Here is a 113,886-nt window from a genome sequence, read left to right on the forward strand (position 1 = left end):
TTTTTCTTTCGCCATAATCATTGTTGTTATTTGGTTATGGCGCAAAGGTAGGTTTGTGAATAATGTGCGTCAAGGCGGAAAATAGAATGCTTACGAGATTATTCCTCGACCGCGGCTTGCGCCGCTCTAAAACGCTTTTGATTTTCAGCAAATTCAAACTCATTGGAAAACTGAAAAGAAACCCGTTGAATTTTCTTGTCAAAAAAACCTATTTGCAAGCATTTTTGCAGCAACTGCGGCAGCAATCATATTATGATTATCAGTAAATTACCGAGACTGGTTCAACTTAAAAGCAAACCAAGTCTAAAACAACATGTAAAATACCACTATTATATAATAAGGTAGCATCATTGTTGGCCTTTGCGCAAAAGCTCAATGATAGCATTCTTATCCTCTAAATTATTCTTTAAGGATTCTATATACTCTTTTTGCATTTCCACTTTCTCGGTCAATTCCGCTACTCGCTCTTCTGCTTGTGCAGCCTTAGCTCGCTCTGCGGTCAGCTCAGCGATTAACTGCGCATCACCTATAAAATTGTTGGCATCACCATGAAGCGTTACGGCAGCGAGATAAGCCGAGATCTGAGGGGGCACTTCACAGAACAAAGTGAAAAAGTTAAAGTCCAGGGCATGACATAGGTCTACCAGCTTCTTACTCTCCATCGTATCTCTTTTCAATATTCTGTTGACATGCTGCTGGGAGACACCAATTCTACGTCCGAGTTCGGACTTACTGATGTCAAGTTCCAGCCGGCGTTTCTCTATTGCCTCGCCTATATGCACACTTTTTACTGCAACTTCCATGGTCTATAGTTAAATTTTAAGCTTCAATCAAAATAATATCATTCAAATATTGGCTATATAAACACTATTTTGTTATTTTGCGAGCATAAAGCTCTCATTATTTGAGTGCAAAGTTAATCATTAATCATTAAATAATCAAGATTTATGGTAGAAATTTCGGCAAAAATCCGTCCGTCGCTCATCGCTCTTAACGTAGGTGACGAAATCTCCTTCCCCATTGAGAAACTAAAAAGTGTACGAACTCAGGCATCCGAACTGGGCGCCATCATGAGTCGTCAATACACCACCAAGACCGATCGGATAAACCACATCATCAAGGTGAAACGCATATTATAGAACCAAACTATCAAAATTATGTTTTCGATACAATTTATAGACCACGAAGTCCCTTACGATGTGTTTCTGAATGACCTGGTTAACAAACTAGTTCAGGCGCTAAAAGACACGCACGACGACCCTGAATTCATCAGTCAGAGAAAGGCCTACAAGCTCTTTGGAAGACGAAACGTAGATCGATGGAGACGTCAGGGAAAGGTGGTATGCTACAAGCGTCCGGGGAAGGTAGAATACAAGACCGCCGACCTTCGTATGCTGCAGAAGACCACCCAGGATTACTTTGAAAGCCCGCCTCTTTCATCCATTACCAGTATTAAAAAGACGGTAAAGCATACAAAATAAGAACTAAACAGCATCAACAAAGAGGGAAAAGGTTATCAATGCAATCAAACTGAACTATACATAAACCTTTTTTGTTCCATCAGTATAGTTGTAGTCTTACGGAACATAGAAATAGATTAGTAGGTACAAGAGACTGCCAAAAGACATGAGAAAGTAAGAGAAATAGCCATGAAATTCTATCATCTGATTGCCATGTTGTAGGTATTCTCCTCGTTTTTTAAGAAAAATGAATGAGACAAAGCCATCAGTAGACCCTCATGGTGTCTATACCGTCAAAAGGACTTGTGCTGCCTTGGAGGTCAGCTACAAAACGCTCCGTAAATACCGGATGAACGGCCACATACAGCCCATCAATCCGGACAATCCCCATCGTCTGAAATACACTGGGCAATCCATTCTGGACTGCTGGTTCAAACTCCGCATGCTATGATTAGCGAAGGCACACTTGATAAAGTCAGGGAATTGCCCATCGAGTCCATTGTAGAGCCGTACGTGAAGCTATCGCGTGACGGCAGACTCAACATGAAAGGGCTATGTCCGTTCCATTCGGAGAAAACCCCTTCATTCTCGTTGAATCTGTCCAAGAACCTGTACCACTGCTTCGGCTGCAACCGGGGAGGCGATGGCATCCGGTTTATCATGGAGAAAGAAAACCTCTCCTTCACCGATGCGGTGCATTTTCTGGCCAAGCAGCACGGAATCCCGGTAGATTATGAAAAGGAAGAGGAACAAAGCGGGGAAGCCGTAGCCGAACAGAAACACAAGGAATCCCTTCTGGCTACACTGGATATACTCCAGACCTTCTTTGTGGACAGCCTTCGTCTGGCAACTACGGAGGATTCACGGAATGCCCGGTGTTATGCCTACAACCGCTGGCCGGAAGACTTTTGCTCAGAGGCCGGATTAGGATATGCCCCGAAAGACAGCAACGCCTTCCGCGATTTCTGTCAGCAGAAAGGATTGAAAGAGGAACTGCTGTTTGAACTGGGCATGCTCAAACGGAAGGAGGACGGCACCAGTTACTCCATGTTCCGCGAACGGATCATGATTCCGATACGGAACCGGTGGGGACGCATCATTGCCTATACGGCCCGTTACATCGGTGCCAATCCGAATGCCCCCAAGTACATCAATTCCGCCACCAGCGTGCTCTACACCAAGGGAGAAACCCTGTTTGGCATCGACCGCGCCTTTCGATTGAGGGATGCAGAGAATTTCATCATCGTGGAAGGCGCTCCTGATGCGTTGCGCTTGCAATCCATCGGTCTGGAGAACACGGTGGCCTCTTTGGGTACCAGCTGGAACGAGAACCAGCTGAACCTGCTCAAGCGCTACAAGTCCTCCCTCTGTTTCATTCCTGACTCTGATGTGGCTCCGGAAGGCCAATATGGTCCCGGATTCAAGGCTGTGATGGAATGCGGCACACTGGCCATCCGAAAAGGATTCCATGCCACAGTCAAGGAATTGCCCTTCGGTACCCGGGAACTGACGGAAGAAGAACTGCAGGAAAAGTACGAAGGGGCTATTCCAAAAGATGCTCAACGGGAAGTGCTTGTCAAGAATGATGCAGACAGCTACATTCTGAGCGAAGAAATCTACCGCAACCTGAGGGAAAAGCATTTTATCGTCTGGCTGGCAGAGAAGCAGTTTGCCACGGCCAGTTCACTGCTCAGGGAAATCAATTGCGTCAATCAGATTGCGGACTTGTTGCGTTATGTAAAGGACCAGTTCGTATATGAGCAGTGCATCGAGCAGCTGAGTAAGATTTACGGCAAAGCCCGCCTGTGGAAGGATGCCGTGACACAGGCCCGCAACCAGGCCAAGAGGGCCAAGCAGCCGACCATGATGGACAAACAGCAGGAAGAGACCGATGCACTCCGGCAGCTCAACCTGTTTGTCCGCAACAACTGCTACTATTGCCTGGGCAAGGATGATGAAGACCCCATCCGCCTTTCCAACTTTCGGATGGAACCCCTGTTCCACATCCATGACGAATGCAACGGTGTCCGCCTGTTCCGGCTGTTCAATTCCTTTCGGGACAGCTGCATCATCGAGTTGAAAGAATCCGAAATGTGCTCCATCTCCAACTTCCAGCAGAAGATAGGTTCGGTCGGCAATTACGTATGGCTGGGCAAGATAGACAAACTCAACAACGTCAAGGAGTTCCTGTATGCCCGCACCCAGACGGCCGAGCGAATCCGCAAGCTCGGATGGAACGAGAGCAAGGAGTTCTTTGCGTTCGGCAACGGCATCTTTCAGCACGGTGTCTTTCATGAAGCCGACGAAATGGGCATCATCCAGGATGACAGCCACCATGCCTATTACATTCCCGCCACTTCTAAAATCTACCGGGACAATGCGGAAATCTACCAATTTGAACGACTGATGGTGCACCGAAAGAGCAACGGCGTGCTTCTCCGCTCTTTCGTGGAAAAGCTGACGGAAGTCTTTGGCAACAATTCCCGCATCGCTTTCGGCTACCTAATTGCCACCCTCTTCCGGGACGTGGTCTATAAACGCACCCGGCATTTCCCCATCCTGAACCTGTTCGGTGAGAAAGGTACCGGTAAGACCACGCTGGCCACCAGCCTGCAGGCCTTCTTCCTCCATGACGTGGAACCGCCCAACATGGGTGTGGCCTCCGTTCCGGCCATGAACGACCGGGTATCGCAGGCGGTCAACACCCTGGTTGTTTTTGACGAATACAAGAACGACCTCGATGTGCGCAAGATTGCTTTCCTCAAAGGTCTTTGGGGCGGTGGCGGCCAGACCAAGAAGAACACCAACACGGACGGCATGGCCTCTCAGACCATCGTCAGCACGGGAGTCGTCATCTGCGGGCAGGAAAAGCCGACGCAGGATATGGCGCTCTATACCCGTGTTCTTTTCCTGGCTTACACCAAGACCTCGTTCAGCGTCCTGGAGAAAAAGCATTACGAGGAACTGCAGTCCATCTGCAACCTGGGCCTGACCCACTTGACCCTCGACATTCTGAAACATCGGGAGCTGTTTGAGAAGAACTTTCCCGACATGTATTCCCTCACCAAGCGGGAACTTGCCATCCAGATGGAACAGGAAGGCATCCATGACCGTATCTTCGGAAACTGGATTATTCCGTTGGCCACACTGCGCACGCTGGAATCCGCCTTGCATCTTCCCTTTAGTTACGCCCAGATGCTGGAAACCACGGTCAACGGCATGCGCAACCAGAACGAACTGGCCCAGGAAAGTTCCGAAGTGGCCGACTTCTGGAACATGCTCCAGGGCTGGCAGTCCATCGGAAAGTGTACAGAAAAAGTACACTTCAACATCCGCTATCTCAAGAAGTTCCGTCCGATGAATGTCAAGGAAGATATGGAGTTCATGGAAGCCCGTCCGATACTCTACCTGAACATGGCAGCCATCTCTTCGCTGTTCAGCAGCCGGAACTCCACCCAGAACATCACGGCCAACCGTTCGTCCTGGTCCACCGTTCTGTCATACCTCAAATCCCATCCGGCCTTTCTGGGCACCAAGCAGGACCGCTTCTACATCCTGCTGCCCAGTGGTAACCCGGATTGCGTGACGGTTGTGAAAGACGGAAAGGTTATCCAGAGTCCGAAGGTGAACCGCCCCAAAGCGCTTTGCTTCGACTACCTGCAACTCAAGGAGATGTTCGGACTGGATCTGGAAACGGAAGTGATTACGGAAAACAGTGAAGATGATTCCGAGATATAAGATAACTGATAGGATTAACCCCCATGATATAAAGACCGTTTTATTTCGAAGATTCAGGGAATAGAATTATCTTTGTATCTTGGGCCTCAATGATAGGACCATGCAATATATATATCTGTAAACAAGTTACCGAACCTCATGAGAGAAGACCAATTTATCAAGCTCTCCCAAGCTGGAGAGAATGTTCAAATAGAATACAAGACATGCTATGAACAGATTTCTGATTCATTGTATGAAACCGTCTGCTCCTTTCTGAACCATAGTGGTGGCCACATTCTGGTGGGAGTCAAGGATAATGGTGAGATTGCCGGAGTAAATCCAGACAAGGCTACCACCCTGCAGGGGAATATCATTACCGCCATCAAGAATCCGGATTTGTTCTTGCCCTGTCCCTACTTCACACCGCAAATACTGACCGTTGAGGGGAAGGTGGTCCTGTATCTGGACATTCCTTGCGGACAATACGTTTACCGCTACAAGGGGAAATACTGGGACCGCAATGGAGATGCAGACATTGATGTGACCGACCAGCCGGAATTGCTGCTTTCGCTCTTTGAACGAAAGAATCCGCATCTTTTTGAAGAAAGGATTGTAGAAGAACTGACACTGGAAGATCTGGACAGTGATACTTTCCAGTATTGCCGTAATATCCTGGCAGTCATCAAGCCGAACCATCCCTGGCTGCAGCTGACAGATGAAGATATACTGCTTCATACCCGTCTGGCCAAGAAAGAAAGGGAAACCGGAAAACTGAAGTTGAAGTATGCTGCACTCATTCTGTTTGGCAAGGAAGAAGCCATTGAAGAGTATATGCCCCGTTACCGCTTCGAGGCGCTGTTTCACATGTGTACCTACGAGGAATACAATGACATCAAGCGTTTCCCCAGTCGGTACGACGATCGCATCACCATGCGCTGTAACCTGATCAAGGTCTATGACCGACTGACGCAGTTTACGGAACGCTACCTGCCGAACAAGTTCTACTTGCCAGAAGGGACTACCCAACGGGAAGACCTGCGCTGGGACCTCTTCCGTGAAATTGTGGCCAACCTTTGCGTACACAGTGATTTCAGTACAGGTTATGCCTGCTTCTATCATGTGTTCAAAGACCGGGTAATCACGAAGAACCCCACTCGTCTGCTTCCGGAGATTCCCGAAGGCGAACTCACACTGCAGGAATTGAGCAACTACACCAAGAATCCGCTGCTGGTGCGCGTGTTCCATGAGTTGTCCTGGGTGGAAGATATGGGCTCCGGTACCCGTAATATCTTGCGCTATGCCCCCTTGTACTATCCCGACTACAAAGTGGAAATCGTCAACGGCTCGCAGTTCATCTTTTCCATTACCTATATGGAAATGTCCCAAGAAACCGTGGAAAATGTCCCAAGAAATGAGAAAATGTCCCAAGAAACTGCGGAAAATGTCCCAAGAAACGGACAAATGTCCCAAGAAACCATTTCCACTAACGATGAAGACGATTTGAATATTTCTCTTGAAAAGCCGACAGACAAGAAAGAAAATTCTAAAAAGAATAAGCGCCATCAAGCGATAGTCTCGTTGATCAGGAAGAATTCGAGGATTACAATGGAGGAAATGGCAGACAAGTTAGGTGTCAATGCGCGTACCATTCATCGCGACATCGAAGAATTGAAACATGTTGTAGAGCATATTGGTCCGACCAAAGCCGGCTACTGGAAGCTGTTGAAATAAAGTAGTGCAAATGCCCATGTAAGAAAAAACCATAAAAGAGAGCCGTTTTCTGACTCGCTTTTATGGTTATCCTTTGCAAACAGCCATTAATCCTCCAGTTTGCTCACCAGCTTCACAAATTCTTTGGCAGGTTTGAATGCCGGGATGTTGTGAGCCGGCACAATCACGGTGGTATTCTTGGAGATGTTACGCGCCGTCTTTTCCGCACGCTGCTTCACAATAAAACTGCCGAAGCCACGTAGATAAACATTCTCTCCCTTTTCCAGCGATTCCTTCACTTCCACCATCAAACTCTCCACTACTGCCAGTACGGTTTGGGCATCACATCCGGTCTTTGCGGATATACTCTTACATAATTCTGCTTTCGTCATTTCTAGATTCTTTAAAAACGCACAAAGATACGCAATGTACTTCAAACAAACATCAAACAACCCCGTTTTTTGCTTGTAAATCAGCACGAAAAGCACTACCTTTGCATCGTTTTTAGAATACATCTTCAATATGGACATTAGTTTGATTGGCACACATGCAGATGCCGTATGGAACGTACTGCATGAAAAAGGTGGAATGGATTTGACTCAACTAAAACAAGAATCCTTTCTAACAGACAAGTAAATTACTTCTGTAATTTGCACCTTATATATAAATTCTGCTTAGCTTAGTTTAGTTTTTTTAGTCAAAAATAAAAAAGGGTATCGACATAAGTTCAATACCCTTTTATTTTTATCAGCTCATAGTATAGCAAATAATAAATGAAACTGACTTAGCATCCCTATAGAAGGCTCACTCGCTCGGTAATGGCTGCATCGTCCAATGTGTAACCTCCGAGACTGTTTTCTTTGGCTTGAATACAGAGATATAGCATTGGTGCATCTGAGGTACATTTCAAGCAACGGTCACAGTGTGTTGAAACACGAACCACCGAACCTTCGGAAATATCAAAAACAGAATCATTTACCTGAAACTTCCCTGAACCGGAAAGAATAATATAGTTCTCTTCGTTATTCTCATGGGTATGGAAGAACGGAACAGATTCTCCTGAAGGGAGAGAGCCAAATGAGATTTCACAGGAATTGGCCTCAGTTGCTTCTTTTACAAATTGTTTCCCTTCAAAGTGCTGCAGATTCCCAACAGAAACATGGGCGAATTTATCGCCGGCATTAATTTTAATAGACTCATAATTGCGATAATTTAAATTAAACAGTATCTTTGCATTTGATAATAACTATCTTTTTGATAGTGCAAAGTTAATATGTAAATACATATAAAACAAGAGGTTACTTAATTGTAAGCTGGTTACTTTTTGAATAGTTTTTTTGAGTATGAGCAAGATAGAGTTAAAAGAAAATCTAAAAAAATATTCGAACTTGGATGAATGTCCAATAAGAAATATCATATCACGATTTTCAGGAAAATGGCCTGTAATTATATTATGTATTCTGTCTGAAAACGAGTGTACGCGTTTCAATCAGATTCAGAAAGCTATTCCTGACATTTCCCCCAAAGTATTATCTGATACCCTAAAAAATCTTGAAACAGATGGTATAATCAAACGAATTGTTTATGGAGAAGTACCCCCAAGGGTTGAATATTCATTGACTAAACTTGGCCTAAGCCTAATGCCATACATTAACAACTCTTGAGTTCAACTTATAAATGCAACTTTTTGGGTGCGGATAATAAGCAATAAAAACATTTATTTTTCAGAGAGGAAAGAGAGACAATGTCCCCCTTTCTCTCACTCTGAATGGATAAAGTTTGCTATCTTTGCTTTAATTGTCCGTCCAAAGAAAAAAAAGTTGCAGATGAGCAAACATATAACCGAGGAACAAAGGTATGCAATTTCTATGATGTTGCAAATACCGATGAGCAAAAAAGCAATAGCGGAAGCTATCGGAGTAGATAAAAGCACTGTTTACAGGGAGATAAAGCGCAATTGCGACGCCCGAAGTGGTAGCTATAGCATGGAGCTTGCCCAGCGAAAAGCAGACAGGCGCAAGCAGCAAAAACATCGCAAGGAAGTGCTTACACCGGCAATGAGAAAACGGATAATAAAGCTGTTGAAGAAAGGATTCAGCCCGGAGCAGATTGTCGGCAGGAGCCGCTTGGAGGGAATTGCGATGGTATCTCACGAAACGATATATCGCTGGATTTGGGAGGATAAGCGGCGGGGTGGCAAACTGCACAAATATCTTCGCAGACAAGGTCGCAGGTATGCCAAACGTGGTTCTAAAAATGCAGGGCGAGGATTTATCCCAGGCAGGGTGGATATTGATGAGCGTCCCGAGATAGTGGAACTGAAGGAGAGATTTGGTGATTTAGAGATAGATACAATTATTGGTAAGAACCACAAAGGTGCCATTCTTACCATTAACGACAGAGCAACAAGCAGGGTCTGGATACGCAAGTTGTCGGGAAAAGAAGCCATCCCGGTAGCTAAGATTGCAGTATGGGCACTGCGGAAAGTGAAAAACTTAATACACACAATTACGGCTGACAATGGAAAGGAGTTTGCAAAGCACGAGGAAATTGCGCAAAAATTGGAAATAAAATTCTATTTTTGCAAACCATACCACTCATGGGAACGTGGTGCCAATGAAAACACCAACGGGCTTATCAGGCAGTATATCCCAAAGGGTAAGGACTTTAGTGAAGTAACCAACAAACAGATTAAGTGGATTGAAAATAAACTCAATAATCGACCTCGTAAAAGACTTGGATACCTCACGCCAAACGAAAAATTTAAACAAATTATTAATCAGAATTCTGTTGCATTTGCAAGTTGAATTCAGCCCTGTAAGAAGTTACTAATGACAAAAAAGAAATTGCCCGTTCGTTTTACGGGTCAGCACTTTACTATTGATAAAGTGCTAATAAAAGATGCAATAAGACAAGCAAATATAAGTAATCAGGATACGGTTTTAGATATTGGGGCAGGCAGTAAGCATTCTATTTTCCGCCTTGACGCACATTATTCACAAACCTACCTTTGCGCCATAACCAAATAACAACAATGATTATGGCGAAAGAAAAAGTAAACTATCAGGAGGTATATGACCTCTACCAGTTATGCAGCGAGACCAAGGATCTTCGCGAGTTCTGTGCGGATTATGGAGTAAACTACGACAAGTTCATGAACTGGCAACGTCATCAGCTTTGGAGCGAGAAGTTAGGCAAGACAGTTCAGGTTGATCAGCCCAAGGTTGCTAAAGTCCAGATAACCGGTAAACCTTGCAACAGTCCAACTGTTAAGATGGAAGTGAAACAACCGGAAGGCGAACCTCCTATTAAGTGGGTGAAACTGCAATTGACATCTGGAGCGACATTGTTTCTGAGAAACACCAGCGTTCTTGATCTGAGTCTGTTGCTTAATAAAATGATAGGATGATATGCTTGGACTGAGTGCTAACCTGAACTATTACCTGTTCAACGGTAATGTGGATTTACGGAAAGGCATCTTCCGTTTGTGTGAAAGTATAAGGCAAGAGATGTCACTTGACCCTAGTGATGCGTCCAATGTATATATGTTCATGTCCCGTAACCGGAAGGTCGTCAAGATACTTCATTACGAACGCGGTTTTTATGTGCTTTACGAGAAACGTCCTGTCATTGGAAAGTTCAAGAAACCTGTGTTTGACGAGGTGTCAAAATGCTACCGGATACAGTGGTCTGACATGGCTTACCTGACGGAAAGTATCGTAGTCGACAGAATGTATGTAACTCCTAAAGAATGAATAATAAGGCGTTGATTTACAATGGAATAATACAAAAATAATCGATAAAAAGTTTGCGTAACTGCCTGATTTTTCGTACCTTTATATCATGATTGATGAAAGAGCATACGAGTTACTTTGCTGCCAGCTGGGTCTGGCGAATGAGGAAAAAGCAGGGCTTCGCAAACAGAATAAAGAACTGATTGCGAGGCTTGAGTCTATTGAAAAATCCAACAAGGAGAACTCAAAAACTCTGATTGATACAATCAATGACCTCAAAGAATCCCTCGAAAAGCAATCAACCACGGTTGAACATTACAGGAAAGAAATGGAACTTATGAGGAAGCAGCTTGAAGCAAAAGACGAGGTGAACATGATGCTTGCAAACGAGATATCCAATCTCAGACTTCAGCTTGAAGACAGCAGGAAACACCGTTTCGGCCGTACATCTGAGCAAAGAAGGCTGCTGAACAACCGTAACATTGACAAGTCTGCAATGGAGAAGTCCGAATATGACGGTTCTGACAAGAAAGGTGATGATGATAATAAGGCCAATGGTAACGAAGCTGGTGGCAATACCTCTTCCGATAACGCAACAGCACAGAACAGCAAGCCTTCAAGAAGAAAGGAAACCGCACCACGTGCGGAAAAGACCAGGCTGAAGGTGGACAAGGTAGTGGTACATGAAATAGAAGACTATTACCAACTCCCGGATGGTGCAAGGCTTATGAACCGCAACGGAATGGCTGATGTGTGGGAATACAGGTTTATAGAACATGTGCGTGCCCATAACGTGGAACATGTGTACAAGGTGGCAAGGGTAAAGCTTGCAGACGGCACTTTCACTAACACGATGGAGCATCCCTTGAAAAACCTTGGAGGAATCTTCTCTCCTGAACTGCTTGCCCGTCTGCTTTGTCTGAAATATGACTTCAGCATGCCTGAGAACAGACAGATAAGACTGCTTGCAAGAGAAGGCATCCATATAAGCAATACCACGCTGAACAGCTATATCCACAACGGAATCTCCAGGCTTAGGGAGTTTATGGAAGATGTCTTCAAGAAGTTTGTACAACAGGCAAAATACCTTATGGTTGATGAGACTACCGAACTCGTTGGAGTTGAAACACCGGAAGGTAAGGCTTACAGGAGAAAGTACTTATGGGCTTTCTTTGCAAAGCATGTCAAGTTGGTTTATTATCATTACAATAACGGCAGCAGAGCATCTGATGTGGCAAAGACCTTCCTTGATCATTTTATGGGATCTATATCTACAGACGGATATACGGTTTACAGAATGTATGACGGAGAAGGCTCAAAGGTGCTTCATATAGGATGCTGGACGCACTGCAGGAGGTTGTGGGTTGATGCTTTGCCATCAGACAGGACGGCGATGGACATAATAGATTCTATCGGTGATTTATTCAGGAATGAAGACCTGTTCCGCACAATGAAACTCAGCAGTGAGAAGATAAAGGAAAAAAGACTTAAACTTACGGGACCTGTTCTTGAACGTATACATCATAAGGTGGTCATGATGATGCAGGATGCGAAGATCATGGCTAACGAACTGATAAGAAAGGCTGCGAACTACACGATAAACCAGTGGAAATCCTTGAGAAATATCCTCAAGGACGGTTCAGCGGAAATATCCAACAATCTCTGTGAGCAAAGAATGAAACCTGTAAAGCTGCTGCTCAAGAACTGTATGAATATAGGAAGTGAGGCAGCCGCAGAAAACTCGGCATTCATCTTCTCCCTGATAGAAAGCTGTAAGTTGAACGATATAGATCCTCAGGATTACCTGAAGCACTTGTTTGAATGTATTCTTCATGGTAAGGACTGCGACAAGAAGGCTCTTCTGCCATGTTTTTATAAATCGGAATGTTAAAACTAAACTATTTTCTTACGGACATTTTTATTTTATCGGCTGAAAAACAGCCGATAAAATTGTCGTAGCGGAAAATAGAATGGTTACGGGCAGGCAAGGGGTTTCTTACTGTTCATTTATTAAAAATCGCCAACAATGTTGTTGCTATTGAAAACGACACAGCTTTGGTTGAACATTTACGAAAATTATTTTCTGATGCCCGAAATGTTCAAGTTGTCGGTTGTGATTTTAGGAATTTTGCAGTTCCGAAATTTCCTTTCAAAGTGGTGTCAAATATTCCTTATGGCATTACTTCCGATATTTTCAAAATCCTGATGTTTGAGAGTCTTGGAAATTTTCTGGGAGGTTCCATTGTCCTTCAATTAGAACCTACACAAAAGTTATTTTCGAGGAAGCTTTACAATCCATATACCGTTTTCTATCATACTTTTTTTGATTTGAAACTTGTCTATGAGGTAGGTCCTGAAAGTTTCTTGCCACCGCCAACTGTCAAATCAGCCCTGTTAAACATTAAAAGAAAACACTTATTTTTTGATTTTAAGTTTAAAGCCAAATACTTAGCATTTATTTCCTGTCTGTTAGAGAAACCTGATTTATCTGTAAAAACAGCTTTAAAGTCGATTTTCAGGAAAAGTCAGGTCAGGTCAATTTCGGAAAAATTCGGTTTAAACCTTAATGCTCAAATTGTTTGTTTGTCTCCAAGTCAATGGTTAAACTGTTTTTTGGAAATGCTGGAAGTTGTCCCTGAAAAATTTCATCCTTCGTAGTTCAAAGTCGGGTGGTTGTCAAGATGATTTTTTTGGTTTGGTGTCGTCTTTTTTTAAGCTGCCGCATAACGGTTTGGCGCTTGGCGCAGTGGCGGATTTTGGAGCACAAAACTGTCAATACACCACAAAAGTTGATGCGAGGTAGAATGTTCAATTAACCACGTCACCCGCCATTGAGCCAAACGCCTGTTACCTGCTGGCATTCTTTTAAATTATATTCAAGTCTTTAAATACTTTTTTGGTAATTTCTTTTCTGCAACTTCCGAAATCAGACCTTTTCATTTTTCTGTCTTGTAAAAGTCTTGTTGCAAAAATATAAGTCCCATTTTTGGTCTCAATGTACCCTGTCCACCAACCTGTATTGATGTTATTTTCCCTTGTCCAACCTGTCTTAGCCCTTATAGTATATTCTTCATTTTGTTCCGTAATCATTACGTTTTTAACAATGTCAATATTTCGCTTAGAAAAGGGTAATTTTTCTTCATAAAAAGATTTTACAAATTCGACCTGATTTTTAGGCGAAATTGCAAAGTCTCCAAAATTCCAAAAATCGGCTTCAGTTTGGGATAAATTATTGTTTCCATACTTGCTCTCTGCGAGGTGTTTTCTATAGGTATCTTTTCCGATTTTCTTTGCAAGTTCTACAAAAACCCAACCTGCTGATAATTCAAAGGCTTCTTTGACTGGCATATCGTGATAAATTTCGGGTCTATAACCATACTTAACTGTATCTGTACTACCAACCCATTTTATTATTTCGTTTTCATCTTTGATAGTATTAGTTTCAAGAGCAATCAATAAATTTATAATCTTGAATGTAGATGCTGGAAGCGTTTCAATTTCTAATCCAACTGTGTCCGATACAATCCATTTATCATTTCTAATGTCATAAATAGCAATTGTGCCTTCAACTCCGCAACTGTCAAAATAATTTTGGAAGTCGCCCCGTATATTTATGTCGTTCTTAGCCAAAATATTTGATTTTCCATCTGCTTGTCTGTTAGACGAACATCCATAAATAAGGAAAAGTGTTACAATAAAAGAAAATAAACTTTTTGATTTCATTAGTTTCTTGAATTTACGGTTTGGTTTTTTATGCTTGCAGGTAACGTGCCGCGTATTGGCGATGGGCGGGATTTTTAGCACTGAACTTTAATCGAAGAACAGAAGTTGAATTTTGCACTTCCGTTGATACGAAGCCGTTCAGCCCGCCTATTGCCAATACGATGTTGTACGACGTAGTTATGTTTTGGGTTTTAGTCCAGCTAAATATTTTCGTATGTCATTTTCTAATTTATCCGGGTATTTGTACTCTAATTTTTTTGACAATTCAGTTCCTATTTCTGAAACTAAATCAGTCATTGAAAATAGAGCAGTCCAATTTTCCTTTATATCGCTCCCTGAAAATGTTTGTTCTGTTTTAGCCCACATTTCCTGGTTAAGATACTTTTTGAAAAGCCGTCCATATTTATTGGTCGTTATGTTCCAATTGTGTTCACTTGCAATGTGCCATTCAATTAAAGGAATTAAATATTCTGTGCGAATAACGGTTTCCGACATAAATTTCGCATAGAATATTTCATCTCTCACAAGACACTTTGCCACGTAAGTTGTGTCCCACCAAAAATCGTTTATTAGATTTTGAAACTCTTTTTCAGACGGTTTTTTGATAATGGAAATTTGATAAGTTGGTTTCAGCATTTGCTTTGTAATACCATCTTTATCAATTAAAATTTTATAACCAATATCCCAATCTTCTGGTAATTCTTTCTCTTGCGTTTCCTTTATAAATTTTGATTTGCTGTAAAGTTTAAAATCTACTTTCACACCGTCTTCATAAAGTAGCATTTTCATTGCGTGTTTATGGTTAAAACAACTTTCGTCTTCTTCAATCATAGCAATTGGATTTCCGAATTTAAGCGTCCAGCTTTTGTCTGAAATGTAATTTGTATTATCCTCAAAAACAAATTCAATGTCTAAATCACTAAATTCGTCAACAAGTGCTAAAGGATTTACAAGTGAACTTGTCAGAAGAAGAACTCTTACATCTTCGTTTTTCTCCGACCATTCTATAATTGTTCTTAACTTTTCTTCTCTGACTTTCATTTTGTTTGGTTCGGTTTTACTATGTCGTACAACGTCTTATTTACGCAACAAATATACAACATTCGTAAATACAAACCATATAACATTCGTAAACCGATTTGTGAGTAAAAGTGGAACTCCTTGATATGATATTGATAGAGAGAAGGATAAGCACGAAAATAAACATAGAATTATTTTGCATTTACGAATGTTTTGTTATCTTTGCCACTCACACTTATAACCGGAGGCATGGATGTTGACAGATTGATACTTGAATTTGAGCGGAAGCTCGTCTTGCAGCGCTACAGTGCGAACTCGATCGCTAACTACAAAAGCAGCGCGAGGAGCTTCCTTGATCTTGCGAAAAGGAAATTCTCGCATCCGGCTGAAATCGACGAGTTGGCGGTTGAGAAATATGTGCTGTGGAAAATCGAGAGGCACAGGATCGGCAGTTCTCACCAGCGCATGATAGTGGCGTCGATCGACAAGTTCTACAAGTCGATTTATGGCAGGGAGTTAAAGATAAAACACCTTTATCCGTCGAGGAGGACCTTTGCGTTGCCCAATTGTCTGAATATAGATGAAGTGAAAAGGATCATCGACGGCACCGAAAACATCAAGCACCGTTGCATGATCAAAATGCTTTATGGATCGGGGCTGCGATTGAGCGAACTGATCAATCTGGAGATAGCCGATATTGATTCTGCCAGGATGCTGATCCGCATCGTCAAGTCCAAGGGGAACAAAGACAGGGTTGTGACGCTCCCGGAATCCATTCTGACTGATCTTCGCACCTGTTACATCCTGCATAAGCCCGATGTATATCTGTTTGAAGGGCAGTGGGGCGGCCCATATTCGGCAAAGTCCGTGCAGATGGTTGTCAAGAACGCCGCGTCAAGAGCCGGAATCAGGAAGAGAGTCACGCCTGGATGCGTTCTGAATATTTTTCAACTCCCGACCTCCACCTCAAGTGGGCATCCGAGTCAAATGTCATAAAAAAAAGGGATTGCATTCGCATCGGAACACAAACCCTTTCGAGATAAAGAGAGAATGAAATTATCTTTTATTTTTGTCTGTCGCTCGTTGTGGCTACCACGCCCCTGAAATAACCGATGGATTCGGCAATTCCGATGAACGGATCCTTCATGTTGCGTTCGTGCTCCAAACTGACGACGCCGTCGTAGCCGGTTTTTCGGAGCATCCTCACGAATCCGGGGATATCAAGGATTCCCCGGCCGACCTCAACCGAATATCCCGCTTTTGAAGCTCCGGTGACATCTTTCAGGTGAATGTCGAACACGCGAGAGATGTATTTCTCCAAATCGGCGACCGGGTCTTTTCCGTTGCGTCTGTCATGACCGATATCCAGGCACATGCCGATGCGCGGGTCCAAATCCTTCACGTTTTCCCAAACGTCGTCGGCATCGGGATAGAGCGGCATGTCGGGGCCGTGCAGGTGGATGGCGTAATTGAAATCGTATTCCTTCACCTTTTTATCCAGATAAGGAAGCAGGTCGTAGTTTGGAACGCCGACGATCAGCTTCACTCCAACCCGTTTGGCATACTCGAATGCGTTGTCGATTTCCTGCTCCGTTTTCATGTAAATCGGTCCCACGGCATAACCGGTAACTCCCTTCGATTTCAATTTCTCGTGGAAATCGGCAATCTGTTGGTCGGTGCTGTTGAACGGCAGATGAAAATCCTTGATGCAGAGGTAGTGGACATCGCATTTTTCCAATGTCTGCAAGGTCTTGTCCAAATCGAAATTCACGAAAGTATAACCCGCCATTCCCACCTTGAATTTCTCGTAGGTGTCGGCAGCCGGTTGCGGTTCGGGTCGATCTTGCGCGCTGATCATCATCGAAACGACGATTGCGGATAAGAAGAGGAGTAATTTTCTCATGACTTGCAAATGTTTTTACGTGTACGAACACAAATGTACGATTAAATATCATATGCAGGCAATGAATCAAATGTTTGTTATAGATATTTACCTTAATAAATTTAAAAATCACTTTTGTTCAATAAATCCCCGCTTTTTTCGTTACTTTGCATGCGGATTAAACGGATATGTCGGCATGATTGATTTCAATTCTCATCAATGGATCAAGTACGGTTTTGTTGCTTTTGCAGTGGCCATTGCATTGGCTTCTTTGTTGTTCTCCAACAAATTGGTGCGGGAACTGACCATCGAGGAGCGCAACAAGATTGAAATCTGGGCAAAAGCCACCGAGCATCTCGCCACCGAAACCGATAACAGCGACATGAACCTTGTGTTGCGGATCTTGCAGGGCAACACCACCATTCCGGTTATTTTGTACGACAAATCGAACCGAAGTTTCATTGTCAACAACATCAAACTTCCCGACAAAGGGCGGGACAGGTTTCTTCAAAAGAAAATGGAGGCATTTTCCAAAAAACGAAATGCCATTGAACTCACCGAACTCAATCAATCTCTTTATTACGATGATTCCTACACGCTCAAGCAGTTGCAGGTTTTTCCCTATGTGCAGCTGGCGGTGATAGCATTTTTCATCGCGCTGGTGTTCTTCGCCCTTCGCAATTCGTTGAAAGCGCAGCAGAACCGGGTGTGGGTGGGATTGTCCAAGGAGACGGCACACCAGTTGGGAACGCCGATTTCATCGTTGGTCGCGTGGATCGAGTTTTTGAAGCTGAAAGATATCGATCCCGCTCTATTGTCCGAAATCGACAAGGACGTGCATCGCTTGGAGATGATTGCCCGGCGTTTCTCGAAGATCGGTTCCGCCACGGATCTCCGGCAGGCAGATTTGCGCGAGGTTGTCCGCCGATCGTTAGGTTATATGGAAAAGCGGATTTCCGATAAAGTGCGGATCGATCTGGATTTTCCCGAACATGGGGTGACGGTTACCGTGAGCGAGCCGCTTTTCGATTGGGTGATCGAGAACCTGTTGAAAAATGCGGTGGATGCCATGGGCGGCGAGGGAACGGTTTTGTTCCATATTTCCGAAAGGCGGGGAAAGGTGCTTTTGGATATTTCCGATACTGGAAAAGGTGTCCCGAAATCACAGTTCAAAACCCTTTTTTATCCCGGATTCACCACCAAGGAGCGTGGTTGGGGACTTGGCCTGTCGCTTGTGAAGCGGATTGTGGAGGAATACCACAAAGGAAAGATTTTTGTGAAGGAATCGGAGCTTGGGAAAGGAACCACGTTCAGGATGGTGCTGAAATGATTATATATCTTAATTAGCTGGGCATTAGAAAATTATCAGGTCATCATGCGCAATAGAAAACGTGTATAGCTATGTTCATGAGAATGCAATTTTAAGGCTTAATTTCCATAATTCCCATGAGAATTATATCTGAATTGTCAGTATCTCCTTTAAATCAGACAGATAGTTACCGCTCCGGAACTCGCTCTTGGCATGCCAGGCCTGCTTCTCTTCGCCCTCCACGGCCAGATGTATCTTCCGCAGACCGAAGCGGTGATTCAGTGCATCAATGCTTTTCATGAGCTGCATCCGTTCCGGTCGGTTCTTTACCTCATCAAAGAGATTCTGCTGGATATAGGAAGCATCCGTGATGTCTCCGAGAATGACTCCCGTCTTCTTGTAGCTGATTCCTTCCCGATAAATCTCCTTCAGCACACTCAGCGCCGCCTGTGTAATCTCAATCGTGTCTGAGGTCGGCATAGGCAGGATCCTCGTCTGCCCGTTGGAGTACTGAGTAAGGTCCTCCCGGAAGCGGTTGCTCGACACAAAGACCGTCACGGCCGAAGTCAGCGAGTGCTGTCCCCGTAGCTTGTTGGCGCAGCTGGCCGCAAAGCTGGCGACCGATGCCTGCAACGCATCATAGTCCGTAACCAAATTCCCAAAGCTCCGACTGGTACAAATGGTCTGCCGCTGCGCTACTTCCGAAGTATCAATGCACGAAATACCGTTCAACTCCTTCCACGTCTGCCATCCCGGCTTGGAGAAGTGGCTGCGCACCCAACTTTCCTTCTTGTCGGCAAATTCCAAAGGAGTACGGATGCCCAGGTAGTTCAGCTTGGCAAGGGTCTGTTTACCAATTCCCCATACGTCAGAAAGGTCAAAGAGCGCCAACGCTTTCCGGCGCTTTTCTTCATTGTCTATCATGCACACTGAATGGTAGCCTTTGTACTGCTTGGCAAACTTGCTTCCAATCTTCGCCAAAGTCTTGGTATGTGCAATTCCTACACTAACCGGGATGTCCGTATAAAGCCGGACCTTCTCCACCACTCCACGCATATAGTCCTCCAAGTCATGATATTTCTCTAGACCATCCAGATAGAGGAAGGATTCATCAATCGAATAGACTTCTGAATGAGGCACAGCAGACCGCAGAATGTTGTTCACCCGTTTGGACATGGCCGCATAGAGATACATGTTCGTAGAGAACAGCTTCACTCCATAGTGCTGCACTATATCCTTCTTCTTGAAGATGGGGTCTCCACGACGCAGTCCCAGTGCCTTGGCTTCCGGAGTCAAGGCCACAATGCAGCCATCGTTGCAGGAAAGCACGCAGACGGGCTTTCCGTTCAGTCCGGGATGGAAGACCTTCTCCACGGAACAGAAGAAACTGTTGCAATCGACTAAAGCAATCATAGGTTGTAGGCAAACGGGTTATAGCAATTAGTAAACAGGCTTGTGGATGATATATGTCACGACTCCCCAAACACTGAAATCATCGCCCTCGGTGATTTCAATCTCGGGGTACTCGGGATTGGCCGGAACCAGCCAAAGGGTTCCTTCCTTCCTGCAAACCCGTTTCAGCGTGTATTCTCCATTCAGTTCACAGACTGCAATCTGCTTTTCCGTAGGGTTCCGTTCACTCTTATCGACTATGATGATGTCGCCATCATGCACTCCGGCTTCAATCATCGAACGGCCCTGCACACGGATCAAGTATGAAGAGTCCGGGTGTGGGCACAACATCTTCAATACCTCGATGTCCTGCGCCAGTTCATCATTGTTCAAAGGAATGGGAAAACCGGCCACCACCTTTACATCAAAGAAAGGCAGCGACATCGGCTTGATACGGCTGGTAGGCATCACTTCTCCCAACTGCCTCAAGGCTTCGTCTTCCTGTCTGCTTTTAGCTACTTCCATCTGCCGGATGATACATTCCTTGATGAAGTCCGTCTTGTTCTCCTGGCTGTCCAGATAGGCAGCCACCTCCTTATCGGCCCGAAAAGCATAGAGCTTGCTGGTGCCATCTCCCTTGGGGCGGCCTGCACCTGGTCTTTTACCACCTCTGCCGGGTTTCTGGGGTTGGTTTTCCGCTTGATTTATCACTTGTTTTTCCTGATTATCCATGGTCTAAACACTATTTCAGCACAAAGATAAGCAGTTTTCCGAATAATGTTATACGCTTTTCAGAAAATCTATGAAAAGCGTATAACATCGTTCGTCTAATACACATTGACGACAGGCATCCGTTTCTCCCTTGCCTTGCGACAGGTATAGGCTGTGCCGCCCTTCGGCTTGCCGTCAAAGTAGGCAATCACACTGCCGGAATGCGACAGCATGTAGTCGTTCCGTTTGAAATAGCATCCATTGAAGTAGTCTTCACTCAGATGCACCACATCGTCCGCCTTGGAAAGGATATAGGCATAGCGCTGCTGCTCCACCATGGACCAGGAAGCGCTCTGTCCCTTGAAGGGAACGACTGCTACCAGCTTCAGCATGGGGATGCTCAACTTGAGGGAAAGGACTTCTTCTGCCGCCATCATGTCAAAACCGAGCGCCATGCCGCAGTAGAACTTGTTCGCTCCTTGACGGATGGCTTGCAGCACGGCTTCCTTCAGCCGTTCCCTTACTTGTTCTTGATGAATATGGGAAATTTCTCTATGTCCGGTAAAGGCAACCGCCTTTGCCGTTGCCTTTACCTTCGTTGTTTTCTTTTCTATCATTGTCAGTTCGTTTTTACTTTGTAATGGGTCTTTGCCAAGAAGATGCCACTGAGAACGTGTGCGCCCAAGTTCTCCAATTGGTCGGAATAGGTAGCCCAAGTGATGCCGCGGGTGATTACATCGTCAAAGGTAACAATATTCTTGCCTTTGAACCAAATTTCATCAAACTCGATGATGCTCACCTTGCGGATTTCCTTCTCCAGCTTGCGGTTCTCGTGGATGGCAAGGCGCCCACCGATTACCTTTACATGCTCGTAGCCGTTGATGGCTCCGGTCAGTTCGCAGACTCTCTCGCAAAATGCCTTGTAGCGGAGTTCGTTCTTCTCGGAGGTGGATGCCGGAACCGGAACAAAGGTGATGTCCTTGCAGCCATCGCCATACTGCTCCTTTAGGCTTGCTGCGGTCATTTGTGCCACTGCTTCAAAGCTTCGTCCGTCCTTGAAGTCATATACCATCTGTCTGTCAGCCACTTCCTTTTCGCCGACGTTACGGATGCGTTTCGGGAAATACTTGCAGAACCATGTCTGAGTTTTTTCCAACTGCTTCTTGAGGTGATTGTCCATGTGTGCCATACGCTCTGATTTTTTTCCCTCTTGTTTTGCTGTTTTGCAGCTTGTCCGAAGGGATGTTTTTTGCTTTTCTCAGAGTGCTGGCAGCCACCAATTAGGCAAATTCAGGGCAGAAAATACGCTCAACTTGTTTGAGGAAGATTTTCTGCAAGGGATTTGACGTTTGGTGGGGACAGCCTACCTTTGCAAAAAAATATCCTCGCAGGCAAGATGAGAAAACGGTGAGCGGTCATTGCCTTTATACTTCACAGAGCCGGATATTCCTCATTCCATTACTGTCTGATGCTTCCACAACACCTTGCAGGCACGATTTGCTTCCTTTTCTACACCATCATACTCACACGGATAATTCCTTATAAAATAGTTGCTTCATTTTCTAGAATGGGGGCATTTTCGCTTTGACAAGATAGCCACAGCCAAAATCCTTGTATATCAATTACTTTTATACATCCGTTAGCGTTGACAAACGTTGACAAGCGTTGACAAAAAAATCTGCGGCAAAAATTTTATAGCCACCGGTTGACAAACTCCGACTTCTCTATTCTATTCTCTTTTTCCTTTAAAAAGAAAAGATATTGAATTACAGGGGCTTTCGGAAGCGGCTTCAGGCCCTTCCAGCCCGTTGTCACCCTGGCTAGCTTGTCACCACCCCAACTATACCGCCGGAAACTGCAGAAGGTGTTTTTTTGATGCAGACCCACACTAAGCGCCATTCTTGGATGAAAGATGGATGAATGTTTAAGCAACCTTTTGCAAGGGGTATCACAAAATCCCACAAAGTCACCCAAAATCCCTCATTGCATCACACGGAAGCTATTGTCACACAAGAGCTTTCTTCGTAATTTTACTGCATCAAACGCTTATGCCTATGACCGACTTGAAGAACACATGGATAGCGATAGCTCCCGACCGGAACTACACCATTAAGGAAGCCTGCCTTTTCCTCGGGGTTCACCGATGCACCATCTACGACTACATCCACCATCCCGAGCGACCTTTGCCTTTTATCCGGATCCATACCGATAAAAGGGGCATCCTCTTCCGAGGAAGCGACCTCATTGCCTACAAGGAAGCGGGTCTCCCGAGAAGAGGACGCAAGTTCAAGAACAGCCCTCGTGAATAGAGGACTGTCTTTGAACTTGCCTTCTTGCGGAACTCAGTTCCACTGGTTCCAGGGCAGACCTGCCAACACGGATTTGCCGTCCGCCTCGGCAAGCTGGCAAGCCAAGAGCCACGCATCGGTGCGGATGGCATCCATATCGCTCACGGCTTGCCGGAAACGGGAAGGTGCTACGGCACCCGACCGGACCATCCACTCCGAAGCACAGGTCTCCGGCTCAATGGCTTCCACAAAGGACTCAATCTCCTTCACCAGGTTACTTACCTTGCCGTCCTTCATTTCTGCCGTGAAGGTAAACGGCACACCGCTCAAGGTCTTCCGGTGGAAGTCAAAGAAGAGCCTGCCTTCCTTGTACTGAGCGGAAGCAGTCCAACCGAGTTGGGCTGCGATACTGATTATATTTCCATTCCTCATATCTCAGACTAAACCTACTATTTGAGACCTGCCCGGTCCGTGACGGATAAGGCAGGTCATTTTGTTATCACTCCGTTCTAACACTCATTCACCCATTCTTGCAAGGAACTCCTGCAAACGGCTGTCACGCAACTTCTTCAGCGGTACCGGCTGGAAGTTCTCCTGCTGCCTTACTTGCAGCTTGCCGAAACCTTGTCTGGTCAAATCCAATTCGATGTCCGACAGCTCGTTCAAGGAAATGTAGCCGTACTCGTCCTCCATCAGTCCGATGACGATACCGAAGAGGATGGTGTCATTTCCTTCCTTTTCACCTTCAAGAATGAACCATCGCACACCACCGAGCGCGAAGATGGCACGGCAAATAGCATCCTTTCCCTTGCCGTCCTGGGAATAGAGAGGATAGCCTTTCAAGGCTTCCTCCAACTGTGTTGTCATAAGTCTGCACATAGCTGTATTATTTAGAGGTTGGAAATTCGGGGTCAAAAATCAAGTCACACTCGATGAGCCGTTGGTAGGCTTCTGCTGAAAGCCGTGATGCCCACTCATTGCGGTCATCGTATCTTCCCTGCTGATAGTTGAGTGCCAGCTGCTTCATGAAGCCGAGGAAAACCTTGAACATCTGTTGTTGCAGGTAGCGGTGAGCCTTGGTCAGTTCCCTGCCAGTCTGGTCAGGTGAAGACATACTGCCATTCACAAAGTTGGCGAACTCTTGGGCAAAAGCCTTGTCACGTTCGGAGATGGTTGCTCCGGATAATTCTAAATAGTCCATAACAAATATTTTTGATGTTTACGTTTCCGATTCTTTTCCCTCTTGTGAAGCCCTTTAGAGCTTCTCGGTCGGGAAAACCGTTTTACGTGCATCCCCTCACTGCGGACACCGGGGAGAATAAGGCAAGTGTGAGGACAGAGAACTTTACGGAATACCCAATTTGGTACAAATTGTGGAAGGCTGCCGGAAAGTTCTCCGTCCAAAAGCTTCAGCGGCACTTGATGTTTCTCCCGTCCGCAGTATCTTTGCACGACAAAACGTAAAAAGACCGGGAAGCTCCAAGGATTTACCAGGCATTTCATTCAACCTGGACTCCAAGGGAAAAGTACCTTAGTATAAGCCACCGAACACGTTACTTCGTTCAAGCCTTCATGTACTAATGTATAATGGGTGTACGTTAGTACGAACAAGCCTGAGCGACCTAACGTCCAAACCCTTACGAAGTAACGTCCTCCCAAAAACCGTTGCCGTTGTGAGAACCTACAAAGTGAAGCGAAGTGGAGCCTTGCAGGTTCTCTCTATGACAACGGACTGGAGTCCTCCACTCGTAGCAAAAGCCAATCAGCCGGGCTTTGCTTGGTGTCATCGACACGGAGCAAACCGGATGGCACATCCTCCCCAAAAGGTCGTCACTTCCGGCATCGCATGAAATACGATAAGTCGGAAGTGGCGGCCAACATCTGTGAGCCAGCCCCCAAAACCATTCGATGGCTCTACTTCCGCAAGCGTCAGCCTGCGTTCGGTAGAGCCATCGAGCATGTTTTCATTTGAAGACCAGCTACCTGACCTCATTGACACTGTGAGAAACTGCTGAGTGGAGCGTAGTGGAACCCTGCTGCTTCTCTCTGTGGCAATGGAATGGAATCTTCCACTTGTTGCAAAAGTCTATCAGCCGAGTTTTGCTTGGTGTCATCGACACGGAGCAAACCGGATGGCACATCCTCCCCAAAAGGTCGTCACTTCCGGCATCGCATGCAATACGATAAGTCGGAAGTGGTGACCAACATCTGTGAGCCAACCTCCAAAACCATTCGATGGCTCTACTTCCGCAAGCGTTAGCCTGCGTTCGGTAGAGCCATCGAGCAAGTCATCATTTGTAGATATGTTTTCCAACCTCATTGACACTGTGAGAAACAGCTGAGTGGAGCGAAGTGAAACCCTGCTGCTTCTCTCTGTGGCAATGGAATGGAACTTCTACTTGTAGCAAAATCCTATCAGCCGGGCTTTGCTTGGTATTGAAAATACAGAGCAACCGGATGGCATATTCTTCCCAAAAGGTCGTCACTTCCGGCATCGCATACAATACGATAAGTCGGAAGTGGCGGCCAACATCTGTGAGCTAACCATATAAACCATTCGATGGCTCTACTTCTGCAAGCGTCAGCCTGCGTTCAGTAGAGCCTTCATTATGATATTCATTGAAGCCTTTTTCAGCATTAATAGTCTAGTATTTAGAAATACTTTATAAATAGTGAGTATTTTTCATGGTGGTAAATAAGGAATTTCGTACTTTTGTAGGAATGACATAAATATGTTTATAATCATAAGAATATGAAGATCAATCGTATTAAATCTGTACTGGTAGAAAAGGATAAATCTCAGACTTGGCTTGCTGAAAAGTTGGGCAAAAGCTTTTGTACCGTAAATGGTTATTGCACGAACCGCAATCAACCCTCACTTGAGACCTTAAAGCAAATAGCCGACATCCTTTCGGTTAGTATCAAAGATTTAATTGTTGATAATCAAGAATAATATTATGGCAAAGAAAGCGAAATCAGTAAAAGAACAAACCCTCGAACAGAAGTTGTGGGGTGCAGCAGAAAAACTTCGTGGCAATCTTGATGCTGCAGAATATAAGAGTGTGGTATTGGGACTTGTGTTCCTAAAATATATAAATGACAGCTTTAAGGCTAAATATGAAGAACTCACGTCTGATCCTTACGGAGACCCAGAGGATGCAGACGAATACATCGGTGACAATATCTTTTTCGTCCCAAAAGAAAGCCGATGGAAGCTGATTGCTGATTCTGCCTTAACTGCAGAAATCGGCATAGTCATAGATAAAGCTATGGAAGCTATTGAAAAGGACAATGCCCATCTTAAAGGTATATTACCCAAAAATTATGCTCGTCCGGAACTTGACAAAAGGAGATTAGGAGAAGTTGTTGACATTTTCGACAATACCGTTTTTGATGTAAGTCAAGCAAGAGATGTTTTGGGTAGAGTTTACGAATATTTCCTTGGAGAATTTGCGCGTGAAGAAGGGAAAAAAGGTGGAGAGTTCTATACTCCGGAGTGCGTAGTCCGTACATTAGTAGAAGTTCTGCAGCCGTATGAGGGTAAGATTTTTGACCCGGCTTGTGGTAGCGGTGGTATGTTTGTGCAGAGCGCTAAATTCATAGAACGCCATAGTGGAAATATGAATAACATTTCTGTCTTCGGTCAAGAAATGAACAGCAACACATGGAGATTAGCCAAAATGAACTTAGCCATTCGTGGAATTGAGGCTAACTTTGGTGAGACCTGGGCAGATTCATTTCATAATGACCAGCACCCATTTCGTAAGTTTGACTTCGTAATGGCTAATCCTCCATTCAACATTTCTGATTGGGGCGGAGACAAATTAAAAGATGATCCACGTTGGGTATATGGTATTCCCCCTGAAGGAAATGCCAATTATGCCTGGATTCAGCATATGATTTACCACCTGAATGACAACGGACGTATCGGTCTTGTACTTGCCAATGGCTCACTTAGCAGTCAAAGCGGAGGAGAAGGAGATATACGCCGTAAACTTATTGAAGCAGATTTGGTAGAAGGTATTGTTGCGATGCCTAGCCAGTTATTTTATAACGTGCAAATCCCATGTTGTCTCTGGTTCTTTAATAAAAAGAAAACTCAAGCAGGTAAGACACTCTTCATTGACGCACGTAACTTGGGGTACATGTTTGATCGCACCCATCGGAGATTGTCATCCGGCACGCCCAATCCAGAAGAAAACGAAAAATGTCAAGAAGCAGAAAGAACTACAAATGACATAGCACGCATAGCCGAAGCGTTTGAGCAGTATCGAGAAGGTAATCTAGTTCCAGAAGCGGGATTCTCAGCTGTTGCAACTATTGAAGAAATGGCTGCACAAGACTTCGTTTTGACTCCTGGACGATATGTAGGCATAGCCGAAACAGAGGACGACGGAGAACCCTTCGAAGAGAAGATGGCTCGCCTGACTTCGGAATTGTCTGACCTATTTGAGCAATCCCATAAGCTTGAAGACGAAATACGCAAGCAACTTGGGCGTATAGGTTACAAAATTTGATTGCTTGCTTAATTCTTCGGTTTTAATTAAGAAATCATTAACATCGAAGAAACATGAAAGAAAGATTCATTCAAGAAATTACTAACTCAATGGCGGAATTCTTAGATATAGAACAGTTGGCAACTCTTAATGGTGTATTGCTCCAAGCTGTGAGCAAATACACCATCACGGGCGATGAAGAGACTCAACAAGACTCTTCGGCATCCAACTTGCGCCTGTTGGAGATGTTTCTGGCTGCTAAACAAGTTGAAGGTTGCTCTATTAAAACAGCCAAATATTATGAAGTAACTATCAAACAGCTTTTCAAGAAGATGCCAAAGAAAGTGGTAAATTTCACAACAGATGATATACGCGCCTATTTGGCCGTTTACCAGCGAAAACATAAATCAAGCAAAGTAACTATTGACAATATTCGTCGGATATTCTCTTCCTTTTTTGCGTGGCTTGAAGAGGAAGACTATATCATAAAGAGTCCGGTAAGACGAATCCATAAAGTTAAAACGGGCACACAAGTTAAAGAAGTTCTCACTGACGAAAATCTTGAAACCTTGCGTGATAACTGTAAAAATATTCGAGATCTTGCAATCATAGATTTGCTCTCCTCTACTGGTATGCGTGTGGGCGAATTAGTTAAACTCAATCGGGAGGATGTCAACTTCAATGAACGCGAGTGTATTGTTTTTGGAAAAGGCAATAAAGAGCGTATGGTCTATTTCAATGCTCGTACAAAAATCCATTTACAACAATACTTGTCTTCAAGGCGAGATCGCAACAAGGCACTTTTTGTTTCACTTGCTAAGCCACATGCAAGACTTGGAATATCAGGCATTGAAAGTAGATTACGTAAAATAGGAAGAAATTGTAAAATTTCTCGTGTACATCCTCATAAGTTCCGAAGGACATTGGCAACCATGGCCATCGACAAGGGTATGCCTGTTGAACAAGTTCAGCAATTGCTTGGTCACGTTAAGATTGACACCACCATGCACTATGCAATGGTCAACCAGAATAACGTAAAATTGTCTCACCGTAAATACATTGGCTGATGAGAGTTATAAATAGATATTATACCCATAAGCAAGTGCTCTTTAATAAGCGCATAAATGATAATTTAGAACAGCAGGCACAGGCGTTGTTCAAGTCTTGGTTCGTGGAAAAACCTAATCCTCAATGGACAAAGGGAAGTTTATCTGATATAGCTTCATTTGTAGGAGGATATTCATACAAGGGTGATGAACTGGTCGATAGTTCCAATACAGGTATGGCTACGATAAAGAATTACAATCGTTCTGGAGGATTTAAGACTGATGGTTTTAAGGCTATAAATCCGTCAGATAAAGTAAAAAACGCACAATATGCAGAATTGTTTGAAATTCTAGTAGCGCATACTGATTTGACGCAAAATGCTGAAGTTATAGGAAATGCTGAACTTGTGCTTTCTCTAGGAGAGTATAATAAAATAATCTTCTCAATGGATTTGGTAAAAGTGTTGCCAAGTTCGAGTTTTCCTTATCGCTTTTTAATAGCAGCTATGCTTAAAAATAAACTGTTTAAAGGGCACTGTCAGGGCTACGTAAATGGTACAACCGTTCTGCATCTTAACAAAAAAGCTCTTCCTGAGTATAAAGTAATGATACCTACAGATACAGAGGCTAAAAAGATGAACGAGATTTTGGGCGGTTATTATAAACGAATGAGTGAAAATTTAAAGGAAAACGATATGTTAGAACAATTGCGTGATACAATACTCCCAAAGCTAATGTCCGGTGAATTAAAAATTAACGATTTAAACTGCTAAATTCTCATTGATAATGAATGACTTTGAAGAATATATAAGACAAGGTGAGCCTCAGAAAAAAGAAAAAGGCTATGCTTGGCAGACCGCTATCGGATTGCAGGCAGTAGATGATCTGAAACCGTCTGAGTACTTGATTCAAACAGCGCGTCAGCACATTGAGGGTGATATAACTATCGAAGAAGCCAAACAGCTTATTGATAGCTACTATCAATCCAAAACAGTCAGAGCAAACATCGAAGACAGAACGGAAGAAGCAGATAAAGTTTCAGCCCGTATTGCTGAAATTTTATCTGAAAAGACCTTCACATTTTCGCCCGTTGAGTATATCACCATTCATCGTCGCCTTTTCCAAGGTATCTATAAATTTGCAGGAAAGGTCAGAGATTACAATATCACCAAAAAAGAATGGGTATTGAAAGGAGAAACCGTCCTTTATGCCAGTGCTGACAGCATACGTGAAACGTTAGATTTCGATTTCATGCAGGAGAAAAATTTTAGCTATAAGGATTTGAATATCAACGATGCTATCATTCACATCGCAAAGTTTATTTCCGGCATATGGCAGATTCATGCTTTCGGTGAGGGAAATACTCGTACTACGGCAGTGTTTGCTATCAAATACCTGCGTACGTTTGGATTCGACATCAGTAACGAGGCGTTTGCCAATCATTCATGGTATTTCCGCAACGCTTTGGTCCGCGCCAACTATAACAATTTGAGCAAAGGCATTTACGCTACCACTGAATATATTGAAGCGTTCTTTAGGAACCTTATTCTTTCCGAACATAACGAACTAAAGAACCGAGTAATGCTTGTGCAAGAATCTTCTGTGCAAGGCGTTCAAAGTGCAAATACAACAAAGGAAATCTCCCCAAAGTGCAATATTTGCACTTTGAATTGCACTTTAGAAGAAATGGCCGTGCTGAACTTCTTGAGAGAACAGCCTAAAGCCACGCAAAAAGAAATCGCTGCGCATATAGGCAAATCTGAGCGAACAGTTAAGACCATTACCGTAAATTTGACCGAAAAAGGCATAATAGAACGCAAAAATGGCAAAAGAAACGGTTTTTGGGAAGTGAAAACGAATAATTTAAACAGCTAAATTCTCATTTATGGAAGAGTGGAAAATATATAGATTAGGCGATTTAGTGGATTTCCAAAATGGTTATGCATTTAAATCCTCTAAATTCCTCTACGATGGGTAAGCATTCTATTTTCCGCCTTGACGCACATTATTCACAAACCTACCTTTGCGCCATAACCAAATAACAACAATGATTATGGCGAAAGAAAAAGTAAACTATCAGGAGGTATATGACCTCTACCAGTTATGCAGCGAGACCAAGGATCTTCGCGAGTTCTGTGCGGATTATGGAGTAAACTACGACAAGTTCATGAACTGGCAACGTCATCAGCTTTGGAGCGAGAAGTTAGGCAAGACAGTTCAGGTTGATCAGCCCAAGGTTGCTAAAGTCCAGATAACCGGTAAACCTTGCAACAGTCCAACTGTTAAGATGGAAGTGAAACAACCGGAAGGCGAACCTCCTATTAAGTGGGTGAAACTGCAATTGACATCTGGAGCGACATTGTTTCTGAGAAACACCAGCGTTCTTGATCTGAGTCTGTTGCTTAATAAAATGATAGGATGATATGCTTGGACTGAGTGCTAACCTGAACTATTACCTGTTCAACGGTAATGTGGATTTACGGAAAGGCATCTTCCGTTTGTGTGAAAGTATAAGGCAAGAGATGTCACTTGACCCTAGTGATGCGTCCAATGTATATATGTTCATGTCCCGTAACCGGAAGGTCGTCAAGATACTTCATTACGAACGCGGTTTTTATGTGCTTTACGAGAAACGTCCTGTCATTGGAAAGTTCAAGAAACCTGTGTTTGACGAGGTGTCAAAATGCTACCGGATACAGTGGTCTGACATGGCTTACCTGACGGAAAGTATCGTAGTCGACAGAATGTATGTAACTCCTAAAGAATGAATAATAAGGCGTTGATTTACAATGGAATAATACAAAAATAATCGATAAAAAGTTTGCGTAACTGCCTGATTTTTCGTACCTTTATATCATGATTGATGAAAGAGCATACGAGTTACTTTGCTGCCAGCTGGGTCTGGCGAATGAGGAAAAAGCAGGGCTTCGCAAACAGAATAAAGAACTGATTGCGAGGCTTGAGTCTATTGAAAAATCCAACAAGGAGAACTCAAAAACTCTGATTGATACAATCAATGACCTCAAAGAATCCCTCGAAAAGCAATCAACCACGGTTGAACATTACAGGAAAGAAATGGAACTTATGAGGAAGCAGCTTGAAGCAAAAGACGAGGTGAACATGATGCTTGCAAACGAGATATCCAATCTCAGACTTCAGCTTGAAGACAGCAGGAAACACCGTTTCGGCCGTACATCTGAGCAAAGAAGGCTGCTGAACAACCGTAACATTGACAAGTCTGCAATGGAGAAGTCCGAATATGACGGTTCTGACAAGAAAGGTGATGATGATAATAAGGCCAATGGTAACGAAGCTGGTGGCAATACCTCTTCCGATAACGCAACAGCACAGAACAGCAAGCCTTCAAGAAGAAAGGAAACCGCACCACGTGCGGAAAAGACCAGGCTGAAGGTGGACAAGGTAGTGGTACATGAAATAGAAGACTATTACCAACTCCCGGATGGTGCAAGGCTTATGAACCGCAACGGAATGGCTGATGTGTGGGAATACAGGTTTATAGAACATGTGCGTGCCCATAACGTGGAACATGTGTACAAGGTGGCAAGGGTAAAGCTTGCAGACGGCACTTTCACTAACACGATGGAGCATCCCTTGAAAAACCTTGGAGGAATCTTCTCTCCTGAACTGCTTGCCCGTCTGCTTTGTCTGAAATATGACTTCAGCATGCCTGAGAACAGACAGATAAGACTGCTTGCAAGAGAAGGCATCCATATAAGCAATACCACGCTGAACAGCTATATCCACAACGGAATCTCCAGGCTTAGGGAGTTTATGGAAGATGTCTTCAAGAAGTTTGTACAACAGGCAAAATACCTTATGGTTGATGAGACTACCGAACTCGTTGGAGTTGAAACACCGGAAGGTAAGGCTTACAGGAGAAAGTACTTATGGGCTTTCTTTGCAAAGCATGTCAAGTTGGTTTATTATCATTACAATAACGGCAGCAGAGCATCTGATGTGGCAAAGACCTTCCTTGATCATTTTATGGGATCTATATCTACAGACGGATATACGGTTTACAGAATGTATGACGGAGAAGGCTCAAAGGTGCTTCATATAGGATGCTGGACGCACTGCAGGAGGTTGTGGGTTGATGCTTTGCCATCAGACAGGACGGCGATGGACATAATAGATTCTATCGGTGATTTATTCAGGAATGAAGACCTGTTCCGCACAATGAAACTCAGCAGTGAGAAGATAAAGGAAAAAAGACTTAAACTTACGGGACCTGTTCTTGAACGTATACATCATAAGGTGGTCATGATGATGCAGGATGCGAAGATCATGGCTAACGAACTGATAAGAAAGGCTGCGAACTACACGATAAACCAGTGGAAATCCTTGAGAAATATCCTCAAGGACGGTTCAGCGGAAATATCCAACAATCTCTGTGAGCAAAGAATGAAACCTGTAAAGCTGCTGCTCAAGAACTGTATGAATATAGGAAGTGAGGCAGCCGCAGAAAACTCGGCATTCATCTTCTCCCTGATAGAAAGCTGTAAGTTGAACGATATAGATCCTCAGGATTACCTGAAGCACTTGTTTGAATGTATTCTTCATGGTAAGGACTGCGACAAGAAGGCTCTTCTGCCATGTTTTTATAAATCGGAATGTTAAAACTAAACTATTTTCTTACGGACATTTTTATTTTATCGGCTGAAAAACAGCCGATAAAATTGTCGTAGCGGAAAATAGAATGGTTACCTACGATGGTAAATACAAAATCATTAGGATAAAAGAATTAAAGAATGGCTTAGTTAAGTTTTTCGAAGACACTGTATCCATTTCCGACGAACCAAACGAGATTTTGTCTAAAATATTGGTCAACAAGGGGGATGTTATATTCGCATTAACAGGAGATCCAGTAAGTAAACAAAATGCAAATAGCTGGGTTGGTCGTGTATCTCTATATACACATGATATACCAGCTTATCTAAATCAACGAACATGTAAGATAATTCAATGTAATAATGTTGTCCCACAATATGTTTACTATTATTTCAGACAATACGAAAATCTTTATTCATTAGCATCTAAAGCAACAGGAAGCGCAAGTCAGGCTAATATTTCTACAAAAATTCTCGAAGATACGGAAATACTATTACCGTCACTGAGCGTTCAAAAGAAGATGGTAGCCATCCTAGCTTCTCTTGATAATAAAATCGCCCTCAACCGCCGTATAAATGATAATTTAAAATCTACGGCAGCGTAGGAAATCGTGAAACCGACAACATATAACTATATATAATACTTTGATTATGAACACATATCATTATACTGAAGATTCGTATGAACAAACCATTCTTGATTTGTTCAAGGAAATGGGCTACGACTACCGTTATGGACCAGAGCTAGAACAAGAAACAGCTCGTGACCTAGAGGATGTATCAATATCCTGCATTACTAGAAAGCAGCTGCTTGTTATTAACGGAGCCACGAAACAACTGGCGATAGAAGAAGCCATGCGTCAATTGCATACTATTCAAAATGAGCCGCTTCTGTCAGCTAATATAAAAATGACAGAATGGTTACAACAAGGTTTAGATGTAAGCTATCGCGCCAGTGATGGTCAAATACGCTGTGACCACTTGAAGCTGATAGATCAAGAAAATATAGACAATAATGTCTTTACCGTAGTGAATCAGTGGACAATTGTAAACGGAACTAACACCAAGCGCGCAGACATTGTTGTGTTCATCAATGGTCTGCCTATTGCAGTTGTAGAGCTCAAATCGCCAACCAGAGAAGTAACGAACAGTGAAGAAGCTTGGCTACAGCTACAAAACTACATGCGCCGTGTTCCTCAACTATTTACGGCTTGTCAACTATGCGTCATTAGTGACATGGCTGATACCAGAGTGGGAAGTATCACTGCTCCTCTTGACCGTTTCATGGAGTGGAAAACCACTGATGGCAGCTACGAAAGCACATCCGTTGCTGATTTTGAAACGCTCTTCAACGGCATGTTTAAGAAAGAACGGTTAGTGGATATTATCACCCACTTCACGATGGCAATGGGTACCGACAAGAAAGCACGAATCCTTGCCGGTTATCACCAATATTTTGCTGTAAAGAAAGCAATGGAATGCACCAAAGAAGCCATCAAACGTCAAGATGGTAAAATTGGTGTATTTTGGCATACGCAAGGATCAGGAAAAAGCCTAAGTATGGTTTTTTATGCCCATCAATTGCTACATAATCTTTTGAGTTCAACCATTCTGGTGCTAACGGACCGCTTGGACTTAAACGAACAACTTTATGGCACGTTTAGCGCTTGCTGTGATTATTTGCGTCAACAGCCTGTGATGGCAAAAGATGGAGAACACCTGTATGAATTACTGGAAACCCGCCAAAGCCGTGGAATCATCTTTGCCAACTTACAAAAGTTCAAGGACAGAAAGACTCCGCTTACTACACGCAAAGATATTATAGTTTTAAGTGATGAAGCACACCGTAGTCAGAGTAACACCCAAACCAAGGTAGATACCGAAACCGGAGAATTGAAACTGGGTTTTGCTGCCATCGTTCGTAAACTTCTGCCGGGAGCTTCTTTTATAGGCTTCACCGGTACACCTATTGAAGCAGATGATCACGACACTCGTGAAGTGTTTGGCAATTACATTGACATCTATGACATGACGCAAGCTGTAGAAGATGGTGCAACGGTTCCAGTGTACTACGAAAGCCGACTTATAAAACTTGATCTGGATGCAGAAACAATGAAACTGTTGGATCAAGAATATGACAAATTAGCCGAAGAAGGAGCCAGCGATGAAGATTTAAAACGTAGCAAACAAGAAAATGCTCGCTTGCATGCACTGCTTAGAGCCCCGGAAACCATAGATACATTGTGTCGCGACTTGGTACAACATTATGAAGAATGTAGAAAAAATCATCTCACAGGAAAAGCCATGATAGTAGCCATAGATCGTGCCACAGGTATTGATATCTATCGTAAATTATGCGAGCTACGTCCTGACTGGAAAGAAATCATAGGGGTTGTCATGACAAGCGGCAATCAAGATCCCGTAGAATGGGCTGATATTATTGGGAGTGCAGCACACAAGGAGCAACTTGCCCGCGACTTTAAGGACAACAGCTCCAAGATGAAGATTGCAATCGTAGTGGATATGTGGTTGACTGGATTTGATGTGCCTTCCTTGGCTACCATGTATGTGTACAAGCCCATGAAGGGGCACAATCTGATGCAAGCCATTGCCAGAGTAAACCGTGTTTTCCCAGAAAAATCTGGAGGACTTGTGGTGGATTATATCGGCATTGCTGGAGCATTAAAGAAAGCCATGCACGATTACACAGGGCGCGACAAAAAGAACTTCGGGAATCAAGACATCAAGCAAACTGCTTATGAACAATTTCTGGAAGCAATCAGCATGTGCCGTTTGTGTATAAGTGATTTAGTGGATTACTCCACATTTGCGACATGTACCAATCTACAAAGAAGCAGACTCATTCGAGAAGGACTGGATACATTGCTGATTCCCGATCGGATGGTGCCCGGCTGCCCAAGCGAACGAACCATGTATGATGAGAATGGTAACATCATACATGTGCACTGTGATCCTGTACTGACTCCCGTAAGTGAGGTATTCTCAGAATATAGCAAACGTATGATGCAAGCAGCAACAATTTGTCGCAGTATTCTGACACCGGAAGAAAAATTTGAAGAAGCATACTTTGAAGCTGTACGTACTTTATTTATCCGCTTGACCAGTAAGGCTCCTATCACACGGAAGATAATAGACGAACGCATCTCAGAATTGCTTAAAGTTGCGATTCAATCAGATGGTGTTGTAGAAATTATCAATACTAAAGGGGAAGAGTTTTCTCTCTTTGATGAGCAATTCTTGAATGATGTTGCCAATATGAAGGAGAAGAATCTAGCTATTGAAATGTTGAAAAAGTTACTTGCTCAACATATCAAAAAACATCAAAAAAAGAATCTAACACAAGCTGAATTGTTCAGTGAAATGTTAGATAAACGCTTGGCTGAATATCTCCGTGGTATGATTTCCAATGAAGAAGTGATAAAGGAACTTCTGGAAATGGCTAAGTTAATGAAGCAACACGCAGAAGAAGGTAATGCTCTTGGTTTATCTGATGAAGAGCAGGCATTCTACGATGCGTTGACACGACCTCGGGCCGTCAAGGATTTCTACGAAAACAATCAACTGGTCGCCATGGCAAGAGAGATCACAGATGCACTCAGGAAAAACCGTACTTTGGATTGGAGACAAAAGGAAACAGCTCGCGCTAAAATGCGAACGATGATAAAACGTCTTCTAAAGAAGTACCATTATCCACCAGAAGAAGCACAAAATGCTATTGAAGTTGTAATGCGTCAATGCGAACTTTGGGCAGATAATGAAGAGTAAATATACCGTTAAATGATTGACTATCATAAAATGAGACAATATAATCGTATCATGTTAGGTGAAGGTGGAAAGTACATTCAAGACTGCCTTGAACACAACTACATCGGGGTCAACTTTATAAAAGAGGAGGATTTAACATCCTATCCTCACAATGATGAAAATAGCTGGCGGCATCATATGATTGCCAAATATTTAGAATGCAATCCTGAGAAATCTATGGGTACAGCTAGAACATCCATTGGATTTCTTTGGACTGTATGCTATGGACTAAAGATAGGTGACATAGTTCTTGCTCCCAATGGAGAAGGTGGTTATTGTGTGGCAGAGATTACCGGGAACTACCACTATGTTCCCAATCAAGCTCTTCCACATCGTAGACAAGTGCAATGGCTAAATATTACCATTCCCAGACAAAGCATGTCTAAAAGTCTGCAAAACTCCACAGGCTCAATCGGTACTTGCTGTAACATCACTAAATATACTGAAGAGTTGGAACAGTTGATAAGTAACGAAAAGCCATTTATTGCACCGGTTGTTCAAGCAAAAGTAGAAATGTACAAAGAACGCAGTCTGCACCGACTCCTTACTAACTATCTTCTCAGCAAAAGTATCTATTCCAAGACCATTTTCCATGAGAATAGCTTCAAAAGTGCAGACCAAGCTCAAAAGTGGGTGCATCCTGATATGGTGGGCGTAGAATTTCACGAGTTTCAAGAGACTGCAACCCGTTCCTTGCTGAAAGCTACAGAGACCAAAGAGTACATCGCTTTGCATTCGTATGAACTAAAGCGTACGATTGAAAACGACCACCAACTGAAGGAGTATTTCTTTCAAGCCCTCTCCAACAGCAGTTGGGCCAATTATGGGTACTTGATTGCATTTGAAATCAATGAAGATCTGATGGAAGAGATAGCCCGTCTCAACCGAGCCTTTGGTATAGGAATCATCCTATTATCTCCTTATACAGATGCAACTAAAGAACTCTTCCCAGCTCGTAGAAATGAGTTGGACTATTATACCATAGATAAACTCTGCCGAATAAATGCAGACTATAAAAGTTTTATTAATAAAGCAACTAGTGTCCTCAATGCACAAAAAGAGTTCATTGAAGATGTAAAGGGAGGACTACAAAAGTTCTGTGACAAAGGATTCGACACTCAAGAGGAGGTTATCGAATATTGCAACAAGCACCATATTCCTTGCTAGTCTGCTAAGTTCAAATCTGTTTTAACGAAATATTATGCTCAGACTTCGCTGCGTAGTAGAACGAATAACCTACCAGAATCCCGAGAACGGGTATTCGGTAATGAGGGTCAAGGTCAAAGGCTATGACGACCTGGTGACACTGGTGGGCAACCTGCTGGAGGTGCCTGCCGGAAGTGTGCTGTTGTGTGAGGGCGACTGGAAGGTGGACAAACGCTACGGCAGCCAGTTCGTATGCCAATCGTGGGAGGAAGTAATGCCGGCCACAGTCTATGGCATCGAGAAATATCTGGGAAGCGGACTGGTAAAAGGCATCGGTCCGAAATTTGCCCAACTCATCGTCCGTCAGTTTGGTCTGGAAACCATCGATGTGATCGAGACAGACATCGAACGGCTTTACGAGGTGCCGGGCATCGGAAAAAAACGCGTGGAGAAGATTCGCGAGAGTTGGGAGAAGCAGAAGGACATCAAGAATGTGATGCTTTTCCTGCAGGGGTATGGTGTCAGTACGGCCTATGCGGCCAAGATTTACCGCCAGTACGGCAAGGAAAGCATCGACAAGGTAAAGGAGAACCCTTACCGACTAGCAGACGACATCTGGGGCATCGGCTTCAAGACGGCCGACAGCATTGCAGCGAAGATGGGCTACGAAAAGAACGACCTGCGCCGCTGTAAGAGTGGCATCATCTATACCTTGAATCAGCTGGCCAACGAAGGGCATGTCTATGCTGAAGAGGAACAGTTGGTCAAAGCAGCGTTGGAATTGCTGGAAGCGGACGAAGCGCCTATCCGTGAGGCTTTGAGTAATATGGTGCAGACGGATGACTTGAAGTTGGAAGACGAAGCCATCTATCTGCCGCCTTTCTATTTTGCCGAAGTAGGTACGACCAACAGGCTGCAGGCTTTGCTCCGTGAATCAGGACAGGATCTCTTTGCCAAGAAGATGGATGTGCAGGCTTTATCGAAGGAAACAGGCATTGAATATGACGAGGTGCAGTTGCAAGCCATCGAGGAAGCCATCCGTTCAAAGGTGATGGTATTGACGGGTGGACCGGGTACCGGTAAGACGACCACTACGCAGGGTATCATTGCGGCTTTGAAGCATATGGGACTCCGCATTCTGCTGGCGGCTCCTACGGGGCGGGCAGCCAAACGTATGAGCGAAGCCACCGGCATGGAGGCCAAGACCATTCACCGGCTGCTGGAGTTCAATCCGAAAGACGGCTACAAGCGGAACGATGAGAATCCCCTGGAAGGGGACGCACTGATTGTGGACGAGTGTTCGATGATTGACATCATCCTGATGAACAACCTGATGAAGGCCATCCCCTCTTCCATGCGCGTGGTCTTCGTGGGCGACATCGACCAGTTGCCGAGTGTAGGTGCCGGCAACGTGTTGCGCGACATCATTGAGAGTGAAAAGATTCCGGTCATCCGGCTGACCCGCATTTTCCGTCAGGCACAAACCAGCCGCATCGTAATGAGTGCCCATGCTATCAACCAGGGACGTTTCCCTGATACGAGCAACGGCAAGCAGACGGACTTCTTCTTCATCCAGCAGGAGGAGCCGGAAAAAGTGGCGGAGGACATCGTCAATCTAGTGAAGAGTAGACTGCCGAAAGCCTACAGCCAAAGGGTGAGCAACATTCAGGTACTGACTCCCATGCAACGGGGTGTGGTGGGTGCTGCCAATCTGAACATGGCTCTGCAAAATGCACTGAATCCTTCCCAGATTGCCTTGAACCGGGGCGGCTATTCCTTCCGTCAGGGCGACCGGGTGATGCAGCTGCGCAACAACTACGACAAGGATGTGTTCAACGGGGACCTCGGCTATGTGGAATCGGTGGATATGGAGGAACGTACGCTGCTGGTGAACTTTGAGGAGCGTCTGGTAGAATACGAAGCCTCAGAACTGGATGAGTTGACACTGGCCTACGCTACGACCATTCACAAGTCGCAAGGATCGGAATATCCCATCGTGGTGATGCCTGTTCTTATGACACACTATGTTATGCTTCAGCGTAACCTGATTTATACGGGCATCACCCGTGCCAAGAAGATTTGCGTGCTCATCGGTACCAAAAAGGCGCTCTCTTTTGCCATCCGCAACATGTCGGTGCTGAAACGGAACACGAAACTGAAGGAGCGTCTGAATCCAGAATTGGCAAAACCCACGGAGAAGAAGTTGGGCAAGATTTATCCGATGAATGAACCTGTTATGGAAGCAGCCGCCGAACCCAGCGAAAGCTACGGAAAGGAACAACCTACCATTAAAACGAAAATGAATGACAACCATGATGACCATTGATACTACCAATATGTGTTCCCACCTTCAAAAGAAGCTGTTTCTACAGGGAGGTGAATACTATCCGATATGGAAAGCCATACAGGAGGATAAAGAAATCACTGCAGTGGTACGCAGTCGACAACTCCATATCTACCGCAACGGCAAGAAAGTACTGATTCTGGCAGGTAAGGCGCAGCCTAAAATTGTCAGAGAGGACAAGCTCAACGAGCTGATTCGATAAATTCAATACAACCATTCACCATGAACAAGATAGATAAAAGCAATGTGATAAAAGCAATCATAAAAGAGATTGCCAAGCAATACAAGTTAAGCTACCAGCCAACTGATTGTACCTGTGATGACAATTGTTCGGAAGTAACAGTCAAAGCGGATAATGACTGGAATACCTTGCAGGAGCAATTGAAAAGACAAGGCATTGACCATATTGACTGGTATGAAAATATCTGGAAACAACTGGAAAATCCGGGAAAAACAGTTCTGAAAGACACTCCCTTTAAAAGAAGAAAACGGTTTTTCTTCAAGGAATGTGCCATCAGCAGATGGAACAGATATAATCCGGAAGAATGGTGGGAAGATGTAGATGAAGGAGAACAATTGGTACTGATTCGTGATTACAACAACAAGCATGATTTCAATGCAGTTGCCATAGCCTTTGCCGGAGACTATGAAGGTGACCCTGAGAATTTCGATTTCGAATACATCATCGGCTACGTTCCCCAAAGCGATAACGAACTGATTGCTCAATTGATGGACCAAGGCTTGCACAATACTTTCATTGCTGAACTGACTACAAAGAAAATGAATGGCACCATGAAAGAGCGTCTACGCATGACTATCTATGTCCAAAGTGACGAAGAACTGGAAGATATGGAAGCCCTATCCTGCAACACCTTTGCTGTGAAAGTAAACAAAGATGACTTTAAGGGCATTTCGAATGAACTTGAAAATCTCGGATCTGTAGAGTTTCAATGGGGTGGATTCCCCATATCGCTGAAAGACCTTCCTCAAAAGAATGACGAGGTAATCTTCCTTTGTCCCGCAGGAAGAAAGACCAGGTTGTATCGCATGAAAGTGATGGCACGGGGAGAATATGAAGCCGCTAAATTTCTGGATGTTGAACCGGTGGATTTAATGTTTGACGATGACACTACGATTTTTATCCTGACCAATATCCAGGGGCCATTGAGCTGCAAAAACAAAGACCTGGAGTTCCTGGACTTCCAGCAAATCCCTACCAGCGAACCAGAGGGAAGACTATCTCCGGATATAAAGGAACATTTCAAACAATTATTTGATTGCGAGTAATATGTGATAGTCAGTATTCAGTAGATTTGAAAACCAAGAAAGCGAACAAACAAAACGGAGCAGGCTGTAACAGTTTGCTCCGTTTTTGCATGTTATCACTTCGCCTTCGGCAACCGGATTTTCTTGTTCTTCTCCTCCCAGGCATCCACATAGTTGTTCAGCGCTTCGGAGATAACATCCTTCAAGAGGATGCCTTCCACGAGGGAAATGTACTTCACTTTGCGAACCAAATCCGGATCCACGATGAAGGTGGCGCGGATTTCCTGGGGCTTCTTGACACTTTTGGCTGTTTCTCCTTTCTTGGGGCGACCCACATTCTCCCTGCGTTTGGCATCCAGTTTGGACTTCAGTTGCTCGGGAGCAGCCGTTTCGGTTGTTTCCTGCTTAGAAGATGCTTTTGCAGGTGCTGCCTTCGGAATTTCCTGCTTATCATCTTGAGCTGCTGGCTGTTCCGCTTGTTCTGCGACTTGTTCAACAGCTTTTTCCTTAGGCTGTTCCTTTGCCAGTTCTGCTTGATTGGCTTCACCCATGAAGCCGTCCATCAATAAGGATAAATTCTTCTTACTCATATTGCTTACTTTATTACTTGTTTACTTGCTGATTTACTTACTATGTTACCAATAACCTTTGTGAATAGTCATATAGTAATATAGTTTACCAATTTTCCTCCCGACTGATTATTTCATCGGTCAGTGTGCGATAGTCCGCTGCACCATTGCTTTTCGGGTCGTATTCAAAGATGGTCTGACCGGACAGCGGCATCTCGGCTATGGCGATATTCTCACGGATTTTCGTCTGAAACACCTTCTCTCCGTACCGTTTTTCTACCATGGAAATCACTTCCTTGTTCAGCTTCCGGTTATTGAACCGGGTGAAGAACACTCCACCCAACTCCAGCGTCGGGTTCACTCGGCGCTTCACCTCCCGGACTATATCATCCAGCATGGTCAAGCCTTTCAAGGGCAAGGCTTCGGCAGTAAGCGGTATGTAGAGTTTGTCCGCTGCCACCAGCGCATTGGTGGTTACGATACCGAGTGAGGGCGAACAATCCATCAGGATGTAGTCATACTTCTCCTTCTGTTCATCGAGGTAGGATTTGAGGATGCCCTCCCTTGCCATCATGGTAGCCATGTCTATTTCGGCTCTTGCCAAATCCAATGAAGCCGGAACGAGGTCAAGATTTTCTCGGACGGAAACGATGGGCAGCGGTTGGTCTTTGACCAGGGTGTCATAGATGCTCGTTTCCGGGTCTTCGTTCTGCGTCAGCGTGAACGTGAGGTTCTGCTGTGCATCCAGGTCAATGAGCAACACACGTCTTCCTTGCAGGGCGAGCGCTGCACCTATACAGGCTGTCGAGGTGGTCTTCCCGACTCCACCTTTCTGATTGCCGATAGCGATTGTCAAGTTATTTCCTTTCATTATCTTCAAGATTAAAAGTTTACTATTCCATTTTTTCTTTACTTACAAAAATACTTTATTACTTGCTGATTAGGCAGAAAGCTTACTCATTTATTCTGCGGAAATATCACTTTTCTGATGATTTTATTTCCTTGTTAATCAACCATTAAATAAACATTAAACAAATATCAGACAAACATCAAGATGGTTTTTGTCCTGCTGAACAATCTTCCCTATATTCAAGTATTGGCAAGCAGAAAGAGCGTCTTAATTCAGTATGAAATAATTTGTCAATACATTTCGCATGGTATGCTTTTAAACTCCGACCCACGCCTCACGGCGGAAGTCGGAGCGGAACATATATAAGGAATTTACGCTGTCTGTTTGGCTGCGAGTATCTGATGGGCATGGGCATTGACCAGCCGGACAATCCGGTCGTGGTGCGGAGTATTCGTATTGCACAGCCCTCGGCTCTGTATCACTTTCCCCTCGGTCAGTGAAAACTCAATCGTTTCGATGGGATTCCCCTCCTTGTCATGAGCCGATAGTATCAAGCTGTCCGCCTTGGCATAGTATTCGCATTGGAAGACACAATGATGCAGGGCATTTCCCTCGGTTTGGAAGGCCTCCAGACTATCGAGTACCGAAATCACCAGGTCTTTGTCGGTGATGGTGATACCGAAGTAGCGTGACTTCTCCTTGTAGAACTCGGCTTCCTTCCGTTTGGCTCGCTGCATCTGCTCCTGGCTTCTGCGTTTCTGCTCCATTTGGTTGTGTCGGTTCATCCAATAGTCATGCTCGGCTCTGAGGTTCTGCGGACAGATATACTTGGGGTTGCAGATGTCCTTGCCACACTGCTCCAGCAAGCGGATGGTATCTGCCCACAATCCCATGTCCGAAGGGCGGTAGTGATGCCGGGTGGCTACTTTATACGACTGCCAGCATCGGTCAAGTTCCAAAGGTCGGTGTACAAAGTAAGACACGGCATGTAAATCTTTTGACTTGAGGATGGTTTCCATCCGGCTGTCTGTCAGCACGGCTTTCATCAGCTTCATCGGGTGGCAGTCGGGCAGCTTGCCTTTCATGCCGTTGCGTTTCAGTTCGGGCAGCAACCGATAGTGCGGATAGACATAGGTGTCTGCAATGAGCCAGTGAACTTCGTTCGGTCGCTTCAAGGAGATTTCGGATGCCCAATCAAAGCAGTCCACATAATAGCTCAATGTCCTTGCCCTTGCCGTGACAGCCAACTTGCCTTCGGCATTAAGCCACAAACGGCATGCTTCCCAGTAGTCTACCTCCATCGGCATTCCTTTCCGGAAGGTCGTTTCCAAACGGAATACCCGTTGCACCTGCAAATGGTCTATTACTTCGAGGGAAGAAAAGTAGTAGGCTTCCTTGATGGTGCGTTTGAGGGTGTCCTTTATCTGTAAGCGAGTACCGCAATAAGGGCAGCAGACAGACTTGCCTTTTCCCTCATAGTCGAACTGCCTGCTACAATCGCCACAGGTACATTTGTGTGCGGAAGTACGGAAGCAGACATGTCCTGCCACTTTCCGCACTGCCCATGTTATCACTTTGGGGCTTAGGACGGTCAGCTTCTCATTGGAAGCTGCCACCTGTTTTTCTATTTTCGTTCTTGCCTTCATAGTTCCATGCCTTGAAAGAGTGAGAGTTCTTGAATGGGTTTGGGTTGCGGTTTGGCTGCTTTTGGTCGGCTGTTGCGTTGCTGCAACTTTCGCATTTCCTCCTCCTGATACCGCTTGAGGGCAATGGCTCGCTGTTCTGCCTTCTCAGCCTCAGTCAGCTCAATGTGATGATTCACTACCACATTGCAGTCCATCGGCTTGCCAATTTCCAAATGAGGTTCATCTATCGCATGGACTGCCATGGCATAAACCTCCATGTCGCTGAAACCGCAGCAGCCGGATTGCTGTACGGCATGGAAGATATAGTTTACCACATCGTCAATGGTGCGTGTGGTGGTTTCATACTTGGCACGGAAGAGTTCATCTTCCTTGGCTCGGTTATCAAGATAGTTCTTGATGAGTTTCTTGAAATGGTCAGTTCCTTTCATATGTTCCTATGTTTAAGCGTAAATAATCATCAGCAGTCACCGGCTGTATTCAGCGTACCATAACGTGGCAGTCCACCACTTCGGCAGGAAGTCCGAAAGCCGGATAGTGTGAGAAGTAAGGGAAACATTCTCCCTCTTGTTCCGTTGCGGTAGTGATACCCATGACCTTGTTCTCTGTGTACCACTGGTCAATCAGAGCGATTTCTTCATCCGTCAGTCCGGTTGCATCCGAGTTGAACAGATAGCAGAGTGCCCATGTCGGGATGGCTTCAATGAGTGTGTCCATAGCGTTTTCTTTTTAAGTTCGTTACTCCTTGAATTAGATAGGAAGCAGTTCCAGCAGTTTCTTTAGTGGAATGGAATTGATGTCCGACTTTAGGAAGTGAACTATCCATTCCGGCTCTTCAAAAAGCGGGTGCATGGGTTCCACACTGAAATCGTCCCCGGTGGAATAGCAGTCGATATGTGCGAAGTTGTTGCCGTCCTTCCGGATGTGTGCATAGAAAGGAGGCATACCACAAAAGCACTTGCGGAGACTCTCTCTGTCCCACTGCAGGGTAAGTTCGTAAACACTGCCCTTATAGAGCATCTTTTCTTTTCGGTCTTTAAGTTTGTATGCCATAGCTGAACTAATTTTTTCCCTTTGGTTTGAAGCCTTTCGGCTTCTCACTCCCGGGTGATTTTTACGATGCCTCTTCTCACGAAGGGTGTAAGGGACGGAAGGCAAATGTGGCAAGGGGAAAGCAGACGGAATACCCAATTTGGCACAAATTGTGGAAGGCTGCCGGCTGCTTTCCTTGCAGCCAAGCAAAGCGCCATTTGCTGCCGTACCGACCCTTCGTTTCTTTGTATCGGAAAATTCATCGGGAGTGGAAATGCCTGACTAAGGAAAGAATCCGCCAGCTGTTAAAGATGAATGTTTAACTTTTAATCTATCCGAAAACTCACTATCTTTGCAGGCCCTGAAAATAAATGTTCAGAAAGGCACGATAAAGCACAGAATTAATCACCAAGAACAATGAAAGATCAAATACGCTTATTGAGAGACTGTTTCCATAACGAGATTCCGGCTGTTGTATTCCAAGGAAATGACAGCTGCGCCGGAGAGATACTGGAAGCCGCCAAAGAAATTTATCAGAAACACGGTTGTAGCGAGGAATTCCTTTACGACTGGCAAATGCTCATCAACGAAGTGAAGGCTTACCAGCAAGAGAGTCCGGAACAGGTACAACTTCCGAAGTTGACCCATACCGAAGCAGAACTTATTCGGGAAGAAATGAAACAGAAAGGCATAGTTTACTGATTTGAGCAGAACTCTATACATTCAACCAAAGAACAACCCATGAAAGATTTTGCAGCCATAGACTTTGAGACCGCCAACAACGAACGCTCATCCGTTTGTTCCGTAGGCATTGTCATCGTACGCAACGGAGAGATTGTAGATTCCTTCTACTCCCTCATCAGCCCCGAGCCCAATTACTACAACTACTGGTGCAGTCAGGTGCATGGCCTTACCCGTGAGGACACCGAAGATGCCCCGGTCTTTCCAGAGGTATGGAAACAAATAGAGCCGTTGATCGAAGGTCTTCCCCTGGTGGCTCATAACAGTCCGTTTGATGAAAGCTGTCTGAAAGCGGTGTTCCGTGTCTATCAGATGGACTATCCCGACTATCCGTTTTACGATACACTCAGCGTTTCTCGCCAAACCTTGCCTGAACTGGAGAATCACCAGCTGTACACCGTAGCAGCAGCTTGCGGTTATCAACTAGATCACCATCATCATGCACTGGCCGATGCAGAAGCTTGTGCGTGGATTGCTAGAGAAATCTTGTAATTTACAGAAATATATTCTTTTGATTTAATGAAACTGACTGAAAAGGAAAAATGTCTGCTCGGCCAACTCTACGATGCCAACTATGATGCTGAACTGATTGCAGAACGAACAAAGTGCAAGGACCTCTGCTTTCGCTATAACCAGCTGTTGCCATCCCGTATCGAAGAACGGAAGCAACTGCTTCGTGAACTGTTGGGAAAGACCGGAAAGGACTTTCTCATCGAACAACCTTTCTATTGTGACTACGGCTATAACATCAACTTGGGTGAAAACTTCTACAGCAATGTGAACTGCGTCATCCTGGACGGAGCGCCCGTTACCTTTGGCGACAACGTGTTTATTGCTCCCAACTGCGGATTCTATACAGCAGGTCATCCCTTGGATGTGCAGCAACGGAACCAGGGACTGGAATATGCCAAACCCATTCATGTCGGCAACAATGTATGGATAGGTGCCCACGTCAGCGTATTGCCCGGTGTCACCATCGGAGACAACTGCGTCATCGGTGCCGGAAGTGTAGTAACCAAAGACATTCCAGCTAACTCCCTGGCCGTTGGCAACCCGTGCAGAGTCATCCGCTCCATCTAGGCTACAAAAAAGTCCCGATGCTCACGCACCAGGACCTTGATAAAACAATCAAAATTTGAAAACATGAGAAATAAAACCGTACTGTTTTATTTCTTCGCTGCCGCCAACGATAGTTTTCTGAACTGCTTCAGCAATGGTTCCATTTCAAGTGATACACAGCGGGCACGTTGACCGGCTGCCTTATTTCCTTTTTCGGCTTGAAGGGCTGCATCCTTTTGGAATGCCTCCATCTTCATCTGGAGTTGTGCGAGTAATTCATTCATAATCTTTGCATTTAGAAGTTATACCTAATAGATACTTATCACCGGTCTGAACTTATGCGCCTGGTCCTTCGGAGTCTCCTGAATGGTTCCCGACTGCATCGAGAAGAGCCAGGCCTTGCTGTCCTTTTGCCCTTCCACTTCGGTGGAAGTCCACAGCCAGCAGTCACCGGGCTGCAGACTGATGGGTAATCCGCCGACCGCCTCTATCCGTTGGTTGACTAACCCAATTTGCTGATAGAGGTAAGTGAGCTGCTTCACCGAAGGGATGTAGGCGGACTGACCGTAGCGCCACATATCGAAGACATAAACGGCTAAGGGAGATTTCACTTCCTCGTTGCGGTACATGGCATGGGTGTTCTCGTTACCGTCTTCCTTTTCCAATGAAGCTGACGTTTCCTGTTCGACACCCAGACTGTCGGCAAAGGCTGCCGATGCGACGTCCCTGATGGAAACGGCATAGCCCAAAGCTTTGATCTCCGGATTCCGGTTCACATGATAGACAATGGCCACCGGTTCCTTTTGGGAGGAACTGAACTTTTCTTTGGACAGCACACTGCCATCCGAGCAGACTACATCACCAACCTGAAGGGAAGAAGCTATGGATTGGTTTCCTTCATGGTCACATTCTTCGCAGGAGGTAATGAATAAGGTACTTCCTGCCAATAACGATAAGAACAAGTTTCTCAGTTTCATAGCAGCGGTATTTCAAATGATTTGACTACAATTTCCGCCTCCTTATCGAGGATGAACCAGTATTCCGAGTGGTAAGGCTTTCCTTTTAAGGTCTTGGCTTCAAAATCTATCTTGACCTTCCATCCGTTGAAAGGCTTCTTTTCTTTGGCTTTATGCGGATTTGCTCCCTCAAGTTCTCCATAAGCTATCAAAGCCCGGAGCGTGGTCATGGCATCCAACTGACGGGTGACCTGATCACTCATTGCGGCATCGTCCTTGTCGAGGTTCTGGAAGTAGTCCGTTTCTTCCATCAACTTGTGGCCGTACTGCATCAGGTGCATGGATAATGCAGCCTTCTCGTGTGGATTGACATATTCCTTGCCGAATACCGAATCTGCCTTGCTGATGCCCTTGATTTGGATGGACTCCGGATTATCGACAGTTGCTTTCAAGGCTCTCTCTGCGATTTCCACCGCCCGTTTCTCGGGTCGGTCGGAACAGCTGGCGAAGTAAAACAGTCCGCCCCAGAAGCAGACAGCGGTTACCAGCATGATAATCATTTTCATTCCCGGTTTCATATCTTCACGATTTGGAGTTTGTCGGGAGAAAGGCCGAGACGCTTGCGGTAGATGGTGCCGTCATCACGATACATCTCCAGTTCGTTGGAGGTGATTTCTTTTTCACAGATTTCCTTGGCTTCTGTCAGACTCAGCTGGTGGCCACCGATGTTGCGCCAGATGGCGAAGTTGCACGGTGCCTGCTGGTTGCTGTAATTGGAGCAGTTGAAGGCGCGTGTACCCACCCGAATATCACCGCTACAATGCGGACATTTGCCGATGACGGACTGCATGTTGATGGCACCATTGTCTGCCAGTTCCAGCACGGAAGGGAAGGCTTTTCCCTCCTTGGAAGCAAAGCCGTCCAACAGGATGAAGCGGTGCTCCAACAGTTCGGTGATTTCTTCGTCACTCATCTTGCGGTTGCCGATAATGCCGTTGATATTCAGCACACAGGTAGGTTGTTCGGCGATGTTGTTCTCACAGCGGTAGCCCTTGCAGGTCTTTACCACGTTGCCGCCACACAAGGGACAGCGACCGATTATTTTCTTTTCCATACGCTTTTGTTTTTGGATGATTTATTTACTATATAATTCTGTTACTTGTTGCTTTGATTACTTTCTTATTTCCTTACTTGATTACTTTGTGATTAGCTGATTAGTAAGTTAGTTTACCTATTTACCATTTCAGGCTGTAGCCCTGGTTCCAGTCCGAGATGATACCGCCGATGATGTTCTTGCCGGACATCACGTTGGCCCATCCTTCGGGATCGAGCGAGAACCAGAGGTCGTTCCATGAGAGTGTGCGTACCTGCCAGGCCAGAATAAACAGGTCGGTGTTGATGGCTTCCAAACAGCTGACAACCTCGTTGGCGATGTAGTAGCGTTCCGAAGCGTTCAGCAAGTTCACCTTGTGCTTCTCGTTCTTTCCGTCATCTCCTGTCACGTCATATTTGCCCGAAGTCACCAGCTGTTTCATGAAGGGAAAGAGTGCCGTCATTTGGGTGGCGGCATCCGTCAGCTCATCCGATACCATGGCCGCAATGACGGTTCCCTTCAGATTGCCGCCTACCGATTTGAGGAGCAGACTGCAGTTCTGCGGGATTTCCTTGGCCACCAGTTCCCCAGCCCGCTTAATCTGGTAGAGGTTCTGCATGGCGCCCTGCGCATTCGAGAGGTAGTCCAGCATCTTGTCTTCCACCTGGTGAATCCGCTCCAAGGAAGCGGTTACGGCCACTTCCGCCGCAATGATTTTCTCCTGCGTTTTCTTGCGGTCCTTGTGAATCTTCTTCAAGGCTGCGGTCTGCCCCAGTACGGCAGAAGTCAGCGCCGGGTCGGTCTGTTGGGCAAAGAGCGGAGTCTTGCCTATCAATAAGCCAACAGCAGCGATTAACAAGGAGCGTTTCCATCGTCTTACATTCATACGTTTATAATTTAGGGCCTGCATTTCTGCGTTCGGCCAGGTTATTGATTTGGTCCTGTTTGGTCGGATGCAGCCGCACCTCCATCGGTTTGTTGAGCAGACAGTCGTTCCAGTCCTTGAATGCCTTGGGAGGAAGCCATTGTCCCATATCGTATCTGACCGACAGGTGTTCCTTGACCTGCACCTGAAAGGGTCGCTCCGGATCAAGCCGGAAGGAACGTCCGTTCGCTTCCACTTCCAGACTGTCACGGGTTCGGTTGATTTTCAAGGGGATGTTCTCTACCAGCGCCATCATGCGCAAGCCGTAGATACGACCGGGCAGGTCATTGTCGAAACAGTCAAACGGACGGGCTCCGGGAAAGCGGTTCAGCACCTGCCGGATTTGTCCATCAGAGAACGTGCCGCCCAGTGATACCAGGGCAATTTCATTGGTCAGTTGCTTCCGGTTCCATTGGTAGAATGCCATGACATCGAAAGCCGACTCACAGAAGAAGACACTCTTCACCACATTCGGATAGCCACCTGACAAGTCAGCCACCCATGCAGAAGAACTGGAATCACTTCCGGCAGCCTTGGATTTGTAACCGCCGTACCCTCGCATTTCGTAGCCCCGGACCTTGTCATTCTCTCCGTTGGTATAAGGGAAGCCGATGTTGTAGCCGTCAAAGTTCTCGTTCTTCCTGTCGCGGATGAGCCGGATGAACGGAGCAAAGGTGCGTACCGTTTCATCGGACAATCCCCTTTGTTGGAAGATGGCCGGAATCTTATCGGGATTTATCGGCTTCACCTCATACCTGGAGCTGTCGAAGGTGGCATGATACCTGACTGACTGCACATACTCCCTGTCCTCGCGGTATTCGGGTTCGGGCATGTTGGCAAAGCGTGACAGCACCTTGGCTATCTTCTGCCATTCATCCTTGCCCGACACGTTGAAGGCATTCAGGTTCTCCCGGATGAGTGTAACTACATCCCCCTTGGAACCGTCGCGGCGGAAGAACCGCTGGGAAGCCTTGTCCTGGGGGTGGCAGATTACGAGCGCATCCCGCTTTTCCTTGCCGTCACCCAACACCAGCTCCATGTAGCGGCCCACACCGGCCTTGCGGTCGAGGCGGTAGCCGAGCGCATAGGCTACATCGTCGATGCCTACCTTGGCTTTGAGGTCCTTGAAGTTTACCTTGTAATCAGTCATGGTTCATGGATTTAAAGATTCTACATGGTATCAGATGCTTAACTTGGCACCCACGGCCTGCGTGCGTTTGAGATTGGCTATCTCCGGCTCGAAAGTCTTGTGCGCCGTCATGTTCAGGAAGGCAGCCTTGTCCTTGTAGTCCGTCAGTTGGAAATAGGTCTTGGCCGTATCTTTCGATACCTTCTTCAACCCCAGTTCCACACCATCGTAGGAAGCACGGATGGCATAATCCCCGTTGCGTGTCTTCACGATGGCCGCATTCTTGAACGGCACTTCCTCTCCTTCGCCCAACGGGGCAAACGGGTCGTTCTTCGTCAGGTAGGGCTGTTCGTTGAGTGCCAGCCGCTGTTTGTCCACCTGGTCCAGAATCAGATCTGAAGCCTTGTTCACGTCCGCCATGACGGAAACGATGAACTTCGGTTCCTGCTTCAGCACCCCAATCCAGGAATCCAGATAGGCTGCGGAGTTGTCCGTCACCTTCATGTCAAAGCCCATCGAATGGCAGATCATGGCAGCCGTCAGTTCGGCTACCAGTTCCTCCTTGGCGTATTTCGGGTCTCCGAAGCGTCCGCCCATCTCGCGGTTGAGCCGTTCAGGGGTCATGGTGGAGTGTGACATCTCATGCAGCATGGTGGAATAGAACTCCATGCCGCCCCGGTAGATTTCCTCGGGGGTATCGCCGATGTTGAACTGCTCCTTCATGGGCAGCACCACGATGTCCTGAGCCGGTGAATAGAAAGCTCCGTCCACCCGCTTGTCCGCCTGTATGGGACAGAGCCAGCCTTGCGTCTCAATCATCCGGTCGAGCGCGGCATGGACATACATGCCTTCCTTGTCCCGAAGTTCGGGCACCTTGAACTTCTCCATGAGTTTCTGCACCCGTTCGGGCTGCACCTCCGCCAGGTTGGTCTGGTCGATGTTGTACACGGGGAAAGCCTTGAAGAAGGGAATGACATCCATGCCTTTCTTCTCCTCCTTGCTCATGGCCTTATACTCATCCGAACTGACCTTATGGCCGTTCTTGTCCTTGACCAGCACATCCCAATAGACCACGGGGAAGGCTTTTTCACCTTTCAGTACATGGGCCTTGAGGTTGTGCGCCTGCTTGAAGGTGAGGTACACCGGCAGGCGGTAGCCCTGGGCTGCGGTCTGCAGCTGGAGGAAGAAGGAATTGGAACCCGAATAGTTGCGGCCACCCACGTTCTGCGGGAGACCTGCAAATCCGGATGCACCCCCAATCCAGCCTTTCTTCCAGTCGGAAGCCTTCATCTGCTCCATACGGGCAATCATCATTTCGGCAAAGCGGTCGATGGCTACCTGCCCGGCATTGCCGGATGTGTTAGTTCCATACGCCATAGCTTTCGTCATCCATTACCTGACGGTCCATCTGGTCGATGTCCGTCTGTTCAACATAAAACTCTGCGGATTCATCCGAAGGATCCGTGCCGTGGGTCTGGCACCACTCCAGATAATCCTCTGCACTGTCCCCATCCATCACAAAGCGGAGGAAGCCGATTTTACCGGCCTGAAGGAGTTCTACCAACTCCTCGTGTGTCTTTTTAGCTGTCATATCTTTTCGTCTTTTATTGTTTCTTGAATATTCGTTTGTTTTTCTTGATTTTGTTACATTTTCATGGAAGCCGACTTCTCCAACTTGTTGGTCACGGCTGAAAGCATCCCGGTAATTTCCGTATTGAGGTACTTGGCTGCAATCTGTTCCCGGGTAGCGGTCTTGGCTTTGAAGAGCGAGTAGCCGTCATCGAAGGAGATTTCATGCTTGCTGGTCTTGCCCTTGTCGCCCAGGTCCATCGACACCTTCCATTTGTTGTCGGAGTGGTCCTTGGCCACACGGACTCCTTTGGGGTCCACTCCTTCGGGAAGCTGGTACTTCTCGTAGGCAGACTGCAGGTGCAGGCGTTCCCCGAAGTTCTTCTCCACGAGTTGTGTGGGACTGACCACCCGGTCGAAGTAGGCATTCAAGTCCTCACGGGAAGCCACTGCTGACATCTTGGTGTCGCCCATCTGCACGTAGAACTTGTACTTGCCGTAATCTGGTCGTTGTTCGTCCTTTTCCTTATAGACATTGAACTTGTCGATGGTAATGGCACCATCAGGGCCGGACAACTGCTTCGGCATTTGGTACGCTTCTTCCGATACCTTCGGCATGAGTTTAGTCGGATAATACTTCTCCATCAGCTGCGGCACCGTCATGTCCTTCTTCTGGTATGCGGCCAAATCCGCTGCGTCCATCTTCTGCGGCTTCAGCTGTACGCCGTCAATCTTGGCGGTGAAGTACCAGTCCGCCGGATTGGTGGTGCTCTGGAACGCATGGCCGTGGCTGACTTTCTCGCCGTTGGCGGTAATCATCTGCGGTTCACGTGGCTTGCGTTCCTGCTTGGCTTCCGCTTTCTGCTCGGCCTGTTGTTCACTCTTGACTTCGGCTTTGGCTTCCGTCTTCTTTTCCTTGGCAGGTTTTTCCTCTGCAGCCGTCTTGACTGTCTTGGTAGGCTCTTCCTGCACAGCCTGTTCTTTCTTCTTTTTCGCCATAGTTTCCTGATTGAGGTTGTTTTCTTTTTTTGTTTTATCCTGGCTTTTCAATTCTTCCCCGACCTTCTCCTTGGGTTTCTTCATCAGTTTCGGCTGGTCTATCGCCTCGCATATGGCGACCCGTTGACCCGAGCGAATCAGCTTGGGCAGATGCTTGTCCAGTTCATGACGGGGAAAGGTCAGGAGTTTGATGGGGTCTTTCTCTAAAGGAAGAATCTTGTCTGATACCTTCAGCGCCAATATCACCGATGCCTTGAGCGCATCTTCCTTGTACATTTCGTAGAAGTCACCTTTACGGAAGAGCAGCACCGCATCGGGATGTTTCTTCTTCAATTCGTTGAACTGCCGGACAAAGCCGACATCCTTCTCTGCATTCTTCTTGACCATAGGGAAAAGGATTTAGAGTTTGAGACCTTTGGATTGTTCAGCTTTCGGAGCATGAAGTTTCAAAGCCCTTTCCTGCGACTGCTTGTCCACCACCTGCTGATATTCCCAGCGGTTCTTGTCCGTCATCACCAGTCCCAGGAACTCGGGATGCTGCTCGTCATAGCGGAGTTTCTGCTGACGTTCCCACTCTTTCATGTCGCCCTGGATGACCTTGAAACCTTGCGGTTCTTTCAAATCCACACCAACCGACACTTTCTCACCGCCTACATTCAGTTCAATGGGTTTTCCCTCGCGTACCTGCTGCTTCTGCTGCATGCCCAGTTCGATGTCGTTGACTTTCTCCATGTCCTTGAGCTTCTGTTCCAGCTGAACATCCGTAACCCGGCGATGGATAACGGATTTGGTTTCGGGATCGAGTTGCAGATACTGCTGGGTCTTTTCTCCGTTTACTTCCACGGCTTTCTGGATGACCTCACCCTTCTTGAGCCTTTCGGCTTCCTGTTCCGTGAGGCACAACACCTGGTTGCGTTCCTTTTCCAGTACGGCCCGTACCGGGTAAGCCATGAGCGCCGGGTTGCCGTATTTATCCGATACCAGCTGGAGTTTGAGGGGAAGTGTGATAAGGTCTCCGTTCCGGGCACTGATGGACACCTGCAAGAGCGGTGTGACCTCTCCGGAAGCCAGTTTCTCCTTCACTTCCTGAGGGAGGCTGTCGGCCTTTTCCCGGTCAATGCCCAAGACTGCCAGTTTCTCGTAGGGCAGCCTTTCAGAATGATTGATGTTGTGCATTTTCGTATTGTTTAAGTAAAACGATATATTTGCGGTCGGAACCGCCTTGAACACCCGCAAAAGTATTGTCAACCCTATCATTGAAAAGAAATGCACAACATCATTCTGACCGCCGTATTACTGATTCTTGGTTCCGCTTCAGCATCGGCACAGTTCTATACGATTACAAAAGAGAAGGAAATCCTACCTGAAAAGCAACAAAAAATGGCTCCTGATACCCTACAGAGGAGTTTGGGAGCTTATGAGTCTTGCAAAAAGGCAGAAAAGGACTCACTTGCCCTAGAGGTGCCTGTGAAACCGCTTTCGGAGCTATATGCCCGAAAAGTTTACGCAAGGGTGTCCCACGAAAAAGAACTTCCTGCACTTACTATTCCCAATCTCTATCAGGAAATCATCCGCAACGGCATTCGGCATCCGAAGATAGTACTGGCACAAGCCATACTGGAAACGGGGTGGTTCCGTTCACCGCTCTGCCGAAACCGACATAACCTGTTTGGCCTTACCAATCCCAAAACCGGAAAGTACTATGAGTTCAACCATTGGACGGAAAGTGTCCGGGCTTACTATACCAAGGTGCAGTATCGGTATGGTCAAAAGAGCCGGATAAACTCCAGCGATGTAGATTATCTGAAATGGCTACGTGACATCGGCTATGCAGAAGACCCCAGATACATACAAACAGTGGTACAGGTGATGAAGCAGCATCTGTAGCTTGGAAGGCCAAAGAAAAAAGCACCTTTCTTTGCTCATTTCCATACTTTTTACGAACTTCGTGTCATTACTGCAACAACTCAGAAAAAGAAGAAACAACTATATAATGAAAGAAGAATGCTTGATATGCCAGGCTCCGCTGGAGTATCTGGGAACGGAAACGCTGATGGAATGCGCTCTCTGCCACCGACAGGAAATGAGCCAAACGCGCTGCATCAACGGACACTATGTCTGCAACGAATGCCATACGAAGGGAATGGATGCCGTCATCGGTTACTGCCTGAATGAAACGTCCAAAAATCCTGTTGAAATACTGGATCACCTGATGAGTCTGCCTTTCTGCCACATGCACGGACCGGAACATCATACGCTGGTCGGTGCTGCGCTCCTGACCGCCTACCGCAATGCCGGAGGTGAAATCGAGCTGCTGACGGCCTTGAAGGAAATGATGGCACGCGGACGCAAGGTGCCGGGTGGTGCCTGTGGGTTTTGGGGAAGCTGCGGGGCTGCCATCAGTACCGGTATGTGCATGTCCATCCTCTCCGGTGCCACCCCGCTCACTCAGGAATCCTGGGGACAAAGCAACCTGATGACGGCCCGGTCGCTGCTGAAAATCGGGGAAGTGGGCGGTCCCCGCTGCTGCAAGCGCAACTCCTACCTGTCCCTTCAGGCGGCTGCCGAATATTTCCAAGTAACAAAGGGTGTCACACTGGAAATGAAACCAATTGTCTGCCACCGCTCCGATGCTAACAACCAGTGTATCGGAAAGCGTTGTCCTTTTCATCCCTCACATACCATCCCTCAATCATGAAAATACTGATACTTTGTACCGGAAACAGATGCCGAAGCCAAATGGCTCACGGCATCCTGCAACAACTGGAACCTTCGTTTAAAGTCCATTCAGCCGGCGTTCGTCCGGCCAGTGAAGTTCATCCCCTGGCTGTTCAGGTGATGAAGGAAATAGGCATCGACCTGAACCAACACTATCCGAAACAGGTAGACCGCTATCTGAACGAGCCGTGGGACTATGTTATCACGGTCTGTGGAGGTGCCCGTGAAACCTGTCCGCTCTTTAGCGGTGAAGTCAGACACAGACTGCATATCGGCTTTGACGACCCCGATGCGTTCACGGGGACACCGGAAGAAATCATCACCGAGTTCAGAAGGGTGCGTGATGAAATCCGCGCCAGCTTTGAACAACTGGCGCAGGCTATCAGAGAGGAAGAATCCTGACATTTCAAATACGATATGGCTAAGAAGAAACACAAAAAGAAGGTAGAGACGGCTTCCTTTGTGGAAATAGAGAAAGACTTCGGTCTGTGGGAGGATTACATGGCTTTCGGACCACAATATGATACCGTCAATGATTGTCCGCTTATTCCCGGTGAAACGGAATGTGTACAGGAACTTCCATTCAAGAAACTGAGTGCGGAAACCAGAAAGGCACTCCGCTCTGCCATGGTCAACCGGGTGGTGGAATACTGGCAAAGTGAAAGGCTCATTCCTGAAGGAGGCATCGTCAAAGAACTGCGAAAGGCGGCCATTCAAGAAACTTACCAGCTTACCGGACAGTATGCCAAGGACAGTGATGAAGTCAAGCATCTGCTGAACGAGAGTATTGTACAAAGTATCAACAAGGAACTGCGTAAAGAAAAGAAAACCCAATCCTGATGATGACGAATGAGAAGCAGGAAATAATCCGGAACTCGGTATCGTACAAGCTGGTGCATGCGATAGCCCTATGGATGGACCGGCGCTTGTTGGATCCATTGATTGGTCTGGTGTTGCCCGGCTTCGGTGATGCGCTGACTTCGGTTTTAGCAGTGCCTTATCTTTATCTGAGCATTGTCAAACTGAAAAGCATTCCCCTGACACTGGCCATTGTCTGCAACATCCTTCTGGATGTACTTATCGGTATCATTCCTTATATAGGAGTAGTCGGTGATGTCTTCAAACGGGCATTTACCAGAAATGCGGCCATGATAAAGGGATATGTGGAGGGCGACAGAGCCATCATGCAGGAGATAGACCGGAAAGCGGTCGGTATGGCTTTTCTCATCGTGATTCTCTGCGGACTTATCTATGCCATGGTATTGGCTGCTGTAAAAATTGTGGAATGGGCTGGTTCCTTTTTCTAACAAAACGGATATGAGAACAGAACGAGTAATTATAGTCAAGCCTTATGCCTCACCTATAGGGGTATTGCTGCTGGGTTCTTTTGAAGACAGGCTCTGCTTGTGTAACTGGCGCACAACAGCTGAACATGGCCGACGGATGGACGAACGGCTGCAGACCAGACTTTCTGCGACCTATTTGGAAGGAACAAGCGAGATAATTGAAACAGCCCAATCCCAACTGGAAGAATATTTTGCAGGAAAGAGAATTACATTCCAAATGCCTCTTTTGCTTTCCGGAACTGATTTCCAACGGAGTGTATGGAAAGAATTATTACAGATTCCCTACGGAAGCACCCAGACCTATAAGGAGTTGGCTTGCCGTATCGGAAAACCTGCTGCCGTCCGTGCAGTAGCCAATGCCAACAATGCCAATCCTCTCTCCGTCATCGTTCCTTGCCACCGGGTGATTGGTAGCAATCGTAAACTGACAGGATATGGAGGTGGTCTGGAAATCAAGCGGCAACTGCTTTGTCTGGAAACTTGAATGAATGGCTTATGGAAAGAGAACGATGTATCCTACTAAACAGAGCAGATGCACCGGATAGAACGCATAGAACCCATACTTCGCCACCTTGCCATAGATAAACCCTCGTGTTCCATCATAGCTGGAAATCACCAGACATGCCAGCAAAGCCCCGACTATCCCATAGTGCATCATCAGCGGAAAGGCACAGAACAACTGCGCCTTTCTACCGGAGGGAAAAGAAGGATTGCAGACATTTCCCAACAGGTAAAACACCACCATCATCAGAATCCCCCGCCACTCATAGTCCACTCCGGACCAAGTGGCGAAACAAGCAATAGAAAGGATGACAGCCCCACAAAGGATGCCATCCTTTTTAAATGCTTCCATCGCAGCCAAAGCCAATACACCCAATGCCAGGGTGAAGAGTACATTGTGCGTTCCGTCCGCTCCGTTCAGCAAGTACCAAGGCACTTCACTGACTACGGCAAACCCGAGCAGCAGCAGGAAGTACTTCATCCGGTTTCGGGTATACCGGAAGCCTTCAGCTATGAGGAAGGCGAACACTGGAAAAGCAATGCGACCGAAGCAGCGCATGACCTCATAAAGAAGTGTGCCGTGCTCCATCAAGTAGTAGGCACTATGATCTGCCACCATCGAAAGAACGGCAATGACCTTCAGTGCGCTACCACTCAATGGAGGCAAAAGGCTTGAATGTTTATATGCTGATTGTAAGGATGCCATTATACTAATCATTTATGCCATACCCAGCAGTTCCTTGACCATTTTCTCCACTTCATCGTTCACCCGTTTGAAGTTGCGGTTCAGCATGATTTCCTTCTCGCGGTCGTTCTTGAACTCATAGATTTTCGGCAGCGGTACATAGTGGTCCTCTTCGTCCTTAATCTTCTTCATGTCGAAGTGCGTCTTGCAGAAGTACTTCGTGGTCTTGAACTCCTCCGACTGCTCAATGTCGAAGTGGTTCAGCATCCGCTCGTCCGTAGCCGTGAAGTCACGGGCAGCCTGACCCGCCAGCCAACCGGTCGCCATATCCGCAATCTTGGCAGCAGGCACCAGGTAGTCCATCTTTTCGGAGATGGTGGTCGATACCTTGTTGTCGTTGATGGAGATGGACCGGGAAGTCTGCTTCGCCTTGCCAAACACATCATTCTGCGCCCATTCCAGGGTTTCCTTGTTACGGGCAGCACCCATGAAGATGTTACCGCAGGTCGTGATAATCTTCTGCATGCCTACCTTGCCGTAGTCAGCCTCCAGCTGTGGCAGCTCCTGAAAGCCCAGGGTCACCGCCACCTTGTTGGAGCGGGCCGTACCAATCAAGCGGTCAATCTTATGGAAATAGAGTGTAGGCAGCTCATCCACAATGATGCTCACCGGGATATTGCCTTTTGAGTTTACTCGGGTAATCAGTCGGTTCAGCACCAGTGCATTCAATGAACCGATGACCTGTTCCTTCTCCGGGTCGTTGGCAATCACGAGATAACTTGGATTTGCCTTGTCAGAAATCTTCAAGTCGAAGTCGTCCCCCGTAAACACCCAGTAGGCTTCCGGAGATACCAGCCGGGCTGCATTGACACGAAGGGTACCCACCATACCTTCCAACTGGTCGTTCGCCTTGTTCTCGTAGGCACTCTTGAAGGGAGCCATGAGGGAAGCAATCTTGTCGTCCTGCATGAGAATGTTGAACACCTGGTCGTAGGACCTGCCTAAGAAAGAAAGCACATGCGGCATGTCCGAGAACTCCCCGGTGATGGTGTCCGGCTCTACTTCCTTGCCTTTATCATCTTCGTACCAGCAGCGTTCTATGTGAACTTGTTTGCCCGTCCGGTCCAAATACGAGAAGCCGTTTAAATCCACAAACATTCGGTCTTCATCCGTTGACACATCGTTTCCGTCTTTGTCCACAAAGTCCAGGATGATGTTTCCCTTTGTATCGAGTGCATGGTAATCGTCCCAGTTCCGTATCACCAGTTCCAGTTTATTTCCCTCGGGTATGACCACTTCGGAGTCTGGTGCCAGAGAAACATAGCGTTTCAGCTTCTTGCCATTCTTGAAGCCTACCGGATGGAAGTTCACAAAGAAATAGATGATGGCTGCCAGGAAGTTCTCTGCCGAGTTGGTGAAGAAGGCTTCCGAACCGCCCTTCTTTTCACCGCCTCCCTTGTTTAAGGAAGCCAGCAAGGTAGCAGCGGTTTCCGAAGCTGCCGCCAAGTCCGGAATGTACTTGCGCTGAATCGGATTGATGCGGTCGGAATACTCCACGTCCGTAAAGTTGATAATGCGAAAGCCACAGTTTTGTGGCAGTTTACCAGCCTTGCGGTTCTTGCAATACTGATAGAAAAGTGTCTTGGCCAATGTAGGAAACTTAAAATCGTAGCACATGATAGCAAATCCCTTGGCAGCGTGCTGCCGGATAAAGGGATCGATGATGCCGAAAGACTTACCCGAACCCGGCGTACCCAATACAATCGTTCCACGGAAGGGATTGATAATGTTGATCCAGCCCTTGTGCATCTTCTGCTTCCAGTAGTAAATCATCGGGATGTTCACCGAATAGTCATTGGCTACCAGAGCCTCCGACTGCTGGAACGATTCGTTCTCAAAGTTGAAGCGGTCTTCACCTACCTTGTAGTTGTAGTACTTGGCAATGCCGTCCAGTCCCTGATGCACCAGCATGGTACCTACGACCGAACAGAGCGCATAGAGGATGCGGTTGGCCGGGAAGCCGAACCAGCTCATGCCGACATTCATGCCGTGAAAGATAAAGCACATGCCGACCAATGTCAATCCCGCCAGCACCGGATAGATGACCATTGTCTTGACGTTGAACTTCAGCGCCTTCTTTGCCTTGGTTCCGATACAGACTACACAGATGCAAATCAGTTCTGCCACCTTGCAGCCCGACACGGAGTTGAACACCTTGAAGCGGGCCAGAAGGTCCAGGATAAACTGCGTGACACGGTTATCCGCCGTGATGGGAAGATTCATCACAATCTCGATGATGAGAAAGATGTAGATGCAACTGCGGAAGTAGTTGTACATCTGTTGCTGTTCCCGGGTTTCTTCGAATGCCATTGTTATTGCATTTAAAATACACGTTAAACGATAATCAGAACGGAATCTTTACACCCACTAAGAGTCCGTTGCGGAAAGTATCTCCATGCAAGAAGTTGACGTTGTTCTTCTGGATCAGCGAAAACTCCCAGCCGTTCTGAAATACATAGCTGTATTCAAAGCCGGCTTCCACACCGAGGAAGAACTTCTTCTGGGTGGCACCGAACTGAGGACCGAGACGGAAGCGGAGCATGCCGTTCTTGTAACGAACCAGTCGCTGCTTATAGACCAATCCGCCATCCCAGTAGTAACCCTTCCAAAATCGGCAACAGGTGGGTTTCTGCCAATGGTTCCCCACTTCACCGTAGATTTCCACGGCATTGCCATAGCTCAACGGATACTCGTAACCAATCATCGCATTCAAGGTATTCGGGAACAGGAAACCTGCATTCAGCGTGAGTTTCTTGTCCTGTGCGGATGCTGAAAGAACGGCAAACGCACAACAGATGATCATTAAAATTTTCTTCATATCGGGTAGGTTTTAGCGGTAAATGTAATAGTACGGATAGCATGAAGAATTCTTCAGAATGTCCGAATCAAAGCCATCGGCATTGAGGATGTCTTCGTATTCAATGGTGAGCGTAATGACACGGCCACTGATTTGGTTCTCTGAGATTTCCAGTCGGAGTACCTTCTCATCCGGGAAGGTCAGTTTCTCAATCACCAGCACATTGCGGTAATTCTTCTTGAACTTCTTGACCGGATTCAATGAGTAAACCGGTGTCAGTTCAATGGTCTGCGAGTTGGTGGCTTTCGTCTCTTTCTTGTCCGTCAGCTTCACGCGAAGTTCCTCAATGTCGTAGGCAATCTTCGTCTTGTTCTGTAAAGAATAATCAATAAAGAAATAGTCCCCGATAGTATAGATGTTGTTGACGATGGCCTTCATACCGTGGGCATTCGACACCACCTGATTGTACTTGCGCTTGCTGCCATACACCGCCCACGCATAGCGCACCATTTCGGCCTTGGGCATCGATACCTCGGGGTTGATATAGGACTGGGTATCGCTGTAAGCTACCTCAAAGATGGAGGCTGCCATATTGGGATAACGGGTATAAACCACGTCATACTGAGCGATATGGCGCTCTCCAATCAGGGTGATAGTACCCAGCAATTCATTCTCGTCAAAGGAGGTTTTAATGGAGTCTGGCTCCAGATAAGGCTTGATGCGCACCATGTTGTCGGCGCACTGGTTGCCCATAATCTTGGTCGTGGAGATGTCCACCAATTTGATGTTCTCGGGCATAACGATGTGGGTTGTGACCTCACTGTTCACGTAGATCTTCTCCTTGGCTGCAGCCTGTACGACCATACCGAGAAGACCGAAGAAAAGTAAAAATAATTTCGCTTTCATATTAGGTAATTCTTATGATTTACTGATTTGATTATTTGTTGATTCCGTTACTTGTAAACTTGCTTACTCTATTGCTTGTAACCTTACTTACTCTGTGATTAGTAAGATAGTTTACCTATTTTCATTCTTGACCTTTTACCTTGCTTCCTCCGAGTTAATCAGATAGACAATCGTGTTGTACTTGATTTTCGCCTTGTTCTTGCGGATGTTGGACGAGATGGCCGAAGAAGCTGAGTTATAGACATTTTGCAAGGCTTGAAGTGCCAGGGCTTCACCGGAAATACCGGAACCGTAGCCATCCTCCGATTCAAAACTGATGTTCTGTTGCACGGCACTGGAGCTGGCATCCTTCACGAACTCACGGAAAGAACTTTCCGGTACATAGAACCCTTCCATGCCGTCATTATCGAACACAGAAAGTTTCACGTTAATGAACTTATCACCGACCAGAATACTGGTAATGGTAGCCTTCACTCGCTGCTGTCCAAAGCCTGTCACTGTCCCATACAGGTAGGTGCCTTTCTTCAACTTGGTATTGCTGACAGTAATGTCATCCAAAAGTTTGAAGCGTAAACGAGTACCTTCCTTGGCTTTGGTAGTTTGGTCAATCATCGCCCGAATGAGCTTGGCTTCCGCTACATCATCAGGTGAGGTCACTGTGTGGAACTTCTCCGCATTGGTATCACCGGACTTGATGACAAGCTTTGGGCGGTTGCGTTCCTTTTCAGCCTGACGGACCCTTGCAATGGAGTCCTTCCGCTGCTTCTCTGCCTGTTCATCCCGGTCAAAGCGCCCGATACCCAACCCGCTTTCAATGGCCTTCTGACGTTCGTAACTCCTGCGTTGGATTTCTTCCAGGTCTTTAGCGAAGTCATCTTGTGAGGTATAGCCATCAGTAGCTGTTGATGAAGCGGTTCTGCTTCCATTACCAGACCTATTTCCGGAAGGAGCATTGTCCCCGTATGCAAAGGAATTGATATGTCTTCTGGATTCGGCCAACGACCTTTCCAGTTCCTCCATTTCCTGCTGCTGACGGATGCGTTCCGCTTCCGCTGCATCCAGCTTGTTGAGTTCGTCTTCGCTGTAGCCGTGCTCCAATTCTTCGGCTTTTTTCTGTTCTTCTCCGATGGCACCGACGGCGGTAAAGGCATCCTCGTCCCCGAAACGGCGCGACATCTCATACATCTTGTCTCCGGCTTCCTCCGCATTGGCTTGCGGCAGTTCCGTATTGATGCGGTCGGTGGCAACCGTCTGCTGGGCATCTTCGCCGCCCCCGAACGTCTGCATCACAAAGTACACCAGGGCACACAGGGGAATGAACACCACCAACGGGAAGATGTACTTGGGCTGTTTGAAATTGATTTTTCTGATCATGGATGGTCATTGTTTTGAAGTGATTTGACGATGGATTCCAGCCGGTTGTAACTTTGTACGATGTGGATGGAGTCCTGATGGCTTTTACGTGGTATCGCAATGAGCGAGTCCAGTTCCTCCCGGATCAGCTGCCCTTCATGGGTCAACTCTGTCAGCGTGGAACGATGGATGCTCTTGTTTGCCTGAATGGTGCGGAACCCAGCAAACACGGGTTCCAACTGGGCAATACTGCTGACATCCGGCTCACGATTATTTTGCTGTCCGACACCATCTATTAAAACGGTACTTACCAGCAGGAAAAACAGCGAACCGGTGACATAAGCAAAGGTGCGTCTGGGATGCTTCCTTGCCCAGATGTTGGCCAAACGGATGCGTCCTGCCAGACGATACCTGGTGCCGACGGCTCCCAACTTGGGTTGCAGCCAGGAGCGTATCAGGTGATGCGTCTTGAGCCTGCTTTCCTGAAGTGTCTTTCTGAATGATTTCATGGGGTACTTATTCTCTATAGGTTAGTAATCTAAATCTTTGTTCTCCAGCGTCCTCCAATTCGTAATCATCAGACCGTGCGGATTGTTCCGGGTACGGGGAACTGATTCGATGTAGCCTGTAGTGACCATGGAGCGTTTCAGGTCCCGAGTACGGCGCTTGATGAGCTGCGTTCCGTAGTAGGTAAATTTCCGTTCATGTTCGTCGAACTGAATGGAGTCACACATGATGGTACACACCGCTGAAGAAGAGATGATATCAGAGTAAAATCCGTTCTCATCCAATGCCTGCTTCTGCTTGAGGGCAGTACCATCTGCCATATACATTGCCTTGCCGACCGTCCACTTGATGTAGTCGTTGTCGGGAGGCAGGTTAAAGAAATACTGATGGAAGAGCTGGATATGCGCCTTGGCTTCCATCGTGAAGTTCGCTTCCAGCTGGGCACGCTGTGCCAGGAAGGGAATGTCACCGTCCAGTATGTAAATCTGCTCCCGTTCTTTTGTCACGAGCGAGATGCAGCACCAGACGGTGAACCCGCAGATGAGGGTGCAGCCACCTATCGTGGCCAGCACCGTCATCAGGGCGAGTTTCGTTTTCTGTGCTAAGGATTCTATAAGCATAGGGAATGGTTTGAGTGATTACTTCTTGTTGTTGCTGTTCTTGGATTTGCTCGGTCTGACCAAAGAAGCGGCACCGCCGGCTGCAGAGCCGACCACACTTCCTGCCATACCTCCTGCCATCGCTGTCATGCCCATCACGGTACTGCCGGCTGCTGAACCTGCACCGGAGCTGACACCGCCCGGAATCAGCCACGAAGCCACTTCGGGCACAAAGCGGATGATATAGGCACCCACCAGCATTCCCATGGCATACATGCAGTTGGAGCCGATGCCCTGCAGTCCCAGTGCGCCAATCTGTTCCCAGGAGTTTACCGAACCATGAAGCAGGTGGTTGTAAGCTATGAGGTCCTGCTGCAGGTTATAGAGCAGAATGAAGTCGATGTAGTAGATACACATATAAGTGACGAAGCCCCACAGCGAGAGGGAAAGGAACTTCGACATCCACTGGCTCCAGGCCGAATTCCAGGGCGGCGCCAGGGACAGGGCGAACATGATGGGACAGAAAATCATCAGGATGGCCATGAAGATGCGCTGCGCCACCAGAATGCCGTAGTAGGACATCTGGAATATCAGTTCCCCCACAAAACGGATGACATCGTTGATCCATTCGCTCATCTTGGTTTCAGCCGCCACGGCTGCCCGCTGGGCATAGTTGTTGATGGTGTTGCCCAGATTCTCCACGTTGTAGATGAGTTTGTCCCACCAGGCAGCATCCTGTCCGATGGCGGCTACCTGCTGGGCGGTGGAAATGGAGTCCTGTACGGCTCTCAGCCGGTCGAGGTATTCACTCTGTTTCTGCGCCACCTTCAACTCGAAAGCGGCCACTTCCTTGTTCTTGGCTTTTGCCATGGCCTTGGTAGCGGTTTCCAGTCCTTTGCCGGGAACCTGCAGGGCCTGACAGATCCACGAGGAAGAAGAGATACAGATGGAAATGCCGATGATGCGCAGGAGTTTCATCACGTCCATGCCGCGCCGCCCGAGCATCATCATCCAGCATTCGTAGGAGCCTACACAGAGCGCCAGCAACAGGCCGAGGATGCGTGCCAGTCCGATGGCATCACCCAGCACCGCCACATTGGGAAAGGTTTCCATGGCGACCAGCAGCTTGTCCAGACTCTCGTCAATGGCAGGCAATCCGATGGTTAATGGTACTAACAGTAGATTCATATTTTCATTCTATTTTCGTTACATATTCCTTTTAATAATGCGTGGAAGCCACCGCGCAGAGGTTGGCGGTCCGTTTGACCAGTTCTTCCATCTTCTGCCGGGCTTCCTCGTAAGCCTTCTGCCGCTTGGCATTCTCCAGTCCGTAGCCGACTCCCATCTTGTGGATGTAGGCGATGTCGGCACAGAGGATTTCATTCTGGCGGCTCAGTTCGTCCACCTGGTACTGGAGCTTGCCCTTGCTTTTCTGCATGCAGTAGAGCAGTCCGTCGGTGATGCAGTCCTGCATCCGGTTGAACTCGTCCTTGTAGGAAGGGAACATCAGGTCCACGTTGCGGTCTGCCTCGCGGAGCAGTTCCTCCTGATAGAGTTCCTCCATCTTCTGCCGCTCTTCCTCCACCTTCTTGATTTTCTGCCGCTGGGTCTCTTCCGCAGTTACCCGGGTGGGCATGATGCGTTTCACGTTGGATTTGTGCTCCTTGAAACGTACCCGGAAGCCGGATTGAAATCCTGCCCACTTCCAGTACATTTCCGCGCCCGAGTATTTCTTGTGCAACAGGAAGTAGTACCAGTCCGGTGCGAAATCCCATGGACCGTTCTCCATGGACTGCCACTGCCGGGCCTTTTCCTTGTCCTTGGTTGGACGCTGGGCATGTCCGCTATAGGGACACCCCATCAGCATCAGTGCGATGATGCCTGTGATGATTGCTTTAGCTGACATATCCTTTGTTCCATTGATTGATGACACGATTTGCTATCTCGTCCTTCACGTTGGAGTTGAGTATTTCCCAGATGTAGTCGGGCTTCCAGCCGCAGTCGGTAATGAGAAAGCAGTAGAGGTTCGCATTGTCCACGATGTAACGGGCCTTGTCGATGGTGGCTTTGAGCGTCATCACCAGGTTCAGCTTCTCGTCCATGGAAGCCTTCATCAGGTTGATGCCCGAAGCGGCCACGGAAGCGTAGAGCTTGTAGCAGTGCTTCACTTCCCGGGCTATCGCCACGTTGGCATCGGCATAATACCATCCCACAAAGGGCTTCTTCTTGACATGCTTGAAAGTGTTGGAGGTAAAGTCCTTGTACTCCTTGACCAGCATGTAGAGCGAGTTGGCGGTGGAGGAAATGGCTCCGGCCAGTACCAGGTACGAATGGGCATTGCTCATCTTGGTGTTTAGCGCGGTCCGCACTTCGTTGAACTTGTTGGCGCCTTTGGTGACCATTGACTGCTCCCCGAAACTGGTGGCCACTCTGCCCAGTGCCTGGTCCTCGTCCTTCTTGATGCACTTGTGCAGGGCTATCAGCGCTTCAATGGTCGGCAGGTCCTTGGGTATGACTACAGCGGTGGCCGTACCCGGCACCAGAAGGAATAGCATCAAACAGATTGCGCCCAATTTCTTTTTCCAGTGTTCCATAGCTTTTTCATCTTTTAGTTAGCAGCCACCAGTCCGTTCCAGTCCGATACGAGTCCGTCCACCTGGTTGCGCATGGTCATCACGTTGGCCCATCCCTCGGGGTCGATGGCAAAGCAGAGGTCATTCAGCGTGGCATACTGTGCCATGAGCATCATGCCGTCCACCTTGTAGCGGATCTCATTCAGATTGGTGTAGATGGAGTTGGCCAGTGACATTCGCTCGTAGCGGTCGAGCATGTTATAGCCGTCGCTCTTCTTCTCGGCAGTGCCTTCTCCCTTGAGCGGATTGGGAATCCTCGCATTGTTCACGATGTTTACGAAGTTGCCCACCAGCTGCTGTGTTTCCATCACCAGCCCTCCGAGTTCCGTCAGGCAGTAGAGCTGGTTGGTGAACTTCGCCTTGCTGACCGTCTTTATCAGTTCCGGCACATTCCGGATGATATCGAGGGCACAGCTGCCGATTTCCTTGTAGTACAGGCTCTCCGTACCGAAACCGGAGATGTTCTGCATCGACAGTTTGTAGAGTTCCTTCATCGTGGCCATGCTGACCGAATAGAGTTCCACCTTCTGCTGTTTGGCGGCGATGGTGTCCAGCCGGGCATTGTGCTGTTCCTCGATGAGTTTCTGGGCGGCAAGGTTGGACGACACGATTTTGATGCAGTTCTTGTCCACAACGATGCGCCATCCGGCATACATTTGCGTTGAAGCGGCAAGCATCAGTACCGCCATCAACAGGAATCTTAACTTGACCATAATGACATGACTTTTTGATGTTGATTGACTTTTCTGGCAAATTCCAGATACTTATGCCCGCCGTCCCGTTTGCGGTCTGCCTCTATGTGCGTGATGGCTTCCTGCATGGTTCCGTAGTGGGCCAGATAGAGTTTGAGGGCTTCCTTCTCCGTACGTTCGGTAGTGTAAGCCCAGTAGCATTCCGGTGCTTCCTCCACACCGTACACATCCGAGTATTGTCCCCGGCATATCCAGACTTCCTTGAAATAGCTGCGTCCTTCCCGGTTGTTCAGGGCATTGATGGTAAATATCTGCTGCCTCTGGATGGGGGTCAGTCCCAGGATGGCGGCAATGTCCTCGTAGCGGTCCTTGAACTTGGTCTGGTCGAGCAGTATCTTCACGTCGGAGTTGTTGATGATGGCTTCCTTCACGATGGGCGAATCTATCACATCGTTCAACTCCTGAGTAACGACACCTGCTATGCCGTGGAACTTTCTTACCGTTTTGTACAAATATTTTATATATTCTGCCATGGTGGGCGAAGCAATTGCCTTCCACGCTTCCTCAATAATCAGCGCCTTTCGTCCTTTCTTGATACGCATCTTCTGCAGGAACACGTCCATAATGATGAGTACCACAATCGGGAACAGCACGGGGTCATCCTTAATCTTGTCGATTTCGAAGACGATGAACTGCTCATCGAAGAGGTTCACGTCCAGGTCGGAGTTCAGGGTCATCTCCAGTTCGCCTCCTCGGTAGAACTGCTTCAGGATGGCAGCGAAGTCTCGGATGTTGAACTGAATCTTCTCCTGTGCCACGATTTGCGGAATGCGTTCCAATGCAAACTCATAGTAAGAGTTGAAGGACAATTCCCGGACTTTCAGTCTGCGTTTCTGTTCCTCGATGTGGTCTATCTGCTTGTCTATCTTGATAAGCATGGAGTTGTTGTAGAGTTCCTTCTTGTAGTTCTCGATAATCTGCAGGGCACGTTCCTTTTCCCCTTTGCTGGCAGCTTCATCCTGGGCAAGGGCATAGAGCGAACGGCACTGGCGGAGCAGCTTGAGTCGCCGGGCTTCTGCCGGAAGCATGAGTGCCCTGCTTTCTGCCTGCTTGTCCCTTTCGGCTTCTCTGATTTGGGCATCAATGTCTTCCATGCTGTGGGAGAACTTGTCGTAGTCTTCTTCCATCTTGGAGGCAACCAACAGCTTTTGTCTCAACCCTTCACGTTCCTTTTCGGTGAACTTGGTGAAGGGCTGGAAGTAGGCTTCGTAGTATTCCACGATGGTCTGGTTGATGAGCATGTCCTCAATCTTGCTTGGAAAGTCGTTACCCTTGAATATCAGGAATATCAAAGACTTCAAGAAGTTCTTCTTCTCCCCGAAGTTCAAGTCATACTCTTCTTTTGTTACCTTGAAAGGATTCATGGAGATGGGCTTCTCCTTCGAGTAAGAAATATAGGTTCCCTTGTAGTAACCACAGATACCTTCATAGGAATCACCCGTATCGACCATAACCACATCCGTCTTTTGCTCTAATAGTTGACGAACCACGCTGTTCATGTGGAATGACTTCCCGCTTCCTGAAGGTCCGATGCAGAAGAAGTTGGCATTATCCGTCATCTTCACCTTACCCTCTTTCCCTGTGATGTCAATACACACTGGCAGCCCCTGGCGGTCGGTGTAGTATGTGGTCAGCGGAGTATCTTCCGAGCCCTTTAGATGTTCCTTGAAAAAGAAGCACAGAGCGGCATCGGAGAGCGTCAAAAAGAGGTCATAGTCCGGATTGAAGGCATAGCCGTTGCCGGGGAAGCTGTCGGTAAACAATTCCAACTGGTTGTAGGCGGTACGGGACGGCATGATGCCGCATTCATACAGCTTGGTTTCCAGATAGGAAGTGACCGGGGTGACCTTGTCTGCCGGGCAGCTTACCAGAATGTTGAAGTTGCAATAAACCAACTGCGTGCTGTCCACAGCCAGGCGGTCCAGCACTTCCTCAATGTCTTCCTTCGCAATCTTGTTGCTCGGGTCAGGCATGGAGCCGTGACGTTTGGCCTTTGCCTGGAGTTTTCTCAGCAATTTTCGTTGGTTCGGTATCTGTACCACCTGGTTGAACACCACACAATCAGCATGGGGCACACTCGTCAGAAAAGAGAACAAGTCCGTAGCGATGCCGTAGCCGTTGATGTTCATCTGAGTATAGGGCTTCACCAGCGAAGGCAGGTTAATCTCGTCTATATCCACCAGCGGATAAGAACGGACTACCCGGTCGCCGATTTTCAGATACTCGTCTGATGCCTTGAAGTTGGTCATCGAGAACGGACCATGCCGGAACTGGAAGGCCATGAAGCGGTGGCAATACTCGTTCACCTCTTCCTTGGTCAACTTCCGATGCTTGATATTCTTCTCCTTGAGAATGTCGCTCACTTTGGAAACCTTGGAATGGAAGTCCAGCCATCTCTTCGGGTCGTACTGAACGAACTGGCTGTGCTGTGCCTCCTGCGTGAGGATAAGGTAGGTACGTATCTCCGTAAATTCTCTTCCCTCAAAGTAACGGAAGTAGCTTTTGGTTAGGAACTCTGCATCCTCCGGCACCTCATGGTGGTAGGACTGCTTGCAGAGCACGTCCTGTTTTTGCAGGGCATAACCCTCGCCGAGCGTCTGTACCACATTGGAGAGCACATCCTGAAAGAGCATGTACTGCTCCGCATCGGTACAAAGCTGCTGCACGGGATTGATTATCTCGAAAATAACCGACGGTTCCCCCTTGGCTGAAAAAAGGACGACATTGCCGTCCGTTTCCTCCAGCTGCGCATAAAGGCCGTCAAATATTCTTTTCTTGGTACGTGCCATAATCATTCATTTTATTTTACGAGTTACGTCTCAGATTCTTGTAAACATGGATACCCTTTGCCCGCCGTTTGTTGTGGAGACCGCCACGCTGCTTGACGTAAATGGTGACCAATCCGACCACTGCCATCACCAGCATGGCGATGAACCCGGCAAGCTTTCCCAAAGCGATGGAGAAACCGATAAAACCCACGAATGACACACCGATGGCCGCTGCTGCCAAAGTCAGGAAACGACCGCGTATGCCCATGAACTCCAGCGGTTTCTGCAAGCCTTTGAAAACGGGATAACCCTCCTGATTCATCGTCATAATTCTGGATAGAATGTTGACAGATTGGATTACTTAAAGAAGAGCGGAAGAGCCTCAGAAAGAGCGATAAATGCAATACATCCGCCAATGGTCAGCATGATAGTTTTCTTGACATCCTGGTCGCCGTTCTGCATCTTAAAATAAACGTTAAAAGCTCCTACTAAAACTATAACGGCTGCAATCGCTTTCATCAAGTTTGACACCGGAGTCTGGTAGGAACTCACTTCCTGGGTGGCTTTGGTAAAGCCTGCGGCTCCCTTGCTGCCTGCCATCGCTTCACCGACCGATACCGTAAGGGCAAAGATGAACATGAGGCATTTCTGTACCACACTGCAGGCCATAAGGCGGTTGACTGCTTTTTCAGAAGAACGCTGGATAGAGCGGAAGATGCTTTCGTTTCCGCATACGAGTTGATTGAGTTGTTTCATTGTATATTTCTTTGATAATGGATTTCATCGCCAAAGGAACAGAGGTCGCCAAAGAAACAGAGGTCATTCAAGTATCAGAGGTCGCTAAAGGAACGGTGGACTTTCGTCCAAGTAGTATCGGGTGTATTACCCGGCATATCGCATGCTTTCGCAGTGATAGATAATGGTACCCAGGTCACATTCACCGGTTTCGGCCAACTGGTCGATGGCTTTGAAGATGTCATCCACCAAAATGCCGTCTGTCAGGATGGCTTCTCGATAGGTCGGTGAGCGGTAGGGTTGGTCGTCATCGGTACTTTCTTCGGATGCTTGTTCGCCAGAAGGTTTTTCAGATTCTTCTTCAGCAGTTCCCTCGGTCGTTTCATCATCAGAAGATTGGGAAGAAGCTGCTTCCTGTTCGTTATCCGATTCAGTTGCCTGTGAAGGAGTTGTAGTACCAGATTCAATTTCATTGTACACATCTTCAGAATTGTCTGATTCCTCTTGTTCATCTTCGGTTTCTTCTTTCCATTCCTGTGAAGTATCGGCATCCGATTGAGTTGGAGAAGCATCGTCATGCTGACTGTTTTCAGAAGCATTCTCGCTTGGAGAATCTTCTTTCTTTTCCTCTTCTTTCTTCGGTTCCTCCCGACTCACCTTGTGAGGTCGGAAAGACTGGGCTTCGTCCGATATGTCTATATCCTCCTCTACATGGTTATCTTGTTCTGCCGCTTCCGCTGCCTTGGCTCGCTGGATGTCCATCACAATCAAGAAGGCATAGTAGCATAACAGCGCCACAAAGAGGATCGAGATTATTTGTCCATAGGTCATGATTGATTCTTTATAGCAGGTTAGACAATACCACCGTGGCTTCGACCGGAAAAGGCAGGAAACGGAATCCCAGTTTGGCGCCTCTCATTTCCGATTCCTTGATTCGACGGATATGATCGGGATAGTAGAGTATGCCGTATTCCTCTCCGGCCACATAGCCCTGTGACCTGAGCCAGGAACGGAGGCGGACTCGGGCCCGGTTGGACACAACCTTAATGCGGGTGATGGGACTCAGCCCAAAGATGACCCTGCGTCTTTCCCGACGCATGATGTCGGTGTGAATCCTTGAAAAGAGGTTGAAGTCTTCCGATGGGGTACGCTTCAAGCCCATATTGGCGGCAATTCTCCGCACATATTCTCTGGACACACCGAGATCCTTTCCGATTTCGGCAAAGGAGCGGTGCCCGAAGTGGTTGCGTATGTAGTCTGCACGTTCGAGCCAACGGGTTTTTTCCATCTTCTTGAGCCCCAGCTGACGTGCCTTCATCTTCACGGAGCGTTCGCTCATATCCAGCACCTGTGCCGTGTGGGGTGTGGTTTCGATGGGATACAGCTGGACGAGCAGGGCTATTTTCTGTTCGGTCCAGTTAGTTCTTCTCTTTCTCATAGGCTTGCTGATTGAAGTTGGTAAACAATGATTTCTTTTCCCTGCGAAACTGGGCCAGCTGCGGCAGGTAGGCATCGAAGAAGGAGCGGACGATGGCATTGACCATGTCGGAGCGGCTACGGTTGTAGATGACACAGTCGTCGAGTGAGTCTGCCAGGTCGCGGTCCAGCCTGCAGACCAGCCTTTCGCTCTTGTCGTTCTGTTCATCGGAGGCTTCCAGATGTTTCAGGAAGTCGTTCCAGTATCTTTCCTGTTCAACCTGAGGAGAAAGGACTGCTTCGGTGTTCTCTTCCGTTGTTTCCTCCTTGTGAGATTGGGGTGTGGGTTCCAACATATCGGGCGATTCGTCTGCCAGAATGATGTCGGGGTCATTGATGCCTTGCATAAGGTCATCCAATGCCGGAATGTCATTTTTCATACGCAATGCTATTTTGATGGTTACTGATTGAGTTGATTATCGTCTGGCTCTGCTGCTTCACTTTCATCTTCTGCTGCGTCCTCGGACAGGGCGATGGATGTGGCGGCGGCCTGATACTTTTTCTTTCCGCTCTTGGGATAGAGGTTTTCCGTGAGCTGGATGCCGGAGAGTTCCACTTCCCGCAGAGGGTCCAGGGTGTCGAAGATGCAGGAATACAGCTTGTCAAAAACTTGGGCTGCTATCGGCAAGGCCATATCCAGACCTGCAATGGTACTGAACCTTTCCATGTCTGCCCGTTTGGGAATCTTGGCGGTGACATACCCGTAGTTGGAAAAGGTTTCCCGGGTGTTGTCCCAAAGGAGGAGTTCCGAGCGCCTGCCCACACGGAGATCATGCTGATTGGGTACAATGAAGAGCCGGGCTTTCATCTTTGCACCGACCATTTTACGGAGCCGATCCAAAAACATCAGGAAGCTGGCGGTGGAGGGAACCGTTACCAGGTCATAGTGAAAAGGCACAACGATGATGTCGGAGTTGACAAACATCGGCACCAGTCCGTTGGCCATCAGGCTGCCCGGTGAGTCCATCAGCGCCACGTCTATCTCCGGGTCGTTATGGAGTTTCTCGACCAGCGAGGTCATGGCATTGTTGTCGTTGACTTCGTAGGACCATACTTCATAGGGGATGAGTTCTTCTCCGTAGCGCTTGATGTCTGACTTGCGGCACTTCATGATGGAGTGCTGGAAGTCGCAGTCGATAACGACCACACGGACGCCTTTCGTCACCAGGTAATTGGCGAAGGTTACGCAAAGGGAGGTTTTTCCGACACCTCCCTTCTGGTTGGCAAAGGTTACTATGACAGGTGTCTGTATCATGTTGTTTTTCGTCTGAATTAAATCGGAAGCAAAAATAAATTCCAGGATATTGATAACCTAAATGCACAACATCAGTGTGCAGGGAATCGGGCAAACTTTTGTATTTTGAGCTGTTTTACCGGAGTTTTTCTGTCTATATGCCCGAAAAGATTACAGAAGGTAGTCCCATGAAACTGAAAATGCGAAGATTTCCTTCAATCAAACAATATTCAATCATCTGTCCATCATTCATTTACCATTTCATGGAGTGGCCGTTGTCCACTTCGTCGTAGTTGGTCTTCTTGCCGACTTCCCATTCACGGTTGGCGCTGTGGCTGCCGACACCTTCTTTCCGGAGTTTGCCCAGTCCTTGATGCGACTTCCGCTGCAAACTCTTGACTGGATTGAGCGTCTTCTTCTTGGACTTCTTGAACGGCACTCCCTGGCGCTTTGGCTTCTTGGATTTCTTCTTCACCCGTTCCACATCGAAGCCTTCTTCATTCAGGTTGATCAGGATATGTTCCTTGAAGTTGATGGCATAGTAGGTATCATCGACCTGACGGATGATGAAGCCTTCCTGGTACATGGCGCTGCGGGGGGACTTCACTTCGGAATCACTGAAGATTTCATGCAGGCGGCTGACGGAATCGGCATACTTGGGAGGACGCTCCGTGGAGATGCTTACCATATCCGGGCGGTCCACCTTGAAAGCCTTGCACAGCAGTTCCACTTCGGCTTCATTCTGCGGACGGAACTTCTCGATGAAGCTGATGCGGTTGTTGCGGTTGATGGCTGCTGCCATTTCTTCCGGAAGAGGTCGGGACTGGCCGTCGTAGAAGATGACACCTTTCTTTATATAGGCATGCTGTTTCTTGAGTTTCTGGAAGATTTCTCCCTGGGTTATCTTGGGGTTCAGCTGGAGTAACTGGCCAATGTAGGCTTCAATCCGATCAAAGCGTTGTTCGGGAGTAGCAAAGTCGAGGAGTTCTTCTACGGCTAGAACCCGGGCACCATGAATGACGGTCTTGTTGGCATGGTCAATCAGCATGTAGCCGTAGGGTTTGTCTTTCTTGCCGAAGAAGACCACATCCACGCCGAAATTCTTCTTCATTTCCTTCTGCAGTTCTTCCTTATTGGCGCATACATCCCGGTATTTCTTCAGGCAGGCTCTCAGCTGGCGATTGCGTGCCTTGTCCTGATAACCTTTCTTATATAGAACTTCAATCTCTGTCAGGGGGAGTTTCTTTTGGATTCGGCCGCCTTGCTTGACGAAGACGTTCCCGTCTTTCTGGAAAACTTCATAGCCCATGGTTCCCATCACGGCCTTGAACTGGGCAAAGGAGGAGAAACTGTACTGCTTGGCGGCCTCGATGTCTTTCTCTGTCTTTTGTGTTCTGTCGGTTCCAAGTATCTTGTCAATAACCACCTGCGAGCGCCTGCGTTCATGGTCGTGCTGTATCTTGCGACCGTCGGGCGCCACTCTCGAAGTCACAATGTGCAAGTGAGTGTTGTCTGTATCGTGATGCGCATAGATGAGCCAGGGTTGTCCGGATTCGGCATACCCCATTTCCTGCAGATACTGGTGCGCGAAATCAAGTAACTGCTGTTCCGTCATCTCGTGGCCCTTGCAGGAGATGGCTACATGGAACTGAGGTTTCTGAATCCGGCTGTTCTGGGAACTATAGAGCTGGAGGAACTGCACCAGCTGTTTGGCGGTCGGATGTTCCGAAGCGTCCAGTCCACCGAAGTTCCGCATCTCCAGCAGGGTGGCCACTCCTTTAAAGACCTTGTGTTCGTTGTAGCCGACGGCATGGAAGTCGGCGCTTCCGGGAAGGATGGTTGCTATCATGGTATGTTCATTTGTTGGGTGATTCGTGAAACAAGGAATTGGGGGCTAAAAAACACGAAACCTCGGATGCCCAATCGGGAGGCTCCAAGGTTCCAGGTATGCCATATCGCTGAATGGTGAATGTGCTTACCGCATCAGCCGTGAGTTTCGGTGCAGCAATTCAAGATCCTCCTTCAGCTTGTTCAAGGTGTCCTGCATATCCTGAATCGAAGGAAGCAGGACCTCATACACATAACTGGGTGCCAGCAGTCCGGCGACCGCCAGTTCGTTGGCCCGCTTGACCGACTGATTCAAGTTACTGCCTGCCCAGGACAATTCGTTCTGGAACTTCCGGTAAAATGCTCGCAAGTCCTGCATCATCTCAATCTGCTGTCTGACATCCACATGGGTAAATTCCTGCACGGCCTGCCGGATATAGTTGCTCACAGACTGGTAAGGAACGGCTTTTTCCTTCAGATTCAACAGTTCATCGGAGGTAAGCCGTAACTGAAATACTTTGGTACGCTGGTTCTTCATATGCCTTGACTTTAGTTGTTCGGATTCCCGGACACCTCTTTCGCGAAGCGAAACAGCGATGCACATCGCTCCGCTGCACGGCAGTCGGCAAGTGACCCTTGTGAGGACAAAACTTGTTTTGTAATGACAAGGGTACAACTTGCTTGGCTCCATATGCAACGCAGTTCGAAGGCTCCCCGGGTATTTCTCGACCCAAATTACCGCAAAATTTTGCGAAGAACAAAAATGCACAACATCATTCTTTGGAGAAATCTTCTGTACAACTTACTTGATTACCAGGCTTTCCGCGTACTATGAAATGCGGGTCGTCTGCACCATGGAACCCCGGTTACGGGGGTTGTCGGTTCAACATACATTGGGGATTGGTCAGCAGAGGATGACATTCGTGAGATACATTCTCCAAGGTTAATTTGCGACAGCGGTCATCAGCTCTACGGAATATAAGTTACATTGATGCTGCTTACAAAGAAATGGATGTACCTGCAGCTTTGTTTCCGTGGTACAGTCCATCTGCGTAGCTTGATGGCTCCGACATCAGAACAGATATTCTCAAGTTGGAACGAACGAAGCAATCTATATATAGGTATAGGCAAACAAGCGTGTTCGGGTTTGCCCATTCTGAAAGTCCCTTGAACTCTTGGTTCATGAAACTCTCAAAGCATATAGATGTTCATCGGCAAACCGTCGCGTCATGTACCTTGCGCTGATGTATCATACTTCAAGGGAAAAGGATTTTGGGCGCTTGCGAACGATGGTCAAAGAACGAGAGGGAAAAGAAGTTGGTCCAACATGTGGTCAAACATTTTTTGTTATCTTTTTGTTGGACCAAGTGCATTTGAAGCATTGACGGAAGAACGACTGCATGAATGTTCATGCTACCGATGTTTCGCTGTTGTCTGCACCTTGGTTTGGAGGTTGAAACAGCCTGAGAACCAGGTGAAAAAGTGACCCAAAATACATAAAAAAGAGACTGGAAAATTTCCTTATCTCGTTGATTATTAGTATATTTGAGTATAGATAACACCCTATATACGGGTAGTCAATCACTTAAAATGTATGTTATGGTTTTACTGTTATTCTTCATATATCTGGTACCGGTGGTGTTCGTGTTCTGCATCGTGCTGAAGCTGGGTCTGTGGCTTGCCATTAATCTGATTCAGTTGGCGGTGTGGCTGTTGAAACATGCCTTTGTCCTGCTATGGAAGCTGTTGGTGTTTGTCGCCGTGTTGGTCTTTGCCAGTCTGCGTTCCTCTCCACCGCCGAAATAAAGCCAGGTAGCCGGAGGTCAAACGAGCTGCACTTAACCGCAAAGGGTAGTGTGGCTTATGGGGAAGGAACAAGTGTTTTCCCTCTGGTTAAATGCTACATAACCTTACCAAAAGCCCAAGGGGTAAGTCCCATCAAACATAGTTCTACGCAAAAGCCATCCATTTCATTTGAGGCAATGAAATGGATGGCTTTCCACATAACAACACATCTTACTTAAAATCCTTTTCCTTTACTGCGTTCATACACAGCTTCTTTTTGAGAATCACAATTCGTCAGACGGAATTGAACATTACAGCCGTCGGGTATGTCCTTGCGCAACATCGGCACAAGCTTGTCAATGACTTCATCGACGTTGCTGAACCCGATGTCGGTCAACTCAGCAATCACTTCACCTTTGAAATAGGCACGGGCATAGATCATCATCTTGGGTGAAATGCGGAACATCTTGTCCTGTGGCGCACCAAGATCCTTTGCCTTTCCCTGCTTACTCTTCTTGGTGCTGAAGAAGATGAAGTCTATTACCTTGGCATTCAGCCTCCAGGCAGGTGAGAAGTCTATCTTCACATAACCACGAGTCACATTCATACCATGGCTATGGTTCATACCGAAGGCCACTTCATACAGATTGGCATCACAGTCATTCTGTGCGATGGTCGCCCAAGTGTGACGGAAGGTATAGAAATGGTAGAAGTCTTCCTTCTTCATTCCCATGTCCGTACAAATTCTTCTGATACCGATGTTTACACCTGCATTGAAGCTGTCGGAATCCGTGAAACGGCTGTGAAATACGAAAAGGTATTCATCGTTTTCATCGGTAGAAAGGTATTTGTCAAAGGTAGCCTGAATGAAGGGTTCCACCCGCATTTCGATGTAGGCTTCATCTTTGCGGCTGTGACGGGTCTTGGCTCGTTTGTAGCAGATGATGCCATCCCGATAGTCGGTCTTCTTCATCAAGTAGAGGTCCACTGTATTGATGCCACCCAGACACAAGGAAAGAAGTGCCACATCTCTTCCCAGTTCGGGAGTAGAAGCCAGCATCTTGGTCTTGGGCAAGGGGCGGTTGAAGAACTCACGGCAGGCTTCTGCACTGATGGCAATCTTCGTCGTGGTATCAGACTTCGGTATCTGTACCTTCAGCCACGGGTTGAACTTGATGCGGCAGATACCCCGTTCGTCATCATTGAACTCGACCAGAGCCTTCTTGAAAATCTGCCGGACACAGGTGGGGTACATTTCCTTTGCCCGGTTGGTTTTGGACAGATACTCCAACCAATGGGTTAGAACAGCAGAGGTTAGGTAGCTAAACATAACTTTGTTAGACCCCACAAAGCGTTCCAGATGGTTTACTGCCAGCTTGTAGTTCTTGGCATTACGCTCATGCCCGTCATTGGCCATCTTCCGGATAAACTCCCGGGCATATTCGCTGAAGCAGACATCTTGATTGGTCTCTTGCAAATACTCCAGCACTTCCTTCACGTCCCAGGCGGTTGTGTCCACACGGTTCAACCGATCCATATACTCACGGACCAATCGTGAACAATGTTCTTTTACCACCGGGTCTGTCGGTTCACCACTGTCGGAAATATGCGCTGCGTCCACTACCTTATTGGTATTTATGTAAACGGACTTACGCGCATGCGTCACTCGAATATAGACTGTATAAAGTCCATCACTCTTCGGTCTCTTTACGGTTACTTTTAATGTCGTCATAATCGATTTGAATTTACATATTAAAAAACATCAGAATTATCCGGGGTAAACAGTGGAAAACATGGTGCTTTTCGGGGTAAACATAGAGCAAACATTTCTGTTCATTTGGCTCGAATAGTGCGGTCAAATGCACGAACCGTCCAAGCGCAAAACAGGCTGTAACCACCGAAAAACCGGTAATTACAGCCTGATAATGCTATAATATGATAATTCTATCTAGGAATTATTCCTCAACAGCAGCCTGCGCCGCCGCTAATCTGGCAATAGGCACGCGGAACGGAGAACATGATACATAATTCAAACCGACTTTGTGGCAGAACTTAACAGATGAAGGTTCACCTCCGTGTTCACCGCAGATACCGCATTTCAAGTCGGGACGAACAGAACGGCCTTTATCCACAGCCATTTCAATAAGTTGGCCTACACCGTTTTGGTCAAGTACCTGGAATGGGTCTACTTTCAGAATCTTCTTTTCAAGATATACCGGTAAGAATGAAGCGATGTCATCACGAGAGTAACCGAAAGTCATTTGGGTAAGGTCATTTGTACCAAATGAGAAGTATTCTGCACGGCTGGCAATGCGGTTGGCTGTCAGTGCGGCACGAGGAATCTCAATCATGGTACCTACCTTGAACGGAATTTCCATTCCTTCTCTTTCAAACAACTCGGCAGCAGCGTCACGAATCACTTTTTCCTGAGCTTCAAACTCATACAGAATACCGGTCAGCGGAACCATGATTTCGGGATGCGGGTCGTAACCTTCTCTTTTCAGTTCGATGGCAGCACCCAAAATAGCCTGAGTCTGCATTTCTGTGATACACGGATAGGTGTTACCCAAACGGCAACCACGGTGTCCCAACATCGGGTTGTGTTCACATAAGCTTTCTACACGCTTCTGAATTTCCTGTACAGTTACTCCCATAGCCTGAGCCATCTCTTCCTGTCCCTTCAAATCGTGGGGAACAAATTCATGCAAAGGAGGATCGAGCAAACGAACATTCACCGGACATCCGTCCATAGCCTTGAAGATACCCTTAAAGTCAGCTTTCTGATAGGGGAGAAGTTTTGCCAATGCTTTTCTGCGTCCTGCTTCGTCGGGAGCCAGAATCATTTCACGCATGGCAACAATCTTCTCTGCATCAAAGAACATGTGTTCTGTACGACAAAGACCGATACCGCATGCACCAAAACTGCGGGCCACTTCTGCATCATGCGGAGTATCGGCGTTAGTACGGACAACTAATTTGGTATATTTGTTGCAAAGATCCATCAGTGCGGCAAAGTCACCGGACACTTCTGCTGCTTTGGTTTCTACTTTACCTTTATATACTTCACCGGTAGTACCGTTCAAAGAGATGAAATCACCCTCCTTCAGTACGATACCTTCTATTTCTACAGTACGGTTCTTGTAGTCTACATTGATAGCTCCTGCACCGGATACACAGCATTTTCCCATACCACGGGCTACAACGGCTGCGTGAGATGTCATACCGCCACGTGCAGTCAAAATACCTTGTGCTACAGCCATACCTGCCAAGTCTTCAGGAGAGGTTTCGATTCGTACCATGACCACTTTCTTACCATCTGCTGCCCATTTAGCAGCATCTTCGGCAAAGAATACAACCTGACCGGTAGCTGCACCCGGAGAAGCGGGCAAGCCTCGAGTCAATACTTTGGCTTCTTTTAACGCCTGTTTATCGAATACGGGATGAAGTAGTTCATCCAATTTATTAGGCTCACAACGTTTCAACGCTGTCTTTTCATCAATCATTCCCTGACGCAACAAATCCATGGCAATTTTTACCATAGCGGCACCGGTACGTTTACCGTTACGAGTCTGCAAGAACCACAATTTTCCTTCTTGTACAGTAAATTCCATGTCTTGCATATCACGGTAGTGGTCTTCCAATTTAGTCTGAAGCGCATCCAACTCTTTATAGATTTCCGGCATAGCCTCTTCCATGGAAGGATATTTGGCTACACGTTCTTCTTCAGAGATACCGGCACGCTCGGCCCAACGCTGAGAACCGATTTTGGTAATCTGCTGCGGAGTACGGATACCGGCAACCACGTCTTCACCTTGGGCGTTAATTAAATATTCACCATTGAACAGATCTTCACCGTTACCGGCATCGCGAGAGAAACATACACCTGTTGCAGAAGTGTCTCCCATATTACCGAACACCATTGCCTGAACGGTTACTGCAGTACCCCATTCTGCAGGAATACCTTCCATTTTGCGGTAAAGAATAGCTCGTTCATTCATCCAGCTGCGGAATACAGCACAGACAGCACCCCAAAGTTGTTCGTAAGCACTAGTCGGAAAGTCTTGGCCGGTTTGTTCCTTAACAGCTGCTTTAAAACGTTTTACCAACTCTTTCAGGTCTTCTACTTCCAATTCGTTATCCAGTTTTACACCTTTGGCTTCTTTTACTTCTTCGATAATAGCTTCAAATGGGTCAATGTCATCTTTATTTACGGGCTTCATACCTAAAACCACATCACCATACATTTGGACAAAACGACGATAAGAGTCCCATGCAAAACGGGGACGACCGGTCTTACGGGTTAACCCTTCTACTACTTCATCGTTTAAACCCAGATTCAGAATAGTGTCCATCATACCCGGCATAGAAGCGCGAGCACCGGAACGTACAGAAACCAATAAGGGATTCTCTACATCACCAAATTTAGAATTCATCAGGTTCTCAATGTTGGCGATAGCTTTTTCAACATCTTCTCTGAGTAGTTCTACGACTTTATCTTTTCCTAAATCATAATATTCTGTACATACTTCGGTAGTGATTGTGAAACCCGGAGGAACGGGTACACCGATCAGATTCATTTCAGCCAGGTTAGCACCTTTTCCACCAAGCAGTTCTCTCATGTCTGCTTTACCTTCTGCTTTTCCGTTTCCGAAGGTATAAACTCTTTTTTTCTCCATAAATAATGTATTTAAAGTTAACTCGTTCAAAAATTGTAATCGCAAAACTATACATATTTTATTTATTTCCAAACGAATTAATGAAAAAAAACAGCAGAAATTGCAATTTCTACTTTGCAATTTTAATATATTTCGTTTTATAGGGAGAAATTCGGAGAAAATGCTTATTTTTGCCCCAAATTAACTTATTTAGAAAGTGGCTAGAAAGAAGAAAGAGCTCCCTCTATTAGAGAAGGTAACCATAACAGATGTAGCTGCCGAAGGTAAAGCTTTGGCGAAAGTGAATGATTTAGTAGTGTTTGTGCCGTATGTTGTTCCCGGTGATGTGGTGGACTTGCAAATAAAACGTAAGAAAAACCATTATGCAGAAGCAGTGGCAGTGAATTTCCATGAATATTCTCCTAAAAGAGCTGTCCCGTTTTGTCAGCATTATGGCGTGTGCGGTGGTTGTAAATGGCAATGCTTGCCCTATGATGAACAAATAAAGTATAAACAAAAACAGGTAACGGATAATCTGGTTCGCATCGGGAAAGTTGAATTACCGGAAATTTCTCCTATTCTGGGGTCTGCAAAGACAGAGTTCTATCGTAATAAATTGGAATTTACATTTTCTGATAAGCGCTGGCTGACCGAAGAGGAAGTGAAGGCGGATGTGAAGTATGATCAGATGAATGCTGTAGGATTCCATATTCCGGGTGCATTCGACAAAGTGCTTGCCATTGAGAAATGTTGGCTGCAGGACGATATCAGCAATCAAATCCGTAACGCTGTCCGTGACTACGCATATGAACACAATTATTCTTTCTTTAATCTTCGTACGCAGGAGGGTATGCTCCGCAATCTGATGATTCGCACATCAAGTACCGGAGAGTTGATGGTATTGCTTCAATGCAAAATTACAGAAGAGAGCGAAATGGAGCAAATGAAGCAGTTATTGGCTTTTATAGCTGACAAATTTCCACAGATTACTTCCTTATTATATGTGGTCAATAATAAATGCAATGATACTATTAACGATTTGGATGTAGTGCTATTTAAGGGCAATGACCATATATTTGAAGAAATGGAAGGCTTGCGCTTTAAGATTGGTCCGAAATCTTTTTATCAGACTAACTCTGAGCAAGCATATACCTTATATAAGGTAGCACGCAATTTTGCAGGTCTGACCGGAAATGAGCTTGTCTATGACCTTTATACCGGAACCGGAACAATTGCAAATTTCGTGTCTCGTCAGGCAAAGAAAGTGATTGGCATAGAGTATGTGCCGGAAGCGATTGAAGATGCTAAAGTAAATTCGGAGATAAACCATATTACCAATACATTGTTCTATGCGGGAGATATGAAAGATATTCTTACTCAGGAGTTTATTAATGAACACGGTCGTCCGGATGTTATCATTACCGATCCGCCGCGTGCAGGTATGCACAATGATGTAATAAATACGATTCTGTTTGCCGAACCCGAACGTATTGTTTATGTCAGTTGTAATCCGGCAACGCAGGCACGCGACTTGTCTTTGCTGGATACTAAATATAAAGTGGTTGCCGTTCAACCGGTAGATATGTTCCCTCATACACATCATGTAGAGAATGTGGTTTTACTTGAAAGAAGATAATTATGTCAAGAGGTAAAAATAATAAATCAGGCAAGCCCGTTGCACGGGCTGTTGCAAAGTATACTGTATATAATGTTAATGAACCTGCTGAATTGATGGATTTTCTGATGCAGAAAATGGCAGGAATCAGTCGTAGCAAAGTAAAAACAATGCTGACTAACCGGGTTATATTGGTAGACAATATAATTACTACACAATATAATTTTGAACTGAAACCCGGCATGAAAGTTCAGGTGAGCAAAACCAAAAACAATCGTGAATTCAAGAATCCGATGTTGAAACTGGTATATGAGGATGCTTATATTATCGTGGTAGAGAAGAAAGAAGGACTGCTTTCGGTCAGCACTGAACATCAAAAGGAGCGTACAGCACAACATATCCTGAACGAATATGTAAAACGTTCGCATCGTAACAACCGTATATTTGTTGTTCATCGGTTAGACCGTGAAACATCGGGACTGATGATGTATGCCAAGGATGAAAAGACCCAAAATACGTTGCGTGATAATTGGCAGGATATTGTAACCGATCGCCGTTATGTAGCTATTGTTTCGGGAGAAATGGAGAAAGATGGAGGAACTGTTGAGTCGTGGTTGACCGATCGTAAATTATATGTCAGCTCCAGTCCTTATGATGATGGAGAGGGAAAATATGCTGTTACACATTATAGAACAATAAAACGCGCGAATGGTTATTCTCTGGTGGAGTTGGATTTGGAAACAGGACGTAAAAATCAAATTCGCGTTCATATGTCAGAACTTGGACATCCGGTGATTGGCGATGAACGGTATGGTAGCGAATGTAATCCGCTAGGCCGATTGGCACTACATGCTTTCAAACTTTGTTTTTATCATCCCATAACAGGGGAACTGATGCAGTTTGAAACTCCGTATCCGGCAAACTTTAAGACTCTAATGTTAAAAAAATAGCAATAATAAGTTTTGCACTCCTTAACAGTTGTGAAGAATAAATTTTTCCACAACAGCTGCCACACCGTCTTCTTCATTGGAGGCGGTGATGAAGTTGGCATTCTGCCTCACTATATCTTGAGCATTCGCCATTGCCACTCCTAAACCTGCATATTTTATCATTGAGATATCATTAAATCCGTCTCCTATTGCTATTAGTTCTTCTTTTTTATTGCCTAATTCTTTCAATAAAACAGATAGAGCTTGTGCTTTATCAATTCCCTTGGGAACCAATTCCAAAAAATAGGCTTCAGAACGATAAACTCCCAAAAGCTCTTTTAAGTCATTATGCATTTCATTTTCTAAGGTCGCAAGTTTAATCGGTTCGCCTACAATCATGCACTTCCCAACAGGAAAGTCAATGGCTGACAGGAAATTATCTACTTTTTTGATTGTCATAACATTTAGCAATGCCAACTTTTGTACGTATTCATCATATGGGTTTTCAGTAATGACAAACTCATTATGATATGTAATTATAGTAAAACCATATTTCTTGGCATAGTTATATAAAAATGGAATAACGGAGCGTTCAAGCAGGTTTTCATACATTACTTTTCCTGTTTGCCAGTTGATGATTCTTCCTCCGTTATAAGAAAGTATGTATCCACCGTATTCTCTTAAACAAAGATGTTCGGCAATAGGAGCCACCCCATAAGTGGGACGTCCTGTTGCTAATATTATTTTCACTCCTTTTTGTTGAGCTTTAATAATAGTCCGTCGTGTGTAAGGAGTAATTTCTTTTTTGGTATTAGTCAGTGTTCCGTCTAAATCTAATGCCAGTAATTTATACTTCATAAGTGCTAAGGTGAATTTTGAGGCAAATATAATGAATATCGTTTATTATTTGCTACATTTGCTATAAATAACAAGAATTATGGAACTGGTTTTAATAATAATTATCCTTATATTGCTGATTGCCAATTTAGTAGTTGTACTGACTAAAAATAACCGTTTGCAAACGGAACGTTTGGAATTATTGCTTCATGAAGAAATGAAAGCAAACAGAGAAGAATTGGGGCGTAATATCCGTGAACTTCGTTCTGAGTTGAACCAAACTTTGAACTTCTCTGTTCGGCAAATGCAAGATAGCTTACATAAAAACATGCTTACAGGTAATGAAATGCAACGGGAGAAGTTTGAAGCAATGGGTAAACAGCAGGATGCACTCATAAAGAGTACCGAAAAACGATTGGATGATATGCGTATGATGGTGGAGGAAAAACTGCAAAAGACATTGAATGAACGAATCGGACAGTCATTTGAAATTGTTCGTACTCAATTAGAAAACGTACAAAAAGGATTGGGAGAGATGAAAAGTCTGGCGCAAGATGTGGGTGGATTAAAGAAAGTTTTGAGTAATGTAAAAACACGTGGTACTTTTGGGGAAGTGCAGCTAGGGGCTTTACTTGACCAAATGCTGAGTCCTGAACAATATGAAGCTAATGTAAAAACTAAAAAGAACGCTACAGAGTTTGTAGAATTTGCCGTTAAATTGCCTGGGAGAGAAGATAATAATGAAATTGTATATTTACCGATTGATGCTAAATTTCCAAAGGATATCTATGAACAGTATCAAGATGCTTATGAAGTTGGTGATGCTGCATTAATAGATACTTCTTCACGACAATTGGAAATGACGATAAAAAAAATGGCGAAAGATATTCATGACAAATATGTAGATCCGCCATTTACTACCGATTTTGCTATCATGTTTTTGCCATTTGAAAACATTTATGCAGAGGTAATTCGTCGGACTTCGCTGGTAGAGACATTGCAAAAGGAGTTTAAGATTGTAGTAACAGGGCCGACTACATTAGGGGCTATTCTTAACAGCTTGCAAATGGGATTCCGTACATTGGCTATTCAGAAACGTACAAGTGAAGTTTGGAACGTGCTTGGAGCCGTAAAAACAGAGTTTGGAAAGTTTGGCGGGCTATTGGAGAAAGTTCAGAAAAACTTGCAGAATGCCGGCGACCAACTGGAAGAGGTAATGGGTAAACGCACTCGGGCCATTGAACGTAAGCTAAGGCAAGTGGAAGCTCTTCCGACAGAGGAAAGTCAGAAAATGCTGAATTTGCCCGATCTAATGGAAGATGAAGATGATTAATATATAAAAAGCGGAGGATAAAAATATGAGTATGACATGGGACTTTATTTTAAGGTTGTTTGTAGCCGGGGCACTTGGTGCAGTAATAGGCTTGGATCGGGAATATCGTGCCAAAGAAGCAGGTTATCGCACTCATTTTCTTGTGTCACTGGGCAGTGCACTTATAATGATTGTTTCGCAATATGGCTTTATGGAAATTATAAAGATAGAGGGGATAGATTTAGATCCAAGTCGTGTTGCAGCGCAGGTAGTGAGCGGTATCGGTTTTATAGGTGCCGGCACTATCATTTTTCAGAAGCAAATAGTGCGTGGATTAACAACGGCTGCCGGTATATGGGCTACCTCAGGTATCGGACTCGCAGTAGGAGCCGGAATGTATTGGCTGGGGATTTCGGCTACTATTCTTACTTTAATAGGTTTGGAGGCATTGAGTTATCTTTTTAAGAGTATCGGTATGAAGAGCTCTATGGTTGAGTTTTCGACTGACAATAAAGAAACATTGAATAAAATGGCGAAAAAATTTAATTCAAAAGATTATAATATCGTATCTTATCAGTTGGAAGAAAAAACAGTGGGGGAAATGACTACTTATTATGTCACGATGGTAATAAAGTCTAAAAAATACAATGACGAAGGTATGTTGCTGACTTTATTACAAGATTTTCATGACATAACAGTACACAGGATTGAGTAGTCATCAATAGTAATCATAAACATGATAAAAGGTGATTGGTAAATAATCTGCTATGGAGGGTTTTCTTGTTTAGAGTAGAATTCTCCATAGCAGATTAGAAGATATCTATATTAAGCTTTTAGGCGCATGATAAATTTGCTACCCCTACCTAGCTCACTCTGCACGGTCAATGTTCCATTATGTGCTTCTACAAAATCACGAGAAATAGAAAGTCCTAAACCGCTTCCTTGTACTTTTGTTCCAGGGACACGAAAATAATGGTCAAAGATGCTTTTATGATAACGTGGGTCTATTCCTTTCCCAAAATCCTGTACATACATTTCAATATAATTGTCATCGGTTTGATGGGCACCGATTACTACATGCCCATTTTCCGGCGAGTAGCGGATAGCATTGGAAAGCAAGTTGGTCAGCACCCATGCAATCTTTTCACTGTCAATAAATAATTTTCCTATTTTATCTTCCGGGTATTCTACTTCTATCTGAATATTGAATTTTTCTGCTTGCACGCGATTGGCTTTGATGGCATATTCTATTAATTCAATAGGTTTAGTTATTTTAGGTTTAAGTTGTAATTTTCCGGATTCTACCTGAGTCATATTAAGTAGTTCCCCGGTGATATTCAGCAGACGTTCACTGTTTTCTTTTATACTATTTGTCAAATCTTCCTGTTCATTATTCAGTGTTCCTACACGTTTATCTTCCAACAGCTGTAGACTCATCATGATGGCCGATATAGGTGTTTTGAGTTCATGCGAAATGGTTGAAATAAAAGTCGTTTTTGCAGAATCAAGTTCTTTAAATTCCGTGATATTCTTTAGCATAATGACATGACCTTTTTTTTCTGGTGTTGCACTATTCCTGCCGGATTGAATGATACTTATATATTTTACTTGAAAGAAACTTTCTTTATCATCAGCATATATTTTCAATGGTTCTTTTTGGGTTTTGTCACTTCTTATTTTTTGTGAGGGAATGTCTATTAACTCGCGAACCAATCTGCGGAGTAAGTCGTTACGCATCGAAATTTCCTGAGCAGATCGTTTTATCACTTCTTCTCTTTTCAAATTGAGAACATTCAAGGCTTCATCATTGATAAAAAGAATTTCCATTTCATTATTTAAACCAATGATGGGTTCATTAATGCTATTTATGATAGTTTCCATGTATTTTTTAGCGGCCATCATTTCGGAAAGAGTGCTGGCATGATACTCTTCCAGCCGTTTGGCCATCCTGTTGAAGTTCTTTGATACTTCAGCAAATTCCTGATTGCCATTTAAATCAAGCCGTTTTTCGTAATTATGATTGGCAATTTCCTGGATGCCGTTTGTTATTTCTTTAATGGGCTTATTGATAGATGCAGGAAGGCGCAACCATATACCGATACCTACGCAAATACATGCTGCTCCTACAATGGAAATCCACAATAATGCTCTTTGTAATCCCGGACCGGCAGCAGGACTATCAGGATCTGTTGCTGTTAATATTTGTAAATTCACTACTGATAGAGCAACTAATAATACAATCATAGCTACCAATATGCCGATAGTAAGGGTAAGTTTTGTTTTTATATTCATAGACTTTATTTTTATGCAAGTATAATCAAATCTATATTCATTTGTGCCAAAGACGCTAGAAATTTTTTGTATTTCGAGATACTGAATAGGGTAGAAGGCATTTTGAATGCCGGCTGTCCCATGCATATCGTTGTAATCTGCTTCTCTTGACAAGTTTTTATAATTTCATCTAAGACATTTGCAGATGCTACTTGTAGCACTTCACCTCCTAATTCTGTAACCAATTTAAAATGATTTAGCAAATGTCGCTGACTGGCAAGATTGATACGTTCTGTGCTTTCTACCGGTGTTTGCACATAAAGGGCTGAGAATACAGTATTGTAGCGGGAAGCCAGTCGTGCTGCTTTACGGATGATATGTCGTGGTGTCTTCTCATTGCTACTGATACAAGCAAGAAATTTCTCATGACGTACCCCTTTATCAATAGAAACGATTTCGTTTTCTACTTTCTTTTCAACTCTGAAAGCGACCTCCTTAAGGGCTAATTCGCGCAATTGAAGGATATTCTCTGTTTTGAAAAAGTTATTCAAAGCTAATTCAATCTTTTCAGGACGGTATATTTTTCCGGCTTTCAGGCGGTTAATTAATTCTTCGGCAGTAAGGTCAATATTCACAACTTCATCGGCGTCTTGTAATACTTTGTCAGGAATGCGTTCTTTAACTTCGATGCCGGCAATTCCTTTCACCTCTTCATTCAGACTCTCGATATGTTGGATATTAACAGCAGAAATGATATTGATTCCTGCATCCAATAGTTCCATGACATCTTGCCAACGCTTTTCATTACGACTGCCTTCTATATTAGTATGTGCCAGTTCGTCTATAATGACCAATTCGGGATGTAACCGAAGGATAGAGTCTAAATCCATCTCTTCAATCTCTTTTCCTTTATAAAATATCTTTTTGCGAGGAATAATTGTCAATCCTTCCAATAGAGCTTCTGTTCCGGTTCTTCCATGTGTCTCTATATAACCGATTTGGACGTCAAGACCGTTTTCTTGCATTTCATGTGCTTCTTGCAACATTCGGTAACTCTTGCCTACACCGGCTATCATCCCAATATAGATTTTGAATTTTCCACGTCTCGAACGCCTGATTAAATCCAAAAAGTGTTTTACGTTTTCTTCTCTTTCCATTTTATCTTTACCACATACTTCTATCTAAGAGGAGAACAAATTGTGTACCAAAAGAGGAGACTCCTATAAATCAATTATTTCTTTCATTTCTGTCTTTGATTCCTTTTCAAAATGAAAAGAATATTGTCAAAATGGAAGGGTAGCGAAGCCTGTTCTTTTTAGAATAAGCGATTAGATATATCATCTGATTAATCTTTCGTATAGTTTATCCCGGCTTTTCTAGCTTGCGAATGTTGGAACCGGCGGGCAATGAAATATTCATGACCTTCTTTTAGCAAGCGATATCCGGTTTGTTTGAACCAAAAATTGATTTTGTTTTCCACTGATTGACGACGAATATCAAGTACCCATTCATAATTGCATATACGAGCTTCTTTACCTGACTCGCCACCTACAACAATTTGTTCTACCCAAGGACCAAGCTCTCCTCTGAAATCTATTTCTGTTAGCAAAGGCTCGCAAATAATGATTTTATGTTTGATGGGAGCCGCCTTGTAGATGGGAAGGCGATAATCTACTCTGTCTTGATTTTCCATAGTACAACAAATAGTTACATTTTCGTATCCTTCTCCCCAGTCAGATGGCAAACACTCTTTTAATCTGTCTATGCGTTTGGTGATGAAAAGAAAGTGGAGGTCTTGACGTTTCCGCATCATTTGCCATGCTTCTTCACGCCATTCATCGGCTTCTTCAATCAGAAAATCAGAAGTGAAGCAAGTATAGACCAGATTGCCGGGAGGAATTTTATAGGTGTTGTTTCGTTTGCGCTGTATGGGAAAGTCAAATTTTCCGGTTTTAGTAATGATGGAACTATCTCGACCTCGTTGGCTGTCGCCACGGTAAACGTAACAATGACGACAACCTTCGCTTAACTTGTGGCAGCCGTGCCAAGGATTCCACATAGAGGAGTTTTTGCTAATATGGTTTTCCATAATTTATGTGTTATGATGACAGGATTATTATTGAAAGCAAAGGTAAGATTTATAAGTTGGAAGTAGGTGAATAAAAACTACTATTTTATAGTTGTTCTAATTTCCAAAGATAGTATCTTTGCTTTTCATCCAAATAAAAAGAATCTTTATGGAAAAAGACGATAGAAAATGGGAGATTATTGAAAGTGAATATCTTATCCGCCGCCCTTGGCTGACCGCACGCCGTGACCGGGTTAAACTACCTACAGGAGTTGAAATTCCTGAATATTATATTTTGGAATATCCTGATTGGGTAAATGTAATTGCTATCACCAAAGAGGGTAAATTTGTATTAGTACGCCAATATCGTCACGGAATAAAAGAAACACGTTATGAAATTTGCGCCGGAGTTTGTGAAACCGGAGAAGAACCTTTGCTTTCTGCCCAACGTGAATTGTACGAAGAAACAGGGTATGGCAATGGAAATTGGACAAAACTTATGACCGTTTCAGCAAATGCCAGCACCATGACAAATATCACTCATTGTTATCTGGCTACGGAGGTAGAACGAATCTCTACCCAGCATTTGGAAGAAACTGAAGATCTGACAGTGCATTTGCTGGATGAAGAAGAAGTAAAAGCGTTGTTATTGAATGATGAGGTGAAACAATCATTGATGGCTGCACCGCTTTGGAAGTATTTTGCTTTATATTCTCGTTTATAATAAAGACTTTTAGGGAGCTTTTTCAGTCTCCCTAAAAGTAAGTTGAATCATTTATTCTATTAAACCGAGTTAATCACTTTTTATACTTCTTTGTATCGTCATTCGCTCACCTTCTCAGTGAGAATCCTTTTTTTGCAGATAAAGAATGCATAGCCATAATATGCTTTATACTTACTATATAGCTCAGCCTCACGATGATTGGATGTTATCAATTCTTCTACGATTCTGCTTCCTGCATGCTTTCTTCTGAATATTTCCTCGGCTTTAGCTTGAGGAGTGAAATAATGTTCTATCCAGCAATTCTCCGGAAGAATGAATGTCGCAACCGGAATATATCCTGCTTTTTGTATCTGGGCTACTTTGTTGGGAACCGTATCTATTTCCGTATAAGCACTCATCCAGAAATCATGAATTTCTGCCGGGCGTTGGTCGGTAAACCAGACACTTTCAGAAACGGCAAGGTATCCTCCCGGTTTCAAATAGTTGCGCCACTCTTTCAAGCCTCGTTCAAAGCCGATATTATAAATGGCCCCTTCCGACCAGATCAAGTCCAAAGAGTCCTTTTCGAAAGAAAGGTCATCCATCGAACCGACTATGCCTTTCACTCTATTCTGGAGATTCAGTTTCTCGGCATTCTTGTTGAAACGTTCAATGAATCCCGGGAAAAAGTCGATGCCTGTAATCTTCCCCGGCGCATGTTGTGCCAAGATCATTGTCTGACCCCCTGTTCCACAGCCGAGATCGGCAATAAGGGATTTGTCGGTAAGATTATCTATAAAGCTTAATGCTTTAAGAGTTACTTCGGGACTTCCGGGGCCTTGTCGCTCCGTATTTAAGAAAAAATCACAAATCAAATTTACATCGAATCCTAGAATTGTATTGTTGTCATTATTCATTATCGTAATATATTAAACATACACTGAAAGTATAGTCATACTCCCTGTGTAATAAAAAAATAAAATTATAGTAATATGAAATTGTTCTCGAAAAAATATCCCGAGAATACACGAATAAACAATCTATTTATGAGAACAGATTGTTTACGACACCAAATCCGATATACGAGTTTTTAACATAGTGCAAAGATACACCTATTTCATTGAAAAACAATAGAAAACAATGTTTAAATTTAGAAGATAGATCTTTTTCACTCTTTTAAAAACCCTTATTGTGTCACTTGTTATTCTTGGGGATTTAAATATCATATTACAAACAAAGGGAAGAATAAGCCGTTCCCGGGGGTCGGTCAAGGCCTTTTAAACGGAAGATTATTACAGTCTGCGGTAATGGACTGTACAGTCTACTGTAGCAGACTGTACGGTCCACTGCAACGGACTATACAGTCCGCCGCCGGAGACTGTAGTAATTCGACGGACAGACAGGCATAATCAGAAGGACGAAAACGCTTGGTCCGGCTAATGAAACGACGTAGGAAGCTCAAAATCCGTTTTTACTAAAGAACGCAAGATTAACCTTGGACTCCGTTTTTTTGTTATATGAAAACGAAAAAATGTAAAATCGCTTAAAAGTGTAATCTTGTTCCTGTTTTGTTTCTCGATAAAAATCAATAAATTTACAACGAATTGATTATTGCTTTGTTAAACAGATTTATTTTGAAAGCCTGAATTTCTTAACAAAAAAGACATCTTGTTAATGAATTTCATGAAATCGATTTGTGAAAATGCCGTTACAGAACATAGTGTCACATTCTATGTTGATTACTTGTGTGTTTCAACCAAGCACCTGACTCGATTGACGAAAGAAACGTTTAAACAGACACCCCACGAAATGATATGCAAAGAAATCATTTATCATGCTTTGGACATGTTGGATAATCATGAGATAAGTATCCGGCAAATATCCGAAGAACTGAATTTTGTAGATATGGCATCTTTCAGCAAATTCTTTAAAAAGCAACCTTTTGATTATTGTTTTGGGTTCGCAGTACCACATTAAAGCCAAGCTGCTGATAAAATTTAACCGTAGTCTCTATATCTATAGTTGGAATACCAATATGTTGTATCCCCATGCAGTAATTATTAATCAATGTTTCCATATATGTTTCCTTTTATAAATTAAATAATTGGATACCAAGTTGAAAAAAGGCTCTGTCTGCTTGCGGATTCCATACCATACAAGCATGAATCGGCATCGTATGCTTCGCTAATGTCCAATCAAAGGTTACTTTTAGCAAAACATGTACAATCCCATTTGTATTACCATAAAAATTAGTTTTACTACCGGCTTTATTCAAAGCAAATGCTCCGCCAATTCCAGCATCTGCATGCCATCGGGATTTTGTATAGATGGGGTATTCCAGATAACAAAAAGTAGAGTATTTATTGGCGGTGTTTTCTTTATTTCTGTCACGACCGAAAACTATCGTTGACCAAGATATTAAAAGAGGAAATCTTTCCCCACAATAGTAATTCAATATTGCATCTAAAAAGCGTCCGGTACTGTGAGCTTTGTAATTAAAAAATTCCTTATTATTATATGTAGCACCTGTTGAAAAATTATATGTATCCCACAAAGCCAAAGAAAAACCTTTATACTGAAATGAAATGTGATTATTAAATTCCTTGTATGTACCCTGGGTATTAGTTCCACCCCAAAAACCTAAGTTAAACAATCCATTGCATAAAGAGTAATTTACATCGCCCGTAATGACCAGCCCATCTGCTACCTCTATTCCACGCCACAGATGGTTCGTTTGTAAATTCGCCTTCATATGAAGTTGTGCGGTTGCCTCCAATGAAAACAACATTAGTAATAAACCTATGTATTTTTTCATAATCTATCATTTGATAAAATAATCTGGTAATTGTGGCATTGCCCCATTTTGTGTACATACATAAGCCGAAACATTTACTGCCAACCGATGAGCTTCCTCTACAGATTTTCCCTTTAATATTGATGCAATAAAACTGGCTGTAAATGAATCTCCGGCTCCTACAGTATCTGCCACTATTACTTTGGGAGTCTCAATAAAAGAAACAACTCCAGGAGTAAAGACATAACTTCCATTGACTCCACAAGTAAGTATGAGCATTTTCAAATTATATTTGGCTAATAGAATCCAGCACTTATCCTTTAAGTCAATACCTGGATAACCAAACATACGACTGACTGCAATCAATTCCTCATCATTAATCTTCAATATATTGCATTTTTGCATAGAAGTGCATAGGATTTCTTTGGTATAGAATCCTTGACGCAGATTGATGTCGAAAATCTTATAAGTCCCTTCATCCGGCATTTCATCCAAAAACTGGTGAATTGTAGTGCGCGACACTATATTTCGCTGAGAAAGCGAACCGAAACAGACAGCTTTTGCACGTTGAGCCAACCCCTTCATTGAATCTGTAAAAGGAATATTATCCCATGCCACATTTTCCCGAATATCATAATAGGGAACTCCTTCGTTATCCAGTTCTACTTGAACTGTCCCGGTTGGATATTCTACTTTTGAAATGTGATGATTCAAAAGCTTCCCATCGAAATCACTGAGAATTTCATTACCCAACTTATCATGGCCTACTGCACTAATGACAAGACTATTTAAACCAAACTGAGATACATGATAAGAAAAATTAGCAGGTGCCCCACCTATCTTTTTTCCATCTGGCAATATATCCCAAAGAGCTTCTCCGATACCTATTACTAAATTTTTCATGATATGATTATTTAAGGATTTTGCAAGTGTGCCTGTACTTGACAGACACACTCTAAAAGTGTATTCAATTAAAATTTCACCACTGATTTTACAATATTAGCCTTATCCTGTACACTGCTATCCATTGCGTGCTGGATATCACCGAAATCGAAGACATTGGTCACGATTCCCTTTAAATTGACTTTACCCGATGCTACGGCTTCAATAGCCATAGGATAAATATGCCGGTATCGGAACACTGTCTTGAATGTGAGTTCTTTGTCCAATGCCAAGCTCAACGGAAGAGTCATTTCACCACTCTTGGAATATCCCACCAATACAATGGTAGCACCTTTTTTAGTCACGTGAATGGCTTGACGGGTGGTTATCTCCATTCCTGCTGTCTCAATCACCAAATCTATCCCCTTTCCGTTGGTAAGTTTTGCCATAGTTTCCAACACATCTTCTTCTTTAGAATTGATGACACCAGTCGCTCCCAGTTCCAATGCCTTGTCCAAACGTTTCTGCATTATATCGACTACATAAACCTTAGACACACCTTCTGCCTTCAAAGCCATCATGGATACCAATCCGATACAGCCGGCACCGAAAACAAGGGCTGTTTGTCCGGCATGTGCATTCCCTTGATTGGCTGCATGAAAGCCTACAGCCAAGGGTTCGATCAATGCACCTTCTAAAGTAGAGACATTTTCGGGCAGTTTGAAGCAAAGATCGGCTTCGTGAGCTACATATTCCTGAAACACGCCATCTACCGGAGGAGTAGCAAAGAACACCACATCGGGACATAAATTATACTTTCCCTCACGACAGTACTCGCAATGTCCGCAAGTTTTTCCAGGTTCCAAAGCTACCCGGTCACCCACTTTCAGATGTTTCACGTTCTTTCCCACTTCGACCACTGTTCCACCCGGTTCATGTCCCAATACGAAGGGAGGTTCTACCACATAATCACCGATACGTCCGGTTTCGTAATAATGCATGTCTGATCCGCAAATGCCAACATATTCCAATTTAACCAATACTTCATTGTCTTTGGGCTGAGGAATATCTCTGTTTGTATAACCCATTTGACCAATGCCGTTCATAACGGCTACCTTCATTGTACCTTTCATAATGTAATCTCCTATTATTTAAATTAAAATGATGTCAATTGTTTTAGATAGTCTTCAAGTTCCGCTTGAGTAGGCATGGCTCGAATAGCTCCTTTACGAGTAGTTTCCAGTGATGCAGCTGCGTTAGCTCGAAACAGCATTTCCTGTAGCTGATGGTCAGAAAGCTCCATGCCTTGCTCCAAAATATAGGCCAAACAGCATCCAAGAAAAGTATCTCCTGCACCGGTTGTATCTATGGTTCGATTGGTGAGAAATGCCTCCTGGTATACCTTTCGATTTCCCATAAATGCCTGACTGCCGGCTTCTCCTGATGTCACAAGAATCAAAGAAATAGAATAATGTTTCTGCAAAAAGTCCACTCCATTCTGAATAGTAGTTTGCTGGGTAATAAATGCCAGTTCACTAGCTTCCACTTTTAAAATATCACACACAGAACATCCATACAACATCCACTTGCGGGCTTCCTCTTCACCAGGCCATAACACAGGACGGTAATTGGGGTCGAAGGATATTAACCGATGTTTTGATTTGGCTGCTTTAATAGCTTTACGCGTAGCTTTTCTACATCGTTTATGTGTGAACGAAAGGGAACCAAAATGGAAAATACGAGTGCGTGACAGCATATCTGCATCCACATCCCCTTCATCCAAATTCATGTCGGCCGTACGATTGCGGTAAAAAAGATATTGGTGGGGATAAGTTTTCGAGTCATTCAAAAAAGCCAAAGTAGTATTCCTTTTCTTGTCTTTCGACAGCCCTTCCGTAGAAATACCCATCCTAACAATGCGTTGTTGCAAAGCATGTCCCAAAAAGTCATCTCCGACTTTTCCTATAAAAGCTGTTCGTTTCTGCAGATTGCTTAACATGGCCAAGACATTGCAGGGAGCACCACCAGGGTTTGATTCATACACCACACTATCAAAATCATTGGAATGCAAGGCGTTGAAATCAACCAACAGTTCGCCTAAAGCGATAACATCATATTCTCGCTGATTCTTTTTGCGTTTCAGGAACCTATATTTAATTACTGCCAGAATTCGATTATAGCTTCTTTTATCAAGTTTATAAAAGAACAACGCAAGTGCAGTCACTACCCATAATATTCCTGGTATGGTACTGAATGAATGCCTCATAATAGCTACAACGGCTTCATTCTGTGTGGTGTTAGCTTCATAGCCGGCCCATCCTAATGACAATGCCAGTAACGCAGTACCCAATGCCATGCCAATCTTATTACCGAGAGAAATGAAAGCATATTGGAAACCATCATTCCGGATGCCTGTACGCCATTCTCCATATTCCACACAGTCAGGAATAATTGCATAGATTGCGGTATTGAAACCGGAGAAGAAGAATTGGGAAAGTGCCGCAAATAAATAGAAAGGTATGGGGGAGGTCACAGGACTGAAAAAGAATAGTGCAATTATGGTGATACCCGTACCAAAGGCAAACACAGAGGCTGCCCAACCCTTGTTGGAAGTCAATTGAAATACCTTCGGAAAGCAGGCTGCTCCAATGATGGATGGGATGATGATGGCCATAGAATAATAGGTGAACAATACAGCATCATTCTCCACATAGGTAAAATAATAGAGTAAATCGGCGTTCCGCCCGTAAAGGATAAATCCAAACAGCACCTGTCCCAACAACGCCAACAAATAAGGTTTGTTCTTAGCAACGGCCTGCAGTTGCAATCGTAACGGAATTTTCTGGGCAACAGGCACTTCTACCACCTCTTTTGTCTTGGCAAAACAAAAGATATGACAGACAGCGAAGATAGTTCCATAAAGAATTGCAATCAGCAGATAGCCTTGCCGGGCATTTCCATTACCCAACCATTCAATCAATGGAATCGTAATGATGTTGATAATTCCAATAGCTATCATAGCGCTAACCGACCGGGAAGTATTGATTTGTGCTCGTTCGGTCATATTCTGAGTCATTGCACCACACAACGTTCCATAGGGAATATTTACACAGGTATATCCTAAGACCAAAATACAGTAAGTCACAGCCATGTAAATGATTTTATGCGTCTGACTCCAGTCCGGATGTGCCCAGAAAGTAAGAATCAGAACTAAAGCGGTTAACGGAGCAGCAAACAAGAGCCAAGGACGATAGCGTCCCCATCGGGTATGCGTCTTATCGCTTAGCCCTCCAATAATCGGGTCGTTGATGGCATCCCAGAAACGGGAAAATAACATCAATGTAGCTACGGCACTCATACTGATTCCAAAAACATCGGTATAGAATATCATCAGGAAATTCCCGACAAACATCCAGCTGAAATTACAGCCAACATCTCCCATGCCATAAGCCAACTTGCTTATGAAAGGAACTTTCGATTGATTCAAATCGTTTTTCATGTGTATTGCTTATTAGATTTTAATGATTTCTGAAACAAAACTATACACTGGAAATCAGATGAAAAATAAATTTTATACATTTATCTTTCGCAACCGTTCCCGCAACCGTTCCCAAAATCCGCAACCGTTCCCAAAAACTTGCTTTTTTTTCATATCTTTGTAGCGTTAATAAAAAATGCCGCCATGAAATACACTACCATCATCGACATAGCCCAAGCTTTGGGCATTTCCAAATCGACCGTGTCGCGTGCCTTACGGGGCGATAAGCAAAATGTCAGTAAAGAAACACGGGAAAGAATCTTGGCGATGGCCAAGAAAATGGGATACACCCGCAATGAACTGGCCGTCAATCTGCGAAAACAAAGCACGCGCACTATCGGTATAGTGGTTCCGGAAATGCTGACTCCTTTTTATATGAATTTCATTACCTATGCCCAACAGGAATTGAATAGACAGGGATATCGGGTTACATTGGCTCAGTCACATGAAAATCCGAATGCAGAACTGGCCAATCTACAGATGTTTGAAGACTATCGGGTAGAGGGCATTCTCATCAGTGTCTGTCATACAGAAAAGAATCTTGCAACTTATCAGCGAATTATGAAAAAAGGCATTCCTATGGTCTTTTTTGACCGCACCTTGTCTTCTTTGCCAATTTCCAAAGTGAAAATCGATGATTATCTAAAATCGTTCTTTTTGGTCGAACAGATGATACGTAGAGGAAAAAGAAGAATTGTTCACTTGGCAGGACCCGACTATATTCAAAACTCCCAAGAAAGGAAACGTGGATATCGGGATGCCTTGGAAAAATTTCATCTTCCTTATTGTCCAGAGTATGTCATTGATGCTGGAGTCGATTTCTCTGGAGGTGAGCAGGCAGTGGAACAATTATTGAAACAACACATTGCTTTCGATGCACTATTTTGCTTTACGGAAATGTCTGCTCTCGGAGCAAAAAGCAATCTTCAAAAGCATGGAGTCCAAATACCTGATGAGGTTGCCATAGCTTGTATTTCGGGAACGGATTTGTGCGTATTAGTTCATCCATCCATTACAGCAGTCGAACAACCAGTAAAACAAATGGCGGAAGAAGCATCAAGACTAATTGTACAAAAAGTAGAGCACCCGGAACTACCTGATAAAACCATTATATTAGAAGCTGAGACTATTTATAGAGAATCTACATAAAATATTTAAGCAAACAAAGCAAAGAAAAAGAAGGTGTATCGTCATTCGCTCACCTTCTCAGTGAGAATCCTTTTTTTGCAGATAAAGAATGCATGGCCATAATATGCTTTATACTTACTATATAGCTCAGCCTCACGATGATTGGATGTTATCAATTCTTCTACGATTCTGCTTCCTGCATGTTTTCTTCTGAATATTTCCTCGGCTTTAGCTTGAGGAGCGAAATAATGTTCTATCCAGCAATTTCCACTCTTTTAAAAACCTATTTTACGTTTCAAATAAATCATATCTTTTAGTAAAACCCCATTGTCAATAATGGGATGATCGTAATTCTCCGTGAAAAAACCTTTTATACAATGAGAATATTCAAAGCCGCAACTTTTATAAAATGCAAGAACACCGGGAACGTCTCCTGTTCCCACTATCATCTGAGTATATTCTTTTGAATAATGATTTATCAGGTAGTTTATTAGTTTTCTTCCATATCCTTGTCGCTGGGCAATAGGGGTAACCGCTATATTCTTCAATTCACAAATTTCCGGACCTTCTTTTGTTACAACGCCCACGGCTTTTATCCCATTATCTTCCAATACAAACAAGTCACCACGCTCCAGATACCGGTCTATCATTGTTTCCTGTTCATCCCCAAGCAATAATAAGTCCAGATATTGCTTTTTATTTCTAGATATTTTAATGATGTGATAATCCATAATATTATATTTATAACATTCTTGTCTCTATAGATAGTGCAAAACAGCACTATTTTAACGATTCCCGGCATATCGGTAAACAGCAGCCGAAATATCAGAGATTATTTTAGCATTCGTTTCCATATTTTCTTTTGAGTCTTTGACAAATACAGCTACTACGTATCGGCTTCCATCAGGTAGAATTACAAAGCCAATGTCATTGATGCCAATGTATTCTCCCCGGTCATTCTTATCGGAAGTTCCTGTCTTATGTCCTATCTTGACTTCACTTTCGGGAAGGGGAGCAGGCAGTCTGTCTTTGCCTGTCCCACACTCTATCATAATATGCTTTAGAAAATCTGTATATTCATTTCTCATGAAATCTTGAGTCATAAAAAGTTCCAATAGATTGGCTGCTTCCATTGGTGTTGTCCAGTTTTTGTAACAATCATCCATGTCTTGATGCATCTCATCTTCGGTAGCAGTTATGGAAACATCGTTTATTCCCAATGAATGAATGTATTCATCCACCACGTTTACACCACCTATATAATCGAATAAGATATCACAGGCTACATTGTCACTTGACTGCATTGTATAAACTAAAAGTTCACTAATCGGAAGTTCTAAATTGCCTTGGGGATATTTATCACGCAAAGGGCTGTATGTATCCGGTTTGAAATATTTTTTATCAAGATATAGGGAAGTGGAAAGTGGAATATGCCGTTTTTGCAGGTAATCACATACAGCCAATGCCTGATGAAACTTATAAACGCTCATCATGGGATATTTTTCGGCATTATTTATGGCCAGCGTATCTTCTCCATCCAGTATCAAAGCCACTCCTATAGTTGCTTTCTTATCTTTAATAATATGTCGAATTTCTGTTTTTAATGTTTTCAATGAATCTTGGGATTTATTCTGAACACATCCGCCAGACAACACACACCATATACATATAATAATATATGGATATCCGTTTTTTGCTAAAGACTGCAAGATTAACCTTGGACTCCGTTTTTTTGTTATACGCATTTTCCTGATTTTAATTGTACGAAGATACCGGATTATCAGTCATTCTCCAAATTTTTCCTTATTTAAAGATTAGCCTTTTATCTTCTTCCGCAAATAACACAGCAGTATTTACCAGCGCCAGATGAGAATAAGCTTGTGGGAAATTACCCAATTGCTCTTTTGTTTCGAAATCAATATCTTCACTGAACAGGCCCAAATGGTTTGAATATTGCAAAATTTCATCGAACAGACAGCGTGCTTCGTCTTTTTCCCCGATGACATAAAGTGCACGGATCAGCCAAAATGTACAGATGGTAAAGGCCGAAGAAGGACAGCCAAAATCATCATGAGTATTATAGCGGTACATCAATCCTTTGTGTAACAAGGATTTCTTGACGGCTTTCACTGTTTTATGATAACGAATATCATCAGCATCTATAAATCCATAAGGTTCCATTAACAGTAAAGAAGAGTCCAAATCCAGATTGCCGTATGCTTGTGAAAAACTTTGTATTTCTTCCTTCCATCCGTTTCTCATAACATCCGCTTTAATTGCATCCGCTTCTTCTTCCCAACGTCGGCTATTCTCATATTTATTCAGAATACGGGCTATGCGGGCTCCTCTGTCCAAAGCAACCCAACACATCACTTTGGACGAAACGAAATGCTGTCCTTCACCCCGTATCTCCCAAATTCCTTTATCAGGCTTTCTCCAATTTTCCATCACAGTCGTCATAATACTTTTCACCATTTCCCACATATCTTCTATTTCATCCAATGTACCTGGCATCAACCGGTAATATTGGTAAATCAAGTCCATCAGATAGCCGAATGAATCATTCTGCCTTTGATGATAAGCATCATTGCCGATACGCACCGGTTGGGAATTTTTATATCCTGAAAGATGGTCGAGTATAACTTCAGTCAATTTCCTTTCCCCACGAATGCCATACATTATTTGATAAGTGTCGTGCTCGGCAACAAAAGTAGATTGTATGAATTTCATGAATTTGCGGGCTGCATCGGCATGACCTATCTTGAAAAGAGTCTCTATGGACATGGAGGCATCCCGCAACCAACAAAAACGATAATCCCAATTGCGTACTTCTCCCACAGATTCGGGCAGGCTGGTAGTAAGAGAAGCTAACACCGCGCCATTATAAAAAGACATCATCTTCAGGGTGAGTAAGCTACGCTCTATTATATCGTTGTAAATAGTAAACTTTCTTGTACGATCCGTCCAGTTCAACCAATAAACCAACGTGCGGCAATACTCCAGTTTCTCACGCTCTATATCAACAGGCATCACCTTTTCATTGTATGAAAGGAGGAAAAATTCATCTTTCTCTAATATAAATTCCTGATGGTCTACAATACCTTGCAACGGCAAAGAGGAATACAGATATTGTCTGTCCTTGTTGTTAGAAGAAGAATAGGTTTCAATATACCGGGAAGTTACATTAAAAAACGCTTTTCCACGAGCATAGTCGGGAGCCGGATGGTAATTGACTTTAATGCGGGGACGACCTTTAATCCAGCGGATATAACGATAGACCTCAGCCGGACGATAATATTCCTTATTATCATATAACTCATAACAAGGCATAAAGTCGACTACCGCAAATTCATCTTGCTCTGACACAAAAGTAGTGGAAAGAATATTGGTATGGGGAACATACGATTGGATGGTGTGATAGTCTTCTGAAACTTCAAAACCAAAAGTCCCGCCTTTTTCACAATCCAGAAGAGCTGCAAAAATAGAAGGTGAATCAAAATTTGGAAAACATAGCCATTCAATACTTCCTTTTTCGGAAATCAGTGCGGCTGTGCAGCAATTACCGATTACACCGTAATTCAAATTGTCCATGGTTATTTTTTTGTAATGTTAGTGGTTTATTATCCGTTTTAAAAAATCTATAGCCGATGATAGCTGCCCTTTCAAACCACTTTTCAAGGCTGCTTTCACCACGCTTTTATCTGTCAGCCGTTGTAAAAACGGCAAGGTGTCTGTCTGTACGGGCAGATTGTAACGTGCACTCTCGGATGCTGTACCAATCTTTACAGTCACAGCAGTAACAGGCAGGGCTTTAAACATATCATCATCCGTGGTATCATCTCCCATTGCCAGGATAAAATCATATCGGGTGGCAAGCAAAAGCCTGTTTACTTCTGAACCTTTGGTAAATTCGGGAGATTTTATTTCTATCACCTTATTACCTTGCATGATTTGCAAATTCTGTTTCAAGCAAATAGATATCAAGGAATTGACCAACTGTTGTGCACGTAATCTGCCCAACCATGCATCGGCCTCACGATAATGCCAGGCAAGTGCCGTTTCTTTGACTTCAAGATGGGAGCGAGGAGTCTTGCTGACAAATAATTTTAATATAGAAAGCAATCCGGGGCTCCATTCCTGCGCGTGTACATTCTTGTGCCATACACCATTCTCTTTATAAAAGGCCACATGTTCGGCTGCAAAGGAAAGAGGCAGTGCACCCAACCATTTCTCTAAAGTAAAATGGTCACGTCCGCTGTTTATTACCACATGATTCAAGGGGTCGGCAGTCAGTTTCTGCAATGTATCCAGCAATTGCGGAGTAGGAGAGGCATCTTCCGGCCTTTTCTGAAAAGGAACCAGCGTCCCGTCATAATCCAATAAAATCAAACGCTTTTTAGCATGTAAGTATTGATGCTGAATTTCCTGCATATTCTGTGATCCTATCTTCTTAAGAAGCATGGTTTTGTTTTTATGTGCCACTTCCTGCCATTCATTTACAAAATCGGCAGCCCATTTATTGACAGTCTGTACGGATACAATAGACTGCATACGGTGCATCCGTTCTTTCTGTTCTTCAAACGGCATTTCCAATGCCCGGCAAATGGCATTTTCTATCTGCTCCGTATCATTGGGATTAACCAGTAAGGCGTCGGTCAGTTCCACAGCGGCACCGGCCATTTCACTTAAAACCAATACACCGGGATTGTCTTGCTTGACAGCAACATACTCTTTGGCAACCAAGTTCATTCCGTCACGCAAAGGAGTGACTAATGCAATATCAGCTATAAAATACATGGCAGCCAATTCTTCGAATGAAAAACCATGATAAAAATAGCAGACCGGAGTCCAGTTCATTGTAGAATATCGTCCGTTGATAGAACCTATTTCCTCGTCAATCCGGGTTTTCAATTCGGCATAACTGCCTACATGATCACGTGAAGGAACTATGACCATAGCCAGTGTTACCTTGCCATGATATTCGGGATGGTGTTCCAAAAAAGAGGCAAATCCATAAAGACGGTGCAAAATACCTTTACTATAATCCAAACGGTCTACCGATAGGATAAGTTTATGTTTGCCAAACAAGAGACGGGTTCGTTCTATAGCTTTCCAAACATTTTTTTGTTGTGACACATTGTGGTAAAGGTCATAATTTATCCCCATCGGAAGTGCATCAACGCGCACAATGCGACTGCCTATCCGGGTTTCATCCAAACTGAAATCCATATGGAGTACCCGTTCGGCCGCGCTGATGAAATGACGCATATAGTCATGTGTATGAAATGCGATAAAATCGGCTCCTAACAATCCTTTCAGTATTTCGGCACGTTCAGGCAGAATTCGGAATAACTCATAAGATGGAAACGGAATGTGATGGAAATAGCCGATATGCAACCGGGGAAGCTCTTGGCGGAGCATTTCCGGAAGTAACATCAACTGATAATCTTGTACCCAGACCCAATCATCCGGTTCCACAAGGCGGATGATTTCCCGACAAAACAAAGCGTTAACCTCTTGGTAAGATTGCCAGAAACTCTTTCTATATAATGTATAGGCAAAGAAATAGTGGCATAAAGGCCACAGGGTACTGTTACTGTATCCCTCATAATAGTTCTTATATTGCTCATCGGATAAAAATATGGGATGGAGATTCATTTCCTCCAACCGGTGACAGATATCCTGTTTTTCTTCCTCTTTGTCTGTACAGATTCCGGGCCACCCCACCCAATGTTTCTCGTAATTGCCTTGTAGGGAATTTAGGCCCGTTGTCAGACCTCCTTCACTACGTGAGAAAACAAAGGTATCTTTTTCTGCGACAGCCTTCACGGGCAGTCTGTTTGATATGATATACAATTTCATTTTTATGTAATTCTTTTTTTCAGTTAGATGACAAAAGTCATACCACCAACTTAAATATCTTATTATCAATATGGTATATACTTGTTGATTAGTTTATACTTTTTCAATATGAAAGCCTTTTTTCTAAAATGGGAAATGAAATAGCCGAAAGATAAAAGTGCAATTTTTGTAATGGCATCGATTTTGATTTATATAGAGTATAACGCTATCAACTTATAGAAAAGGTAGCGAGCAAACAATAATAAACAACTGATTAACAAATTAATAAAGATGAAACTAGTAAGAATATAGCTTTCCAATATGGAAATTTGCCTGTTAAAATGAAAAAGAAACTCCAAAAGAATAAAATGCAATACAAAAATGAAAGTATATAATTTAGAAAATATTAAATCTGCTGCCGAACTGAAACATCGGACTGAAGCAATTAGTATGAACGAACGTTCTATTATAGTGCTCGACACTTTTACCGGCATTGCCCAAAAGCTGCAAGCTGTTTCTATTTCTTTATTCCATCTCGATATCGAAAAGGTTATGAATCAATTGCAGGATTTCGAGAATGATTGTGGAAATTGGCTGGACAATCTTCTTTCCTCCGAAATGCAGAAAGCAGAAGCTGCCAAAGAAATAAAAGTACACATCAATCAAATTTCCCGTTTATGTAATGAAAATCCGAACATCATTGACGATCATGAGATTATGGCTCACGGAGCAATGATATCCTCTCTTATTCTGTCACATTATTTAGAAGAATGTACGAAAAAGAACTTCATCTTGAACTCATGTCATTTCATGCGACTAGGGCTTGATCGGAAACCGGATATAAAGTATGTGAAAAAAAATGTAGAAGAACTGATGAAAGACTGTCCCGATGTTCCCATTCTTATTACCCAAAGCCGTTTGTGTAAAAATGCATATGATGAAGTGGATTTCTTCCCACAAATAGGAAATGAGTATTATGCCACTGTTATCGGGGCTGTATTCCATGCGGATGAAATTATAACATCCTTACGTTCTGATGAAATTTGTTTCCGAGGTATGGAACATACTCGGACTCTTACATACGGTGAAGCCGAGAATTTTATTGATAGCGGCATTGCATTGCTTCATCCGGAATGTATTCCGCTGGCGCGCACCGTCGGTATGGCCATTGTATTGATAAAAACACCGGAAGATACATTACGGATATCATCAGAAAAAACAGGAACAAAAGTAAAAGCTGCTGTTTCACGCAGAGGTGTGGTCTTTGTCAAACTTCGTTCGTTGGGGGTTCTTACTTCTTATCTATTTATAGGCAAAGTATTTGATGTGTTCGAGAAATATAAGGTTCCTGTCTATTTAGCGACTTCCTCTAATGTGAGTGTTTCATTGGCTGTGAAATGTAGCAACGACACATTACGCCTGATATATCGTGAATTACATAAGTATGCGGAAATAGGAATGGAAACAGAAATGTCTGTGGTCAGCGTTATTGGCGATCTAAATTGGGAAAAGCATACAGGGTTGGAAGCCAGAATTATAGAAACGCTGAAAGAGATGCCGGTATGTATGATTTCATACGGCAGCAGTACTCACAATCTTTCAGTGCTGGTACGGGAACAAGATAGAGAAAAGGCATTAATGACACTGTGCAAAGCCTTTCTGGATATTCCATCAGAAAAATTTGATGTAATAAAACAAACTCAATTACAAGACTCTTTTGTCATGTGACCTTCCTGAATAAACAGAAGCAACAAATTTGCCCGACAGGTATTTGTTGCTTTTGTTTTTGATTAAATAATTCTTTCCCTTATAAACAAAACAGACATATGGTTGATTACCAGTCCTGAATAACCTTTTAAAATAGTTGCTGTTATCCATTCTTAACTTTAATACAGAACAGGAGATAATAAAATGGATTTAAAGCAAACAAAGAACATCTCTGTTAAAATACTTTTTGTATATTTGCAACAATACGTTTTATCGTTAAAATAGTTGTAACAGAAATAATACACATAAAAGAAAAACAGAGTAAATAGAAAATGAAGCGAGTTATTAATCTGGACAATTGGAATAGAAAAGAGCATTTTAAATTCTTCTCGGCTCTCGATGACCCTTTTTGGGGAATTACCACGACTGTTGATTTCACAAGCATATATCAACAAAGTAAAAATATGGAAGTTTCTTTTTTTCTTTATTCTGTGCACTTCCTATTGAAATGTATCAATGCGACTACTGCATTCAAATTACGTATAGAAAACGGAGAAGTAGTAGAATATGATAAAATCAATATTTCGCCCACTATCGGAAGAGAGGACGGAACTTTCGGCTTTGGATTTTTTGAGTATGACACAGATCTTTCCTTATTTATTGAAAATGCAGAAAAGGAAATACATAGAGTAAAAAACAGTACCGGACTTTCTTTTTCCAAGGACACAGCAAGAGCGGATGTCATCCGTTATTCGGCTCTGCCCTGGTTTGCCTTTTCCGAGATGAAACATGCCGGTTCAATTCAAACAGGAGATTCTATACCCAAAATTTCCACAGGTAAGCTGATACAAGAAAAAAAGAAACTTTTGCTTCCTATATCCATCAGTGTCCACCATGGCTTGGTGGATGGACGAAATGTTGCTGAATTTATACAGAACGTAAAAGACGGACAAAATAATACATTATGATATGATTGCTCTCTCTTCCTATTCTAATAATAAAACATGAAAAATAAAATAGAATTTATCGCTTTTGATGCCGATGACACTCTTTGGGAAAATGAACTTTATTTTCAAGAGTTGGAACACAAATTTTGTCATCTTCTGAGGAAATATTCACCGGCTCCTTCCGTATCAGAAGAATTGTTCAAGACAGAAATAAAAAATCTGCATATCTATGGTTATGGACTGAAAGGAATGCTGCTTTGCATGATTGAAACCATTTGCAAAGTTATTAATGGAGAAGGAGACCTCAATCTCGTAAAAGAAATCCTCCGTTCAGGTCAGGAACTTCTGCAAAGACCAATCACATTATTGGACGGTGTGCAAGAAGTCATATCAGCCTTGCACGAAAATTATAAATTAGTATTGGCCACCAAAGGTGATTTGTTCGATCAAAAAAGAAAGATTTCTGCGTCCGGATTACAAGAATACTTTTGCCACATAGAAATAATGAGCGACAAGAAAAATGCGGATTATAAAAGATTGCTTGATCATTTAGGGTGTAAGGCAGAAAATTTACTGATGATAGGTAATTCGATAAAGTCGGATATTATTCCCATATTGGAACTCGGAGGTTATGCAGCCTATGTACCTCATCATGTCACTTGGGCACACGAACAATACGAAGGAGAAGTAACGCACTCCCACTTTATTAAGTTGAATAACATTAAAGAGATACAAAACTATCTTTAGTTTTTGCCATACTCCATTCTCCACGTGGTAACTCTTTGAACAAAAATACCACGTCCGGCAAGACTCAAAAAAGGATAAGTCACTCTATACAACAAAAAAGGGTTGTCAAAACGTGGATAATGCTGTCGTTTCGTTCGTAGGGGCGAGGTTCGCTCGCCCGAAAACAGTTTGCTTTGTGTCTTCGGGCAGGCAAACCCTGCCCCTACAGTTGACGATTGGATAGTCCGGTTTCGTTTTGACACTTCCTTTTGTTAAAAAAATCACATATTTAAAACCCAATACTTAATCCGGCTATCAGATAAGTTTTGTCAAATGAGGGCGAAACAATAGCCTGTACAAACAAAGGCAAAGAAAAATGATCTGTAATATTAATGTTCTTGGAAGCTTTTAGAGCAATATCTGTAAAAGCAGCACCATCAGCATCATACATTCCTTTCCAAGGAGTGAAACCAACGGAAGGAGTGAGCGTAATTTCTGCCGGGCAAGCAATATTATAAGAAGCATTGATATAAGTGGAATAAGCACGATCACCGTCTTTGTTATCGTCTCCTCCCGCAAACATGGTAGACCAACTCAAGGTCAGAGGAAAGTTCTCGCCGAAATTATAAGCTAATGTTCCTTCAAAATGATGATCATGTTTATAATCCCCGTAGGGCATGGTGATGCCATTCCACCAATAGTCGGTCACTGTAATACCTAAACCGCCAATGGTATAACTCAAATTGATGTCAAACTCTTGTGCACCGTCTGTCTTGGTCAGGCTCTGACTCCCCCAAGCAGACAAAGAAAGATTGCCGTAAGATAATCCTAATGTAGGCTGTACAGAAAATCCTGAATTCTGGTAAGCGCCACGCCAAATGTAATCACTTACAAAATCCGCCTTAGCCGTTACGTTAAATTCTTGTGCTTTTATCACTCCAGGCAACAGTAAAGCCAGCACCAAGACCACTTTTTTCAAATTCTTTTTCATCTTAAAAAATTAAACTAATCAATATTCGTGTTTTACATATTTCTACTATTTCCTTCTTATTGTCTGAAAGGAAATATCCATTTTGAGTTTTTCTGAATCAAGATGCATCATTCAATAGGGTGATGCACGTCAAAGATCAAGAATCCATGTTATCAAAGCAAAGAACAATACAATGATAGCCACAGCTTCTAGAGCCGACAGACTCTCGGTATCCAGGAAACTTCTCTTTTTCATGACGCACATCTTCCTAATTTAATGACTATATATTTTTTATTATTTTGCCTTTTCTAAAGCAGCATTCAGTTTTAACACATTCACCTTCTCTGTTCCGAATATGCCCATAAACGGTTTTTCCACAGCTTTATCTACAATAGCTTTTACAGTTTCCTCACTCATTCCGCGAGCTTTAGCCACACGTTGTACCTGCACGTATGCGCAGGCCGGAGTGATGTCAGGATCCAGCCCGGAACCGCTGGCTGTGACCATTTCGGCAGGTACTTCCTTACGGCTCAAGTAAGGATGATGCTTTAAAAATGTATCAATCCGCGCTTCTACTTCAGCCAGATACTCCTCATTGGTAGGACCTTTATTGCTACCGGCTGAACTAGCCGCATCATAACCTTCACCGGCACATGAAGGACGTCCCCAGAAATAGATATCTTCCGTAAATGATTGTCCCACATTGGCTGCACCTACCACTTTTCCGTTAAGTTCCACCACCTCGGCATTGCCGGAATTAGGTCCGGCAAACTGAGCGAAAATCCATAAGACTAGTATATAGCATACTGAGAAAAACACACAAAAGACTAAGGTCAGTCTGAATGACTTTATAAAATTTTTCATTGTCGTTTACTTGTTAAAAGAATAATCCTACTACTAAATCTATTAATTTAATACCCACAAAAGGAGCAATAACACCACCTATGCCATATATCAAAAGATTACGACGAAGCAAGGCGGAAGCTCCTATCGGTTTGTATTGAACTCCTTTCAATGCCAGCGGAATCAGAATAGGAATAATGACGGCATTGAATATAACCGCAGACAAGATAGCACTCTCAGGGCTATGCAGCCCCATAATATTCAATGCAGCCAGTTCCGGAATGGAAAGCATGAACAATGCAGGAACAATGGCAAAATATTTGGCCACATCATTGGCTATGGAGAAAGTGGTCAGTGTACCACGTGTCATCAGCAATTGTTTACCTATCTCGACAATCTCTATCAGCTTGGTAGGATCATTATCCAAATCCACCATATTCCCTGCTTCCTTGGCAGCCTGTGTACCGCTATTCATGGCAACCCCCACATTAGCTTGGGCAAGGGCAGGAGCATCATTTGTTCCGTCACCCATCATGGCAACCAGTTTGCCGGCAGCCTGCTCTTTCTTGATATACTCCATCTTATCCTCCGGTTTAGCCTCGGCTATGAAGTCGTCTACTCCGGCTTTCTCTGCAATATATTTGGCGGTCAATGGGTTATCTCCCGTCACCATGACTGTTTTTACCCCCATCTTGCGTAAACGTTCAAAACGTTCCTGAATACCCGGTTTTATGATATCCTGCAATTCTATTACTCCGGCAATTTTCTTATTGACACTTACCACCAATGGAGTACCTCCATTACTTGTAATGGTTTGAATGATATCTTCCGTTTCTTTTGGGAAAGGGTTTCCGGCAGACAAGGCTATCTTGCGGATCGCATCAAATGCACCTTTACGGATTTCTGTTCCATCCTTCAAGTTAATACCCGAGCATTTGGTTTCGGCGGTAAATTTTATCATATGAGCACCATCGGTATTCAAATTACGCATCCGTAAACCCGATTCACGTCCCAGTTCAATAATAGATTTGCCTTCCGGAGTATCATCAGATACAGATGAGAGCAGGCAGGCTTCGATGAAAGCATGTTCATCCACTCCCTGAGCCGGATAAAAACGGGTAGCTTTACGGTTTCCTATAGTTATTGTTCCTGTTTTATCAAGAAGCAACGTATCTA

General features: G+C 44.7%; 118 protein-coding genes and 3 pseudogenes (1 of these 121 only partly in view). 51 read left to right on the forward strand and 70 right to left on the reverse strand.

The annotated features are described in order from the left end of the window. Positions 1-347: 347 nt before the first annotated feature. Positions 348-803: a helix-turn-helix domain-containing protein gene (locus HMPREF1534_RS13365; protein WP_005938268.1), complete on the reverse strand. Its 456-nt coding sequence runs from the start codon at positions 801-803 to the stop codon at positions 348-350. A 144-nt stretch (positions 804-947) separates the two neighbouring features. Here HMPREF1534_RS13365 and HMPREF1534_RS19690 point away from each other — a divergent pair, with 144 nt between their 5' ends. The 5 genes from HMPREF1534_RS19690 (at position 948) to HMPREF1534_RS13350 (ending at position 6,908) form a co-directional block, all read left to right on the forward strand. Beyond that, entirely contained in the window at positions 948-1,139 is a 192-nt protein-coding gene (locus tag HMPREF1534_RS19690; RefSeq protein ID WP_005938271.1) for a hypothetical protein, read from the forward strand. Positions 1,140-1,157: 18 nt separating this feature from the next. Then, the gene (locus HMPREF1534_RS13360; RefSeq protein ID WP_005938274.1) at positions 1,158-1,481 is read left to right on the forward strand and encodes a hypothetical protein; all 324 of its coding nucleotides are present in this window, start codon (positions 1,158-1,160) and stop codon (positions 1,479-1,481) included. 226 nt (positions 1,482-1,707) lie between these two features. Next, the gene (locus tag HMPREF1534_RS19695; RefSeq protein WP_005938277.1) at positions 1,708-1,911 is read left to right on the forward strand and encodes a hypothetical protein; all 204 of its coding nucleotides are present in this window, start codon (positions 1,708-1,710) and stop codon (positions 1,909-1,911) included. Beyond that, positions 1,908-5,198 (forward strand): DNA primase, encoded by a 3,291-nt coding sequence (locus HMPREF1534_RS13355; protein ID WP_005938279.1) that lies wholly within the window; start codon positions 1,908-1,910, stop codon positions 5,196-5,198. The genes HMPREF1534_RS19695 and HMPREF1534_RS13355 overlap by 4 nt, the downstream gene beginning before the upstream one ends. A gap of 138 nt (positions 5,199-5,336) precedes the next feature. After that, positions 5,337-6,908 carry an RNA-binding domain-containing protein gene (locus HMPREF1534_RS13350; RefSeq protein WP_005938281.1) on the forward strand — a complete coding sequence of 524 codons (1,572 nt, stop codon included), beginning with the start codon at positions 5,337-5,339 and terminating at the stop codon, positions 6,906-6,908. 86 nt (positions 6,909-6,994) lie between these two features. Here HMPREF1534_RS13350 and HMPREF1534_RS0118875 read toward each other — a convergent pair whose 3' ends face one another. Together HMPREF1534_RS0118875 and HMPREF1534_RS19700 are read right to left on the reverse strand one after the other, a co-directional pair. Further along, positions 6,995-7,279, reverse strand: a complete 285-nt coding sequence (locus HMPREF1534_RS0118875) for an HU family DNA-binding protein (protein WP_025066952.1) — start codon at positions 7,277-7,279, stop codon at positions 6,995-6,997. Between the two features lie 401 nt (positions 7,280-7,680). Beyond that, a complete protein-coding gene (locus HMPREF1534_RS19700) occupies positions 7,681-8,115 on the reverse strand; it encodes a cupin domain-containing protein (protein WP_306669588.1) in 435 nt (144 codons plus the stop codon). 115 nt (positions 8,116-8,230) lie between these two features. Between HMPREF1534_RS19700 and HMPREF1534_RS0118880 the strand changes: the two genes are divergently transcribed. The 7 genes and pseudogenes from HMPREF1534_RS0118880 to HMPREF1534_RS0118885 all read left to right on the forward strand — a co-directional run. Next, positions 8,231-8,551 (forward strand): winged helix-turn-helix transcriptional regulator, encoded by a 321-nt coding sequence (locus HMPREF1534_RS0118880; RefSeq protein ID WP_018452726.1) that lies wholly within the window; start codon positions 8,231-8,233, stop codon positions 8,549-8,551. A 162-nt stretch (positions 8,552-8,713) separates the two neighbouring features. Beyond that, positions 8,714-9,694 carry an IS30-like element IS4351 family transposase gene (locus HMPREF1534_RS13345; protein ID WP_005794072.1) on the forward strand — a complete coding sequence of 327 codons (981 nt, stop codon included), beginning with the start codon at positions 8,714-8,716 and terminating at the stop codon, positions 9,692-9,694. Positions 9,695-9,718: 24 nt separating this feature from the next. Then, a pseudogene (locus HMPREF1534_RS13340) lies at positions 9,719-9,847 on the forward strand (rRNA adenine N-6-methyltransferase family protein); the annotation flags it as partial. 80 nt (positions 9,848-9,927) lie between these two features. After that, positions 9,928-10,296, forward strand: coding sequence for a hypothetical protein (locus HMPREF1534_RS13335; protein WP_005936264.1), 369 nt, complete (start codon positions 9,928-9,930; stop codon positions 10,294-10,296). A 1-nt stretch (position 10,297) separates the two neighbouring features. Beyond that, entirely contained in the window at positions 10,298-10,642 is a 345-nt protein-coding gene (tnpB, locus tag HMPREF1534_RS13330) for an IS66 family insertion sequence element accessory protein TnpB (RefSeq protein WP_005936267.1), read from the forward strand. 88 nt (positions 10,643-10,730) lie between these two features. Next, positions 10,731-12,512 carry an IS66 family transposase gene (gene tnpC / locus HMPREF1534_RS13325; protein ID WP_005936270.1) on the forward strand — a complete coding sequence of 594 codons (1,782 nt, stop codon included), beginning with the start codon at positions 10,731-10,733 and terminating at the stop codon, positions 12,510-12,512. 89 nt (positions 12,513-12,601) lie between these two features. Continuing rightward, positions 12,602-13,279 (forward strand): annotated as a pseudogene (locus HMPREF1534_RS0118885) (rRNA adenine N-6-methyltransferase family protein); the annotation flags it as partial. Between the two features lie 207 nt (positions 13,280-13,486). Here the strand turns inward: HMPREF1534_RS0118885 and blaOXA are convergent. Both blaOXA and HMPREF1534_RS13315 read right to left on the reverse strand, forming a co-directional pair. Further along, entirely contained in the window at positions 13,487-14,344 is an 858-nt protein-coding gene (blaOXA, locus tag HMPREF1534_RS13320) for an OXA-1327 family class D beta-lactamase (protein WP_005938297.1), read from the reverse strand. A 177-nt stretch (positions 14,345-14,521) separates the two neighbouring features. Beyond that, complete coding sequence (locus HMPREF1534_RS13315) at positions 14,522-15,385, reverse strand: aminoglycoside 6-adenylyltransferase AadS (RefSeq protein WP_003013318.1); 864 nt, start codon at positions 15,383-15,385, stop codon at positions 14,522-14,524. A 228-nt stretch (positions 15,386-15,613) separates the two neighbouring features. Here HMPREF1534_RS13315 and HMPREF1534_RS13310 point away from each other — a divergent pair, with 228 nt between their 5' ends. Beyond that, entirely contained in the window at positions 15,614-16,360 is a 747-nt protein-coding gene (locus tag HMPREF1534_RS13310; protein ID WP_005938300.1) for a tyrosine-type recombinase/integrase, read from the forward strand. 67 nt (positions 16,361-16,427) lie between these two features. Here the strand turns inward: HMPREF1534_RS13310 and HMPREF1534_RS13305 are convergent, their stop codons facing one another. After that, on the reverse strand, positions 16,428-17,225 hold the full coding sequence (locus HMPREF1534_RS13305; protein WP_018452642.1) for a sugar phosphate isomerase/epimerase family protein: 798 nt from the start codon (positions 17,223-17,225) through the stop codon (positions 16,428-16,430). A 217-nt stretch (positions 17,226-17,442) separates the two neighbouring features. Between HMPREF1534_RS13305 and HMPREF1534_RS13300 the strand changes: the two genes are divergently transcribed. Next, a complete protein-coding gene (locus tag HMPREF1534_RS13300; protein ID WP_018452643.1) occupies positions 17,443-18,576 on the forward strand; it encodes a sensor histidine kinase in 1,134 nt (377 codons plus the stop codon). A gap of 123 nt (positions 18,577-18,699) precedes the next feature. Here the strand turns inward: HMPREF1534_RS13300 and HMPREF1534_RS13295 are convergent, their stop codons facing one another. From HMPREF1534_RS13295 to HMPREF1534_RS13280, 4 genes are all read right to left on the reverse strand, one after another. Next, complete coding sequence (locus tag HMPREF1534_RS13295; protein WP_005938308.1) at positions 18,700-19,968, reverse strand: Y-family DNA polymerase; 1,269 nt, start codon at positions 19,966-19,968, stop codon at positions 18,700-18,702. Between the two features lie 27 nt (positions 19,969-19,995). Next, the gene (locus tag HMPREF1534_RS13290; protein WP_005938311.1) at positions 19,996-20,679 is read right to left on the reverse strand and encodes a LexA family protein; all 684 of its coding nucleotides are present in this window, start codon (positions 20,677-20,679) and stop codon (positions 19,996-19,998) included. Between the two features lie 95 nt (positions 20,680-20,774). After that, positions 20,775-21,275, reverse strand: a complete 501-nt coding sequence (locus HMPREF1534_RS13285; protein WP_005938315.1) for an SLOG family protein — start codon at positions 21,273-21,275, stop codon at positions 20,775-20,777. Between the two features lie 2 nt (positions 21,276-21,277). Next, positions 21,278-21,847: a hypothetical protein gene (locus tag HMPREF1534_RS13280; RefSeq protein ID WP_005938318.1), complete on the reverse strand. Its 570-nt coding sequence runs from the start codon at positions 21,845-21,847 to the stop codon at positions 21,278-21,280. Between the two features lie 865 nt (positions 21,848-22,712). On the opposite strand from HMPREF1534_RS13280, the gene HMPREF1534_RS13275 reads away from it, so the two are divergent. After that, positions 22,713-22,967, forward strand: a complete 255-nt coding sequence (locus HMPREF1534_RS13275) for a helix-turn-helix domain-containing protein (RefSeq protein ID WP_005938320.1) — start codon at positions 22,713-22,715, stop codon at positions 22,965-22,967. Between the two features lie 33 nt (positions 22,968-23,000). Here the strand turns inward: HMPREF1534_RS13275 and HMPREF1534_RS13270 are convergent, their stop codons facing one another. From HMPREF1534_RS13270 to HMPREF1534_RS13260, 3 genes are all read right to left on the reverse strand, one after another. Then, a complete protein-coding gene (locus HMPREF1534_RS13270) occupies positions 23,001-23,378 on the reverse strand; it encodes a hypothetical protein (RefSeq protein WP_005938322.1) in 378 nt (125 codons plus the stop codon). Positions 23,379-23,462: 84 nt separating this feature from the next. After that, positions 23,463-23,825: a hypothetical protein gene (locus HMPREF1534_RS13265; RefSeq protein WP_005938324.1), complete on the reverse strand. Its 363-nt coding sequence runs from the start codon at positions 23,823-23,825 to the stop codon at positions 23,463-23,465. Positions 23,826-23,832: 7 nt separating this feature from the next. Then, a complete protein-coding gene (locus HMPREF1534_RS13260; protein ID WP_005938326.1) occupies positions 23,833-24,147 on the reverse strand; it encodes a hypothetical protein in 315 nt (104 codons plus the stop codon). A gap of 472 nt (positions 24,148-24,619) precedes the next feature. Between HMPREF1534_RS13260 and HMPREF1534_RS20275 the strand changes: the two genes are divergently transcribed. Further along, a complete protein-coding gene (locus HMPREF1534_RS20275; protein ID WP_153880861.1) occupies positions 24,620-24,796 on the forward strand; it encodes a hypothetical protein in 177 nt (58 codons plus the stop codon). A 260-nt stretch (positions 24,797-25,056) separates the two neighbouring features. Here the strand turns inward: HMPREF1534_RS20275 and HMPREF1534_RS20280 are convergent, their stop codons facing one another. Next, positions 25,057-25,260 carry a hypothetical protein gene (locus HMPREF1534_RS20280; RefSeq protein WP_147348259.1) on the reverse strand — a complete coding sequence of 68 codons (204 nt, stop codon included), beginning with the start codon at positions 25,258-25,260 and terminating at the stop codon, positions 25,057-25,059. Between the two features lie 438 nt (positions 25,261-25,698). On the opposite strand from HMPREF1534_RS20280, the gene HMPREF1534_RS13250 reads away from it, so the two are divergent. The 14 genes from HMPREF1534_RS13250 to HMPREF1534_RS13185 all read left to right on the forward strand — a co-directional run bounded on the left by HMPREF1534_RS13250 (position 25,699) and on the right by HMPREF1534_RS13185 (position 41,718). After that, complete coding sequence (locus HMPREF1534_RS13250; RefSeq protein ID WP_005938330.1) at positions 25,699-25,899, forward strand: helix-turn-helix transcriptional regulator; 201 nt, start codon at positions 25,699-25,701, stop codon at positions 25,897-25,899. Positions 25,900-25,903: 4 nt separating this feature from the next. Then, positions 25,904-27,463: a class I SAM-dependent DNA methyltransferase gene (locus tag HMPREF1534_RS13245; protein ID WP_005938332.1), complete on the forward strand. Its 1,560-nt coding sequence runs from the start codon at positions 25,904-25,906 to the stop codon at positions 27,461-27,463. Positions 27,464-27,516: 53 nt separating this feature from the next. Beyond that, the gene (gene xerA / locus HMPREF1534_RS13240; RefSeq protein WP_005938334.1) at positions 27,517-28,509 is read left to right on the forward strand and encodes a site-specific tyrosine recombinase/integron integrase; all 993 of its coding nucleotides are present in this window, start codon (positions 27,517-27,519) and stop codon (positions 28,507-28,509) included. Beyond that, complete coding sequence (locus HMPREF1534_RS13235) at positions 28,509-29,261, forward strand: restriction endonuclease subunit S (protein ID WP_005938336.1); 753 nt, start codon at positions 28,509-28,511, stop codon at positions 29,259-29,261. Before xerA ends, HMPREF1534_RS13235 begins: the two co-directional genes overlap by 1 nt. A 13-nt stretch (positions 29,262-29,274) precedes the next feature. After that, on the forward strand, positions 29,275-30,363 hold the full coding sequence (locus HMPREF1534_RS13230; RefSeq protein ID WP_005938338.1) for a Fic family protein: 1,089 nt from the start codon (positions 29,275-29,277) through the stop codon (positions 30,361-30,363). Between the two features lie 178 nt (positions 30,364-30,541). Beyond that, entirely contained in the window at positions 30,542-30,910 is a 369-nt protein-coding gene (locus tag HMPREF1534_RS13225) for a hypothetical protein (RefSeq protein ID WP_005936264.1), read from the forward strand. Between the two features lies 1 nt (position 30,911). Next, positions 30,912-31,256, forward strand: coding sequence for an IS66 family insertion sequence element accessory protein TnpB (gene tnpB / locus HMPREF1534_RS13220; RefSeq protein ID WP_005936267.1), 345 nt, complete (start codon positions 30,912-30,914; stop codon positions 31,254-31,256). 88 nt (positions 31,257-31,344) lie between these two features. Beyond that, on the forward strand, positions 31,345-33,126 hold the full coding sequence (gene tnpC, locus HMPREF1534_RS13215) for an IS66 family transposase (protein ID WP_005936270.1): 1,782 nt from the start codon (positions 31,345-31,347) through the stop codon (positions 33,124-33,126). A gap of 79 nt (positions 33,127-33,205) precedes the next feature. After that, positions 33,206-33,721, forward strand: a complete 516-nt coding sequence (locus HMPREF1534_RS13210) for a restriction endonuclease subunit S (RefSeq protein ID WP_005938343.1) — start codon at positions 33,206-33,208, stop codon at positions 33,719-33,721. A 46-nt stretch (positions 33,722-33,767) separates the two neighbouring features. Then, a complete protein-coding gene (locus tag HMPREF1534_RS13205; RefSeq protein WP_005938345.1) occupies positions 33,768-36,902 on the forward strand; it encodes a type I restriction endonuclease subunit R in 3,135 nt (1,044 codons plus the stop codon). A gap of 12 nt (positions 36,903-36,914) precedes the next feature. Continuing rightward, complete coding sequence (locus tag HMPREF1534_RS13200; RefSeq protein ID WP_005938349.1) at positions 36,915-38,108, forward strand: hypothetical protein; 1,194 nt, start codon at positions 36,915-36,917, stop codon at positions 38,106-38,108. A 34-nt stretch (positions 38,109-38,142) separates the two neighbouring features. Beyond that, positions 38,143-40,413 (forward strand): SF1B family DNA helicase RecD2, encoded by a 2,271-nt coding sequence (recD2, locus tag HMPREF1534_RS13195; RefSeq protein WP_005938351.1) that lies wholly within the window; start codon positions 38,143-38,145, stop codon positions 40,411-40,413. Next, complete coding sequence (locus tag HMPREF1534_RS13190; protein ID WP_026231524.1) at positions 40,403-40,633, forward strand: hypothetical protein; 231 nt, start codon at positions 40,403-40,405, stop codon at positions 40,631-40,633. The genes recD2 and HMPREF1534_RS13190 overlap by 11 nt, the downstream gene beginning before the upstream one ends. Before the next feature lie 20 nt (positions 40,634-40,653). Beyond that, positions 40,654-41,718 (forward strand): HIRAN domain-containing protein, encoded by a 1,065-nt coding sequence (locus HMPREF1534_RS13185; RefSeq protein ID WP_005938356.1) that lies wholly within the window; start codon positions 40,654-40,656, stop codon positions 41,716-41,718. A gap of 95 nt (positions 41,719-41,813) precedes the next feature. Here HMPREF1534_RS13185 and HMPREF1534_RS13180 read toward each other — a convergent pair whose 3' ends face one another. The 6 genes from HMPREF1534_RS13180 to HMPREF1534_RS13155 all read right to left on the reverse strand — a co-directional run bounded on the left by HMPREF1534_RS13180 (position 41,814) and on the right by HMPREF1534_RS13155 (position 45,812). Continuing rightward, complete coding sequence (locus HMPREF1534_RS13180; protein WP_005938359.1) at positions 41,814-42,287, reverse strand: hypothetical protein; 474 nt, start codon at positions 42,285-42,287, stop codon at positions 41,814-41,816. 85 nt (positions 42,288-42,372) lie between these two features. Continuing rightward, complete coding sequence (locus tag HMPREF1534_RS13175; protein ID WP_005938361.1) at positions 42,373-43,137, reverse strand: ParA family protein; 765 nt, start codon at positions 43,135-43,137, stop codon at positions 42,373-42,375. Between the two features lie 350 nt (positions 43,138-43,487). Then, positions 43,488-44,762, reverse strand: a complete 1,275-nt coding sequence (locus tag HMPREF1534_RS13170; protein WP_005938364.1) for a PcfJ domain-containing protein — start codon at positions 44,760-44,762, stop codon at positions 43,488-43,490. Then, positions 44,759-45,190 carry a PcfK-like family protein gene (locus HMPREF1534_RS13165; protein ID WP_005938367.1) on the reverse strand — a complete coding sequence of 144 codons (432 nt, stop codon included), beginning with the start codon at positions 45,188-45,190 and terminating at the stop codon, positions 44,759-44,761. The genes HMPREF1534_RS13170 and HMPREF1534_RS13165 overlap by 4 nt, the downstream gene beginning before the upstream one ends. Positions 45,191-45,239: 49 nt before the next feature. Continuing rightward, positions 45,240-45,476: a DUF6926 domain-containing protein gene (locus HMPREF1534_RS13160; RefSeq protein WP_005938369.1), complete on the reverse strand. Its 237-nt coding sequence runs from the start codon at positions 45,474-45,476 to the stop codon at positions 45,240-45,242. Between the two features lie 33 nt (positions 45,477-45,509). Further along, on the reverse strand, positions 45,510-45,812 hold the full coding sequence (locus HMPREF1534_RS13155) for a hypothetical protein (protein ID WP_005938370.1): 303 nt from the start codon (positions 45,810-45,812) through the stop codon (positions 45,510-45,512). Between the two features lie 139 nt (positions 45,813-45,951). On the opposite strand from HMPREF1534_RS13155, the gene HMPREF1534_RS20900 reads away from it, so the two are divergent. The 4 genes from HMPREF1534_RS20900 to HMPREF1534_RS13140 all read left to right on the forward strand — a co-directional run bounded on the left by HMPREF1534_RS20900 (position 45,952) and on the right by HMPREF1534_RS13140 (position 47,612). Next, entirely contained in the window at positions 45,952-46,077 is a 126-nt protein-coding gene (locus HMPREF1534_RS20900; protein WP_258462468.1) for a hypothetical protein, read from the forward strand. A 131-nt stretch (positions 46,078-46,208) separates the two neighbouring features. Further along, on the forward strand, positions 46,209-46,493 hold the full coding sequence (locus HMPREF1534_RS13150; protein ID WP_005938372.1) for a hypothetical protein: 285 nt from the start codon (positions 46,209-46,211) through the stop codon (positions 46,491-46,493). 39 nt (positions 46,494-46,532) lie between these two features. Next, entirely contained in the window at positions 46,533-47,024 is a 492-nt protein-coding gene (locus HMPREF1534_RS13145; RefSeq protein WP_005938374.1) for a 3'-5' exonuclease, read from the forward strand. 27 nt (positions 47,025-47,051) lie between these two features. After that, positions 47,052-47,612 carry a sugar O-acetyltransferase gene (locus tag HMPREF1534_RS13140; RefSeq protein WP_005938377.1) on the forward strand — a complete coding sequence of 187 codons (561 nt, stop codon included), beginning with the start codon at positions 47,052-47,054 and terminating at the stop codon, positions 47,610-47,612. 86 nt (positions 47,613-47,698) lie between these two features. Here the strand turns inward: HMPREF1534_RS13140 and HMPREF1534_RS13135 are convergent, their stop codons facing one another. The 10 genes from HMPREF1534_RS13135 to HMPREF1534_RS13090 form a co-directional block, all read right to left on the reverse strand. Further along, positions 47,699-47,875, reverse strand: coding sequence for a hypothetical protein (locus tag HMPREF1534_RS13135; protein ID WP_005938379.1), 177 nt, complete (start codon positions 47,873-47,875; stop codon positions 47,699-47,701). A gap of 24 nt (positions 47,876-47,899) precedes the next feature. Next, entirely contained in the window at positions 47,900-48,568 is a 669-nt protein-coding gene (locus tag HMPREF1534_RS13130) for an Lcl C-terminal domain-containing protein (protein WP_005938381.1), read from the reverse strand. Continuing rightward, a complete protein-coding gene (locus tag HMPREF1534_RS13125) occupies positions 48,565-49,125 on the reverse strand; it encodes a hypothetical protein (protein ID WP_005938383.1) in 561 nt (186 codons plus the stop codon). The genes HMPREF1534_RS13130 and HMPREF1534_RS13125 overlap by 4 nt, the downstream gene beginning before the upstream one ends. Continuing rightward, complete coding sequence (locus HMPREF1534_RS13120; protein ID WP_005938385.1) at positions 49,122-49,661, reverse strand: topoisomerase C-terminal repeat-containing protein; 540 nt, start codon at positions 49,659-49,661, stop codon at positions 49,122-49,124. The genes HMPREF1534_RS13125 and HMPREF1534_RS13120 overlap by 4 nt, the downstream gene beginning before the upstream one ends. Before the next feature lie 121 nt (positions 49,662-49,782). Further along, the gene (locus HMPREF1534_RS13115; protein ID WP_005938388.1) at positions 49,783-50,526 is read right to left on the reverse strand and encodes a hypothetical protein; all 744 of its coding nucleotides are present in this window, start codon (positions 50,524-50,526) and stop codon (positions 49,783-49,785) included. Between the two features lie 4 nt (positions 50,527-50,530). Beyond that, complete coding sequence (locus tag HMPREF1534_RS13110) at positions 50,531-51,715, reverse strand: DUF3991 and TOPRIM domain-containing protein (RefSeq protein WP_005938391.1); 1,185 nt, start codon at positions 51,713-51,715, stop codon at positions 50,531-50,533. Between the two features lie 30 nt (positions 51,716-51,745). Continuing rightward, positions 51,746-53,071, reverse strand: coding sequence for an ArdC family protein (locus HMPREF1534_RS13105; RefSeq protein WP_005938394.1), 1,326 nt, complete (start codon positions 53,069-53,071; stop codon positions 51,746-51,748). After that, positions 53,055-53,285, reverse strand: a complete 231-nt coding sequence (locus tag HMPREF1534_RS13100) for a hypothetical protein (protein ID WP_005938397.1) — start codon at positions 53,283-53,285, stop codon at positions 53,055-53,057. The genes HMPREF1534_RS13105 and HMPREF1534_RS13100 overlap by 17 nt, the downstream gene beginning before the upstream one ends. Before the next feature lie 53 nt (positions 53,286-53,338). Next, positions 53,339-54,649, reverse strand: a complete 1,311-nt coding sequence (locus HMPREF1534_RS13095; RefSeq protein WP_005938400.1) for a MutS N-terminal domain-containing protein — start codon at positions 54,647-54,649, stop codon at positions 53,339-53,341. A gap of 12 nt (positions 54,650-54,661) precedes the next feature. After that, positions 54,662-55,438: a DUF4099 domain-containing protein gene (locus HMPREF1534_RS13090; protein ID WP_005938403.1), complete on the reverse strand. Its 777-nt coding sequence runs from the start codon at positions 55,436-55,438 to the stop codon at positions 54,662-54,664. A 90-nt stretch (positions 55,439-55,528) separates the two neighbouring features. On the opposite strand from HMPREF1534_RS13090, the gene HMPREF1534_RS13085 reads away from it, so the two are divergent. The 6 genes from HMPREF1534_RS13085 (at position 55,529) to HMPREF1534_RS13060 (ending at position 58,810) form a co-directional block, all read left to right on the forward strand. Next, entirely contained in the window at positions 55,529-56,149 is a 621-nt protein-coding gene (locus tag HMPREF1534_RS13085; protein WP_005938407.1) for a glucosaminidase domain-containing protein, read from the forward strand. 106 nt (positions 56,150-56,255) lie between these two features. Further along, complete coding sequence (locus HMPREF1534_RS13080; protein WP_005938409.1) at positions 56,256-56,960, forward strand: DUF5714 domain-containing protein; 705 nt, start codon at positions 56,256-56,258, stop codon at positions 56,958-56,960. After that, the gene (locus HMPREF1534_RS13075; protein ID WP_005938412.1) at positions 56,957-57,382 is read left to right on the forward strand and encodes an arsenate reductase ArsC; all 426 of its coding nucleotides are present in this window, start codon (positions 56,957-56,959) and stop codon (positions 57,380-57,382) included. The genes HMPREF1534_RS13080 and HMPREF1534_RS13075 overlap by 4 nt, the downstream gene beginning before the upstream one ends. A gap of 15 nt (positions 57,383-57,397) precedes the next feature. After that, positions 57,398-57,820: a hypothetical protein gene (locus HMPREF1534_RS13070; RefSeq protein WP_005938415.1), complete on the forward strand. Its 423-nt coding sequence runs from the start codon at positions 57,398-57,400 to the stop codon at positions 57,818-57,820. Continuing rightward, a complete protein-coding gene (locus HMPREF1534_RS13065) occupies positions 57,820-58,287 on the forward strand; it encodes a DUF4112 domain-containing protein (RefSeq protein WP_005938417.1) in 468 nt (155 codons plus the stop codon). Before HMPREF1534_RS13070 ends, HMPREF1534_RS13065 begins: the two co-directional genes overlap by 1 nt. Positions 58,288-58,297: 10 nt before the next feature. After that, positions 58,298-58,810, forward strand: a complete 513-nt coding sequence (locus HMPREF1534_RS13060) for a methylated-DNA--[protein]-cysteine S-methyltransferase (protein WP_005938420.1) — start codon at positions 58,298-58,300, stop codon at positions 58,808-58,810. Between the two features lie 9 nt (positions 58,811-58,819). Here the strand turns inward: HMPREF1534_RS13060 and HMPREF1534_RS13055 are convergent, their stop codons facing one another. The 20 genes from HMPREF1534_RS13055 to HMPREF1534_RS12960 form a co-directional block, all read right to left on the reverse strand. Continuing rightward, the gene (locus tag HMPREF1534_RS13055) at positions 58,820-59,533 is read right to left on the reverse strand and encodes a TraX family protein (RefSeq protein ID WP_005938423.1); all 714 of its coding nucleotides are present in this window, start codon (positions 59,531-59,533) and stop codon (positions 58,820-58,822) included. 12 nt (positions 59,534-59,545) lie between these two features. Further along, positions 59,546-61,882, reverse strand: coding sequence for a type IV secretory system conjugative DNA transfer family protein (locus HMPREF1534_RS13050; RefSeq protein ID WP_005938427.1), 2,337 nt, complete (start codon positions 61,880-61,882; stop codon positions 59,546-59,548). Positions 61,883-61,916: 34 nt separating this feature from the next. Further along, positions 61,917-62,390: a hypothetical protein gene (locus HMPREF1534_RS13045; RefSeq protein ID WP_005938429.1), complete on the reverse strand. Its 474-nt coding sequence runs from the start codon at positions 62,388-62,390 to the stop codon at positions 61,917-61,919. 12 nt (positions 62,391-62,402) lie between these two features. Beyond that, on the reverse strand, positions 62,403-63,275 hold the full coding sequence (gene traN / locus HMPREF1534_RS13040; protein ID WP_005938431.1) for a conjugative transposon protein TraN: 873 nt from the start codon (positions 63,273-63,275) through the stop codon (positions 62,403-62,405). 135 nt (positions 63,276-63,410) lie between these two features. Further along, complete coding sequence (gene traM / locus HMPREF1534_RS13035) at positions 63,411-64,646, reverse strand: conjugative transposon protein TraM (protein ID WP_025066792.1); 1,236 nt, start codon at positions 64,644-64,646, stop codon at positions 63,411-63,413. Next, complete coding sequence (locus HMPREF1534_RS13030) at positions 64,646-65,137, reverse strand: hypothetical protein (RefSeq protein ID WP_005938435.1); 492 nt, start codon at positions 65,135-65,137, stop codon at positions 64,646-64,648. Before HMPREF1534_RS13030 ends, traM begins: the two co-directional genes overlap by 1 nt. Before the next feature lie 21 nt (positions 65,138-65,158). Further along, a complete protein-coding gene (traK, locus tag HMPREF1534_RS13025) occupies positions 65,159-65,755 on the reverse strand; it encodes a conjugative transposon protein TraK (protein WP_005938437.1) in 597 nt (198 codons plus the stop codon). Positions 65,756-65,773: 18 nt separating this feature from the next. Further along, positions 65,774-66,922, reverse strand: a complete 1,149-nt coding sequence (locus tag HMPREF1534_RS13020; RefSeq protein WP_005938439.1) for a hypothetical protein — start codon at positions 66,920-66,922, stop codon at positions 65,774-65,776. A gap of 31 nt (positions 66,923-66,953) precedes the next feature. Further along, positions 66,954-67,601: a DUF5045 domain-containing protein gene (locus HMPREF1534_RS13015; RefSeq protein WP_372588037.1), complete on the reverse strand. Its 648-nt coding sequence runs from the start codon at positions 67,599-67,601 to the stop codon at positions 66,954-66,956. A 28-nt stretch (positions 67,602-67,629) separates the two neighbouring features. Then, the gene (locus tag HMPREF1534_RS13010) at positions 67,630-68,328 is read right to left on the reverse strand and encodes a hypothetical protein (RefSeq protein WP_005938442.1); all 699 of its coding nucleotides are present in this window, start codon (positions 68,326-68,328) and stop codon (positions 67,630-67,632) included. A gap of 14 nt (positions 68,329-68,342) precedes the next feature. Next, a complete protein-coding gene (locus tag HMPREF1534_RS13005) occupies positions 68,343-69,080 on the reverse strand; it encodes a hypothetical protein (protein WP_005938444.1) in 738 nt (245 codons plus the stop codon). After that, positions 69,068-71,908: a TraG family conjugative transposon ATPase gene (locus tag HMPREF1534_RS13000; RefSeq protein WP_005938446.1), complete on the reverse strand. Its 2,841-nt coding sequence runs from the start codon at positions 71,906-71,908 to the stop codon at positions 69,068-69,070. The genes HMPREF1534_RS13005 and HMPREF1534_RS13000 overlap by 13 nt, the downstream gene beginning before the upstream one ends. 16 nt (positions 71,909-71,924) lie before the next feature. Further along, complete coding sequence (locus HMPREF1534_RS12995) at positions 71,925-72,215, reverse strand: hypothetical protein (protein WP_005938448.1); 291 nt, start codon at positions 72,213-72,215, stop codon at positions 71,925-71,927. 29 nt (positions 72,216-72,244) lie between these two features. Then, on the reverse strand, positions 72,245-72,556 hold the full coding sequence (locus HMPREF1534_RS12990) for a DUF4134 domain-containing protein (protein WP_050560719.1): 312 nt from the start codon (positions 72,554-72,556) through the stop codon (positions 72,245-72,247). 213 nt (positions 72,557-72,769) lie between these two features. Beyond that, the gene (locus HMPREF1534_RS12985; RefSeq protein WP_005938452.1) at positions 72,770-73,453 is read right to left on the reverse strand and encodes a hypothetical protein; all 684 of its coding nucleotides are present in this window, start codon (positions 73,451-73,453) and stop codon (positions 72,770-72,772) included. Between the two features lie 10 nt (positions 73,454-73,463). Then, positions 73,464-74,060 (reverse strand): hypothetical protein, encoded by a 597-nt coding sequence (locus HMPREF1534_RS12980; RefSeq protein ID WP_005938454.1) that lies wholly within the window; start codon positions 74,058-74,060, stop codon positions 73,464-73,466. Beyond that, the gene (locus HMPREF1534_RS12975) at positions 74,041-74,478 is read right to left on the reverse strand and encodes a hypothetical protein (protein WP_005938457.1); all 438 of its coding nucleotides are present in this window, start codon (positions 74,476-74,478) and stop codon (positions 74,041-74,043) included. The genes HMPREF1534_RS12980 and HMPREF1534_RS12975 overlap by 20 nt, the downstream gene beginning before the upstream one ends. A 20-nt stretch (positions 74,479-74,498) precedes the next feature. Then, positions 74,499-75,353, reverse strand: coding sequence for a ParA family protein (locus HMPREF1534_RS12970; RefSeq protein WP_005938460.1), 855 nt, complete (start codon positions 75,351-75,353; stop codon positions 74,499-74,501). Between the two features lie 232 nt (positions 75,354-75,585). Continuing rightward, complete coding sequence (locus tag HMPREF1534_RS12965; protein WP_005938462.1) at positions 75,586-77,181, reverse strand: relaxase/mobilization nuclease domain-containing protein; 1,596 nt, start codon at positions 77,179-77,181, stop codon at positions 75,586-75,588. 126 nt (positions 77,182-77,307) lie between these two features. Then, a complete protein-coding gene (locus HMPREF1534_RS12960) occupies positions 77,308-77,697 on the reverse strand; it encodes a hypothetical protein (protein ID WP_005938465.1) in 390 nt (129 codons plus the stop codon). 1,061 nt (positions 77,698-78,758) lie between these two features. Between HMPREF1534_RS12960 and HMPREF1534_RS12955 the strand changes: the two genes are divergently transcribed. After that, complete coding sequence (locus HMPREF1534_RS12955; protein ID WP_005938468.1) at positions 78,759-78,965, forward strand: hypothetical protein; 207 nt, start codon at positions 78,759-78,761, stop codon at positions 78,963-78,965. Positions 78,966-79,179: 214 nt separating this feature from the next. Here HMPREF1534_RS12955 and HMPREF1534_RS12950 read toward each other — a convergent pair whose 3' ends face one another. Together HMPREF1534_RS12950 and ppdK are read right to left on the reverse strand one after the other, a co-directional pair. After that, positions 79,180-80,676 (reverse strand): tyrosine-type recombinase/integrase, encoded by a 1,497-nt coding sequence (locus HMPREF1534_RS12950; protein ID WP_005938473.1) that lies wholly within the window; start codon positions 80,674-80,676, stop codon positions 79,180-79,182. Positions 80,677-80,899: 223 nt separating this feature from the next. Continuing rightward, the gene (gene ppdK / locus HMPREF1534_RS12945) at positions 80,900-83,620 is read right to left on the reverse strand and encodes a pyruvate, phosphate dikinase (RefSeq protein ID WP_018452838.1); all 2,721 of its coding nucleotides are present in this window, start codon (positions 83,618-83,620) and stop codon (positions 80,900-80,902) included. Between the two features lie 196 nt (positions 83,621-83,816). Between ppdK and rlmD the strand changes: the two genes are divergently transcribed. After that, positions 83,817-85,235 (forward strand): 23S rRNA (uracil(1939)-C(5))-methyltransferase RlmD, encoded by a 1,419-nt coding sequence (gene rlmD / locus HMPREF1534_RS12940; RefSeq protein ID WP_005938479.1) that lies wholly within the window; start codon positions 83,817-83,819, stop codon positions 85,233-85,235. Positions 85,236-85,237: 2 nt separating this feature from the next. Beyond that, complete coding sequence (locus HMPREF1534_RS12935; protein WP_005938481.1) at positions 85,238-86,164, forward strand: RluA family pseudouridine synthase; 927 nt, start codon at positions 85,238-85,240, stop codon at positions 86,162-86,164. A gap of 21 nt (positions 86,165-86,185) precedes the next feature. On the opposite strand, the gene HMPREF1534_RS12930 is transcribed toward HMPREF1534_RS12935, so the two are convergent. Next, a complete protein-coding gene (locus HMPREF1534_RS12930; RefSeq protein WP_005938483.1) occupies positions 86,186-87,001 on the reverse strand; it encodes a Cof-type HAD-IIB family hydrolase in 816 nt (271 codons plus the stop codon). A gap of 79 nt (positions 87,002-87,080) precedes the next feature. On the opposite strand from HMPREF1534_RS12930, the gene HMPREF1534_RS12925 reads away from it, so the two are divergent. Then, positions 87,081-88,313 (forward strand): DNA recombination protein RmuC, encoded by a 1,233-nt coding sequence (locus HMPREF1534_RS12925; RefSeq protein WP_005938485.1) that lies wholly within the window; start codon positions 87,081-87,083, stop codon positions 88,311-88,313. 25 nt (positions 88,314-88,338) lie between these two features. Continuing rightward, a complete protein-coding gene (locus tag HMPREF1534_RS12920) occupies positions 88,339-89,007 on the forward strand; it encodes an MgtC/SapB family protein (RefSeq protein ID WP_018452839.1) in 669 nt (222 codons plus the stop codon). A gap of 110 nt (positions 89,008-89,117) precedes the next feature. Here HMPREF1534_RS12920 and HMPREF1534_RS12915 read toward each other — a convergent pair whose 3' ends face one another. The 3 genes from HMPREF1534_RS12915 to HMPREF1534_RS12905 form a co-directional block, all read right to left on the reverse strand. Next, positions 89,118-90,584 carry a sensor histidine kinase gene (locus HMPREF1534_RS12915; protein ID WP_005938491.1) on the reverse strand — a complete coding sequence of 489 codons (1,467 nt, stop codon included), beginning with the start codon at positions 90,582-90,584 and terminating at the stop codon, positions 89,118-89,120. 11 nt (positions 90,585-90,595) lie between these two features. After that, positions 90,596-91,720 carry a hypothetical protein gene (locus HMPREF1534_RS12910; protein ID WP_005938494.1) on the reverse strand — a complete coding sequence of 375 codons (1,125 nt, stop codon included), beginning with the start codon at positions 91,718-91,720 and terminating at the stop codon, positions 90,596-90,598. Between the two features lie 188 nt (positions 91,721-91,908). Continuing rightward, entirely contained in the window at positions 91,909-92,652 is a 744-nt protein-coding gene (locus HMPREF1534_RS12905; RefSeq protein WP_026231528.1) for a DUF5131 family protein, read from the reverse strand. A 148-nt stretch (positions 92,653-92,800) separates the two neighbouring features. Between HMPREF1534_RS12905 and HMPREF1534_RS12900 the strand changes: the two genes are divergently transcribed. After that, positions 92,801-93,355 (forward strand): NUDIX hydrolase, encoded by a 555-nt coding sequence (locus tag HMPREF1534_RS12900; RefSeq protein WP_005938500.1) that lies wholly within the window; start codon positions 92,801-92,803, stop codon positions 93,353-93,355. A gap of 98 nt (positions 93,356-93,453) precedes the next feature. Here HMPREF1534_RS12900 and HMPREF1534_RS12895 read toward each other — a convergent pair whose 3' ends face one another. Further along, complete coding sequence (locus HMPREF1534_RS12895; protein WP_005938503.1) at positions 93,454-94,251, reverse strand: class I SAM-dependent methyltransferase; 798 nt, start codon at positions 94,249-94,251, stop codon at positions 93,454-93,456. A 766-nt stretch (positions 94,252-95,017) separates the two neighbouring features. Here HMPREF1534_RS12895 and HMPREF1534_RS12890 point away from each other — a divergent pair. Next, positions 95,018-95,311 (forward strand): helix-turn-helix domain-containing protein, encoded by a 294-nt coding sequence (locus HMPREF1534_RS12890; protein ID WP_258462474.1) that lies wholly within the window; start codon positions 95,018-95,020, stop codon positions 95,309-95,311. Here HMPREF1534_RS12890 and HMPREF1534_RS20285 read toward each other — a convergent pair. The 5 genes from HMPREF1534_RS20285 to HMPREF1534_RS12870 form a co-directional block, all read right to left on the reverse strand. Continuing rightward, complete coding sequence (locus HMPREF1534_RS20285; RefSeq protein WP_005938509.1) at positions 95,262-95,411, reverse strand: VOC family protein; 150 nt, start codon at positions 95,409-95,411, stop codon at positions 95,262-95,264. The genes HMPREF1534_RS12890 and HMPREF1534_RS20285 overlap by 50 nt on opposite strands. A gap of 12 nt (positions 95,412-95,423) precedes the next feature. Then, the gene (locus HMPREF1534_RS12885) at positions 95,424-96,149 is read right to left on the reverse strand and encodes a hypothetical protein (protein ID WP_005938521.1); all 726 of its coding nucleotides are present in this window, start codon (positions 96,147-96,149) and stop codon (positions 95,424-95,426) included. Positions 96,150-96,155: 6 nt separating this feature from the next. Then, a complete protein-coding gene (locus tag HMPREF1534_RS12880; protein WP_005938525.1) occupies positions 96,156-97,031 on the reverse strand; it encodes a carbohydrate kinase family protein in 876 nt (291 codons plus the stop codon). 68 nt (positions 97,032-97,099) lie between these two features. Further along, positions 97,100-98,143, reverse strand: a complete 1,044-nt coding sequence (locus HMPREF1534_RS12875) for an NAD(P)-dependent alcohol dehydrogenase (protein WP_005938528.1) — start codon at positions 98,141-98,143, stop codon at positions 97,100-97,102. A gap of 23 nt (positions 98,144-98,166) precedes the next feature. Beyond that, on the reverse strand, positions 98,167-100,509 hold the full coding sequence (locus tag HMPREF1534_RS12870; RefSeq protein ID WP_005938530.1) for a glycoside-pentoside-hexuronide (GPH):cation symporter: 2,343 nt from the start codon (positions 100,507-100,509) through the stop codon (positions 98,167-98,169). Positions 100,510-100,692: 183 nt separating this feature from the next. Between HMPREF1534_RS12870 and HMPREF1534_RS12865 the strand changes: the two genes are divergently transcribed. Next, the gene (locus HMPREF1534_RS12865) at positions 100,693-101,697 is read left to right on the forward strand and encodes a LacI family DNA-binding transcriptional regulator (RefSeq protein ID WP_005938532.1); all 1,005 of its coding nucleotides are present in this window, start codon (positions 100,693-100,695) and stop codon (positions 101,695-101,697) included. Positions 101,698-101,738: 41 nt separating this feature from the next. Here the strand turns inward: HMPREF1534_RS12865 and HMPREF1534_RS21215 are convergent. The 5 genes and pseudogenes from HMPREF1534_RS21215 to HMPREF1534_RS12845 all read right to left on the reverse strand — a co-directional run. After that, a pseudogene (locus HMPREF1534_RS21215) lies at positions 101,739-101,942 on the reverse strand (SAM-dependent methyltransferase); the annotation flags it as partial. Between the two features lie 9 nt (positions 101,943-101,951). Then, positions 101,952-102,407: a GNAT family N-acetyltransferase gene (locus HMPREF1534_RS12860; protein ID WP_005852452.1), complete on the reverse strand. Its 456-nt coding sequence runs from the start codon at positions 102,405-102,407 to the stop codon at positions 101,952-101,954. A 54-nt stretch (positions 102,408-102,461) separates the two neighbouring features. After that, complete coding sequence (bla, locus tag HMPREF1534_RS12855; protein WP_005938534.1) at positions 102,462-103,421, reverse strand: class A beta-lactamase, subclass A2; 960 nt, start codon at positions 103,419-103,421, stop codon at positions 102,462-102,464. A gap of 58 nt (positions 103,422-103,479) precedes the next feature. Further along, positions 103,480-105,267, reverse strand: coding sequence for a glycoside hydrolase family 15 protein (locus HMPREF1534_RS12850; RefSeq protein ID WP_005938536.1), 1,788 nt, complete (start codon positions 105,265-105,267; stop codon positions 103,480-103,482). An 18-nt stretch (positions 105,268-105,285) separates the two neighbouring features. Beyond that, on the reverse strand, positions 105,286-107,538 hold the full coding sequence (locus HMPREF1534_RS12845) for a bifunctional alpha,alpha-trehalose-phosphate synthase (UDP-forming)/trehalose-phosphatase (RefSeq protein ID WP_005938541.1): 2,253 nt from the start codon (positions 107,536-107,538) through the stop codon (positions 105,286-105,288). Between the two features lie 360 nt (positions 107,539-107,898). Between HMPREF1534_RS12845 and HMPREF1534_RS12840 the strand changes: the two genes are divergently transcribed. From HMPREF1534_RS12840 to HMPREF1534_RS12830, 3 genes are all read left to right on the forward strand, one after another. After that, positions 107,899-109,245, forward strand: a complete 1,347-nt coding sequence (locus tag HMPREF1534_RS12840; RefSeq protein WP_005938544.1) for an ACT domain-containing protein — start codon at positions 107,899-107,901, stop codon at positions 109,243-109,245. Positions 109,246-109,556: 311 nt separating this feature from the next. Then, positions 109,557-110,192: a chloramphenicol acetyltransferase gene (locus HMPREF1534_RS12835; protein WP_005938547.1), complete on the forward strand. Its 636-nt coding sequence runs from the start codon at positions 109,557-109,559 to the stop codon at positions 110,190-110,192. Between the two features lie 36 nt (positions 110,193-110,228). Continuing rightward, on the forward strand, positions 110,229-110,918 hold the full coding sequence (locus tag HMPREF1534_RS12830) for an HAD family hydrolase (RefSeq protein WP_005938550.1): 690 nt from the start codon (positions 110,229-110,231) through the stop codon (positions 110,916-110,918). A gap of 268 nt (positions 110,919-111,186) precedes the next feature. Here HMPREF1534_RS12830 and HMPREF1534_RS12825 read toward each other — a convergent pair whose 3' ends face one another. The 3 genes from HMPREF1534_RS12825 to kdpB all read right to left on the reverse strand — a co-directional run. Continuing rightward, positions 111,187-111,888 (reverse strand): hypothetical protein, encoded by a 702-nt coding sequence (locus HMPREF1534_RS12825; protein WP_005841238.1) that lies wholly within the window; start codon positions 111,886-111,888, stop codon positions 111,187-111,189. A 273-nt stretch (positions 111,889-112,161) separates the two neighbouring features. Next, positions 112,162-112,731, reverse strand: a complete 570-nt coding sequence (locus tag HMPREF1534_RS12820) for a K(+)-transporting ATPase subunit C (RefSeq protein ID WP_005938554.1) — start codon at positions 112,729-112,731, stop codon at positions 112,162-112,164. A gap of 13 nt (positions 112,732-112,744) precedes the next feature. Beyond that, positions 112,745-113,886, reverse strand: the 3' portion of a protein-coding gene (gene kdpB, locus HMPREF1534_RS12815; protein WP_005852468.1) for a potassium-transporting ATPase subunit KdpB. The gene runs 892 nt beyond the window's last position; 1,142 of the gene's 2,034 nt are visible here — the last part of the coding sequence; its start codon lies off the right edge, out of view — the gene reads right to left on this strand; its stop codon occupies positions 112,745-112,747.

The organism is Phocaeicola massiliensis B84634 = Timone 84634 = DSM 17679 = JCM 13223 (genome assembly GCF_000382445.1).
Classification (GTDB): domain Bacteria; phylum Bacteroidota; class Bacteroidia; order Bacteroidales; family Bacteroidaceae; genus Phocaeicola; species Phocaeicola massiliensis.

Bases quoted from the DNA above. Each gene is read 5' to 3' on its own strand.
- HMPREF1534_RS13365 (WP_005938268.1), bottom strand. From the start codon at position 803: ATGGAAGTTGCAGTAAAAAGTGTGCATATAGGCGAGGCAATAGAGAAA.
- HMPREF1534_RS19690 (WP_005938271.1), top strand. From the start codon at position 948: ATGGTAGAAATTTCGGCAAAAATCCGTCCGTCGCTCATCGCTCTTAAC.
- HMPREF1534_RS13360 (WP_005938274.1), top strand. From the start codon at position 1,158: ATGTTTTCGATACAATTTATAGACCACGAAGTCCCTTACGATGTGTTT.
- HMPREF1534_RS19695 (WP_005938277.1), top strand. From the start codon at position 1,708: ATGAATGAGACAAAGCCATCAGTAGACCCTCATGGTGTCTATACCGTC.
- HMPREF1534_RS13355 (WP_005938279.1), top strand. From the start codon at position 1,908: ATGATTAGCGAAGGCACACTTGATAAAGTCAGGGAATTGCCCATCGAG.
- HMPREF1534_RS13350 (WP_005938281.1), top strand. From the start codon at position 5,337: ATGAGAGAAGACCAATTTATCAAGCTCTCCCAAGCTGGAGAGAATGTT.
- HMPREF1534_RS0118875 (WP_025066952.1), bottom strand. From the start codon at position 7,279: ATGACGAAAGCAGAATTATGTAAGAGTATATCCGCAAAGACCGGATGT.
- HMPREF1534_RS0118880 (WP_018452726.1), top strand. From the start codon at position 8,231: ATGAGCAAGATAGAGTTAAAAGAAAATCTAAAAAAATATTCGAACTTG.
- HMPREF1534_RS13345 (WP_005794072.1), top strand. From the start codon at position 8,714: ATGAGCAAACATATAACCGAGGAACAAAGGTATGCAATTTCTATGATG.
- HMPREF1534_RS13335 (WP_005936264.1), top strand. From the start codon at position 9,928: ATGGCGAAAGAAAAAGTAAACTATCAGGAGGTATATGACCTCTACCAG.
- tnpB (WP_005936267.1), top strand. From the start codon at position 10,298: ATGCTTGGACTGAGTGCTAACCTGAACTATTACCTGTTCAACGGTAAT.
- tnpC (WP_005936270.1), top strand. From the start codon at position 10,731: ATGATTGATGAAAGAGCATACGAGTTACTTTGCTGCCAGCTGGGTCTG.
- blaOXA (WP_005938297.1), bottom strand. From the start codon at position 14,344: ATGAAATCAAAAAGTTTATTTTCTTTTATTGTAACACTTTTCCTTATT.
- HMPREF1534_RS13315 (WP_003013318.1), bottom strand. From the start codon at position 15,385: ATGAAAGTCAGAGAAGAAAAGTTAAGAACAATTATAGAATGGTCGGAG.
- HMPREF1534_RS13310 (WP_005938300.1), top strand. From the start codon at position 15,614: ATGGATGTTGACAGATTGATACTTGAATTTGAGCGGAAGCTCGTCTTG.
- HMPREF1534_RS13305 (WP_018452642.1), bottom strand. From the start codon at position 17,225: ATGATGATCAGCGCGCAAGATCGACCCGAACCGCAACCGGCTGCCGAC.
- HMPREF1534_RS13300 (WP_018452643.1), top strand. From the start codon at position 17,443: ATGATTGATTTCAATTCTCATCAATGGATCAAGTACGGTTTTGTTGCT.
- HMPREF1534_RS13295 (WP_005938308.1), bottom strand. From the start codon at position 19,968: ATGATTGCTTTAGTCGATTGCAACAGTTTCTTCTGTTCCGTGGAGAAG.
- HMPREF1534_RS13290 (WP_005938311.1), bottom strand. From the start codon at position 20,679: ATGGATAATCAGGAAAAACAAGTGATAAATCAAGCGGAAAACCAACCC.
- HMPREF1534_RS13285 (WP_005938315.1), bottom strand. From the start codon at position 21,275: ATGATAGAAAAGAAAACAACGAAGGTAAAGGCAACGGCAAAGGCGGTT.
- HMPREF1534_RS13280 (WP_005938318.1), bottom strand. From the start codon at position 21,847: ATGGCACACATGGACAATCACCTCAAGAAGCAGTTGGAAAAAACTCAG.
- HMPREF1534_RS13275 (WP_005938320.1), top strand. From the start codon at position 22,713: ATGACCGACTTGAAGAACACATGGATAGCGATAGCTCCCGACCGGAAC.
- HMPREF1534_RS13270 (WP_005938322.1), bottom strand. From the start codon at position 23,378: ATGAGGAATGGAAATATAATCAGTATCGCAGCCCAACTCGGTTGGACT.
- HMPREF1534_RS13265 (WP_005938324.1), bottom strand. From the start codon at position 23,825: ATGTGCAGACTTATGACAACACAGTTGGAGGAAGCCTTGAAAGGCTAT.
- HMPREF1534_RS13260 (WP_005938326.1), bottom strand. From the start codon at position 24,147: ATGGACTATTTAGAATTATCCGGAGCAACCATCTCCGAACGTGACAAG.
- HMPREF1534_RS13250 (WP_005938330.1), top strand. From the start codon at position 25,699: ATGAAGATCAATCGTATTAAATCTGTACTGGTAGAAAAGGATAAATCT.
- HMPREF1534_RS13245 (WP_005938332.1), top strand. From the start codon at position 25,904: ATGGCAAAGAAAGCGAAATCAGTAAAAGAACAAACCCTCGAACAGAAG.
- xerA (WP_005938334.1), top strand. From the start codon at position 27,517: ATGAAAGAAAGATTCATTCAAGAAATTACTAACTCAATGGCGGAATTC.
- HMPREF1534_RS13235 (WP_005938336.1), top strand. From the start codon at position 28,509: ATGAGAGTTATAAATAGATATTATACCCATAAGCAAGTGCTCTTTAAT.
- HMPREF1534_RS13230 (WP_005938338.1), top strand. From the start codon at position 29,275: ATGAATGACTTTGAAGAATATATAAGACAAGGTGAGCCTCAGAAAAAA.
- HMPREF1534_RS13225 (WP_005936264.1), top strand. From the start codon at position 30,542: ATGGCGAAAGAAAAAGTAAACTATCAGGAGGTATATGACCTCTACCAG.
- tnpB (WP_005936267.1), top strand. From the start codon at position 30,912: ATGCTTGGACTGAGTGCTAACCTGAACTATTACCTGTTCAACGGTAAT.
- tnpC (WP_005936270.1), top strand. From the start codon at position 31,345: ATGATTGATGAAAGAGCATACGAGTTACTTTGCTGCCAGCTGGGTCTG.
- HMPREF1534_RS13210 (WP_005938343.1), top strand. From the start codon at position 33,206: ATGGTTACCTACGATGGTAAATACAAAATCATTAGGATAAAAGAATTA.
- HMPREF1534_RS13205 (WP_005938345.1), top strand. From the start codon at position 33,768: ATGAACACATATCATTATACTGAAGATTCGTATGAACAAACCATTCTT.
- HMPREF1534_RS13200 (WP_005938349.1), top strand. From the start codon at position 36,915: ATGATTGACTATCATAAAATGAGACAATATAATCGTATCATGTTAGGT.
- recD2 (WP_005938351.1), top strand. From the start codon at position 38,143: ATGCTCAGACTTCGCTGCGTAGTAGAACGAATAACCTACCAGAATCCC.
- HMPREF1534_RS13190 (WP_026231524.1), top strand. From the start codon at position 40,403: ATGACCATTGATACTACCAATATGTGTTCCCACCTTCAAAAGAAGCTG.
- HMPREF1534_RS13185 (WP_005938356.1), top strand. From the start codon at position 40,654: ATGAACAAGATAGATAAAAGCAATGTGATAAAAGCAATCATAAAAGAG.
- HMPREF1534_RS13180 (WP_005938359.1), bottom strand. From the start codon at position 42,287: ATGAGTAAGAAGAATTTATCCTTATTGATGGACGGCTTCATGGGTGAA.
- HMPREF1534_RS13175 (WP_005938361.1), bottom strand. From the start codon at position 43,137: ATGAAAGGAAATAACTTGACAATCGCTATCGGCAATCAGAAAGGTGGA.
- HMPREF1534_RS13170 (WP_005938364.1), bottom strand. From the start codon at position 44,762: ATGAAGGCAAGAACGAAAATAGAAAAACAGGTGGCAGCTTCCAATGAG.
- HMPREF1534_RS13165 (WP_005938367.1), bottom strand. From the start codon at position 45,190: ATGAAAGGAACTGACCATTTCAAGAAACTCATCAAGAACTATCTTGAT.
- HMPREF1534_RS13160 (WP_005938369.1), bottom strand. From the start codon at position 45,476: ATGGACACACTCATTGAAGCCATCCCGACATGGGCACTCTGCTATCTG.
- HMPREF1534_RS13155 (WP_005938370.1), bottom strand. From the start codon at position 45,812: ATGGCATACAAACTTAAAGACCGAAAAGAAAAGATGCTCTATAAGGGC.
- HMPREF1534_RS13150 (WP_005938372.1), top strand. From the start codon at position 46,209: ATGAAAGATCAAATACGCTTATTGAGAGACTGTTTCCATAACGAGATT.
- HMPREF1534_RS13145 (WP_005938374.1), top strand. From the start codon at position 46,533: ATGAAAGATTTTGCAGCCATAGACTTTGAGACCGCCAACAACGAACGC.
- HMPREF1534_RS13140 (WP_005938377.1), top strand. From the start codon at position 47,052: ATGAAACTGACTGAAAAGGAAAAATGTCTGCTCGGCCAACTCTACGAT.
- HMPREF1534_RS13135 (WP_005938379.1), bottom strand. From the start codon at position 47,875: ATGAATGAATTACTCGCACAACTCCAGATGAAGATGGAGGCATTCCAA.
- HMPREF1534_RS13130 (WP_005938381.1), bottom strand. From the start codon at position 48,568: ATGAAACTGAGAAACTTGTTCTTATCGTTATTGGCAGGAAGTACCTTA.
- HMPREF1534_RS13125 (WP_005938383.1), bottom strand. From the start codon at position 49,125: ATGAAACCGGGAATGAAAATGATTATCATGCTGGTAACCGCTGTCTGC.
- HMPREF1534_RS13120 (WP_005938385.1), bottom strand. From the start codon at position 49,661: ATGGAAAAGAAAATAATCGGTCGCTGTCCCTTGTGTGGCGGCAACGTG.
- HMPREF1534_RS13115 (WP_005938388.1), bottom strand. From the start codon at position 50,526: ATGAATGTAAGACGATGGAAACGCTCCTTGTTAATCGCTGCTGTTGGC.
- HMPREF1534_RS13110 (WP_005938391.1), bottom strand. From the start codon at position 51,715: ATGACTGATTACAAGGTAAACTTCAAGGACCTCAAAGCCAAGGTAGGC.
- HMPREF1534_RS13105 (WP_005938394.1), bottom strand. From the start codon at position 53,071: ATGGCGTATGGAACTAACACATCCGGCAATGCCGGGCAGGTAGCCATC.
- HMPREF1534_RS13100 (WP_005938397.1), bottom strand. From the start codon at position 53,285: ATGACAGCTAAAAAGACACACGAGGAGTTGGTAGAACTCCTTCAGGCC.
- HMPREF1534_RS13095 (WP_005938400.1), bottom strand. From the start codon at position 54,649: ATGGTCAAGAAGAATGCAGAGAAGGATGTCGGCTTTGTCCGGCAGTTC.
- HMPREF1534_RS13090 (WP_005938403.1), bottom strand. From the start codon at position 55,438: ATGCACAACATCAATCATTCTGAAAGGCTGCCCTACGAGAAACTGGCA.
- HMPREF1534_RS13085 (WP_005938407.1), top strand. From the start codon at position 55,529: ATGCACAACATCATTCTGACCGCCGTATTACTGATTCTTGGTTCCGCT.
- HMPREF1534_RS13080 (WP_005938409.1), top strand. From the start codon at position 56,256: ATGAAAGAAGAATGCTTGATATGCCAGGCTCCGCTGGAGTATCTGGGA.
- HMPREF1534_RS13075 (WP_005938412.1), top strand. From the start codon at position 56,957: ATGAAAATACTGATACTTTGTACCGGAAACAGATGCCGAAGCCAAATG.
- HMPREF1534_RS13070 (WP_005938415.1), top strand. From the start codon at position 57,398: ATGGCTAAGAAGAAACACAAAAAGAAGGTAGAGACGGCTTCCTTTGTG.
- HMPREF1534_RS13065 (WP_005938417.1), top strand. From the start codon at position 57,820: ATGATGACGAATGAGAAGCAGGAAATAATCCGGAACTCGGTATCGTAC.
- HMPREF1534_RS13060 (WP_005938420.1), top strand. From the start codon at position 58,298: ATGAGAACAGAACGAGTAATTATAGTCAAGCCTTATGCCTCACCTATA.
- HMPREF1534_RS13055 (WP_005938423.1), bottom strand. From the start codon at position 59,533: ATGGCATCCTTACAATCAGCATATAAACATTCAAGCCTTTTGCCTCCA.
- HMPREF1534_RS13050 (WP_005938427.1), bottom strand. From the start codon at position 61,882: ATGGCATTCGAAGAAACCCGGGAACAGCAACAGATGTACAACTACTTC.
- HMPREF1534_RS13045 (WP_005938429.1), bottom strand. From the start codon at position 62,390: ATGAAGAAAATTTTAATGATCATCTGTTGTGCGTTTGCCGTTCTTTCA.
- traN (WP_005938431.1), bottom strand. From the start codon at position 63,275: ATGAAAGCGAAATTATTTTTACTTTTCTTCGGTCTTCTCGGTATGGTC.
- HMPREF1534_RS13030 (WP_005938435.1), bottom strand. From the start codon at position 65,137: ATGAAATCATTCAGAAAGACACTTCAGGAAAGCAGGCTCAAGACGCAT.
- traK (WP_005938437.1), bottom strand. From the start codon at position 65,755: ATGCTTATAGAATCCTTAGCACAGAAAACGAAACTCGCCCTGATGACG.
- HMPREF1534_RS13020 (WP_005938439.1), bottom strand. From the start codon at position 66,922: ATGAATCTACTGTTAGTACCATTAACCATCGGATTGCCTGCCATTGAC.
- HMPREF1534_RS13015 (WP_372588037.1), bottom strand. From the start codon at position 67,601: ATGCTGATGGGGTGTCCCTATAGCGGACATGCCCAGCGTCCAACCAAG.
- HMPREF1534_RS13010 (WP_005938442.1), bottom strand. From the start codon at position 68,328: ATGGAACACTGGAAAAAGAAATTGGGCGCAATCTGTTTGATGCTATTC.
- HMPREF1534_RS13005 (WP_005938444.1), bottom strand. From the start codon at position 69,080: ATGGTCAAGTTAAGATTCCTGTTGATGGCGGTACTGATGCTTGCCGCT.
- HMPREF1534_RS13000 (WP_005938446.1), bottom strand. From the start codon at position 71,908: ATGGCACGTACCAAGAAAAGAATATTTGACGGCCTTTATGCGCAGCTG.
- HMPREF1534_RS12995 (WP_005938448.1), bottom strand. From the start codon at position 72,215: ATGACGATGAATCAGGAGGGTTATCCCGTTTTCAAAGGCTTGCAGAAA.
- HMPREF1534_RS12990 (WP_050560719.1), bottom strand. From the start codon at position 72,556: ATGGCCTGCAGTGTGGTACAGAAATGCCTCATGTTCATCTTTGCCCTT.
- HMPREF1534_RS12985 (WP_005938452.1), bottom strand. From the start codon at position 73,453: ATGACCTATGGACAAATAATCTCGATCCTCTTTGTGGCGCTGTTATGC.
- HMPREF1534_RS12980 (WP_005938454.1), bottom strand. From the start codon at position 74,060: ATGAGAAAGAGAAGAACTAACTGGACCGAACAGAAAATAGCCCTGCTC.
- HMPREF1534_RS12975 (WP_005938457.1), bottom strand. From the start codon at position 74,478: ATGAAAAATGACATTCCGGCATTGGATGACCTTATGCAAGGCATCAAT.
- HMPREF1534_RS12970 (WP_005938460.1), bottom strand. From the start codon at position 75,353: ATGATACAGACACCTGTCATAGTAACCTTTGCCAACCAGAAGGGAGGT.
- HMPREF1534_RS12965 (WP_005938462.1), bottom strand. From the start codon at position 77,181: ATGATAGCAACCATCCTTCCCGGAAGCGCCGACTTCCATGCCGTCGGC.
- HMPREF1534_RS12960 (WP_005938465.1), bottom strand. From the start codon at position 77,697: ATGAAGAACCAGCGTACCAAAGTATTTCAGTTACGGCTTACCTCCGAT.
- HMPREF1534_RS12955 (WP_005938468.1), top strand. From the start codon at position 78,759: ATGGTTTTACTGTTATTCTTCATATATCTGGTACCGGTGGTGTTCGTG.
- HMPREF1534_RS12950 (WP_005938473.1), bottom strand. From the start codon at position 80,676: ATGACGACATTAAAAGTAACCGTAAAGAGACCGAAGAGTGATGGACTT.
- ppdK (WP_018452838.1), bottom strand. From the start codon at position 83,620: ATGGAGAAAAAAAGAGTTTATACCTTCGGAAACGGAAAAGCAGAAGGT.
- HMPREF1534_RS12935 (WP_005938481.1), top strand. From the start codon at position 85,238: ATGTCAAGAGGTAAAAATAATAAATCAGGCAAGCCCGTTGCACGGGCT.
- HMPREF1534_RS12930 (WP_005938483.1), bottom strand. From the start codon at position 87,001: ATGAAGTATAAATTACTGGCATTAGATTTAGACGGAACACTGACTAAT.
- HMPREF1534_RS12925 (WP_005938485.1), top strand. From the start codon at position 87,081: ATGGAACTGGTTTTAATAATAATTATCCTTATATTGCTGATTGCCAAT.
- HMPREF1534_RS12920 (WP_018452839.1), top strand. From the start codon at position 88,339: ATGAGTATGACATGGGACTTTATTTTAAGGTTGTTTGTAGCCGGGGCA.
- HMPREF1534_RS12915 (WP_005938491.1), bottom strand. From the start codon at position 90,584: ATGAATATAAAAACAAAACTTACCCTTACTATCGGCATATTGGTAGCT.
- HMPREF1534_RS12910 (WP_005938494.1), bottom strand. From the start codon at position 91,720: ATGGAAAGAGAAGAAAACGTAAAACACTTTTTGGATTTAATCAGGCGT.
- HMPREF1534_RS12905 (WP_026231528.1), bottom strand. From the start codon at position 92,652: ATGGAAAACCATATTAGCAAAAACTCCTCTATGTGGAATCCTTGGCAC.
- HMPREF1534_RS12900 (WP_005938500.1), top strand. From the start codon at position 92,801: ATGGAAAAAGACGATAGAAAATGGGAGATTATTGAAAGTGAATATCTT.
- HMPREF1534_RS12895 (WP_005938503.1), bottom strand. From the start codon at position 94,251: ATGAATAATGACAACAATACAATTCTAGGATTCGATGTAAATTTGATT.
- HMPREF1534_RS12890 (WP_258462474.1), top strand. From the start codon at position 95,018: ATGAAATCGATTTGTGAAAATGCCGTTACAGAACATAGTGTCACATTC.
- HMPREF1534_RS20285 (WP_005938509.1), bottom strand. From the start codon at position 95,411: ATGGAAACATTGATTAATAATTACTGCATGGGGATACAACATATTGGT.
- HMPREF1534_RS12885 (WP_005938521.1), bottom strand. From the start codon at position 96,149: ATGAAAAAATACATAGGTTTATTACTAATGTTGTTTTCATTGGAGGCA.
- HMPREF1534_RS12880 (WP_005938525.1), bottom strand. From the start codon at position 97,031: ATGAAAAATTTAGTAATAGGTATCGGAGAAGCTCTTTGGGATATATTG.
- HMPREF1534_RS12875 (WP_005938528.1), bottom strand. From the start codon at position 98,143: ATGAAAGGTACAATGAAGGTAGCCGTTATGAACGGCATTGGTCAAATG.
- HMPREF1534_RS12870 (WP_005938530.1), bottom strand. From the start codon at position 100,509: ATGAAAAACGATTTGAATCAATCGAAAGTTCCTTTCATAAGCAAGTTG.
- HMPREF1534_RS12865 (WP_005938532.1), top strand. From the start codon at position 100,693: ATGAAATACACTACCATCATCGACATAGCCCAAGCTTTGGGCATTTCC.
- HMPREF1534_RS12860 (WP_005852452.1), bottom strand. From the start codon at position 102,407: ATGGATTATCACATCATTAAAATATCTAGAAATAAAAAGCAATATCTG.
- bla (WP_005938534.1), bottom strand. From the start codon at position 103,421: ATGCGTATAACAAAAAAACGGAGTCCAAGGTTAATCTTGCAGTCTTTA.
- HMPREF1534_RS12850 (WP_005938536.1), bottom strand. From the start codon at position 105,267: ATGGACAATTTGAATTACGGTGTAATCGGTAATTGCTGCACAGCCGCA.
- HMPREF1534_RS12845 (WP_005938541.1), bottom strand. From the start codon at position 107,538: ATGAAATTGTATATCATATCAAACAGACTGCCCGTGAAGGCTGTCGCA.
- HMPREF1534_RS12840 (WP_005938544.1), top strand. From the start codon at position 107,899: ATGAAAGTATATAATTTAGAAAATATTAAATCTGCTGCCGAACTGAAA.
- HMPREF1534_RS12835 (WP_005938547.1), top strand. From the start codon at position 109,557: ATGAAGCGAGTTATTAATCTGGACAATTGGAATAGAAAAGAGCATTTT.
- HMPREF1534_RS12830 (WP_005938550.1), top strand. From the start codon at position 110,229: ATGAAAAATAAAATAGAATTTATCGCTTTTGATGCCGATGACACTCTT.
- HMPREF1534_RS12825 (WP_005841238.1), bottom strand. From the start codon at position 111,888: ATGAAAAAGAATTTGAAAAAAGTGGTCTTGGTGCTGGCTTTACTGTTG.
- HMPREF1534_RS12820 (WP_005938554.1), bottom strand. From the start codon at position 112,731: ATGAAAAATTTTATAAAGTCATTCAGACTGACCTTAGTCTTTTGTGTG.